The sequence below is a fragment of the Paracoccus sp. TD-10 genome, assembly GCF_048270675.1.
Classification (GTDB): domain Bacteria; phylum Pseudomonadota; class Alphaproteobacteria; order Rhodobacterales; family Rhodobacteraceae; genus Paracoccus; species Paracoccus pantotrophus.
This window is the reverse complement of sequence record NZ_CP182419.1, coordinates 1404694-1516151: the sequence shown is the minus strand read 5'-3', so window position 1 is coordinate 1516151 and position 111458 is coordinate 1404694. Positions and strand designations below refer to the sequence as shown.

The following is a 111458-nucleotide window of genomic DNA, read 5'->3' as shown; positions in this document are numbered from 1 at the left end:
CCGCGTCATGGTTCCTGCGCTTCCGCATTCCTAATCTCCTTGTCCGTGGAGACCAGCAAACGTCAGATCGTAGCTTCCGTCACTGTCCGATTTCAGGGGAGTAGCTCATTCGTCTCGGACCCGTGCCGTGCAGCGGCATTCGTGGGATCGGGCTTCTTTGCCGCCATTCCATCCTCGTTCGGCCCCGGCGGGCTTGCTCTGCCCGAAAGACGGGGCATGCCCAAGCCGGGCAGGTAAAGTCACATACTATAGTATGCAGATATTCCATTGGGATGGCAATGCCATTCCGTCGTCCGGCCATTGCCCGGCGGGCCGCAGGGCGAAGGACAGGGGCGGAGCCGCCATTGCCCGGCGCGACGGGATCGGGCGGCATGGCCTGGGCAAGGCGCGATCCGAAGCGTGGACCGGCACGATCCGGGGCGCCGCCTTCCGGTTTCGTTCGCCGGGGGGACGGGGCGTCGGGCGCCCGCATCGCGCGGGATCGTTTCCCGGATCCGGCGGGCTGGTGGGGCGAAGCGGTCGCGCGCGCCTCTCCCCAAGCCGGCGGGCGAGCATCCTCCGCTTGGCCGAGATGCGCCATGAAAGCGCATGAAAAGAACTTTCGGTTGCCGGACAAAATCGGTAATCCTGGCGGGCAAAACCCGGCACGGAAGCGACTGGCCAGCGGCATTTCTCGGCTTGCACCGCAGGAATGCCATCCGGCTTCGTCACCCGATGGATTCACAAAAGGTCATTCATGATGTCTGGAAATCTCTACACCTACGCCGCTTTGGCGCTGTATTTCGGCGTGATGCTGCTGATCGGCTACCTGGCCTATCTGAAAACCAGCGATCACGAGGGCTACATGCTGGCCGGCCGGGGCCTGCCGCCCTGGGTCGCGGCGCTGAGCGCAGGGGCTTCGGACATGTCGGGCTGGCTGATCATGGGCCTGCCGGGGGCGATCTACACCACCGGGCTGATCGAGGGCTGGATCGCGGTCGGGCTGCTGATCGGCGCCTATCTGAACTGGCGGCTGGTCGCGCCGCATCTGCGCGCCTATACCGAAGTTTCGCGCAATTCCATCACCCTGCCCAGCTTTTTCGAGAATCGCCTGCGCGACAACTCGCGCCTGCTGCGCAGCCTTTCCAGCATCGTGATCCTGGTGTTCTTCACGCTCTACGCCTCGTCGGGGATGGTCGCGGGCGGCAAGTTCTTCGAAAGCGCCTTCGGGGGCGATTACCTGACCGGCATGCTGCTGGTGACGGCGGTGACGCTGGCCTATACGCTGTTCGGCGGCTTTCTGGGCGCGTCCCTGACCGATGTGGTCCAGGGGCTGATGATGGTCGTGGCGCTGGTCGTCGTGCCCGCCGTCGCGATCCTGGCCATCGGCGGCTGGACCGAGACCGCCGGTCTTGTCACCGAGGTCGGCGCTGGCAACCTGTCGCTGACCGGGGCGGGCCATATGAGTCCGGGCGCCGCGATCCTGGTGATCCTGTCCGGGCTGGCATGGGGCCTGGGCTATTTCGGCCAGCCCCATATCATCGTGCGCTTCATGGCCCTGCGCACCCCGCAAGAGGCCCGCTCCGCCCGCATCATCGGCACGAGCTGGCAGTTCGTCTCGCTGTCGGGCGCGGTTGCCAGCGGGCTGATCGGCATCGCCTATTTCAGCAAGTTCGGCAACGCACCCCGTGATGCCGAAACCGTTGTCCTGCTGATGTCGCAGGTGCTGCTGCATCCGCTGGTCGCGGGCTTCGTGCTGGCGGCGGTGCTTGCCGCGATCATGAGCACGCTGTCGAGCCAGCTGATCGTGTGCTCCTCGGCGCTGGTCGAGGACATGTATCGCGCCATCAGCCGGCCCGTTCCCAGCCAGCGCGTGCTGATCGTTCTGGGACGCGCCGGCGTGCTGGTGGTGGCGATCATCGCGGCGATGCTGGCGGTCAGCCCCAACGATACCATCCTGGGCCTCGTGGCTTTTGCCTGGGCCGGTTTCGGCGCCGCTTTCGGTCCCATCGTGCTGCTCAGCCTCTATTGGCGCAAGCTGACCAATTTTGGCGCCCTTGCGGGGATGGTGGTCGGCTCGGTTACGGTTTTCGTCTGGAAAGCGATGGATACCGGGCTTTACGAGCTCTTGCCCGCTTTCGTGCTGGCCATGGCGACCTGCGTGGTGGTCAGCCGGCTGACCTATCGCCACAACGAGGAAATCGAGCGCGAGTTCACGCAGGCCAGCCAGGCGGCCCTGGGCAAGATCTAGGACAGCACGCGACCCGGCGGCGGAGCGACAGGAGCGCCCGCCGGCACAAGGCGGGGCCGGGCCAGGCCCTGTCCTGGGATCGGCCGGCTTCCTGTCCGGGCTCAGGGCTGCGGCGCCGGGAAAGGGGCGCGGTATTGTGCCTGCCGCTCGGGTATCCAGCCCGGATACCCTGCGGGAAGCCGGGTCACAGGGTCCAGCGCCGCCAGATCGTCCGGGGCAAGCGCCCCCTCGGTTGTGCGGATATTGCCCTGCAGCTGCCCGACCCGCCTGGCGCCGACGATGATGCCGGGCGCGACCGGCTGGTGCAGGAGCCCGGCCAGCGCCACCTGGGCCACCGTGCAGCCCTTTTCCCCGGCGATGCCGCGTATCACGCCGATGGCGGCGTCGCCGCGCCCCGGAGCCACCGGCGGGACGTCGAAGCCGGCGCGTCGCCCGCCGGGCCCGGCTCGACGCCGCCGGCCTGCATCAGAACAGATCGACGCGCGGCGGATTTTGCGCCCACCAGATCCGGGCCGCCATCCGCAGGCGCTCTTGCGCCCCCGCATCGGCTGGCAAGGCTTCCAGCCCCGCCCGGCTGCCGGCCCGTGCCAGCGCCTCGATGGTCACGGGTCCGGCCCGGCCGTCCACGGCGACCGCTTCGCCCAGCTCGTTCAGGATCATCTGCGTCGCGCGGTCCAGATCGGCGGCGGCCATCCCGTCCAGCAATGCCTGCGCCCGGCTGGCGGCCTCGGCGGCCGGCAGGTCCAGCGCCTTGGCGGCGCGCAGGGCGGCATCGGCGGGGCCCAGGGGCCGGGCATTGCCGCCGAGGATGATGTCGGCGGCATTGGCACCGCCCCAGCCGTCGCCCCGCGCCAGGCCCATGTCATACCAGCGCAGCGCCGCGCGCGGATCGGGCTTGCCCAGCTGGCCGCGCATGATCATCCGTCCCAGGTTTGCAGGCGCAAAGGGATGCCCGCCCTCGGCCGCGCGTTCGAACCAGGCGCGGGCGGCGGCATGGTCCGGCTTCACCTCCCCATAGCCGCGCAACGCCACCAGCCCCAGGTTGTTGTAGCCGTAGATGTCCTTGCGCTCGGCCGAGGCGCGCAGATAGGTCAGCCCGCGCTCCGGGCGGAACCAGCGGCTGTCGGGATCCAGGAAATAGGCGCCCAGCTCGTTCATGGAATAGGTGTGGCCAAGCTCGGCGGCACGCTCCAGCAGTTCGAAGCCGCGCTGGCGGTCGGCTTCCGTCGGGCCGTTGCGCAGCAGGCGCAGGCCGCGGCTATGCATGGCAAAGGGATCGCCGCTGGCGATGGCCTCGTCCAGAAGCGCATTGCCCTGCGCCTCGTCCAGCGGAATGGGCACCACGGCGCGGTCCAGGCGCGGGCTGAGCAGCAGCATGGCGGCGGCATGGCGGGCGCGGATATGGCCGGCCGCGGCTGCGGCGCGAAAGCTGTCATGGGCCGATTGCAGGTCGCCCGAGGCCTGCTGGGCACGGCCCAGCTGGTAGAGAAGCCGCGCCATGCCGGGGTTTTCAGCCACGTCCTGCGCGCAGGCGGCCAGCGCGCGGCGGGGCTCGATCTGGTTCGGCAGGCGGTAAAGGCCCACGCCCTGAAGGTCCAGCGCGTCGCCCGCCTGGACGTCGCAGGCCAGGGCCGGCATCCCGACCGAGACATTCAGGATGCCCGGCCCGGCACCGCCGATGCCAAGGCTGAAGCGGTCGCGCAGCATATGGTCCGTCCTGTCCGCCATCGGGGTCTCGGCCAGATGCGGGCGATAGGTCACGGCGCCGCCGGCCAGGTCGATCTGCCCGTGCTGCGGCGCCTCGATCACCGAAACATCGCCCAGCGGGATGCCGGCCTGCTCGGCCAGCTTGTCGCCCAGCGGCAATTCGCGCGCAAAGGGCAGGGTCAGGTCTATGGCCAGCGCCTGCACGGGCGCGGCGCTGCGGTCGGGCTGGGAGATCGCGGCCTCCGGGGCGGCCGGGGCAGGGGCCGTCCCGCCCTGGACCAGATAGAAGGGCTGCACCAGGGTCGAGCTTTCCCAGGGCACCTGCCGGCCGCTGGTCGATTGATAGACGCGCTGGCGCACGTCGGCCAGCATGGTCAGGATGTTTTCATCCGAATATTGCCCCGCCGAGGCCAGGATCGCCTGCGTATAGGGCCCGTTTCCGCCGGCTTCGCCGTCATAGGCCACCTGTCCGGGCGAGGTCGAAAAGGCGACCAGCGAATTGATCGGGGTCGAGAAAACCTCGAAGCCGGACTTGGTCTCGAACAGCGTCGCATCAAGGTTTGCCGCCAGGCGCAGGTTCGGAAAGGGATTTTCGCGGCAGGCGTCGATCATGGCGACATGGCTTGCGCCGCGGGCCGAGAGCAGTTCGACCACCCGGTCCAGGGTGACGGACTGCACCGGCAGGTCATAGACGCTTTCAAAGGCCACGTCGGTCGGCAGAAGATAGTTCCGCCGCCCGATCTGGATGCCGTGGCCCGCATAGAAGAAAACCAGTTCCGATCCTTCGGGAATGTTGAGCAAGGCCGTGCGCAGGAAGGTTTCGAAGCCGGGCCGGTCGAGATCATGGGCCTCCTGCACGGTAAAGCCGAAGCCGCGCAGCATATCGGCGATGTCGCGGGCGTCGCGCACGGCATTGTCCAGGGCCGGGATGCGCTGGTAATTGCCATTGCCGACGACCAGCGCGATGCGGGCGCCTTCGGCCCCGGCCAAGGTCGCCAGGCCCAACGAGACTGCCGCCGCCAGCAGCAGGGAGCGTGCTGGTCGCCTGGGGGACATCGCTAGCTCCAGCCTCCTCCACCGTCATCGCCGCCGCTGCCACCGCCCCCATTGCCATTGCCACTGCCACTGCCGCCATTGCCGCCGCCGCTACCGTTGCCGCCGCCGCTACCGTTGCCGCCGCCGCTGCTGCCGCCGCTGGAACCGCCATTGCCGCCGCCATTGCTGCGGCCACCCGCGCTGCCGCTGCTGCCTGCCGTGTCGTCGGGCCCTGCCGAGGAAACGCTCGGTTGCGATTGCTGGCCGGGTTCGGATGCAGCGGGAACCTCGGCACAACCGGAAACAAGCGCGATCGTTGCTGTCGAGAACGTGAGTGCCAGAAGGGTACGCATCGCCGCCGCCCCGCATTGCAATGCACCGATGATAGCCCGAATCGCGCAATCCAGCCAGAGATTCCTGGCCCCGGCCGCACCCTGCCCAGCCAGGGGCGGCCCGGTCCGGCATGCCGGTCGCGACCGTCCGCCAGGCAGTTCCCTTGCGCTGGGCTGGATTGGCTTGGCGCTAGCGGGCGTGCGGCATGCGTTCGGCGGCTGCCCGGAAAGCGGTCTGCCTGTCGAAGTTTCGGGCAGATTGCCCGGCGATTTGGCCCTGGCCGCATCGCGGCGGCTGCCCGCCGGTTGATCGGCGGCATGTTTCGTGGCCGAGGTCGGGGCAGCATACCGGGATCCGCTGATGGCTTTGGACCTTTCCAGTTCAGTTCGGGCATTGCCGCGCAGCCATGGCTCGGCCGGGCTGTCGCGCGACCGGGGGCGGCTGTGCCGGCTGCATCAGCAAGGCTGCCTGAAGATCCTGATGCCCCGGATCCAATGCATGCGGGGCCGGTCCGAGGCGGTGGTCGTCAACACCGCCGGGGGCATCACCGGGGGCGACCGGCTGGCGCTCGACATCCATGCGGGCCGGGGCGAAAGCCTGACGGTGACGACGCAGGCGGCCGAGCGCATCTATCGCAGCGCGGGCGGGGCCGGGCAGGTGTCGAACCTCCTGACGCTTGGCGAAGGCGCGCGTATCGACTGGCTGCCGCAGGAGACGATCCTGTTCGAGGGCTCGGCCCTCGAGCGGCGGCTGAGCGTGGACATGGCGGCTGGCGCGACGCTGCTGGCCGCCGAAAGCCTGGTCTTCGGGCGCGCGGCGCATGGGGAAACGCTGTGCCGGTTCCATCTGCGCGACCATTGGCGCATCCGCCGCGGCGAGCGCCTGATCCATGCCGAGGCGGTGCGGCTGGACGGGATGCCCTCGGGTCCGGCCACTCTGGCGGGGGTGCGCGCCGCCGCGACCGTGATCCTTGCCGCGCCGGGGGCCGAGCATGGGCTCGACGCGGCCCGCGCGGCCATCCCCCAGGGCGCCGAGGCCGGCGTCAGCGCGCTGCCGGGCCTGCTGGTGGCGCGGTTCCTGGCGCCCTCGGCCCAGGCCCTGCGGGCGGCGCTGGTGCCGCTCATCGCGCATTTCCGCGCCGGCCCGCCGCCGCGCGTCTGGCAATTGTGAGGCAAGAGATGAACCTGACACCCCGCGAAAAGGACAAGCTGCTGGTGGCCATGGCCGCCATCGTCGCCCGCAACCGCATGGCGCGCGGGGTCAGGCTGAACCACCCCGAGGCCGTCGCCATCATCACCGACGCCGTGGTCGAGGGCGCCCGCGACGGCCGCTCGGTCGCCGATCTGATGTCCCATGGCGCCGAGATCCTGCGCGCCGAGGACTGCATGCCAGGCGTGCCCGAGATGATCCCCGAGATCCAGGTCGAGGCCACCTTTCCCGACGGCACCAAGCTGGTGACGGTCCACCATCCCATCCGCTGAAGGACTCCGCGATGAAAAAGCTTTCTGCCGCCCTGTTGCTGACACCGACCGCAGCCCTTGCCCATACCGGCGCCCATACCGGCCATGCCGGGGGCGCGCCCTTGGTGGCGGGCCTGTCCCATCCGCTGGGCGGGGCCGATCACCTGCTGGCCATGGTGGCCGTGGGCCTGTGGGCGGCCGGCATCGGCGGGCGCGCGGTCTGGGCGTTGCCGCTGGCCTTCGTCGCGGCGATGGTCGCCGGCGGCGGTCTGGGCGCGGCGGGGGTCCACCTGCCGCTGGTCGAGCCGGCGATCCTGGCCTCGTCCATCGTCATCGGGGCGGCGATCGCGCTGGCCCTGCGGCCGGGCCTGGCCATGGCGCTGCCGGTGATCGCGGTCTTCGGCCTGATGCACGGCCATGCGCATGGGGTCGAGGGGCCGGCCGAAGGGCTGGCCGCCTATGCCGCGGGCTTTGCGCTGGCGACGGCGGGCCTGCATGGCGCGGGCATCGCGCTGGGCCGGCTGCCGCTGGCGCGCTGGCTGGGGGCGGCGACGGCCGCGGCCGGCCTTGCCTTGGCGGTGGCCTGACATGATCCCCGGAGAGATCATCCCCGCCGCGGGCGAGATCGTGCTGAACGCCGGCCGCCCCCGGCTGACCCTGACCGTGGCCAATACCGGCGACCGCCCGGTGCAGGTCGGCAGCCATTACCATTTCGCCGAAACCAACCCGGCGCTGGATTTCGACCGCGCGGCCGCGCGGGGAATGCGCCTCGACATCGCCGCCGGCACCGCGATCCGCTTCGAGCCGGGCCAGACCCGCGACGTCGGCCTGATCCCCTTCGCGGGCGACCGCCGCGTCTTCGGCTTCCGTGCCGCCGTGATGGGGAAGCTGTAGGATGCCCGTGACCCTCTCCCGCGCCGATTACGCGGCGATCTATGGCCCGACCACCGGCGACCGTGTCCGCCTGGCCGATACCGAGCTGGTCATTGAGGTCGAGCGCGACCTGACCACCTATGGCGAGGAGGTCAAGTTCGGCGGCGGCAAGGTCATCCGCGACGGCATGGGCCAGTCGCAGAAATCCCGCGCCGAGGGCGCGATGGACACCGTGATCACCAATGCGCTGATCGTGGATGCGACCGGCATCTACAAGGCCGACGTGGGCCTGCGCGACGGGCGCATCGCCGTGATCGGCAAGGCGGGCAACCCCGACACCCAGCCCGCCGTGACCGTGCTGATCGGGCCGGGGACCGAGATCATCGCGGGCGAGGGCCGCATCCTGACCGCCGGTGCCATGGACGCGCATATCCATTTCATCTGCCCCCAGCAGATCGACGACGCGCTGCATTCGGGCATCACCACCATGCTGGGCGGCGGCACCGGCCCGGCGCATGGCACGCTGGCCACCACCTGCACGCCGGGGCCCTGGCATATCGGGCGGATGCTGCAGGCCGCCGACGCCTTCCCGATGAACCTCGCCTTCGCGGGCAAGGGCAATGCCTCGCTGCCTGCGGCGCTTGAGGAACAGGTCCGCGCCGGCGCCTGCGCGATGAAGCTGCACGAGGACTGGGGTACCGCCCCTGCCGCCATCGACTGCTGCCTTTCCGTCGCCGACCGCATGGATGTGCAGGTGATGATCCACACCGACACGCTGAACGAAAGCGGCTTCGTCGAGGATACCATCGCCGCCATTGCCGGCCGCACCATCCACGCCTTCCACACCGAGGGCGCGGGCGGTGGCCATGCGCCCGACATCATCCGGGTGGCCGGGCTTGCGAACGTGATCCCGTCCTCGACCAACCCGACGCGGCCCTTCACCGTCAACACGATGGAGGAACACCTGGACATGCTGATGGTCTGCCATCACCTGGACCGCCGGGTTCCGGAAGACATCGCCTTTGCCGAATCCCGCATCCGGCGCGAGACCATCGCGGCCGAGGACATCCTGCACGACATGGGTGCCATGTCGATCATCTCGTCCGACAGCCAGGCCATGGGCCGGGTGGGCGAGGTGCTGATCCGCACCTGGCAGACCGCCCACAAGATGCGGGTGCAGCGCGGCTCCCTGGGCGATGGCCCGGCCGACAATTTCCGCGTCCGCCGCTATGTCGCGAAATACACCATCAACCCCGCCATCGCGCATGGGCTGTCGCATGAGATCGGCTCGGTCGAGCCCGGAAAGCGCGCCGACCTGGTGCTGTGGAACCCCGCCTTCTTCGGCGTCAAGCCCGAGATGGTGCTCTTGGGCGGCAGCGTGGTCATGGCGCAGATGGGCGATCCGAACGCCTCGATCCCGACGCCGCAGCCGGTGCATTCGCGGCCCATGTTCGGGGCTTTCGGGCGCTCGGTCGAACGCAGCGCCGTGACCTTTGTCAGCCGCGATGCCGAACTGGACCGGCTGGGGCTGGCCAAGGACACGGTCGCCGTGCGCGGCACGCGCGGCATCGGCAAGGCGCAGATGGTGCTGAACGATGCCACCCCCGAGATCCATGTCGACCCCGAAACCTACGAGGTGCGCGCGGATGGCGAATTGCTGACCTGCCAGCCCGCCGAAAGCCTGCCCATGACCCAACGCTATTTCCTGTTCTGACGATGAAAGCCACCGCCGTCCTTCGCCCCCCGCTTGCCGGCCGACCAGTCGACCGGGTCGAGCTGGACTACGATGCCCGCTTCCTGCGCCGCAAGCTGCTGCGCACCCGAGCCGGCGCCGACCTGCTGGTCGATCTGCCGAAAGTCACCGCGCTGGCCCATGGCGATGCGCTGCTGACCGATGCCGGCCCGGTCGAGGTCGTCGCCGCAGCCGAGCCGGTGCTGATCGTCACCGGCGACCTGCCGCGCCTGGCCTGGCATATCGGCAACCGCCACACGCCCTGCCAGATCGAGCCCTTCCACCTAGTTATCCGCGCCGATCACGTGTTGCGCGCCATGCTGCAGGGCCTGGGCGCGACCGTGACCGAGGCGCGGCAGCCTTTCATCCCCGAAGGCGGCGCCTATGGCCCGGCCCAGGTCATGGGTCATTCGCATTCGCATGGACATGAGCATGGACATGGGTACGGGCACCACCATGCGCATGGCCAGGCCCACCCCCATGACGGCTGAGCTTGTCGCGCTGCAACGGTTGTTCGCCTGGCTGTCGCCCGCTTGGCCGGTGGGCGGCTTCGCCTATTCGCACGGGATCGAGCAGGCCATCGCCGACGGCTGGCTGACGGGGCCGGAGACGGTGCGGGACTGGATCGCCGATCTTCTGCGCCACGGGGCGGGCCGCAACGACGCCATCCTCTTGGCCCATGCCTGGCGGGGCGAGGACGTGGCCGAGCTTGCCCTGGCGCTGTCGGGCTGCGCCGAGCGCCGCCGCGAGACGGCCGAGCAGGGGGCAAGCTTCGCCCGCGCCGTCTCGGCCGTCGAGGATGCGCTGCCCGCCGCCCCCTATCCCGTCGCCATCGGCATCGCCGCCGCGCGGGCGGGGGTGCCGCTTGCCGAGACGCTGGCGCTTTTCCTGCAAGCCTTCGCATCGAACCTTGTCACCGCCTGCGTGAAATCTGTGCCCATCGGCCCGCTCCAGGGCCAGCGCGTCCTGGCCGAGCTGATGCCGCTGATCCGGGCGGTCGCGGCCGAGGCCGAGACCGCCGGCCTGGACGAGCTGGGCGGCTGCGCCCTGCGCGGCGACCTGGCCGCCATCCGCCACGAAACGCTGCAACCGAGGATCTATCGCACATGACCAGCCCGAACGGCCCGCTTCGCATCGGCATCGGCGGCCCGGTCGGCGCGGGCAAGACCCGCCTGACCGAGGCGCTTTGCCGGGCGCTTTCGCAAGACCTCTCCGTCGCCGCGATCACCAATGACATCTATACGCGCGAGGATGCCGAATACCTGATGCGCGTCCAGGCCCTGCCGCTGGAGCGCATCCGCGGCGTCGAGACCGGCGGTTGCCCGCATACGGCGATCCGCGAGGATTGCTCGATCAACCTGGCGGCGGTCGAGGAACTGACGACGGCCTTTCCCGATCTCGACGTGATCCTGATCGAGTCGGGGGGCGATAATCTCTCGGCCACCTTCTCGCCGGAACTGGCGGACCTGACGGTCTATCAGATCGATTGCGGCATGGGCGACGACATCCCGCGCAAGGGCGGGCCGGGCGTCACGCGCTCGGACCTGTTGGTCGTCAACAAGATCGATATCGCCGAAGCCGTCGGCTGCGACCGCATGCGCATGGCCCGTGACGCGGCCCGCCAGAGGGGCGAGCGCCCGGTGCGCTTCTGCTCCCTGCGCACCGGCGAGGGCGTGGCCGAGGTCGTGGCCGAGATTCGCAGGCTGGGCGGATTGGGCGATCCGGCCCGCGCCTGACGGTCCTGCTGCCGGGCGGGATGACGGGCCGGGCGGGTGTTTTCTGTCCTCGCCAGTGGCCTCAGCCCTCGAAAGGGCCAAGATCGCCGGGCGTTCGCGCGCCCAGAAAGCCCATCGCCGTCCGCATCTCGGCCAGGAGCATGTCCAGCAGCGCCGCGGCGCCGGCCTCGCCCCCGGCGGCAAGGCCCCAGAGCGGCGCGCGGCCCAGCTGCACGGCCGCGGCGCCGAGCGCGAGGTATTTCAGCACGTCCGAGCCGCGCCGGACGCCGCTGTCGGCCAGCAGTTCGGGCACCGCGCCGGGATCGGCGGCGATGCGCGCCAGGGCCTCGGCGGTGGTCGGCAGGGCGTCGCAATTGCGCCCGCCATGGGTCGAGACGACGATGGCATCGGCACCCTCGGCCCTGGCGCGGCGGGCATCCTCGGCGCTCAGTACGCCCTTGAGGATGATCCGGCCCTGCCAGCCGTCGCGCAGCGCGCGGAAATCCTGCCATGTCAGCGCCGGGTCGAGGCGCAGGTCTTCGGCCATCACCGGCGACAGCAGGCCGGCGCGGAACTCGGGCGGGTAATGGCCATAGCTGGGCATCCCCCGGCGCAGGCCCGGCCGCAGGATCACCCGCCACAGCCAGCGCGGGTGGCACAGCATGTCGGCGACATTGCCGGGCGTCGGCCGGAACGGCACGCCGAAGCCGTTGCGCTGGTTGTATTCGCGCTTGGGCGGCATCTGCGTGTCCACGGTCAGCACCAGCGTATCGCAATCGCAAGCCGCGACCCGGTGCAGCAGATCGGCCGTGCGGGCGCGGTCCTTCCAGACGTAAAGCTGGAACCACAGCTCGGCCTCGGGGGCGCCGCGGCGGATGTCCTCGATCGGCTCGACCGATTGCGTCGAGACGGTGAAGGGGATCCCGAAGCGGCTGGCGGCGCGGGCGAGCTTCGTCTCGCCCCGATCCGCCACCATGCCGGCCAGCGCGGTCGGCGCGATCACCAGCGGGGTCGGGCGGCTCCGGCCCAGCAGGGCGGTCTCCAGCGAGGCCGGGCAATCGCCGTTCAGGATGCGCGGCCGGAGCCGGATCCCGTCCAGCGAGGCGCGGATGCGAGAGAGCGAAACCTCGTCCTCGGTGCCGCGGTCGATATAGTCGAACAGCCCCTTGGGCAGGCGCCGCCGTGCGGCCGCGCGGAAATCGTCCGTGTTCAGCGGCGCCATCCGCGGCGCTCCCTATGCGGCCAGCAGCTTTTCGACCTCGGCCCGCAGCCGGGCCGAGCGTTCGGGCTGGCAGGCATCCAGCGGCATCAGCACCTTTTGCGCGTCGATGCCGAACAGGTCCAGCACCGATTTCATCGGGCCGGGATTGGTCTCGCCGAAGGCCGCGTTCATCATCGGCTGGGCCCGGCGGTGCAGGGCCAGCGCGCCGGCCAGGTCGCCCGCGGCCAGCATGTCGTGCATCCGGACCCAGAAGGCCGGCAGCATCGAGGCGGTGACGATGATCCCGCCCTTCGCGCCCGCGGCCATGTGCAGGGGGAACAGCGAGTCCTCGCCGCCGAGGATGGCGAAGTCGTCGCCGACCCCCGCCGCGACCTGCAGGAAGTGATACATGTCGGTGTTGCACGCCTTCATGCCGATGATGTTGGGGTGCCGCGACAGCTCATGCGTGACCTCGGGCGGGATGGCGATGCGGGTGCGATAGGGGATCTCGTAGAGCAGCACCGGCACCGGCGAGGCATCGGCATAGCGCATGAAATAGTCGCGCAGCCCGGCCGGTGTCGGGTTGGTGTAATAGGGCGTCAGCACCAGCAGGCAATCGGCGCCGGCCGCGGCATAATCCTTGCCCGCCCTGATGGCGTCGTAATAGCCCGTATCCAGCACGCCGGCCATGACGGTCTGCCCGCCCTGGCTGCGCTCAGCGCAGACGGCCACGGCATCGACCCGCGTCGCATGCGGCAGCGCGCCGTATTCGCCGGTGCCGCCGATGGGCAGCACGCCGGTGCAGCCGCCGGCATGGACGTGATCGACGAGTTTCGCCATGTCGCCGCGCGCCAGGCTGTCGTCGCCGTTCACAAGGGTCGGCAGGGCGGGGATGATCCCGCGAAGGTCTTTCGAAGTCAGCATTGTCTATCCGTTCAAGGTTATTTCTGGCGTCGGTTCAGCAGCCCCACCGCGACGATCAGCGCCGTCACGAACAGGAACAGGCAGGTCGAGACCGCCGCCAGCAGCGGCGAAATCGACAGCGAGACCTCGTCCCAAAGCTGCTTGGGCAGGGTCGCGGACATGCCGCCCGAGGTGAAAAGCGCGATGGTCAGCTCGTCGAAGCTGATGGTGAAGGCGAAAAGGAAGGCCGAGATCATGCCCGCGCCGATGATCGGCAGCGTGACCAGCCGCAGCGTGCGGATCGGCGTCGCGCCCAGGCTTTGCGCGGCCAGGTCCAGCCGGGTGTCGTAGTTGCGCAAGACCGACATGACCGTCAGCACCACATAGGGCACGGCGATGACCGTGTGGCCGATGATCAGGCCCAGGTTGGTGCCGACCAGCCCGATCTTGGCGTAAAGGTAGAACAGCCCCACCGACAGGATCATGTTCGGCATCACCACCGGCATCAGGGTAAAGGCCAGAAGCGCCGTCTTGCCCCGCATCCTGCCGCGCACCATCAGGAAGGCGACGGGCGTGCCGATCAGCAGCGCCAGGACCGCGGTGCTGAAGCCGACGACCAGCGAGCGGGTCAGCGCGCTCATCCAGATCGGCGAGTCGAAGATCTGCTGGTACCATTTCAGGGTAAAGCCCTGCGGCGGCCAGTTCAGCCCGCTTTCCGCGAAGGACAGCGGGATCATCAGCAGCACCGGCAGCGTCATCACCGCCAGCAGCACGGTGACGAAGCCCAGCAGCGGGCGCGGCGCACCTTCGCGGGCGCGGCGGCGCGGAAACAGCCCGATGATCGCGTCCGAGGCATGGCCCAGCCCGGTCAGGATCGCGTCTCCGATGCGCGAGAAGATCCCCTTGCGGCCGGGCCGGCCTTTCCTGGCCGCGGATTCGCCGGTCATGGTCGAAAGCCCGACGGCGCGGTCGTAAAGCACGAAGACCAGCAGCACGACCGCCAGCAGCAGCACGGCGACGGCGCTGGCAAAGCCCCAGTTCATGGTCTGGATGATCTGCTCGATGATGATCTGGGTGATCATCGTCTCGCGCCGCCCGCCCAGCAGGGCCGGGAAGATGAAGAAGCCGATGGCGGTGACGAAGACCATCAGCGCCCCCGAGGTCACGCCGGGAAAGGACAGCGGGAAGTAGATCTTCCAGAAGGCCATGCCGGGCCTGGCGCCAAGGGTCGAGGCGGCGCGGGTCAGGTTTCGGTCGATATTCTCCATCACCGACAGCATGGTCAGCACCGCCAGCGGCAGCAGGGCATGGACCATGCCGATGACCACGGCCGAGAAATTATACATCAGCGCGATGGGTGCATCGCTGATGCCCAGCGTCTGCAGCAGCTTGTTCACCACGCCGTTGCGGCCCAAGAGGATGATCCAGGCGAAGGCGCGCACCAGGAACGAGGTCCAGAAGGACAGCAGGATCCAGAACAGGATCCGGCCCTTTTTCGCCTTCGGCAGGATCGAGATCAGATAGGCCACCGGATAACCGGCAATGACCGCAAAGATCGTGGTCACGACCGAGATCTTCAGCGTCAGCATCATCACTGTCAGATAGACCGGCGTGCCGAGCAGGCGCTGGTAGTTTTCCAGCGAGAAGCCGTCGCCCTTCTGGAAGGACAGCAGGAAAAGCTGTGCCGAAGGGTAGATCAGGAATGTCACCAGCAGCAGCACCATCGGCGCCGCCATCAGAAGCTGCCTGCTTCTGCGGCTCATCGGCCGGCGGGTCGCGGCCGGGGGACGGGCCGGGGCGGGGATGGCGGCCATCACGCGGCCTCGTCGGCGGGGATGGCGACGGCGTCGCGCGGATCGAAGCTCAGGCGATAGTCGCGGCCGGGCTCGGGGGCGCGGGCGCTCATCGCGGTGGCGCGGGTGGCGATCAGCGGGTCAGACGCCAGCGCCGGCGCCTCGAGGAAGAACTTGGTGCTGGCGCCGGTCACGCTCCAGCTGCGCAGCCTGGCGTTCAGCCCCTCGCCGGGCGTATCCTCCAGGCGGATGTTCTGCGGCCGCAACATGACCTTGACCGCAGCGCCCTGGCCCAGCGGCCGGGGCAGGGTGACTCGGATCTCGCTGGCATCGCCCAGCCGCACCACGCCCTCGCCGTCCGCGCCCGAGACGAGACGGCCCTCCAGCAGGTTCGCCTCGCCCAGGAAATCGGCGACGAACAGCGATTGCGGGCGGAAATACAGGTCGGCCGGGCTGCCCAGCTGCGCGATCCTGCCGCCGTTCATCAGGCAGATGCGGTCCGACATGGTCATCGCCTCTTCCTGGTCGTGGGTGACATAGACGATGGTGCCGCCGATCTCCTTGTGGATGCGCAGGATCTCGAACTGCATCTGGTCGCGCAGCTTCTTGTCCAGCGCGCCCAGCGGCTCGTCCATCAGGATGACCGAGGGGCGATAGATGGTGCAGCGCGCAAGGGCCACGCGCTGCTGCTGTCCGCCGGACAGCTCCTTGGGGAAACGGTCGGCGATATGGGGCAGGCGCACCATGTCCAGCGCCTCCTGCACAAGCCGCCTGATCTCGGCCGCAGGCGTGCCGCGCATCTTCAGCGGAAAGGCGATGTTCTCGGCGATGGTCATGTGCGGGAACAGCGCATAGTTCTGGAACATCATGCCGATGTCGCGCTGATAGGGCGCGGCATAGGTCACGTCCCGGTCGTTCATCAGGATGCGCCCGCTGTCGGCCTCGGCCAGCCCGGCGATCAGGCTCAGCAGCGTGGTCTTGCCCGAGCCGGAGGGCCCCAGCAGCGTCAGGAACTCGCCCTTCTCGACCTTCAGGTCGGTCGGTGCCAGGGCGACGAAGTCGCCATAGACCTTGCCCAGGCCCTGCGTTTCCAAAGTGCTCATGTCGCGATCCGTTTCCCCGGGGGCCTAGCCGATGAACCAGCTGTTGAACCGCTCGATCACCGGGTCGGCGTTCTCCAGCCAATAGGCGGCGTCGATCTGCAGCCCGGTCTCGATATTCGCCGGATAGGTCGGGCAGTTCTTGGCCACGTCCGCCGGGATGGTCTCGAAGGCCGCCGGCTGGACGATGCCGGCCGGGAAGAACTTGACCAGCTGCGCCATGCGCGCCGGGTCCGAGGCGAACTTGATTAGCTCGCGGCAGGCATCGGCATTGGGCGTGCCCTTCAGGATCGACCAGCCGTCGCAGCCCCAGATGTTCTGGTTCCAGACGATCTCGACCGGGGCGCCGGCCGCTTGCGCCGATTGCGCGCGCGACACCCAGGTCGAAAGCAGGTCGACCTCGCCCGAGATCAGCAGCTGTTCGGCCTGCGCGCCGCTGGTCCACCAGATGTCGGTGGCGGGCTGCACCTTGTCGAGCCGGGCGAAGGCGCGGTCCAGGTCCAGCGGATAGACCTGGTCCGCCGGCACGCCGTCGGCCATCAGCGCCTGTTCCAGCGTGTCATAGGGGTGGCGGCGCAGGGCGCGGCGGCCGGGGAACCTCTCGGGGTCCATCAGGTCCGCCCAGGAGGCCGGCGCCTCGCGCCCCTCGAAGGCGTCGCGGCGATAGGCCAGCACGGTGGTATAGACGTTGGTGCCGACCTGGTATTCGTTGCGGAAATGCGCCGGGATCGACTGGATCACCGCCTCGGCATCCAGGCCCACGGGTTCCAGATACTTGGTCTCGCCCGTGGTCAGTTGCAGCACCGCCGGGACCGAGATCTTGCCCATGTCCCAGGTATAGGTTCCGGTTTCCACCATCGAGCGGATCTGCGCGGTCGGCTCGGCCTGGGCCTGGGCGGGCACGACCTCGATCCCGGTCGCCTCGGTGAAGGGGCGATAGAAGATCTCGGTATAGGCCTGGGTATAGATGCCGCCGTCGTCGCGCACCACGATGCGGGTGGACTGGGCGCGCGCACCCGAGGGGCGCCAGATCGCCGGCGCGGCCAGCCCTGCGGCCGCCCCCAGCAGAAGGGTCCGACGCTTGATCGTCGGCATGGTGGGTTTCGTCATGTCACGTCTCTCCTGTTGGTTGGTCTTGTCGGGTGGTCAGGCGGTCGGGCCGATGACGCGGTCGCGGTTCATCAGCCCGTCGGGGTCGATGCAGCGTTTCAGCGCCCGCATCAGGTCGAGTTCGGGGCCGGCCTTGTAGCGTTCCATCAGCCCGATCATGGTCTGGCCAACGCCGTGCTCGGCGCTGAAGGTGCCGCCAAGCGCGATGGCGATGTCGTTGACCGCGTTGCGCAGCTGCGCCTCGACCGCCTGGCGGTCGGGCAGCGCCGCCCAGAGGTCATGCGCAAACAGCGCGATGAAATGGATGTTGCCGTCGCCGACATGGCCCACAACAGTCACGAGGATGCCGGGATGGACCTGCATCACCGCTTCCGTGGCGCGGGCGATGAATTCGGGGACGCGGGCCACCGGGACCGCCGTGTCCGAGGTGATGCTGACGCCGACCCGCGCATTCGATTCCGTCACGCTGTGGCGGATCGCCCACATCGCCTCGGCCTGCGTCAGGTTCTGCGCGATGCTGCCGTCCAGGACCAGCCCGGCCTCGAAGGCCTGTTCCAGGATCCCGACCATCAGCGTGTCGAGATCGGCTGCGGCGGTATCGGCCAGTTCGACCATCAGGTGCCAGCCCTCGCGCCCCTCGACCGGCGCGGTGTGGTTGCCGTGATCCAGCACATTGGCCAGCTGCTGGGCGTTCATCAGCTCAAAGGCGGTCAGGCTGCGCCCGGCATGGCGGCGGAACAGCTGCAAAAGCTCCAGCGCCTCGGCCGGCCCGGCGATGCGCAGCCAGCACATGCCGATCGCCGGGGTGGCGGGATAAAGCCGCATGACCGCGCCGGTGACGATGCCCAATGTGCCCTCGGCGCCGATGAAAAGCTGCTTGAGGTCATAGCCGGCGGTGTCCTTGTGCAGCGCCCGCATCATGTCCAGCACCCGGCCGTCGGGCAGCACGACCTCCAGCCCCAGCGTATTCGCGCGCGTCGTGCCATAGCGCAGCACCGCCGTGCCGCCGGCATTGGTGGCGATGGTGCCGCCCAGCTGGCAGCTGCCCTCCGAGCCGAGGCTGACCGGGTAAAGCAACCCCTCGGCCCTGGCCGCCTCTTGCAACTGGGCGATGGTGCAGCCCGCATCGGCGGCGATGGTCATCCCGAAGGGGTCGATGGCGCGCAGCTTGTTCAGTCGTTCGGTCGAGACGATCACCGGCAGGCGGTCGTCGGGTGTCGCCCCGCCGCACAGGCCGGTATTGCCGCCCTGCGGCAGCATCGGCCAGCCATGCGCATGCAGCAGCTTGGCCAGCGCCGCGACCTCGGCCGTGTCGCGCGGCTTGCAGACGCAAAGCGCGGGCGCCTGGAACTTGCGCCTTGCATCGGTGCAATAGCCCTGGATCTCGGCCGGACTTTCCAGCACGGCGCCGGGGCCGAGCAAGGCGCGGATCTCGTCCATCAGAAGCGTGCGCGAGGTCTCGTGCCGGATCGCAGATGTCATATGATTTCCTCCAGACCCTTTGGGGCGACATCTTCGCGATGCTTCGTCCGCAGAATCGTTCCTTCCGTTCTCCTAGCTTAAATTCTCGAGCAATGATAGAAAAATTTATCGTATAGGAAAAATTAAGTACTTTAGTGGAGAAACTTTATCCGCTAGACAGAGGGCAGGGGCTTTGACGGCCGCAGCAAAGGAGCGATCCCGATGAAAGATCTGAACGATGGCGGCGTGCTGGTGGTCGGTTGCGGCAGGATGGGCGGGGCGCTGCTGGACGGATGGATCGCGCAGGGCTTGCGGCCCGCCAGCCTGTGGATCGAGGATCCGCATCCCGGCGACAGGTTGCTGGCGCTTGCCGCGCAGGGCGCGCATGTCAACGCCCCCCGGCCTGCGCGGCCCGCGGTCGTGCTGCTGGCGGTCAAGCCGCAGATGATGGCGGGGGTGCTGGCGGGCCTTGCGGCGCTGCCCGCGGATGTGCCGGTGCTGTCGGTCGCGGCCGGGGTCTCGTTGCAGCAATATGGCGCGGTGCTTGGCGACCGCCCGATCATCCGGGCGATGCCCAACACGCCCGCGCTGGTCGGTCGCGGCATGACGGCGATCATCGGCAATGCCCATGCCGGGCCTGGGCACCTGGCGCTGGCGGTGCGGATGTTCTCGGCGGTGGGCGAGGTCGTCGCCCTTGAGGCTGAAGTCCAGATCGACGCGGTGACGGCGATTTCGGGCTCGGGCCCGGCCTATCTGTTCCTGTTTGCCGAGGCGCTGGAACAGGCGGCGCGCGGCCTGGGCCTGCCCGAGGCGCTGGCGCGACGGCTTGCCCGCGGCACGGTCGGCGGCGCGGCTGAACTGATGGTGGCCAGCGGCCGGGATGCGGCCGAGCTGCGCCACGAGGTGACGAGCCCGGGCGGCACCACCGCAGCCGGCCTTGCCGTTCTGATGCGGCCGGACGGCCTGTCCGAACTGGTCGCGGGTGCCGCAGAGGCGGCCCGTGACCGCTCGGTCGCCCTGGGGCGATAGGTGCCGGGCCGGTCTTGCCCGCGCCTTATCGAGGCCGCGCCGCTGCCCTATGTTTGCAGGGCATCAGGGCGCGGGAAAGTTCGGGGCAGGGGGAATTCGCGCGGGACAGGGATGCCGCGCAACGGATAACGTGACGTCGGGAATGCAAGGCTGGAGAGACATGCCGATCGTGAACCAGATTGGTGACATCGCAATGAGGCAGCGCCGCACGGCCCGTCCGCGCGGCGAACGGCCGCTGGAACTCGGCCCGCGGCTGAAGGCGCTGCGCAAGGGTCAGCAACTGACCTTGCAGGAGGTCGCGCGCCTGACCGGCGTATCCACCTCGGCCCTGTCCAAGATCGAGCGCAACGACCTTTCGCCGACGCTGACCACCTTGCAGCGCATCGCCAGCGGCCTTCAGGTCGAACTGTCGGCCTTGCTGGGTGACGAGCCCAGCCATGCGCCGACCACCGGCCGGCGCTCCATCGCCCGCGCTGGGCAGGGCGACAATCTCAACAATGCCACCTGCAACAACAAGCTGCTTTGCGCGGATATCAAGGACAAGTGCTTCACGCCCATCCGTACCGTGGTCAAGGCCCGCTCGCCCGAGGATTACGAGGCCTGGGGCGTTTCGGACGGCGAGATCTTCCTGACCGTGCTGAAGGGGGAACTGGTCATCCACAGCCGGATCTACGAGCCCCTGGTGCTCTATCCCGGCGACAGCATGTATTACGACGCCTCGACCGAGCATTGCTGGACCTCGCAGGGGGATGTCGATGCCGAACTGATCTGGGTGCTGGGCACGCGGACGGCCTGAGGGGGCCGCGGGCCGGCCGGTTGCCGGCGGACGGGCTCGCAGCGCGGCCAGGCCCCGCATTGCCGCGGCAGATCCGGCCTCTGCGCGGTGCGGCCCATGGCCCGACGCTCCCCGCGCTTGGCCGGCGCTGGCTGCCGGGGGATGCGAGAAGGCCGCCCCTTTCGGGACGGCCCAATGCTTCGCCAAAGGCGGGTCGTCGGCTTACATCATGCCGCCCATGCCGCCCATGTCGGGCATGCCGCCGGCCGGGGCCTTGGGCTCGGGCTTCTCGGCGATCATCGCCTCGGTGGTGATCAAGAGGCCGGCCACCGACGCGGCGTCCTCCAGCGCGGTGCGCACCACCTTGGCCGGGTCGATCACCCCGAACTTGAACATGTCGCCATATTCCTCGGTCTGGGCGTTGAAGCCGAAGGCCTTGTCCGAGGATTCGCGCACCTTGCCGGCCACCACGGCGCCGTCGACGCCGGCATTCTCGGCGATCTGGCGCATCGGCGCCTCCAGCGCGCGGCGGATGATGGCGATGCCGGCTTCCTGGTCCGAGTTCGCGCCGGCCAGGCCTTCCAGCGCCTTGGCGCCCTGCACCAGCGCCACGCCGCCGCCGACCACGATGCCTTCCTGCACCGCGGCGCGGGTCGCGTTCAGCGCGTCGTCGACGCGGTCCTTGCGCTCCTTGACCTCGATCTCGGTCATGCCGCCGACGCGGATGACGGCGACGCCGCCGGCCAGCTTGGCCACACGCTCCTGCAGCTTCTCGCGGTCGTAATCCGAGGTGGTCTCCTCGATCTGCTGGCGGATCTGCGACACCCGCGCCTCGATCTCGGCCTTCTCGCCGGCACCGTCGACGATGGTGGTGTTGTCCTTGTTGATCGAGATCTTCTTGGCGCGGCCGAGCATGTCGATGGTGACATTCTCCAGCTTCATGCCCAGGTCTTCCGAGATCACCTGGCCGCCGGTCAGGATCGCGATGTCCTGCAGCATGGCCTTGCGGCGGTCGCCGAAGCCCGGCGCCTTGACGGCGGCGATCTTCAGCCCGCCGCGCAGCTTGTTGACGACCAGCGTGGCCAGGGCCTCGCCTTCCACGTCCTCGGCCACGATCAAGAGCGGCTTTTGCGACTGGATCACCGATTCCAGCAGCGGGACCATCGGCTGCAGCGACGACAGCTTCTTCTCGTGCAGCAGGATATAGGCATCCTCCAGCTCGGCGATCATCTTGTCGGCATTGGTGACGAAATAGGGCGAGAGATAGCCGCGGTCGAACTGCATGCCCTCGACGACCTCGACCTCGGTCTCCATGCCCTTGTTCTCTTCGACGGTGATCACGCCCTCGTTGCCGACGCGCTGCATCGCCTCGGCGATCTGCTGGCCGATGAAGGCCTCGCCATTGGCCGAGATGGTGCCGACCTGCGCCACTTCCGAGCTGTCGTTGACCGGGCGGGCGGCGGATTTGATCGCTTCCACGACCTTGGCGGTGGCCATGTCGATGCCGCGCTTGAGATCCATCGGGTTCATGCCGGCGGCGACCGCCTTCATGCCCTCGCGCACGATGGCCTGGGCCAGCACCGTGGCGGTGGTGGTGCCGTCGCCGGCCTCGTCATTGGTGCGCGAGGCGACTTCGCGCACCATCTGCGCGCCCATGTTCTCGAACTTGTCGGAAAGCTCGATCTCTTTCGCGACCGAGACCCCGTCCTTGGTGATCCGCGGCGCCCCGAAGGACTTGTCGATCACCACGTTGCGACCCTTCGGGCCAAGCGTCACCTTGACCGCATCGGCCAGGATGTTCACGCCCTTCAGCATCCGGTCGCGCGCGTCGCTGTTGAACTTAACTTCTTTCGCAGCCATGTGGCTCACTCCTTCCTGAGCAGCATTCTTTGGTTGGATCCTGGGAAATGGCCGTCAGGCGGCCTTCTTGGCGCTGGCCGGGGCCTCGATCACGCCCAGCACGTCGCTTTCCTTCATGATCACCAGATCCTCGCCATCAAGCCGGATCTCGGTGCCCGACCACTTGCCGAACAGGATGCGGTCGCCGGGCTTGACGTCCAGGGGCGTCAGCGTGCCGTTTTCGCTGCGCGCACCCGGACCCGCGGCCAGAACCTCGCCTTCCTGCGGCTTTTCCTTGGCGCTGTCGGGGATGATCAGGCCGCCGGCCGTCTTTTCCTCGGCATCGATGCGGCGGACCAGAATACGGTCATGGAGTGGACGGAACGTCATATCGTTCTCCTCATGGACAAACAGATTGCGAGAGGTTCCTCCGCGCCGGCCAAGCGTCCGGCACGGGGTTCACGCGACCCTGCTGGCATCGCGCGACACAGGAATTGGCACGCAAGCCGGCGGTTTCAAGGGGTGGCGCGAAATATTTTTGGCACTCGCTGACATCGGCTGCCAACAGACTGATGCCTGCGTGCAATATTGTGTGATTCCAGTTGCCTCGGCCCGATGCAGGGGCTTGACCTGCGCCGGGACCGCGCCAAACTTTTCCTAGTGGGAATGGTTCGTTCAGACTGATGCCGAGGGTTTCATGACGGACACGTATCTCTCTGCCGCCCGCGATCTGGTGATCGAGGGGATGCGCGAAAGCCAGGTCGCCTTGTCGTCGGAGCTGGAGTATCACCTTGCCTCGACGCTGGCACATTACATGCATCGTCCCATCGCCCCCGACCGCCTGACGCTTCGGTTGATGGACGCGGCGCAGCGGCGGGCGAGAAAGGGCGAGTCGCGCCGGATCGGGGACGAATGCCTGATCTCCTGCGCCTTCTTCGCGGCGCGGCTGACGCGGCAGGGCGGCTCCATCGTCCATTATGCCGGCCTGGGGCAGAGCGCCTATGAGATCGCCGGGATGCCGGATGTGGCCCATGGCTTTCCCGACATGCTGGACGTGCTGCAAGCCAGCAGCCCGCATGTGGAAGAACGCCCCCTGCCGTCCAGGGACGGCGAGGCCGAGCAGGAACCCAGGATCCTGCTTCTGGCGCCGAGGTTCCGGCACTGAGCCCGGCGCTATTCCTCGGGGTCCGGCTCGGCTGCCTCGAGGATGGCGACCAGTTCGGCGACGCGGCCCCTGGGCAGGGGGCGCCCCTCGTTGATCATGGCCTCGTCGGCATTGAGCCAGCCCCAGGCCTCGGCCAGTTCCTCGACCGTGGCATCCGTCCGGCTGATCTGGGCGATCAGCGTCTCGTCGACCGGACCCAGAACGGCCCTGATGTCATCAAGTCGCATGGTTGCTTCCCGTGATCTTCTTGCGGCCTGCATCCGATAGATAGGGATCTTGCGGGCAGGGAGAAGGGCGCGCGGGCCCCTTGAAGCGTCGTTTCGCCACCCTAAATCGTGAATCGCCGGAAGCCTTTGACGGGTCCGGCAAGGCCGGGCGGACGCCAAGGCGTCCCACGGCGGAAAACTTGTACCCATGTTGCTCAACGGAGGATGTGGCTATGAGAACCACTTTCGACTTTTCCCCCCTCTATCGGTCGAGCATCGGCTTCGACCGGATGCTGAACGCGCTGGAAGCGGCAAGCCGGGTCGAGACCATCGACAACTGGCCGCCCTATGACATCACCAAGACCGACGAGAACGACTACCGCATCGCCATGGCGGTGGCGGGCTTTGCGCCGGATGAGCTGACCGTCACCCAGGAGCGCAACATGCTGGTGGTCACTGGCCAGAAGGCGGGCGAGGACAAGGGCCAGTACCTGCATCGCGGCATCGCCGAGCGCAGTTTCCGGCGGCGTTTCCAGTTGGCCGATCATGTGAAGGTGATCGGTGCCGATCTGGCGAACGGGCTGCTGACGATCGACCTGCGCCATGAGCTTCCCGAGGAAATGAAGCCGCGGCGGATCGAGATCGCGACGGCCAGGATTCCGGCCGAACCCGATCCGAAGCTGGTCGAGGGCGGCAAGCAGGCCGCCTGAGGCCTTTCATTCCCGCGATCCGCGCCTGGCGCCGGCATGGTCCGGCGCCGATGGCGACCTGTTGCCAATGAAGGAGGAAAACCATGAATGTCCGTGACCTGATTCCCTGGAACCGCAATGACAGCCAGCTTCCCGCCAGCTTCCGCGAGGGCGACCGCGATCCCTTCCTGTCGCTGCATCGCGAAGTGAACCGGCTGTTCGACGATGTCTTCCGTGGCTTCGGCCTGCCATCCGCCGGTGCGGTCCCCGCCTTTGGCGGCGGCTGGCCGAGTGTCGAGATCTCTGACAACGAAAGGGAGATCACCGTGACCGCCGATGTGCCGGGCCTCGAGGAAAAGGACATCGAAGTCCTGCTGAATGACGGCGTGCTGACCTTGAAGGGCGAGAAACGCTCGGAGACCGAGGACAAGGACCGGCAATTCTCGGAACGCTACTATGGTCGCTTCGAGCGCCGCATCCCGCTGGGCGCCGAGATCCGCGAAGACGGGGTCGATGCGCATTTCAGGAACGGCGTGCTGACCGTGACCCTGCCCAAGACGGAAAAGGCGCAGTCGCAGGTCCGGCGCATCGCCATCAAGAGCTGAGCCAAAGGCGGGCGCGGGGCGGGCCATGCCCGTCGCGCCCCGCCTTTCGCCCTGGGCCGCGCGACCCGCCAGCGGGCAGTCGGCGAGCTTGCATCTTGCGGGTCACGTGCCCGGGCCGTCCTTGTCGCAGGGGCCTTGCGGCCGTCAAGGCGACAGGAAGCCCGCCGGGAAAGAGGCGCGTGATCCGGGCTTTTCGGGCGCGGCGTGCCAGGTTCGACAGGCTTGATGGCCCGACGATCAGCCCGATCAGCCTTGTCCGGCCGCCGCCATTGTCCGATGCTGGCAGCATGACCGCGCCCTATTCCTTTCGGAACGATCCCCTGGTCCCGCGATTCGACGATTCCGTGCCGCTGGCCGTCATGGATGGGGAATGCGCCGTCTGCAGCTGGGGCGCGCGGATGATCCACCGGCTCGATCGCTCGGGGACGGTGCGGATATGCCCGGTGCAGACGCCACTGGGCAAGGCGCTTTTGCGGCATTACGGGCTGGAGGCGGAAGATCCCCCGAGCTGGCTGTTCATCGAGGACGGCATCGCGCATTCCGATTGCGATGCGCTCGTCCAGGCCGGGCGGCGGCTTGGCGGTCTCGGCAGGCTGGCCGCGCCGTTGCGGATCCTGCCACGCGGGCTGCGCAACTGGCTCTACCGCCGCTTCGCGCGCAATCGCTATCACCTGTTCGGCAGGTCGGACATGTGCGCCATCCCGGACCCGGCGTTCCAGCGAAGGCTGCTGCGCTGACCGGTCCGGTCATGGACGCCCGCTGCCGCGCATCGGGACGAAGCGCCGCCGCATCGTCATCGCCGCCGAGCGGATGAAGGCCGCCTCGGAAGGGCGCATCCCTGCGCGCCCAAGGCCGGCCCGGTGATCAAGTCTTGGCCGCGCTGCTCCAGGTCCGGCATCGGCCCGGATCGTCCTTGATCCGGCTCTCGCGACATTTGCTTGACGCTTGGCTATATCGTTACATACGAATGTATGCATCTCTATCATTCCCGGGGGAGAGCGGGGCGGCAGAGGCAAGCGGGGTGGAAACGAGGCCCCGGACAAGGGAGGGAAAGATGAACAGAACAGAACCAGGCCGCCTTGCGGCTCTGGCCGGAGGCGTGATGCTGACGGCAATCCTTGGCGCACAGCCTGCCAAGGCTACGAATGGCTATTTTGCCAATGGCTATGGCGGCACCTCGAAGGGGATGGCCGGGGCGGGCGTCGCGATCCCCACCGGCGTGCTGGGCCTGGCCCAGAACCCGGCCACGGGTACCGCCTTGCCGACGCAGGCAGGGATTTGCCTGACCGGCTTTCAACCCGAGCGCGGCTTCAGCATCGCGCCGGGCGGGCCGTTGGCCGAGGGTCGCCAGACCAGCGACAACAGCCTTTTCTGGATCCCCTGCGGCGGGTTCAACTACAATCTGGACGAGCAGAGTTCGGTCGCCGTCTTCATGTTCGGCAATGGCGGCATGAACGTGGAATACGGCACCAACCCTTTTGCCGGCCTTGCCCCGAAGGTGACCACCGACCCGCTGGGGATCAATCTCGAACAGGCCTTCATCAGCCTGAACTATGCCCGCAGGCTGACCCCCCGGCTGTCGGTGGGCCTGGGGCCGGTGCTTGCGGTGCAGCGGTTCAGCGCAACGGGGCTCGAACCCTTCGCCGGCATGTCCGTCCAGCCCGGCGCCCTGACCCATGGCGGTGACGATTGGTCGACCGGCCTGGGGATGTCGCTGGGCCTGATTTACCGGCTGGACAGCCAATGGAGCCTGGGTGCGTCGTGGCGCAGCCACATCGACATGCGGCCATTCGAGGATTACGCGGGCCTTTTTGCCGATGGCGGCGATTTCGACATTCCGGCGGTGGCGACGCTGGGCGTGGCCTTTCGCCCCTCCGGCAATCCCGGCCTGACGCTGACCGCCGAATATCAGCGCATCTTCTATGGTTCGGTCGAATCGCTGGCCAATAGCGGGGCGATGCTGGCCGCGCCGCTCGGCAGCGCCGGTGGACCCGGATTCGGCTGGCAGGACATGGATGTCATCCGCATCGCCGCCGCCCAGAAAGTGAACGACAGGCTGACGCTTCGCGGCGGCATCAGCCACGCCTCGAGCTTCATCGACGACGATGGCGAGGTGCTGCTGAACATCCTGGCCCCGGCCACGCCGCGCTGGCATGCCTCGATCGGGTATAGCTACAGGCTCAGCGAGCGGGCCACGCTGACCGGCAGCTATACCCATGCCTTCCACGAAACGGAATCCGGCGCCAACCGGACGCCGGGCCTTGGCCAGCAGACCACCCTGTTCATGGAGCAGGACGAGATCTCCATGGGCATCAGCTGGGATTTCTGAGCGCCTCGGGGGCACCCCTGCGGTGCCCCTTGCCCGTTCCGCTTGGGAAAGCTCCATGGCGGCCGTATCATGCGCGGCGGCGCCGATCCCCTGTCAGGGGCCGGCAGCCTGCATCACATCGTTGAACACCTGGTATTCATCGGCGAAATACCGTCGCAGCCGGTCGAGCTCGTCTGCGTCGTAGTGCTTCAGGATATTCCCGGCCGGAACCGGGTTGACATGCGCATGCCCCAGCTCCACCGGGCCGCCAAGAAGCCTTTGCGCGAAGCCCTCCAGGCTCGCCAGGGTTCCGACGGAACCGAGCCATTTCGACGCGGTGGCGGTGTTGGGGATGTGAAAGCGATAGCCGCGCCGGATATGGGCGATCGACCTGGTGGCGAAATCGACGGCCGAGGTTTCGTATTCCCCGTCCGACAATATGGCGTCGAGATAGGCGCGCGCGTCCCGGAAATGCAGGAAGGCGGTGGCCTCCTCGACGGTCCAGGGGCTCTGGTAGGTCGGGCGCCCTTGCCGCAGGCGCGACATGAACCCGCTGATGATGCGCTCCAGCGGGTCGCGCAGGACCAGGGATATCCTGATGCCGGGAAACGCCGCCCTGATCCTGGGGACGGTCCAGTCGTGGTGAAAGATCAGCGGGACGCGGGACGGTTCGGTCGAAGCCACCCTTTCGGCGGCCGCCCGGAAGGTCGTCCCGCCGGTCTTGCCGATGTGCAGATAAGCCCTTGTGCGGTCACGCCCTTCGGAAATCTGCCTGAGGATGAGGGGGTCGTCGGTCATGGCGTCCTGGGAATCGGCGTTCCGGGAAACCCTGCTTCGGGACCATTCGTCCATCAAGCTGGCGTTGCCGGCCCGAGCAAAACCTTGCGCATCTGCCCGGGCCGTTTGGGCAGGAACGGGCCGTTCGATTCCCGGCCGGCTGCCGCTGGCGCGGCCGGCGCGCTAAGCTTGCAGGCATGGGAACGACGCTTTTTTTGTCCATGACGGCGCTTGCCGCGTTTCTTGTCGGTATCGACCGCAAGGGCGCAATCCGTCTGCTGGCCTTTGGGCTTGGCGGTATGGCTGCGGCGGTGGCGCTTTGGGTGATGATCGCGCTGATTGCGGTCTATCGGCCCTTCTGACGTCGCCCGGCTTGTATCGGCGCGACTTCTGGCGCATGGCGGCGGTGCCGGGCGCGCTTGTCGCAGCCAGGGGCCGGAACCGGCGGCGATGTTTTGTCCGGTCCTGAAATTACTAAGATATTTCAAAGAGTAATGGCGGAGAGGGTGGGATTCGAACCCACGGAACCCGTGAAGGCTCAACGGTTTTCGAGACCGCCCCGTTCGACCACTCCGGCACCTCTCCGCGCTTTCGGGTGGTGGCGGCGATTTAGACGGGCGGGGGTTGAAGCGCAAGGGCCTTCGCGTCAAAACCGCGAAAAATTTGTCTTGCGGGGGAATCATGGGCGGAATGCGCAGGGCCGGGAGGATCGCCAGCTCCAGGAAGCCGCAGCCATGCCGCTGCTGATCGGACCGCTGGCCCATCCGCTTCTGCGCGCCCGCCTGGCCCCGCAGGCGGCCGAGGCCGGTTCGCTGCAAGGCCGGCTGGAAGGCGGCGGGCTGGCCGGGATCGCCGCCGATGGCTGGCCGCGGTTTGCCGCCGGCGACGAAGACCTGCCGCTGTGGCAGGCCGACTGGACGCCCGCCCTGCGCCGCTATGCCGAGATCTTCGGACTGGTGCCGCAGAGCCATCATGGCCGGGAACTGCTGGGCCTGGGCGAGGCGGCAAGCGATGCGCCCGAATGGCAGCCGGAGCTGGCCGCTGCCATGGCGGACCGGCTGCTGGCCCTGCCCGCGGATCGCCCGGCCGGGGCGATCCGCAAGCGCCTGCCGATGATCGCGACCTGGCTCGCCTCGCGCCGGCGCGCCGCGGCCGAAACCGCGGATCTGCCGCATGTCGGCCCGGCCGCATCCGAACGGGTCAGGATGGAGCCGGTCGAGGAACCCTATGCCGAATATTTCTCGGTCGAGGCGATCCGGCTGAGCCAGCACCGCAATGATGGCGGCTGGACCGATCCGCTGGCGCGCGCCGTCTTCGTCTCGGGCGATGCGACGGTGGTGCTGCCCTGGGATCCGCTGCGCGACCGGGTGATGCTGATCGACCAGCTGCGCGCCGGGCCCTTGGCGCGCGGCGATGCCCAGCCCTGGCTCTACGAGACCGTGGCCGGCCGCGTCGATGCCGGCGAGACGCCACAGCAGGCCGCCCGGCGCGAGGCGGTGGAAGAAACCGGCATCGCGATTTCCCGCCTTTTCGCCGCGCCGCACAACTATCCCAGCCCCGGCGCGGTGGCGGAATACCTGTATCTCTATGTCGGCATTGCCGACCTGCCCGACGGCAGTGCCGGCCTTGGCGGGCTTGCGACCGAGGACGAGGATATCCGCTCGCACCTTGTCCCGCGCGCCGAGCTGACGCGCATGGCGCTGGCGGGCGAGATCCGCAACGGGCCGCTGCTGAACCTGGCGCTGTGGCTGGAATTGCGCCACCAGGACATTCGCCGCGAACTGGTGCAGGAAGGCAAGACGGTTCCCGCGGGGTTGCCGCCGTCATGGGGCGACGTGTAAACCGGGCGAGAACATCCTGCGAAAGGCCAAGCCCATGCGCATCTGCCCCGACCTCGCCTCTGCCATCGGCAACACTCCCCTGATCCGGCTGCGTCGCGCCTCGGAAGAGACCGGCTGCGAGATCCTGGGCAAGGCCGAGTTCATGAATCCGGGCCAGTCGGTCAAGGATCGGGCCGCGCTCTACATCATCAAGGAGGCGGTGGCGCGCGGCGAGCTGAAGCCGGGCGGCACCATCGTCGAGGGCACGGCGGGCAATACCGGCATCGGGCTGGCGCTGGTCGGCGCCTCGATGGGCTTCCGCTCGGTCATCGTCATCCCCGAGACGCAGAGCCAGGAGAAAAAGGACATGCTGCGCCTGGCCGGTGCCGAACTGGTCGAGGTGCCGGCGGCGCCCTACAAGAATCCCAACAACTACGTGCGCTATTCCGGCCGCCTGGCCGAGGAACTGGCGCGGACCGAGCCGAACGGCGCCATCTGGGCCAACCAGTTCGACAATGTCGCCAACCGCCAGGCGCATCTGGAAACCACCGGCCCCGAGATCTGGGAACAGACCGGCGGCCGCGTGGACGGTTTCATCTGCGCGGTCGGTTCGGGCGGCACGCTGGCCGGCGTCGCCATGGCGCTGCAATCCAGGGGCGTGAAGATGGGCCTGGCCGATCCCGAGGGCGCGGCGCTTTACAGCTTCTATACCGAGGGCAAGTTCGACGCGCCCGGCTCGTCGATCACCGAGGGCATCGGCCAGGGCCGCATCACCGCGAACCTGGAAGGCTTCACGCCCGATTTCGCCTATCGCATCCCGGATGCCGAGGCGCTGCCGGTGATCTTCGACCTGCTGGAATATGAAGGGCTCTGCCTTGGCGGCTCGTCGGGGGTGAACGTGGCCGGCGCGATCCGCATGGCAAAGGACATGGGGCCGGGCCACACCATCGTGACGGTGCTTTGCGACTATGGCACGCGTTACCAGACCAAGCTGTTCAACCCCGAATTCCTGCGCGCCAAGGGCCTGCCGGTGCCGGAATGGATGGCCCGCAGGCCGGCCGACCTGCCCGAGGTCTATCAGGACTGAAGCGAACCATGCCCCGATTTGCCGCGCTGCCCCGGCTTGCCTTGCTGATCCTTGCGCTGTTCCTGGCGCTCGGCCAGCCCGTTCTGGCCCAGCCCGAGCAGGAGGCGCCGAATCTGACCGCCTGGAACAAGCTGGCCGACCAGGCCGAGCAGATCCTGGAATCCGGCTCGGCCAACGATGTCCGGTTGCAGACCATCCGCGACGAGGTGGTGAAATGGCGCGAGCGGCTGAAGGCGGGCCAAAGCGTCAACGCCACCCGCATCGCCACGCTCAAGGACCAGATCGCGGCGCTGGGGCCGGCCCCGGCCGAAGGCCAGACCGAGCCCGAGGAGATCGCTGCCCGTCGCAAGGAACTGGGCGAACAGCTTGCCACGCTGCAGGCACCGGGGCTGCAGGCGGTCGAGGCCTATGGCCGGGCCGACGGCATCGTGGCGCAGATCGACCAGACCCTGCGCGCCCGCCAGACTTTCGCGCTGATCCGCAAGACCCCCTCGCCGCTGAACCCGGCGCATTGGGGGCCGGCCGTGGCCGAGGCCGGCCATGTCGCAAGCCGCATCTATGCCGAGGCGCGGGGGCGCTGGGACAGCACCGCCGTCTCGTCGGACCGTGCCGAGCGGCTGGTCGTTGCCGTGGTGCTTCTGGTGGCGCTGCTGCTGTTGTCGCGCGGCCGGCGCTGGGTCGATTCGCTGCCCTCGCGGCTTTCGGCCCGCGCCAGCGAACGGTCGCGCGCGGCGCTGGTCTTCGGCGTCTCTCTGGGCCAGATCGCCATCCCGATGTTCGGGCTGATCCTGTTCGCCTCGGCGTTGGTGCTCTCGGGCCTGTTCGACGAATGGGGCCTGCCGCTGGTGATGTCGCTGGTGGGGGCGGGCGTGTCCTTCTTTGCCGGGCTGTGGCTGGCGCGGCGGCTGTTCCCGGCGCCCGACACCGCCGTCGAGCCGCCCTTGCCGATGAGCGAGGAGCGCCGCGCCAAGGCGCGCTTCCGGGCGACGCTTCTGGCCGCTGCCCTGGCGCTGCATCAGCTTTTCTCGCGCTCGATCCTGCCGCTTTCGGGCTTTCACAGCCAGAATGACAGCGACACCGTTCCGCAGCGGCTCAGCGAGGCCTCGGCCGGGGTGTGGCATTTCCTGCTGGTGCTGTTCGGCGCCTTCTGCCTCTTGCGGCTGTGCAACATGCTGCGCGGCCTGCGCCAGCCCGAACCGGCCGATACGCCCGATTACCGCATCCGGGTGGTGAATTTCCTGGCGATGATGGGACGGCTGGTGGCGGTGGCCGCGCCGGCGCTGGTGGCGGTCGGCTATGTCACCGCGGGCAATGCGCTGCTTTGGTCCTCGGTCATGACGCTGGCGCTGGTCGGGCTGCTGATCATCCTGCAGGATTTCATCGCCGATCTCTACGCCCTGGCCAAGGGCGGCGACCGTTCGGCGCGCGATGCGCTGATGCCGGTGCTGATCGGCTTTGCGCTGATCCTGCTGTCGCTGCCGGTTTTCGCGCTGATCTGGGGTGCGCGGGCCAGCGACCTGGCAGAGGCATGGACCAGGGCGCAGCAGGGTTTCTCGCTGGGCGGCGTGCGGCTGTCGCCGATGGCGCTGCTGACCTTCCTGATCGTCTTTGCCATCGGCTATTTCCTGACCAATTTCGTGCAGGGTGCCTTCCGCAGCTCGATCCTGCCCAAGACGAAACTGGATGCGGGCGGGCAGAACGCCGTCACCTCGATGATCGGCTATGTCGGCGTGGCACTGGCGGCGGTCTTTGCCGTGACCTCGGCCGGGATCGACCTGACCTCGCTGGCCTTCGTTGCCGGTGCGCTGTCTGTCGGCATCGGTTTCGGCATGCAGCAGGTGGTGTCGAATTTCGTCTCGGGCATCATCCTGCTGGTCGAGCGGCCGATCGCCGTCGGCGACTGGATCGAGGTTGGCGGCCAGCAGGGCATCGTCAAGAAGATGGCGGTGCGGGCCACGCAGATCCAGACCTTCGACCGCACCCAGGTGATCGTGCCGAATTCGAACCTGATCACCCAGCCGGTGACGAACTGGACGCGCGGCAGCCTGGCGGGGCGCATCATCGTGCCGATCACGGTGGGGGTGACGGCCGACAGCCGGCAGGTGGCCGCGCTTCTGCGCGAGATCGCCGAGGACCAGCCGACAGTGCTGGTGAACCCGCCTCCTGCGGTCCTGTTGCGCAGCATCACGCCGACGGGGCAGAATTTCGAACTGCGCGCCGTGCTTTCCGACATCAACGGCGGCGCCTCGATCGTCTCCGAGATCAATCACCAGATCCTGGAACGCTTTGCCGCGGCGGGGATCGTCCTGCCCGGCAGCGTGCGTGGCGCGCAGGACGTCTACCTGCACCAGGCCGAGGGAGAGGCGCCCGCCGCCCTTTCCCTTGCCGGCCCGCAGGACCAGCAGGATCGCAGCTAGTTGAGAAGCGCGCGCCGCGCCTTGCGCTTCTTCGTTCGCCAAATACCCCTGGCGCCTAACGGCGCAGGCCGCTGGGCGGTTCCTGTTCGGGCAGGCCCTCTTGCGACAGCATGATCGCCACCGGGCGCAGCCAGGGGATCTGGGCGCAGACGATCATGATCGCCACCATGATCGGCACGGCCAGGAAGGTGCCGGCGATGCCCCAGACCACGCCCCAGAAGGCCAGAGACAGCACGATCCCGAACGAGGACAGCCGCAGCGTCTGGCCCAGCAGCATCGGGTCGAAGACATTGCCGATGATGAACTGCACCGCCACGGTCAGCCCGCCCACGGTCAGCGTCACCGCCGGGTCGCCGGTCTGCGCCAGCACCATGGCGATGGTGATGACCGTGGCGGCGATCGAGCCCAGGGTCGGGATGAAGTTCAGGATGAAGGTCAGCATGGCCACCGCCCCGGCCAGGTCCAGCCCCTGCACCCGGAAGATCGTCCAGATCAGTGCCGCCGTGACCGCGCTGATCGCCGCCTTGACCACCAGGTAGCGGTTCACCCGGCGCATGATCTTGTGGACCGTCTCAAGCACCTGCCGGGCCTGGTCCGGGTCGCCGGTCAGGCGCTCGATCTTGATTGGGAACCAGATCCGCTCGCTGAACATGAAGCCGACGAAGGTCAGGATCAGCACCGAGCCCGAGATCAGGTTCGAGGCCTGCGCCGCCGCCGAGCGTATCCAGCCGGCGAAATCGATGCTGCCCATGAAGGTGCCGATCGCCTCCTGCACGTTCGGCCCCCAGCGCTGGCTAAGCCGCGCCAGCGCCGCCTGCGCCCGGTCGGCATAGACGATCGAGGTCGAGACCACCTCGTTCACCTGCGCCACCACCGCCGTCGCGGCCCAGAGCAGGCCCACGGCAATGGCGATCAGCGCCAGGGTGGTGGCCAGCCAGTTCGGCACCTTCAGCCGGGCAAAGGCCGAAATCGCGTCGCTGGTCAGCGAGAAGATGATGATCGCCAGCACCAGGCAGATCAGGATGAAGCGCGCCTGCACCAGCAGGAACAGGATCAGGCCAAAGGCGATCACGCCCAGAAAGCCGGTCTGCAACCGCTCGCTCAGATGCGAGTCCCGCCCGTCCAATCGCGTCCCCTCATGCTTTCCGGTGCCGGGGCGCGGCCTGCGTGCGCGCCCCGGCCATGTCTCAGGTTTCGGCCTCATCCTCGCCATTCTCGGCGATGCGGGCAACAGAAACCACTTCCTCGCCCGGCGCCGTGTTGAAGACGCGCACGCCGCCGGCGGAGCGCGAGCGGAAGCTGATGCCGTCCACCGGTACCCGGATCGACTGGCCGGTCGAGGTGGCCAGCATGATCTGGTCGTCGCGGTCCACCGGGAAGCTGGCGACCAGCGGTCCGCCGCGCATCGCCTTGTCCATGGCCATGACGCCCTGGCCGCCGCGGCCGCGCACCGAATAGTCATGCGACGAGCTGATCTTGCCGGCACCGCGCGCGGTGATGGTCAGGATCAGATCCTCGGCCGCCGACATCTCGGCATAGCGTTCCTGGCTGATCGCGGTCTCGGCGACGGCATCCTCATCCTCGTCGGCCTCGGCGCCGTCGTCCAGCGCGCCCTCGACGGCGCGGCGCATCTTCAGATAGGCGGCGCGTTCGGCCGGATCGGCCTCGAAATGCCGGATCACCGACATGCTGACCACGCGGTCGCCGGGCGCCAGGCGAATGCCGCGCACCCCGGTCGAATCGCGGCCCTTGAACACCCGCACATCCGTGGTCGGGAAGCGGATCGCCCGGCCGGCGGCGGTGACCAGCATCACGTCGTCATTCTCGGTCGCCATGCGGGCGCCGATCAATTCCACCCCCTCGGGCAGCTTCATGGCGATCTTGCCGTTGCGCATGACATTGGCGAAATCCGACAGCGCGTTGCGGCGCACGTCGCCTTCCGAGGTGGCGAAGACCACCTGGTAGTCGTCCCATTCGCTTTGCGGCGCATCGACCGGCATCAGCGCGGCGATAGAGACACCGGGCTGGATCGGCAGGATGTTGACGATGGCCTTGCCCTTGGCGGTGCGCCCGCCCAGCGGCAGCCGCCAGGTCTTCATCCGATAGACCATGCCGTCGGTGGTGAAGAACAAGAGCTCCGTGTGGGTATTGGCGACGAACAGGGTAGTGACCACGTCGTCTTCCTTCGTGGCCATGCCGGACAGGCCCTTGCCGCCGCGCCGCTGGGCGCGGAACTCGGCCAGGGCCGTGCGCTTGATATAGCCGCCCGAGGTGATGGTGACGACCATGTCCTCGCGCTCGATCAGATCCTCGTCGTCCAGATCGCCCGCCCAGTCGGTGATCTCGGTCCGGCGCGGCACGGCGAACTGGCTTTTCACCTCGCGCAGCTCGTCCGAGATGATGCCCATGATCCGCTCGCGCGAGGCGAGGATGGCCAGGTATTCCCGGATGGAATCGGCCAGCGTCTTCAGTTCGTCGGTGACTTCCTGCACGCCCAGCTGGGTCAGGCGCTGCAGGCGCAGTTCCAGGATGGCGCGGGCCTGGGTCTCGGACAGGTTGTAGGTGCCGTCCTCGTTGACCGGATGCAGCGGATCGTCGATCAGCTTCAGATATTCCACGATCTCATGCGCCGGCCAGCGCCGGGTCATCAGCCGCTCGCGCGCCTCGGCGGCATCGGCCGAGGAGCGGATGGTCGCCACCACCTCGTCGACATTGCTGACCGCCACGGCGAGGCCGCACAGCACATGCGCGCGCTCGCGCGCCTTGCGCAATTCGTAGGCGGTGCGGCGCGCCACCACCTCCTCGCGGAAGGTCAGGAAATGGGTCAGGAAGTCGCGCAGCGTCAGCTGCTCGGGCCGGCCGCCGTTCAGCGCCAGCATGTTGGCGCCGAAGCTGGTCTGCATCGGGGTAAAGCGGAACAGCTGGTTCAGCACCACCTCGGCGGTGGCGTCGCGTTTCAGCTCGATCACCACCCGCACGCCGACGCGGTCGGATTCGTCCTGGACATGGGCGATGCCCTCGATGCGCTTTTCCTTGGCCAGTTCGGCGATCTTCTCGATCAGGCTGGCCTTGTTCACCTGGAAGGGGATCTCGTCCAGGATGATGGCCTGGCGGCCGGCGCGGGTCTCCTCGATCCGGGTCTTGGCGCGCAGCACGATGCTGCCGCGCCCTTCCAGATAGGCCTTGCGCGCGCCCGAGCGGCCCAGGATGATGCCGCCGGTGGGGAAATCCGGGCCGGGCACGATCTCCAGCAGCCGCTCGGTCGGCAGGTCCGGGTTCTCGATCAGCGCCAGCGTGGCGTCCACGACCTCGCCCAGGTTGTGCGGCGGGATGTTCGTGGCCATGCCGACGGCGATGCCGCCGGCGCCGTTGACCAGCATGTTCGGGAAGCGCGCCGGCAGGACGGTCGGCTCGCGGTCCTTGCCGTCGTAGTTGTCCTGGAAATCGACGGTGTCCTTGTCGATATCCATCAGCAGATAGGCCGAGGGCTTGTCCATCCGCACCTCGGTATAGCGCATGGCCGCCGGGCTGTCGCCGTCCATGCTGCCGAAATTGCCCTGGCCGTCCAAAAGCGGCAGCGACATGGAAAAGTCCTGCGCCATCCGCACCAGCGCGTCATAGATCGAGGCGTCGCCATGCGGGTGATACTTACCCATGGTGTCGCCGACCGGGCGGGCCGACTTGCGATAGGGCTTGTCATGGGTGTTGCCGGTCTCGTGCATGGCGAAGAGCACGCGGCGATGCACCGGCTTCAGCCCGTCGCGCAGGTCGGGAATCGCCCGGCTGACGATCACCGACATGGCATAGTCGAGATAGGAGGAGCGCATCTCGTGCGCGATGTCGATCACCGGGCCGTCGTGATGCATCACGGCGCGCTCCGATCCGCCGTTCTCGGGGGTATCGTCGTCGTTTTCAGGGATGTCAGCCACGGGGGAAACCTCAAGATCTTGTTGGGCATGGGTCTATCCCATACCCGCCTTGGGTGCAATCTTGACGGGCCGCCCCGGCGCGGGAATTGCGGCTCAGGCCAGCCCGGCCTCGCGCCTGCGGCCGCGGACCGAGGCCAGCCACAGCGCCGAAAGCCCGGCCGAGAAGATGGCGTTCCAGCCGGCCATGGAAATGCCGAACAGGCTCCAGGCCACCTCGTCGCAGCGCACGACCGGCGCTTTTTCCAGCGCCGCCATCAGATCCTGCGTGGACATGCTGGCCAGGCCTGACACGCCGCCCGAGCAATGCTGCGGCCCTTGCCAGACCTGCAGCTCGACCCCGGCGTGATAGATGGCAAGGCCGGTGGCGCAAAGCGCGGCGATCAGCCCCAGCGCCGCCAGCCAGCGTTTCCAGCCGAAGAACCAGATCAGCCCGCCGATGATCGCGGCCACCAGATGCGGCCAGCGTTGCAGGATGCAGAGCTCGCAGGGCGCATAGCCCAGGCCCTGGAAGGTCAGCGCGGCGGCCAGCAGCGCGGCGGAACCGGCGCCGGCGGTGACGGCGATATGCTTGCTCGAAAATCCGTTCATGGCTTCCGGTTAGGACCGCGCGCGGCGGCCTGCAAATGCCAATCGCGTGAACTCAATGCGGCTTCCAGGTGACGACGCGGTAAAGATAGATCGCCACCACGGCCACCACCACCAGCTTGGACAGCGGATCGACCCAATCCGCGACCAGCGCATAGTTTTCATGCAGCATCAGCCCGGCGAATGTCAGCACCCCGGTCCAGAGCGCGCTGCCGATCACGGTATAGAGCAGGAATTTCCACATCGGCATGCGCGCCAGCCCGGCGGGAACCGAGATCAGTGTCCGAATGGCCGGGATCATGCGGCCGAAGAACACCGCCATGGCGCCGTGGCGCTGAAACCAGTCATGCGCCGCGTCGATATCCGCGGGTGAGAGCGTCAGCAGCCGGCCATGACGGGCGGCGAAACGCTTCAGCCGCTCCTCGCCGAACCACAGGCCGATGTAATACCACATCAAGGTGCCCAGCACCGAGCCGATGGTGCCGACCAGGATGGTCAGGGTCAGCGACATGCGGCCGCTGCCGGCCAGGAAACCGGCCAGCGGCATGATCACCTCGGAGGGGATGGGCGGGAAGACGTTCTCGGCCACCATGAGCATCAGCACGCCGAGATAGCCCCAGCTCTCGATCGTCGAAACCACCCAGTCGAACATGGCTGCCCCTTTCGTTTCGGGACGTGCTGCGGGCTGGGGCCGGAACTGTCAAGCCCGCGCGCGTGTTGCGCCATGGCGGGGTTGCGATAACCTTGGCAGGCGGGACCAGCGGCAGGGAGGACGGCGCGATGGAATGGCGGGGCAGGCGCGGCAGCCGGAATGTCGAGGATCGTCGCGGCATGGGCCGGGCGGCGGGCGCCGGCGGCATGGGCGTCGTCGGGGTTCTGGTGGTGCTGGCGGTGGGGTATTTCTTCGGCATCGACATCTCGCCCATCGTCGGCGCGCTGGACGAGGGCGGCCGGACCGGCGAGCCGCGCGAACTGACGCAGGAGGAGCGCGAGATCGGCCAGTTCGTCTCGGTGGTGCTGGCCGATACCGAGGAGGTCTGGGCCGGCGTGCTGCCCGACCAGGCCGGCGTGTCCTATCAGGATCCGGGACTGGTGCTGTTCTCGGGCGCGGTGCAATCGGCCTGCGGCGGCGCCTCGGCGGCGATGGGGCCGTTCTATTGCCCCGGCGACCGCAAGGTCTATCTGGACACGGATTTCTTTCGCGTCATGGCCGGCAAGATGGGGGCGGGCGGCGATTTCGCCTATGCCTATGTCATCGCGCATGAGGTTGGCCATCATGTGCAGAACCTGCTGGGTACGCTTTCCGAGGTGAACGGGCTGCGCGCGCGGCTGGGCGAGCGCGATGCGAACCGGCTGTCGGTCGCCACCGAATTGCAGGCGGATTGCTATGCCGGGATCTGGGCGCGCCAGGCCAGCGAGCAGTTCGGCAGCATCGAGGAGGGCGACATAGACGAGGCGATCAATGCCGCCGCCGCGGTGGGCGACGACACGCTGATGGAAAGTGCCGGCCGGGCAGTGGTGCCCGATGCCTTCACCCATGGTTCGGCCGCCGAGCGCCAGGCCTGGTTCAAGCGCGGCTTCGCCTCGGGACAGATGGGACAATGCGACAGTTTCGCGGCCGTGGGGAACTAGGGCGGCGGCGCGGGTGGCGCGGCCGCAGGGGTATTTGCAGAACGAAGAAGCGTAGGGCAATGCCCTTGGCGGGGTGGCCGCCGGAATATTCGGGGAAACGGTGAAAGACGGTGCCGCGGCGGGGTGCGCCAACCTGTCGCGGCGGGGTCTGGGGCCAGGTCAGGGGCGCTGCAGCTGGATGCCGCGCGGGCGTTCGGTGGTGGCCCAATCGGGCCAGAGCCCGACATGTTCGAGCCCGGCAAGCAGCAGGCCGGCCGCGATGACGGCAAGAACCAGCTTGACCCTTTGCGCGCTTGGCGGGTTTCGTGCCCAGCGAGAGGCCCGGATCAGCCAGATGAGGTTGTTCATGCGCCCGTTCCTTTGCTAGTGCTGCCCCCGGAAACCGAAAATGCGCCGGGACGCCCTCTTGCCTCAGCATAGCGACAGCCGAATCCTGCCCTATACCGCCGACCAGATGTATGCGCTGGTGGCCGATATCGAAAGATACCCCGAGTTCCTGCCCTGGAACACCGCCGCGCGTATCCGGGCGCGTCGGCCCGGCGCCTCGGGCAGCGAGGTGGTCGAGGCCGACCTGGTCATCAGCTTCAAGGTGTTTCGCGAACGCTTCGGCTCGCGCGTGACGCTGTGGCCCGAGACGAAGCGGATCGACACCGAATATCTGGACGGGCCCTTCAAGTACCTGCGCAGCGGCTGGAGCTTCGCCGACCTGCCGGAGGGCGGCTGCAAGGTCGAGTTCTTCGTCGATTTCGAGTTCCGCAACGCCATCCTCGGCAAGGTGATCGGCGTGGTCTTCGGCGAGGCGATGATGCGCATCGTGCGCGCCTTCGAGGATCGCGCCAAGGCGCTTTACGGCGCCTGACGCGCGTTTTGCCAGATGGCGTGGTCGGCGGCCAGGGCGGTGCGCAGCCGCGCCTCGGCCTCGGGCGGCAGGTCGGTGACGGCGGGGGGCGAGACATTGCTGCGCCGCAACTCGATCGGCTTGCCCAGGCGTTGTGTCAGGAATTGCGTCAGTGCCGGCATCGCCTCGTAGCGGAAGATGTGATCGACTGCGATCTGGCCGTCATCGTCCACCAGAAAATCGGATTGCCGGCCCAGCCGGGCATGGGCGGGGCGTTCGCCGGGGCGCAGGTAATCGTCCACGAAACGCTGGAAGCTGACAAGGGCGGTGCTGTTCGGATGGCCGATCAGCTCGTCGCGGGCGCGAAAGCGATACCAGCTGCGCAGCCAGTCGAGCGGCTCGCGGATCACCGCGACGGTTTCGAACGCGGGCTCGCCCAGCGGCTCGAGCAGCGGCCGGATGCGGGCCAGATAGTGCCGCAGGTTCAGGTGCTTGATCTCGGGGCGGCTGCGAAAGACGATCTCGGCCCTGGGCGCCAGCGCCTGTTCCAGCGCCGTCGTCCCGGTCTTGGGCACCGACAGAAGCACGAGGCGGGGCTGGAGAAAGATCAGCATGAGAGGGACATGAACACGGCCATGCCGCCGCTTAGCGGTCCCGGCCGGTGCTGGCAAGGCGGGCCGGGATACGGCCCGCCCGCTGCGGCATCAGATCACGCCGAAGGCGCGCATCGGCTCGGCCACGCGGATGAAGCCGGCGATGTTGGCGCCGATGACGTAATCGCCCGGCGCGCCGAATTCCTCGGCCGTGCTGTAGCAGCTGTCATGGATGTCGCGCATGATCTCGGCCAGCTTGGCCTCGGTTTTCTCGAAGGTCCAGCGGTCGCGCGAGGCGTTCTGCTGCATCTCCAGCGCCGAGGTGGCGACGCCGCCCGCATTTGCCGCCTTGCCGGGCCCGAACTTGACGCCGGCCTGCTGGAAGGTGCGGATCGCCTCGGGGGTGCAGGGCATGTTCGCGCCCTCGCCGACCGCGGTCACGCCGTTCTTGACCAGCTTCGCGGCATCCTTGCCGGTCAGCTCGTTCTGCGTGGCCGAAGGCATGGCGACCTCGCAGGCCACGTCCCAGATCGAGCCCTCGCCGGATTTCACGAAATAGGCGCCGTTGCCTTCGCCCTTCATCCGCACGTATTGCGAGATGCGGCCGCGGCGCACTTCCTTGATTTCCTTGAGGAGGCCGAGGTCGATGCCGCCCTCGTCCACGATATAGCCCGAGCTGTCCGAGCAGGCGATGACCTTGCCGCCGAATTCCTGCACCTTCTCGATGGTGTAGATCGCGACATTGCCCGAGCCCGAGACCACGACCGTCTTGCCGTCGAAATCGGTGCCGCCGGTCTTCAGCATGGCCTGGGTGAAATAGGTGTTGCCGTAGCCGGTCGCCTCTTTGCGCGCCAGCGAGCCGCCGTAGAACAGGCCCTTGCCGGTCAGCACGCCCGCCTCGTAGCGGTTGGTCAGGCGTTTGTATTGCCCGAACATGTAGCCGATCTCGCGCGCGCCCACGCCGATGTCGCCGGCGGGCACGTCGGTATATTCGCCCAGGTGGCGGTAAAGCTCGGTCATGAAGCTTTGGCAAAAGCGCATGATCTCGCCGTCCGAGCGGCCCTTGGGGTCGAAGTCCGAGCCGCCCTTGCCGCCGCCGATGGGCAGGCCGGTCAGCGCGTTCTTGAAGATCTGCTCGAAGCCCAGGAACTTGATGATGCCCACGTTCACCGAGGGGTGGAAGCGCAGCCCGCCCTTGTAGGGGCCCATGGCCGAGGAGAACTGCACCCGGAAGCCGCGGTTGATCTGCACGCGGCCCTTGTCGTCGGTCCACGGCACGCGGAAGATGATCTGGCGTTCGGGTTCGCAGATGCGCTCGATCAGCGCGTCTTCCAGGTAGTCGGGGCGCTTGGCGACGACGCGGCCAAGGCTTTCCAGAACCTCGCGCACGGCCTGGTGGAATTCGGGCTCGCCCGCGTTGCGGCGGACCACCTCCTCATAGATGGGGGCAAGCTTGTCGTCGATCTGCGGCATGTCGCGGAATCCTTTCCCTTGGGGTCGGAGGGCTCCTTAGCCCAAGGTGCGGGCAGTTTGAATGGGGCAAGAGCAATATTCGGGCAAAATGCCCGTTTTTTTGGCGTAACGTCGGCGGGCGTTGGGAATAATCCCATGAATATCAGTGGTTAGCGCGATTGCCTTCTGCCCGTTGCCAAGGCAGCGGCTTTTTGTCGCGGCCTTGGCAAGGAAAAGACCGCCCGGCGCCTTCTCGCGCCGGGCGGTCCGCATGCGCCGGGATCGGGGTCAGCGGCGCCCCGCCTCCAGCGCGTCCTCGAAGGTGCGCAGCCCGGTCACGGGGGCCTGCACCAGCACCGCCATGTTGCCGGGCTTGTGTTCGTTGCGCAGCATCTTCAGATGCGCGGCCGGGATCTCGGCCCAGGGAAAGACCTCGGACATGCAGGGGTCGATGCGGCGTTCCAGCATCAGCTTGTTGGCGGCGCTGGCCTGTTTCAGATGCGCGAAATGGCTGCCCTGCAGGCGCTTCTGGTGCATCCACATGTAGCGCACGTCGAAGGTGCAGTTGAAGCCCGAGGTGCCGGCGCAGATCACCACCATGCCGCCCTTCTTGCAGACGAAGGTCGAGACCGGGAAGGTCGCCTCGCCGGGATGTTCGAAGACGATGTCGACATTGTTGCCCTTGCCGGTGATGTCCCAGATCGCCTTACCGAACTTGCGCACCTCGTTGAACCACTCCTTGTATTCGGGCGTGTTCACCTTGGGCAGTTGCCCCCAGCACTTGAAGTCCTTGCGGTTGATGACGCCCTTGGCGCCCAGCGACATGACGAAGTCGCGCTTGTCCTCGTCGCTGATGACGCCGACCGCATTGGCGCCGGCGGCGTTGATGAGCTGGATCGCGAAGCTGCCAAGCCCGCCCGAGGCGCCCCAGACCAGCACGTTCATGCCCGGCTTCAGCTCATGCGGCTCGTGCCCGAACAGCATCCGGTAGGCGGTGGCCAGCGTCAGCGTGTAGCAGGCCGATTCCTCCCAGGTCAGGTGGCGCGGGCGCTTCATCAGCTGCTGGGCCTGCACGCGGGTGAACTGGGCGAAGCTGCCGTCCGGCGTCTCGTAGCCCCAGATGCGCTGGCTGGGCGAATACATCGGGTCGCCGCCGTTGCATTCCTCGTCATTGCCGTCGTCCTGGTTGCAATGGATGACGACCTCGTCGCCGACCTTCCAGTTCTTGACCTTGTCGCCCACCGCCCAGACGATGCCCGAGGCGTCCGAGCCCGCGATGTGATAGGGCGCGCCATGGCCGTCGAAGGGGCTGATCGGCACCCCGAGGCCGGCCCAGATGCCGTTGTAGTTGACGCCCGCCGCCATCACCAGGACCAGCACCTCATTGCTGTCGATGGCGGGAGTTTCCACCACCTCGACCTGCATCGCCTTGTCGGGCTCGCCGTGACGTTCGCGGCGGATGGCCCAGGCGTACATCTGCTTGGGCACATAGCCCAGAGGCGGCATCTCGCCGATCTCGTAGAGATCCTTTTCCGGTGCGTCATAGGGCGCGATCGGGGTGGGTTGGTCCAGGGCCATCTCAGAGTCCTCTTTTGCCGCTTTCCGCCGGGCTTCCGCCGCGGCGCAGAATCAGTGCGGGTTGCAGAGCCGGTTGTAAGAGGGTCTGCGCAACATTGCAATATTCCTGACGCGGAAATTGTAATAATCTGTCGTAACGAATCTGCGAACCGCCGCGATGCAGCGGAGACCCGCGCCTCGTCCCTTGCGCGGGCATTTCCAAGGCCTTGTCGATCGTCCCGCTGCCACCCCGGTCGGGCCTTGGCCAGCAGCCGGACGGTGCAGGGCCGGGCTTCCCGCGCCGGTGTCCGGCCGAGCGGAAAACCGATGTCCGCCGCGGCAATGGAATAATTCATTCATTTAGCTCGCCAGGGCGCGTCATCGCTCGGCTTTATGACGGGCTTGGACAACTTGTCCGGCTGGATGGACATATTGTCCATTGAAATCAATATCTTCAATTCAGAAACTGCCTGCGCGACCCAAGGGGGAGGGTCTTGCGACGGGCCTTGATCCTCAGGAAGGGGCGGGGCGACACGGATCTTGCGATCCACTCCGGATGCCACACGCAGTCTATTTCAGGGGAGGGAAGCGATGACAGCCATAGAAGACGCTACGGGATTCCGAACGCCATTACTGTCTCGCGAGCGCACGATTGCGCAGCCTGGCTTCAACCGGTGGCTGGTGCCGCCAACCGCGCTGGCGATTCATCTGTGTATCGGCATGGCCTACGGCTTTTCGGTGTTCTGGCTGCCCCTGTCGCGGGCCATCGGCCTCAGCGCGCCTGTTGTCTGCGAAGGGATGAGCGTCCTTGCGGCGCTGGTGACGACCAGTTGCGACTGGCGCATCGCGGATCTGGGCTGGATCTATACGCTGTTCTTCGTTCTGCTGGGCTCCTCGGCGGCGCTGTGGGGCGGGTGGCTGGAAACGGCGGGGCCGCGCAAGGCCGGGGTCGTCGCGGCATTCTGCTGGTGCGGCGGCATGGTCATTTCGGGCATCGGGGTGATGAGCCATCAGCTTTGGCTCATGTGGCTCGGCTCGGGCTTTATCGGCGGGATCGGGCTGGGGCTTGGCTATATCTCCCCGGTCTCGACGCTGATCAAGTGGTTCCCGGACCGGCGCGGCCTGGCGACGGGAATGGCGATCATGGGCTTTGGCGGCGGCGCGATGATCGGGGCGCCGCTGGCGGACCGGCTGATGAACCATTTCCAGTCCCCGACCGAGGTCGGCGTCTGGCAGGCCTTCTTCGTCATGGCCGCGATTTACTTCGTGTTCATGATGGCCGGGTCGTTCGGCTATCGCGTGCCGCCCGCGGGATGGAAGCCCGAAGGCTGGCAGCCCAAGGCGCGCGCGCCTCGGGGCGAGATGATCACCCAGCATCATGTGCATGTGGGGGATGCGCACAAGACGCGGCAATTCTGGCTGATCTGGCTGGTGCTGTGCCTGAATGTCTCGGCCGGGATCGGGGTGATCGGCATGGCGTCGCCGATGCTGCAGGAGATCTTTGCCGGCCGCCTGGTCGGACGGCCCGATCTGGGCTTCACCCAGCTGGATGCGGGCCAGAAGGCGGCGGTCGCGGCGATTGCCGCCGGCTTCGCGGGGCTGCTGTCGCTGTTCAATATCGCCGGGCGGCTGTGCTGGGCCTCGGCCTCGGACCGGCTGGGGCGCAAGACCACCTATTTCATCTTCTTCGGGCTGGGGATCGTACTTTACACCCTGGCGCCAAGCGCGGCGCATTCGGGCAACCAGGTGCTGTTCGTGGCGATGATCTGCGTCATCATCTCGATGTATGGCGGCGGGTTTTCGACCGTGCCGGCCTATCTGGCGGATGTCTTCGGCACGCAGTTCGTGGGCGCGATCCATGGCCGGCTGCTGACCGCCTGGGCCACGGCGGGGATCGTCGGTCCGGTGGTGGTCAACTATTTGCGCGAGGCGCAGATCGCGGCCGGCGTGCCGCGGGCGCAGGCCTATGACTATACCATGTACATTCTCGCGGGCTTTCTTGCCCTGGGCCTCGTCTGCAACGCCCTGGTGCGGCCGCTGGACGAGAAATGGTTCATGAAGCCCGAAGCGGTCGCGGCCCTGCAGGCCAGCGCCGCCACGGCCGGCCCTGTCCAGAGCGGGTCGTTCGGCATCGACCGCGGGCGTTTCGACCTTGCTGCGCTGCTGGCCTGGGCGGCGGTCTGCATCCCGCTGGCCTGGGGCGTGTGGATGACCGCGATGAAGACGGCGGCGCTGTTCGGATGAACCGGCCGCCCGGCATCGGCGGCCATGGCGCCGGCATGGCCGCAGGGGCTCTTGCCGGTCACGCCGCGGGCAGCCAGATGCGGAAGCTGCTGCCGCCGCCGCTGCCGCTGCTGACGGCGATGCTGCCGCCCTGCCGCTCGATCAGCCTGCGGCAGATCGACAGGCCCAGGCCGGTGCCGCCGCGGCCCGCGCGGCCAGTGACGAAGGGGTCGAACAGGCGCTCCTGAAGCGCCGCCGGGATGCCCTCGCCATCGTCGGCGACCTCCAGCAGCACCCCCGGCGCGCCGCCGCGATCCTCGTTCCGCCCGAGGATGCGGATCTCGCCGCCCTCCGGCATGGCATGGACCGCGTTGACGATCAGGTTGACCAGCACCTGCTGCAAGGCGATGCGGCCGATGCGGACCGCCCGGGTCGCGCGGATGTCCTGGCGCAGCGCGACCGAGGAGCGCGCAAGCATATGCCCCACCAGCGGCAGGCAATCGGCCAGGGCCCGGGCCGGATCGGTGCCAGGATCGGCGGCGGGATCGGTGCCGGGCTGGTCTGCCCGCGCGAAGTCCAGCAGCTGGGTCACGATCTGCGAGATGCGCTGCACCTGTTCGTCGATCAGCCGCAGCTCGGTCTCGGCCGGGGCGGCGGCCGGGCCCAGGGTCTCGCGCAGCACGTCCAGGTTGCCCTGGATCACCGCGAGCGGATTGTTCACCTCATGCGCGATCCCGGCCGAGATCTCGCCCAGGGCGGCCAGCTTTTCGGATTGCACCAGCTGGTAGGTCGCGGCCTCCAGCTCGCGCGCGGCCCGGTGCAGGGCCGCGGTGCGCGCCTCGACGCGCCGGTTCAGGGTGCTGTTCCAGGCGCGCAGCCGCCGGTCGTGTTCCTGCAGCCGCGCCAGCACCCCGTCGAGTGCCAGGGCAAGCGCGCCGATCTCGTCATCGCCGCGGGTGACGCCGGTGCGTGCCGCCAGGTCGCCGGCCCGGACCCTGTCGAAGGTCGCGCCGATCCGCTCCAGCGGCCGGAAGATGCTGCGCGCCCAAAGCAGGAACACCGGCACCGTCACCAGCGCCGCCAGCAGGAAGCCGGCCAGCACCCAGGCCAGGGTACGGCGCTTGGCCTCGGCAAAGGGCTGCTCGAGGATGCCGACATAGATCATGCCGATGGCCTTGCCGGCCCCGTCGCGCAGCGGCGCATAGGCCGAGACATACCATTGCTCCAGCACCAGCGCCCGGTCCAGCCAGACCTCGCCCCGGCCGATCACCCGCTCGCGCACCGCGGCCGAGGCGCGGGTGCCCAGGGCCCGGGCGCCGCCGGCATCGGTGACATTGGTCGCGATCCGCAGGTCGCCCAGGAACAGCGAGGTGGTGCCGCGGCTTTGCTCGGGCAGGCTGCCGGGCGGGTAGACCAGCGCGTTGATGCTGTCCACGACGGAAAGGTTGCCGTTCAGAAGCAGGCCCGCGACCATCACCGCCCCGCCGCCGCCAGTGCCGCCGCCGGGGTCGCTGCCGGAGCCGGGCAGCCTGGCCGCGACGACGGATTGCGCGACCAGGCCCCGGGTTTCCGCCGCCGAGCCGCCCGCGACAGCGTCGCGCGGCCGGCTCATCTCGGCCCGGGCGGCAAGGGCAGGGGCAATGGCGCGCAGCTGCTCCCGCTCGAGCAGGGCAAGCGTGCTGCGCGCCCCCCGCGCCGGGGCCGGCCCTGCCGGCGGGCCGGGCCGGGCCCCGGCGGGGCTGGCGGCCAGGATCCGCCCGTCCGGCCCGGCCAGGTAAAGGTAGTCCAGCCCCAGCCGCCGGCGCTGCCTGTCCAGCAGCGCCGCCATGTCGGTCGTGCGGGAAAATTCCGCCGAGCGCGCCAGCATCTCGATCCGCTCGCCGGTCGTGTCCAGGATATGGTCCAGGTATTGCCTGGCCACGGTCAGGTCGCTGTTGACCTTGACCAGCAGCAGCCGGTCGAATTTCAGCGACCATTGATACATGGTCAGCCCCAGCAGGACCGGCAGGATCACCAGCACCGGCAGCAGGGCGATGGCCAGCAGCTTGTGGCGGACGGAATGGCGGATTGGCCGCGCCGCCTCAGCCATTCCAGTCCGCCAGCCTGCGGTCGATGGTCTTGCGCGAGATGCCCAGCCGCGCCGCCGCCGCCTCGCGGTCGCCGTCGAAGGCGGCCACCGTGCCCAGGATGGCGCGGCGCTCGATCTCGGCCAGGGTCGGGCCGTCGCGGCCGCCGAGGGTGGCGGTCAGCGGCGTGAACCGGCCCAGGATCAGCGCCCGCTCGACGGCGTTGCGCAATTCGCGCACATTGCCGGGCCAGTCATAGGCGGCCATGTTCGCCCGCACCTCGGGGGTGATCGGCACCGCCGGCAGCCCCAGCTTGCGCGACAGCCCCTCCATGAACAGCGCGGCCAGGTCGAACATGTCGCCGCCGCGTTCCGCCAGTCGCGGCATCGCGATATGCAGCACGTTGATGCGGTAAAGCAGGTCGGCCCGCAGCCGCCCCTCGGCCACGGCACGGTCCAGGTCGGTGCTGGCGGCAAAGACCAGCCGCAGGTCCACCACGGTCTCGCGCTCGGAGCCCAGCGGCCGGATGCGGCGGTCGTCGATGGCATGCAGCAGCTTGGCCTGCAGGCCGACCGGCAGTTCGGCGACCCCGTCCAGGAACAGCGTGCCGCCGCGGGCCGAGGCGAACAGCCCCTCGCGGTCGCGGTCGGCGCCGGGAAAGGCGCCCCGGACATGGCCGAACAGCTCGTCCTCCAGCATGTCGGGCGGGATCGCGGCGCAGTTCACCGCGACGAAGGGCATCTCGGCCCGGTCCGACAGCGCGTGGATCATTCGCGCCGCGACCTCCTTGCCGGTGCCGGAATCGCCGGTGACCAGCACCGAGCTGGGCGCCGCCGCGACGCGCGCGATCAGCTGGCGCACCCGCTCGATGGCGGGCGAGCTGCCGATCAGCTCCTCGCGCATCCGGCCCAGGTCGACATTGTTGCGCAGCTCCTGCTGCAGCACCAGGTTCTCGCGCCGCAGCCTTTCGCGGTCCAGGCAGCGCGCCGCCGCCGCCAGCAGCTGGTTGGTGCGAAACGGCTTCAGCAGGAAATCCGAGGCGCCGGCCTGCACGGCCCGGATCGCCGTTTCCAGGTCGGCATGGCCGGTGGTCATGATCGCGGGCGGAAAGAAGCCCAGGGCCCGCTGGTCGCGCAGCCATTCCACGCCGCGCTGCCCCTCCATCATGTTGTCGAGGATCACCAGGTCGAAATCGGTCTCGGCGATCAGCCTGCTGGCCTCGGCCGTATTCGCCGCCAGCCGGAGGCCGCGGCATTTGGGCGCCAGGATCCGTTCCAGGAAATGGCGCATCCCCGGTTCGTCCTCGATCACCAGGATCGTCGCCTGCGCCAGCGCCCCGCCATCGGCGGCGGCCGGCACGGCACGGGGGTCGTTCTCGCCTGCCATGCTGCGCTCCCTGCCCGGACAGTCGCACCGGGAACCGCTCCCTGGCAAGCATTCCGCGCAATCCAGAACAAAAGATCAACAGACAGTTTGTCCAAAAAATACAGACAAAATGTCCGGATCTCTCGGCAAGGCCGCCTCAGGCGCAACCGGATCTCGGCCTGGGGCCGGCCTGCAAGCGGAAAGCGGGTCTCGGCGAAAGGGATGCGGGTCATGGCAGGGGCGGAATCGGCAGGCATGACGGCCGGCTTTCAAGGCCAAGCCCGCATCGGTCGCGAGAGCGGTGCCTTGCCGGTGGAGAAGGGCGGAACGGGTGGGGTCCAGAGCGGCGGTCTTCTGCATCTGCATGGTCGCCAGCCCCGGAGGGCGTGTTGCGACCATCTTCGGCAGCGGCTGTTTCGTCAACGGGAGGAGCCGAAGGGCGGTCGTCAGGCAGAGCGATGAGCGATCCGAACTGCCGGTTTCAGGCCGGTCTGGTAAGTGATTGTAATAAAATAAAATAACTGATCGAACCGATCGGATGGGCGCTAATGACCTGGGAAATGGGTGCCGAAACCCCAGAAATGGGCCTTAACCGCCTGCCGATTCAGTAGCCCGCCGATGATCGCGGCAAAAAACTCTCTCTGCGCTGCGGCGAATTGACCGGGCAGGATTGTTACGCTATCGCTTGGCCAGTCGTAATATTGTTGCGAGGGCAATCGTGGCCGAGAAAGACAAACCCTGGCTCTTCCGCACCTATGCGGGCCATTCGACCGCCGAGAAATCCAACGCACTCTATCGAGGCAACCTCGCCAAGGGGCAGACCGGGCTTTCGGTGGCCTTCGACCTGCCGACCCAGACCGGTTATGACAGCGACCATGTCCTGGCGCGGGGCGAGGTCGGCAAGGTCGGCGTGCCGATCTGCCACCTGGGCGACATGCGCATGCTCTTCGACCAGATCCCGCTTGAGCAGATGAACACCTCGATGACGATCAATGCGACGGCGCCCTGGCTCCTGTCGCTCTATATCGCCGTGGCCGAGGAGCAGGGCGCCGACATCGCCAGGCTGCAAGGCACGGTGCAGAACGACATCATCAAGGAATACCTGTCGCGCGGCACCTATATCTGCCCGCCGAAACCCTCGCTGCGCATGATCACCGACGTCGCGGCCTATACGGCCAAGCACCTGCCGAAATGGAACCCGATGAACGTCTGTTCCTACCACCTGCAGGAGGCGGGGGCGACGCCCGAGCAGGAACTGGCCTATGCTCTGGCCACCGGCATCGCGGTGCTGGACGACCTGAAGACCAAGGTCGAGCCGCAGGATTTCCCGGCCATGGTCGGGCGCATCAGCTTCTTCGTCAATGCCGGCATCCGCTTCGTGACCGAGCTGTGCAAGATGCGCGCCTTCACCGAGCTCTGGGACGAAATCTGCCGCACCCGCTATGGCATCGAGGACGAGAAATACCGCCGCTTCCGCTATGGCGTGCAGGTGAACAGCCTGGGCCTGACCGAGCAGCAGCCGGAAAACAACGTCTACCGCATCCTGCTGGAGATGCTGGCGGTCACGCTGTCGAAGAACGCCCGCGCCCGCGCCGTGCAATTGCCGGCCTGGAACGAGGCCCTGGGCCTGCCGCGGCCCTGGGACCAGCAATGGTCGCTGCGCATGCAGCAGATCGTCGCCTATGAGACGGACCTGCTGGAATACGGCGACCTTTTCGACGGCAACCCGGTGATTGCCGCCAAGGTCGAGGAGCTGAAATCCGGCGCCCGCGCCGAACTGGCGACGCTGGACGAGATGGGCGGTGCCATCGCCGCCATCGAATACATGAAGTCACGGCTGGTCGAATCGAATGCCGAGCGGCTGAACCGGATCGAGGCGAACGAGACGGTGGTGGTGGGCGTCAACCGCTGGCAGCAGGGCGAGCCCTCGCCGCTGACCGCGGGCGATGGCGGCATTATGGTCGTGGACCCGGCGGTCGAGCAGGATCAGGTCGCCCGGCTGCGTGCCTGGCGCGAAGCGCGCGACGAGCCGGCCGTCGAGGCCGCCCTCGCCGCGCTGCGCGATGCCGCGCAGGGGGGGCAGAACGTGATGCCGCCCTCGATCGCCGCGGCCAGGGCCGGGGCGACCACCGGCGAATGGGCGGCGGTGATGCGCCAGGTGCATGGCGAATATCGCGGCCCGACCGGGGTCTCGACCAGCCCCTCGAACCGCACCGAGGGGCTCGAGCCGATCCGCGAGGCCGTGGATGCCGTCAGCCGCCGCCTGGGCCGGCGGCTGAAGTTCCTGGTCGGCAAGCCCGGCCTCGACGGCCATTCCAACGGCGCCGAGCAGATCGCCTTCCGCGCCCGCGACTGCGGCATGGACATCACCTATGAAGGCATCCGCCTGACCCCCGAGCAGATCGTGACCCGCGCCGCCGAGGACAATGCCCATGTCGTCGGCCTGTCGATCCTGTCGGGCAGCCACCTGCCGCTGATCGAGGAACTGATGGAGCGCATGCGTGCAGCTGGCCTTTCGCATGTCCCGGTCGTGGTCGGCGGCATCATCCCCGACGAAGACGCGGAGAGGCTGCTCGGCATGGGCGTGGCGCGGGTCTACACGCCCAAGGATTTCGAACTCAACCGCATCATGATGGATATTGTCGCTCTGGTCGAGCCGAGGGAGGCCGCGGCCTGATCCGGTTGCCCGGTCTCATGAGTATTTGGAAAACGGTGAAAGGAGAGGCCGCGGCTTCATCCTTCACCGTTTCACAAATACTCGCATCGCAGCCATGCCGTCAGCCCTTCGCCGGCAGAAGAAGCGCGGCGATGGCCCCCCCCCCCACACACACGACGGGCGCCACGAGGGGCGGAGGCATGTGATGGGCCGGGCGGCCGCGGCCTGCCGATATCGGCGGCGGCATGGATGCCGTTGCGGTTGGGTCCGGCCTCGGCGTTCGCGACCCCTCGGACATCGCTGCGAAACGGGCAGCGACGTGTCTGCTCAGGACCGGATGGCGCCGGGGCGCGCGGAACGCTTGCGCGGGATGCAGGGCCCGGCCCCAGGCAACCCTGCGGTGGTGCAGCGCGAAGTCTTGCACGTCGCGTCGAACGAGGGCACCGGGAAGTGGCTGACGGGACGGGGCATGGCCCGGTTCCCGAAGTGCGAGGATTCCCCACGGCCGGGGCGGGCCCCGCCGGCGCGCGCTTGACTTTGACGGGTATTGGCCCTATCCACGCCGGGATTCCCGGAAGGTCCGTCCTTCCGGTCCCCGTCTTGCCGGGGATCGCCCCCCGTCAGCGCGTTGCGCCCACGGGGGCGCATCTGTTTATTCGCGCCCGTGCTTTTCGGGCAAACGGCAACCATTGGAGGGCCGCCGATGTTTGAAAACCTGTCCGACCGCCTTGGCGGCGTCTTCGACCGGCTGACCAAGCAGGGCGCGCTGTCCGAGGAGGACGTCGCCGCCGCCATGCGCGAGGTCCGCGTCGCGCTGCTGGAGGCCGATGTCTCGCTGCCCGTGGCGCGCAGCTTCGTCAAGGCGGTGACGCAGAAGGCCACCGGAAGCGCCGTCACCAAGTCGATCACCCCCGGCCAGCAGGTCGTCAAGATCGTCCATGACGAACTGATCAAGGTCTTGCAGGGCGAGGGCGCGCCCGATGCGCTGAGGATCGACAATCCCCCGGCGCCGATCCTGATGGTCGGGCTTCAGGGCTCGGGCAAGACCACCACCACGGCGAAGCTGGCGAAGCGCCTGAAGGACCGCGAGAAGAAGCGGGTGCTGATGGCCTCGCTCGACACCAACCGCCCGGCCGCGATGGAGCAGCTGGCGATCCTGGGCCAGCAGATCGGTGTCGACACCCTGCCCATCGTGCCGGGCGAGAATGCGGTGCAGATCGCCAGGCGCGCCAAGCAGCAGGCGACGCTGGGCGGTTATGACGTCTACATGCTCGACACCGCCGGCCGGCTGCATATCGACGAAGTGCTGATGGACGAGGTGCAGGCCGTCCGCGACGTGGCCAGCCCGCGCGAGACGCTCTTGGTCGTGGACGGCTTGACCGGTCAGGACGCGGTGAACGTCGCCAGCGAGTTCGACGGCAAGGTCGGCATCTCGGGTGTGGTGCTGACCCGGATGGACGGCGACGGCCGCGGCGGCGCGGCGCTGTCGATGCGCGCCGTGACCGGCAAGCCGATCCGCTTCGTGGGCCTGGGCGAAAAGATGGACGCGCTGGAGGCCTTCGACGCGCAGCGCATCGCCGGCCGCATCCTCGGCATGGGCGACATCGTGGCGCTGGTCGAGAAGGCGCAGGAGGTGCTGGAGGTCGAGCAGGCCGAGCGCATGATGAAGCGCTTCCAGAAGGGCATGTTCAACATGAACGACCTGCGGGGCCAGCTTGAGCAGATGCTCAAGATGGGCGGCATGCAGTCGATCATGGGCATGATGCCCGGCATGGGCAAGATGGCCAAGCAGGCCGAGGCCGCCGGCTTCGACGACAAGGCGATCAAGCGCCAGATCGCGCTGATCAACTCGATGACGAAAAGGGAACGCGCCAATCCCGACCTGCTGCAGGCCAGCCGCAAGAAGCGTATCGCCGCCGGGGCGGGCATGGAGGTGTCGGAGCTCAACAAGCTTCTGAAGATGCAGAAGCAGATGGCCGACACGATGAAGAAGCTGGGCAAGATGGGCAAGGGCGGCATGCTGAAACAGGCCATGCGGGCCATGACCGGCAAGGGCGGCGGGCTGCCCGACATGGCCAATGTTGATCCCGAGAAGATGGCCGAGGCCACCCGGATGCTGCAAGACCCCAAGGGGCTGGGCGGCCAGCTGGGCGGCATGGGCCTGCCGGGCGGGCTTTCCGGCCTGTTCGGGAAGAAGTGAGCGCATGATCCGGCTTGCCGACACGCCCGTGCTGACGACCGAGCGGCTGGTCCTGCGCGCCCCGCAGGCCGGCGACTGGCCGGCATGGCGCGATTTCTTCGAAAGCGACCGCGCCGGCTTCGTCGGCGGGCCGATGGCGCAGCCCGGCCAGTCCTGGCGCGCCTTTGGCCATTTCATCGGCCATTGGGTGCTGCGCGGCTATGGCATGTTCGTGCTGACCGAGCGCGGATCGGACCGGGCGCTGGGGGCGGTCGGGCCGTGGTTTCCCGACGGCTGGCCCGAACATGAGATCGGCTGGACGCTGTGGTCCGGCGGGCTGGAGGGCAGGGGCTATGCGCATGAGGCGGCCCTGGCGGCGCGCGATTTCGCGGTCCGCAGGCTCGGCTGGGCGCGGCCGGTGAGCTATATCGACCCGGCGAATGTGCGTTCGGTCGCGCTGGCCCGTCGGCTTGGTGCCGCGCATGACCCCTTGGCGGAGTCGCCGCATTTCGGCGACGACCGCGCGCCGCCGCATGTCTTTCGCCATCCCGCCACAGGTGCGGCATGAATGGCGCGTCCCGTCCAGATGCGGCGCCGCGCATTGCAATCGCTGGAGACCCGAATGAGTGATCCGACCGCCCGCGCCGCGACCCTGCTGAAAGAGCATCGCGCCAGCATCGACCGGCTGGACGCGATCCTGGTCTATACGCTGGCCGAGCGGTTCAAGCACACCCAATCCGTCGGCCGCCTCAAGGCCGAACACGACCTTCCTCCGTCCGATCCCGCCCGCGAGGCGAGCCAGATCGAGCGGCTGGAACGCCTCGCGCGCGAGGCCGACCTGGACCCGGAATTCGCGCGCAAATTCCTGAACTTCGTGATCGCCGAAGTGATCCGGCATCACGAGACCTTCCTTCCCTGAGGCGGGATCTTCCCGCCAACCCCGCCATTCCAAAGGAGAAAACGCAATGGCAATGAAAATCCGCCTGGCCCGTGGTGGCTCGAAGAAACGCCCCCATTACGCCATCGTCGCGTCCGATTCGCGCATGCCGCGCGACGGCCGCTTCCTTGAAAAGCTGGGCACCTACAACCCGCTCCTGCCCAAGGATTCCGAGGATCGTATCAAGATGAACCTCGAGCGCGTGCAATACTGGCTGTCGCAGGGCGCCCAGCCGACCGACCGCGTCGCCCGCTTCCTGGAGGCCGCCGGCGTCAAGGAAAAGACCGAGCGCAAGAACCTGAAGAAGGGCGAGCCCGGCAAGGCCGCCAAGGAACGCGCCGAAAAGCGCGCCGCGCGTGAAGCCGCCGCCAACGCCCCGGCCGAAGAAGCCGCTTCGGAATAATGACCGAGCGGGTCTGCGTCGGTGCGATCGCGGGCGCCTTCGGCGTCCGGGGCGAGGTGAGGCTGAAAAGCTTTACCTCGCAGCCCAATGATATTGCCGCCTATGCCCCGCTTTATACCGAAGACGGCAGCCGCTCGTTCACCGTCCGCCTGACGCGGCCGGTGACGGGCGGGCTTGGCGCCCGGCTGTCGGGCGTCGAGACGCGGGAACAGGCCGAGGCGCTGAAGGGCGTCACGCTCTGGGCCGACCGCGACAAGCTTCCGGCGCTGCCGGACGACGAATTCTACCATGCCGACCTGATCGGCCTGTCGGTCCATGACACCGGCGGGGCGCTGCTCGGCAAGGTCCGCGCGATCTATGACCATGGCGCGGGCGACATCCTGGAGATCCACGGGCCCGGCCGGCGGCGGGTGCTGCTTTTGCCCTTTACCCGCGCCTTCGTGCCCACGGTGGACCTGGCCGCCGGCCGCATCGTCGCCGACCCGCCGGACGAGCAGGAATGAGCGATGCGCCGAGATCCCACGGCCGGCTGTCGATCCGCGCCAGCCTGCAGCCGCGCGACCTGATGGCCGAGCCGCAGGTCAGGGGCGCCTGGACCGCCCAGGTCGTCACGCTGTTCCCCGAGGCCTTTCCGGGGGTTCTGGGCCTTTCCCTGACCGGCAGGGCGTTGACCGAGGGGCTGTGGAACCTGCGCAGCATCGACCTGCGTCCCTTTGGCATTGGCCGGCACCGCAACGTGGACGACACGCCCGCCGGCGGCGGCGCCGGCATGGTGATCCGCCCGGATGTCATGGACGCGGCGCTGCGCGAGGCGGGGGCCGACCTGCCGGTGATCTATCTTTCGCCGCGCGGCAAGCCCTTTACCCAGGCCCGCGCCCGCGAACTGGCGCAGGGCCCCGGCATGACCCTGATCTGCGGCCGGTTCGAGGGCGTGGACCAGCGTGTGCTGGACGCCCATGGCGTCGAAGAGATCAGCATCGGCGACTATGTCCTGACCGGCGGCGAGCTGGCCGCTCAGGTCTTGATCGACGCGACGGTTCGCCTTATACCGCGCGTGCTGGGGAATCAGGACTCTCTGGCCGAGGAATCCTTTTCCCCGGACCATGGCGGCCTGCTGGAACATCCGCAGTACACGAAGCCCGCCCTTTGGGAAGGCCGCGCGATCCCGGAGGTGCTTTTGTCCGGCAATCACGCGGCTATTGCCAATTGGCGGCACGACATGGCCGAAAGGCTGACCAAGGAACGCCGCCCCGACCTGTGGCGGGCATATGAGCAGGCTCATATGGACCCGGCAAAGGACCGACAGCTCTCGGGCGCATCAGACCAATCGCGGGACTACCGCGAGCAACCGAAGGAACCAAAGCGATGAACCTGATCGCCCAACTGGAAGCCGAGCAGATCGCCGCGCTCGGCAAGGACATCCCCGATTTCAAGGCCGGCGACACCGTTCGCGTCGGCTACAAGGTGACGGAAGGCACCCGCACCCGCGTGCAGATGTACGAAGGCGTGGTCATCTCGCGCAAGGGCGGCGGCATCGGCGCCTCGTTCACCGTGCGCAAGATCTCGTTCGGCGAGGGGGTCGAGCGCGTCTTCCCGCTTTATTCGACCAACATCGACTCGATCACTGTCGTGCGCCGTGGCCGCGTCCGCCGCGCCAAGCTGTATTACCTGCGCGATCGCCGCGGCAAGTCCGCCCGCATCGCCGAGGTCAGCAACTACAAGCCCAAAGCCGAAGCCAAGGCCTGAGGAGACGCGCCATGAAAGCAGACATCCATCCCGACTACCACCTGATCGAGGTCAAGATGACCGACGGGACCACCTATCAGGTGCGCTCGACCTGGGGCAAGGAAGGCGACACCATGTCGCTGGACATCGACCCGAACTCGCACCCCGCCTGGACCGGCGGCTCGGCCAAGCTGATGGACACCGGCGGCCGCGTGTCGAAGTTCAAGAACAAATACGCCGGCCTGGGCTTCTGATCCCGCTGCCGACCGGAATTGCGAACGCCGCCCCCTTGGGGGCGGCGTTTCTCGTTGCGGCGGGCGGTGGGCGGCCCTGGCGCGTGCGGTGGCGCAAGGCCGGCCGCGACGGATCGGCGGCTCAATAGGCCAGGCCGAAGATCGGCATCCAGGCCGGCATGCTCGGGGTGCGGTTCAGCGCCAGGCCGGTCAGCTCGCCCCGGCCGGTATCGATCACCACACGGCCGTCGCGATATTCGCGCAGCACCGGGCCCTGCGCGCTTTGATAGGGCGACAGCGCGATGGTGGCATAGCCGCGGTTCGGCCTAGAGAAAACGGCGTGGATCATTGGATCGCTCCTTTCCGGTCGAGGCGATGGATGGCGGTATCCCAGCGCGCCGGATCACGGTGGCGCATCAGGTCGCGCGCGGTCTCGAAGGGGTCGCAGGTGATCAGCCGCAGCGGAATGCCGGAAATGCGATGCGGCTTGCCCGTGCGCCGGTCGATCAGGCTGACGGCATAGCGGGGCGAGGCAGGCATGGCGGCCTGCAGCGCGCGATCGGCAAAGGCCGACAGATGGTTCAGCATGGTCATCTTTGGCTCCTTCCCTTGACTGACCCGGCCGGGGCTTCCGGCACCGCTATATAACGACATAGTTGATCGTGTTTTTCAAGATAAATATCTACCGGCTTTGTCGTGATGAAAGAATGAAGCTGGAACAAACGGTTGAACGGCCGGCGGGGCAGGGCTGTCCCGCTGCGAAAAGCGTGCGCCGGGCCGCGATTCGGCCGGTCTCGGCGCTTTTCATCGTGCCGGGCGCGGCCTATTGTCCGGCGCGACGCGGGCCGGCATCGCAGGGGGATTCGTGGCGCATATCATCGTCGTCGGGAACGAAAAGGGCGGTTCGGGCAAGTCCACGACCTCGATGCATGTGGCGACCGCATTGGCGCGCATGGGCCACCGGGTCGGTGCGCTGGACCTGGACGTGCGCCAGCGCAGCTTCGGCCGCTACCTGGAGAACCGGGCCGCCTTCGCCCAACGCGAGGGGCTGGACCTGCCCACGCCGCTGCTGGGCCGGCTGGAGCCCGAGACGCAGGGCGGCCCGGACCCCTTGTCGCAGGCGGTGGCCGCGCTCGAGGCGGAATGCGACTTCATCCTGCTGGACTGTCCCGGCTCGCATACCCGGCTCAGCCAGATGGCGCATACGCTGGCCGATACGCTGATCACGCCGATGAACGACAGTTTCGTCGATTTCGACCTTCTGGCGCGCCTGTCGCCCGAGGGCAGGATCCTCGGCCCTTCGATCTATGCCGAGATGGTCTGGTCCGCCCGCCAGCTGCGCGGCGAGGCGGGGGCCGGGCCGATCGACTGGCTGGTGCTGCGCAACCGGCTGGGCACGCAGGCCATGCACAACAAGCGCAAGGTCGGTGGCGCGCTGACCACGCTGTCCAAGCGCATCGGCTTTCGCGTGGCGCCGGGCTTCTCCGAGCGGGTGATCTTCCGCGAGCTGTTTCCGCGCGGATTGACGCTCTTGGATCTCAAGGACATCGGCACGGAACAGCTCAACATGTCCAACATCGCCGCCCGGCAGGAACTGCGCGAGCTGATCGGCGAGCTGAACCTACCCGGCGTCAGCGTTTCCTTCTGAAACCCGGCCGGCATTGTTGCCGATGGCCGGCGCCATTATGTTGCGCGGCAGATTGGATTGGAGGGGACGATGACGGCAGCCTGCCGGATCACCCGAATCGCGGTGCTGGCCCTGGCCCTGGCCCTGGGGCCGGGCGGCAAGGTCATGGCCGAGACGGCGGGTGCCGTCGAGCAACCCGAATTGCCGGTGGTCACGCTGGCCACCGCCCGGCAGGACTGGATCGAGGCGCGGGTGCCGGTCTCGGGTTCACTGGTCGCCCGGCAGGAGGTGCAGGTCCATGCCCTCGTCTCGGGACACGAGATCACCGGCATCGAGGCCGAGGTCGGCGACCGCGTCCAGGCCGGGCAGGTGCTGGCGCGGCTGTCCGATAAGGTGCTGTCGGCGCAACTGGCCCAGGCCGAGGCGGAATATCAGCGCGCCGAGGCCGGGATCAGCCAGGCCGAAAGCCAGATCGCCAGCGCCCAGGCCAGCCTGACCCAGGCGGTTGCGGCGCTGGAGCGCACCCGCAGCCTGCGGCAAAGCGGCAATGCCAGCCAGGCGGTGCTGGACCAGGCCGTCGCCACCGAGGCCTCGGCGCGCGCGGCTGCGGCCTCGGCCTCGGACGGGCTGGGCGTGGCGCGTGCCGCCCTGGCGCAGGCCGATGCGGCGCGGCGCATCGCGCAGCTGAACCTGGACCATGCCCGCATCATCGCCCCGGTCGACGGGCTGGTGGTGGCCCGCACCGTGCGGCTGGGCGCCATTCCCGGCGGCGGGGCCGAGCCGCTTTTCACCCTGATTGCCGGCGGCGAGGTCGAGCTGGAGGCCGATGTGATCGAGACCGCGCTGAGCCAGCTACACCCCGGCGATGCCGCCGAGATCGAGGTCGCGGGCCTTGGCCGCGTCCAGGGCCAGCTGCGCCTGGTGCCGGCCGCCGTCGATCCGGTGACGCGGCTGGGGCCGGCGCGCATCGCGCTGGACCCCGATCCGCGGTTGCGGACCGGGCTTTTCGCCAGCGGCTGGATCATCACCGACCGGCGGCAGGCGGTGACGGTGCCTGCGTCAGCCGTCCTGGCCGATGCCTCGGGCGAGCGGGTGCAGGTGGTCAAGGACGGCCGGATCGAGACGCGCGAGGTCCGCGGCGGGCTGATCTGGCAGGGCCGGCGCGAGATCCTGGAAGGCGTCGCGCCGGGCGAGACGGTCGTGGCCCGCGCCGGCGCCTTCTTCCGCAGCGGCGACCAGGTGCGGGCGGCGCCATGAACTTCTCGGCCTGGTCCATACGCCATCCGGTGCCACCCATCGCGATCTTCCTGGTGCTGATGCTGATGGGGTTTTACAGCTTCAGCCGGCTGGCGGTGACGGCCATGCCGAACATCGACCTGCCGCTGGTCAGCGTGGTGGTCAGCCAGCCGGGTGCCGCGCCCTCGGAACTGACCCGGCAGGTGATCCAGCCCATCGAGGATTCCATCGCCTCGATCACCGGCGTGCGGCACATCACCTCCTCTGCGACCGACAGTTCGGCCCGCATCTATGTCGAGTTCGAGCTGGAGACCGATACCGACCGCGCCGTCAACGATGTCAAGGACGCGGTGGCCAATGTCCGCGCCGACCTGCCCGAATCCATCGTCGAGCCGCTGATCCACCGCATCGATATCAGCGGCATGGCGATCCTGACCTATGCCGTCAGCAATCCCGGCATGAGCATCGAGGAACTGTCGGATTTCGTCGACGACGTGGTGTCGCGCGATCTCTCCACCGTGCCGGGCGTGGCCAGCATCACCCGCATCGGGGGCGCCGACCGGCAGATCAACGTGGATCTGGACCCGCATCGCATCTTGGCCTTCGGGCTGACGGCGGCCGAGATCTCGGAGCAGCTGCGGGCCAAGAACATCGACATGGGCGGCGGGCGCGGCGACCTGGCCGGCACGGAATATTCCATCCGTGCGCTGGGATCGGCGGGCGACGTGGCCCGGCTGGCCGCGACGCCGATCCTGATCGGGGGCGGGCGCACGGTGCGGCTGGACCAGCTGGGCAGCGTCACCGACGGCGCCAGCGAGGAACGCAAGTTCGCCCTGCTCGACGGCCAGCCGGTGGTGGCCTTCGGCGTCTTCCGCGCCAGCGGCGAATCGGACCTGGAGGCCGGCGACGGCACCAAGGCCCGCATCGCCGAGATCGAGGCCCGCAACCCCGGCACCCGCATCACCCTGATCGACGATGCGACGACCTATACCTCGGGCAGCTATCACTCGACCATGGAGACGCTCTACGAGGGCGCGGCGCTGGCGGTGGTGGTGGTGTTCCTGTTCCTGAGGAACTGGCGCGCGACGCTGATCGCCGCCGTGGCGCTGCCCCTGTCGATCATCCCGACCTTCTTCGTCATGCATTGGCTGGGCTTCACGCTGAACGGCATCAGCCTGCTCGCGATCACCCTTGTCACCGGCATCCTGGTCGACGACGCCATCGTCGAGATCGAGAACATCGTGCGGCACATCAACATGGGCGTTCCCGCTTATGAGGCCAGCATGGAGGCCGCGAACGAGATCGGCCTGACCGTCATCGCCATCAGCTTCTCGATCGTCGCGGTCTTTGCCCCGGTCAGCTTCATGGGCGGGATTCCGGGCCAGTATTTCAAGCAGTTCGGCTTGACCGTCGCGGTTTCGGTGCTGTTCTCGCTCCTGGTGGCGCGGCTGATCACGCCGATGCTGGCGGCCTATTTCCTGCGCGACAACACGCGGCTGGCCGAGGAGCGCGACGGACCGGTGCTGCGGAGGCTGATGGCGGTGCTGCGCTGGACGCTGCGCCATCGCGGGCTGACGTTGCTGATGGGGCTGGGGGTCTTTGCCGGCTCGATCTTTTCCGCCACGCTGTTGCCGACCGAGTTCATCCCGGCCTCGGATGTCGGGCGCAGCCAGATCAGCATCGAATTGCCGCCGGGCGCCACGGTGTCGGAAACCGAAGCCGTGGCAAGGATGATCTCGGCGCGCATCAAGGCGGTGCCCGAAGTGCGCTCGGTCTTCGTCAATGGCGGCGAGGACGACGTGGCCAAGGCCAAGCTGATGGTCAATTACGGCCCCAAGGAAGAGCGCGAGCGATCGAGCTTCGCCATCGAGGACGAGTTGAAGCGCGACCTGTCGCAGATCCCCGACCTGCGGATCAATTTCCAGAACGAGGAGGGCAATGCCGACCTGTCCATTTCGGTGCTGGGCGATACCGAGGCAGGCGCGGCCGAGGCGGCCGAGCGGCTGATGGCGGCGATGAAGACCCTGTCCACGCTGGAGGGGGTGACATCCTCGGCCAGCCTGCTACGGCCCGAGATCCAGGTCCATCCCCGCCCCGAGGTCGCGGCCCAGCTGGGCGTGACGGCAAGCGCGCTGGCGACGACGCTGCGGGTGGCGACGCTGGGGGACACGGAATCGAACCTGGCCAAGTTCAACACCGGCGACAAGCAGATCCCGATCATGGTGCGGCTGGACGAGTCCGCCCGGCGCGACCTGATGACGGTGCGCAACCTGCGGGTGCCAAGCTCGGCCGGGCAGGTGCCGCTGGAGGCGGTGGCGGATGTGTCGATCTCGGCCGGGGCGACCGAGATCGGGCGCTACGACCGGCGCTATCGCACGACGGTTTCGGCGAATCTGGCCGGCGGCGCGCTGCTGGGGCCGGTCAATGCCCAGGTCACGGCCCTGCAGGACCGGGTCGAGCTGCCGGCCGGGACCGAGATCCAGCCCTCGGGCGATGCCGAGATCATGGCCGAGGTGTTCCAGGCCTTCACCGTGGCGATGATCTCGGGCGTGCTGCTGACCTATGTGGTGCTGGTGCTCTTGTTTCACAATTTCGTCACCCCGGTCTCGATCCTGATGTCGCTGCCGCTGGCCATCGGCGGCGCGATCCTGGCGCTGTTCCTGACCGGCAATTCCATCAGCATGGCGGTGGTGATCGGCTTCCTGATGCTGATGGGCATCGTGACCAAGAACGCCATCATGCTGGTGGAATTCGCGGTCAGCGCCATAGACCGCGGCGTGGAGAAGCGCGAGGCGATCCTGGATGCGGTGCACAAGCGCGCCCGGCCCATCGTGATGACCACCATCGCCATGACCGCGGGCATGGTGCCCTCGGCCCTTGGCACCGGTGAGGGGGCCGAGTTCAGTTCGCCCATGGCCATCGCGGTGATCGGGGGCCTGCTGCTGTCCACGCTGCTGTCGCTGCTGTTCGTGCCTTCGCTGTTCTCGGTTATCCATGGCGGGCAGGTGCGGGTGGCAGGCTGGCTGCGGCGGCGGATCGGGCTGAACGCGGCACCGGAGCCGGCCGGCGAGTGAGGCCGCTGCCGGGGGCTTCGCGCCCCCGGACCCCCGCGGGATATTTGGACAAGAAAGAAAAAGGGGGCCGGTGGGGGCCCCCTTTTCTTCGTTCCTGGCGGCCGGGTTCAGGCCAGCATGCCCATGGGATTTTCCAGGTGCCTGACGATGGCCTCCAGCAGCTGGGCGCCGAGCGCGCCGTCGATCACCCGGTGGTCGACCGAGAGGGTCATCGACATGACGTTGCGGACCACCACCTCGCCATTCTCGACCACCGGGGTCTGGATGCCGGCACCGACGGCGAGGATCGCGCCATGCGGCGGGTTGATCACCGCGTCGAAATTCTCGATCCCGAACATGCCGAGGTTGGAGATGGCGAAGCTGCCGCCCTGGTACTCGTGGGGCGCGAGCTTCTTGGTCTTGGCGCGGTTGGCCAGATCCTTCATCTCGGCCGAGAGGGCGGACAGCGTCTTTTGCTGCGCGTCCTTCAGGACCGGGGTGAAGAGCCCGCCCTCAATGGCCACGGCGACGGCCACATCCGACGGTTTCAGCTTGAGGATGCGGTCGCCGGCCCAGACCGCGTTCGCATCCGGCACCTCTTGCAGGGCCAAGGCGCAGGCCTTGATGATGAAGTCGTTCACCGACAGCTTCACGCCCCGCGATTCCAGCTGCTTGTTCAGCATGGCGCGGAACTTCATCAACTCGTCGAGCTTCGCGGACCGGCGCAGGTAGAAATGCGGGATGGTCTGCTTGGCTTCCGACAGGCGGGCGGCGATGGTGCGGCGCATGCCGTCCAGCGCCACCTCCTCGGTCTCGCGGTCGGCATAGAGCTTGAGGATGGTTTCCGCGGAGGGACTGGCGGGGGCTGCGGCCGCCGGGGCAGGAGCGGCGGCTTTCGGGGCATCAGTGGCGGCGGGTCTGGCCGCGCCGGGCTTGGCGCCTTCGACATCCGCCTTGACGATGCGGCCATGCGGGCCGGAACCCGTCACGCCGGCAAGGTCGATGCCTTTTTCCGCCGCGATGCGCCGGGCGAGCGGCGAGGCGAAGATGCGCCCGCCCGCCGCCGATTTCGGCGCGGCCGGGGCAGGGGCGACGGCGGCGGCCGTCGCTGCCGGGGCGGCTTCGGCTGTCGCCGCCTCGGGCCTGGCTTCCGCCTTGGCCGCCGGGGCGGCGCCGATGTCATCGGCGGATTCGCCCTCTTCCAGCAGCACGGCGATGGGGGTGTTCACCTTGACCCCCGCCGTACCCTCGGCCACCAGGATCTTGCCCAGCTTGCCTTCGTCCACGGCCTCGAACTCCATCGTGGCCTTGTCGGTCTCGATCTCGGCGATGATGTCGCCGGATTTGACCTCGTCGCCCTCTTTGACCAGCCATTTGGCCAGCGTGCCCTCTTCCATGGTCGGAGAAAGCGCGGGCATCAGGATTTCTGTCGGCATCTCGCTCGCTCCTTAACGGTAGGTGACTTTCTTGACCGCCGCTACCACCTCGTCGGAGGTGATCAGCGCGTGCTTTTCAAGGTTCGCGGCATAGGGCATGGGCACGTCCTTGCCGGTGCAGTTGATCACCGGCGCGTCGAGATAGTCGAAGGCGTTTTCCATGATATGGGCCGAGAGGTGGTTGCCGATCGAAGCGACCGGGAAGCCCTCCTCCACCGTCACGCAGCGGTTGGTGCGCTTGACCGATTCGATCAGCGTGGCGTAGTCGATGGGGCGCAGGGTGCGCAGGTCGATCACCTCGGCCTCGATGCCTTCCGACGCCAGCTTCTCGGCGGCTTCGAGCGCATGGACCATGCCGATGCCGAAGCTGACCAGGGTCACGTCGCGGCCGGGACGCACGATCTTGGCCTTGCCGAAGGGAATGGTGAAATCCTGAAGATCCGGCACCTCGAAGCTGCGGCCGTAGAGGATCTCGTTTTCCAGGAAGATCACCGGGTTCGGGTCGCGGATCGCCTGTTTCAGCAGGCCCTTGGCGTCGGCCGCCGAATAGGGCATCACCACCTTGAGGCCGGGGATCTGCGCATACCAGGCGGCGTAGTCCTGGCTGTGCTGGGCCGCCACGCGGGCGGCGGCGCCGTTCGGGCCGCGGAAGACGATCGGGCAGCCCATCTGGCCGCCGGACATGTAAAGCGTCTTGGCGGCCGAGTTGATGATATGGTCGATGGCCTGCATGGCGAAGTTGAAGGTCATGAACTCGACGATGGGACGCAGCCCGGCCAGCGCCGCACCGGTGCCGATGCCGGCGAAGCCGATTTCCGAGATCGGCGTATCGACGACGCGGCGCGGGCCGAACTTGTCCAGAAGGCCCTGGCTGATCTTGTAGGCGCCCTGGTATTCGCCGACTTCCTCGCCCATCAGGAAGACGGTCTCGTCGCGGGTCATTTCCTCTTCCATGGCCTCGCGCAGGGCCTCGCGCACGGTCATGATCTTCATCGGCGTGCCTTCCGGCCAGTCGGGCGACTGGTCCGCGACCGGGGTCGGGGCAGGGGCGGCCGCCTGCGCCGGAGCGGACGGAGCCTCGGCCCTGGCCTCGGCGGGTGCGGGCTCGGCTTTCGGTGCCGGGGCGGCATCGGCGGATTCGCCCTCTTCGACCAGGACCGCAATGGGGGTGTTCACCTTGACCCCCTGGGTGCCCTCGGCAATGAGCAGCCGGCCGAGGATGCCCTCGTCCACGGCCTCGAACTCCATCGTGGCCTTGTCGGTCTCGATCTCGGCGATGATGTCGCCGGATTTCACGCTATCGCCTTCCTTGACCAGCCATTTGGCCAGCGTGCCTTCCTCCATGGTCGGCGACAGGGCGGGCATCAGGATTTCGGTTGCCATGGTTCCCTCCCCTCAGGCGTTCTGTTCCGCGCCGCCCTGCGGCACTTCCTGGGCATAGATGTCGCTCCAGAGCTCCTCCAGCGGCGGCTCGGGGCTGTCCTTGGCGAACTCGGCGGAATCGTTCACGATGTCCTTGATCTCCTTGTCGATGGCCTTGAGGTCTTCCTCGGAGGCATGCTGGCCTTGCAGCAGCAGCTCGCGGACGTGCTCGATCGCGTCGCGCTCGTCGCGCATCTTCTGCACTTCCTCGCGGGTGCGGTATTTCGCCGGGTCGGACATCGAATGGCCGCGATAGCGATAGGTCATGACTTCCAGGATGTAGGGCCCCTTGCCGGCGCGGCAATGCGCCACCGCCTTTTCGCCCGCGGCCTTGACCGCCAGCACGTCCATGCCGTCCACCTGCTCGCCCTTGATGCCGAAGGCCTCGCCCCGGCCGAAGAGCGTGGTCGACTTGGTCGAGCGCTTCATCGAGGTGCCCATGGCATATTGGTTGTTCTCGATGACGAAGACGACGGGCAGGCTCCACAGCTCGGCCATGTTGTAGGTCTCGTAGACCTGGCCCTGGTTCGAGGCGCCGTCGCCGAAATAGACGAAGGTGACGTTGTCGTTGCCCAGGTACTTGTCGGCGAAGGCGAGGCCGGCGCCCAGCGGCACCTGCGCCGCGACGATGCCGTGGCCGCCGTAGAAATGCTTCTCGCGGCTGAACATGTGCATCGAGCCGCCCTTGCCCTTGGAATAGCCGCCGATGCGTCCGGTCAGCTCGGCCATCACGCCGCGGGCTTCCATGCCGCAGGCCAGCATATGGCCGTGGTCGCGATAGGAGGTGATGCGCTTGTCGCCTTCCTTCGCCGTGGCTTCGAGGCCGACGACGACGGCCTCCTGGCCGATATAGAGGTGGCAGAAGCCGCCGATCAGGCCCATGCCGTAAAGCTGGCCGGCCTTTTCCTCGAATCGCCGGATCAGCAGCATGTCGCGGTAGTATTGAAGCAGCTCATCCTTGGACACGTTGGGCGTGCTTTGCTTGGCTGCGGGCTTTCTGACCATGGGCCTCCTCCTCGGGGCGGGGATAGTTCAGCGTTAAACTAATTCTAGGCGAAGCTTTCGGGGGAAGTAAACCGGACTCGTGCATCCGTCCAGAGGGCAGATGCGGAAAGCCGCCTGCGCTGGGGAAATAGTCGAGGCGCGCAAGGGGGCGTCGCCGCGTCCTGGGGCGCGGGTGCATGGGTATTTGGGAAACGGTGAATGACGGGGCCGGGCCTGGTGGCCTGGCATTCAGCGGATGATGATCTCGTCGGCGCGCACCAGGCCCAGCACGTCGCGGGCGCGTTCGTCCAGCAGGTCGAGGTCGAGATATTCGTCCGACAGGCGCCGCGCCAGGTTGCGCATCCGGTCCACCTCGGTCTGCAGCTTATCGCGCTGCTGGACCAGTTCCTGCGTTTCGGCCTGCAACTGCACCCGGCGCAGGATGCCGGATGGGCCCTGCACCGCCGCATAGGCGAAATAGACGCCCAGAAGGATCATCACGACGAAGAAGATGATGGCGCTGATCGACAGGCGTTGGGTCATGCACGGATCATAGGGCTGCTCGGCTGTTTCGGGCGATCATGCCACAGGCGGCCCGTCGGGGGAATCCCCTAAGCGCCGCGCAGGATGTCGTCGAGCACCAGGGCCATGACCCGGGCGGAATCCCGCATATCGTCCACCCCTACCCATTCGTCGGGCTGGTGCGCCAGGTCCAGCACGCCGGGCCCGTAGGCGATGCAGTTTTTCAGCTTGCCGATGCGGTCGATATGCTTCTGGTCGTAGGTGCCGGGGCTGACCACGTAGCCGGCTTCGCGGCCCAGCACCCGTTCGATGGCGGCGGCGGTCGAGCGCACCACCGGCGCCTCGCGGTCGGTCATGCTGGGGATCACCTCGAAGAGGTCGCGGATCTCGTAGGTGAAACCGGGGCGCGCCGCCTTGACCTTTTCCAGCAGCGCCGTGACCTCGCGCTTGACCTCGGACAGTTCCTCCTCGATCAGGAAGCGGCGGTCGATCACGATGCGGCAGCGGTCGGCGACGCAGGGCGCCGGCAGGCCGGTGAAGTCCGGGCCGTGATCCGGCTCGCCGCCGTGGATCGAGTTGATGTTCAGGGTCGAGTTCCGCGCGCCTTCGGGGATCACCGGCATTTCCGTGTGCTTGCTCATCAGCAGGGGGAACAGCGTGCGCTCCATTTCTTCCAGCACCGCGCCCATGTGGCGGATGGCGCTGTCGCCCAGGAAGGGCATCGAGCCATGGGCGATGCGGCCATGCGTCTCGATCTCGGCCCACCAGACGCCGCGATGGCCCAGGCAGATGCGGTCCTTGTGCAGCGGCTCGGGGATGATGACATGGCCGACATGGGCAAAGGCGCCCTGGCTCGCCAGGTAGGCCACGCCGCCGAAGCCGCCCGATTCCTCGTCCGCGGTGGCGCTGATCTCGATCTGGCCGGGATGGTCGGGGTAAAGCGCGACGAAAGCCTCGGCCGCGATGATGCTGGCGGCCAAGCCCCCCTTCATGTCGCAGGCGCCGCGGCCATAGATGCGTCCGCCCTCCAGTTCGGCGGCGAAGGGATCGCGGCTCCAGCCGTGGCCAACCTCGACCACGTCGTGATGGCTGTTGAAATGCACGCAGTCGCCGGGCGGGCCGCCCCGATGCCGGGCGACCAGGTTCCAGCGCGGAAAGGCCTCGCTGTCGCCCGGCGCGCCATGGGCGCGGATCAGTTCGCAGGCCCAGCCCTGCGGCGCCAGCCGCGCCTGCAGGTATTCGCAGATCTCGCGATAGTTGCGGCCCGGCGGATTCAGCGTCGGAATGCGGATCAGATCCCGGGTCAGGCGGACCAGGTCGTCGCGGCGGTTTTCGATCTCGAGGGCAAGGGCGTCCATGGCGCAAGGCTAGGCCGGGCGCGGCGGCGCGGCAATGGGGTCATTGACAGTCGCGGCGCGGGGGCCTTCCATGGGGCAGGATTTTCGCAACCAGGGTCTGCCCGATGATCGCCTTTCTTCGCCTGATCGGCATGGTCCTGGTCGTCGAGCTGGTCTTTTACGCGCTGATCTGGATCTATATCCGCAGCCTGCGCCGGGAAGAGCTTGAAAAGGAATGGGATCGCCGCCACCCCGAGCGCGCGGGGCCAAGCCCGGAACGCGCCGAGTTCGTGCGGCGTTCGATGGTGGGCTTCAGCAAGACCCTGCGGGCGCGGCTCGTCGGGCTGGTGCTGGTCCTGCCGGTGGTCGCGATCATCGTGATCATCGTGATCGTGAACTACAATTGAGGGGGCGCCGATGCGCTGGTTCCTGACCGTCCTTGGGGTGATCTTCGGGATCGTGGTCTTCCTGTTCCTGGATTACACGCTGCCCTCGAAGCAGACGGTCCGCATCACCAACACCTACAACCGGCTGACGGATATCGGCGCGAATGCCTTTTTCTATGCCTCGCCCGATACCGGCACGGTGCAGAACGCCCAGGGCCAGCGCGACGTGCGCTTCATCGACACGGTACGGCCGAACGGCAAGCCCTATGTCTATCGCAACGAGGATACCGGCTGGATCTGGCCGCCCTATTTCAAATACGACAGCTCGAACCTGCATGCGCAGGCGACCGATCTGCGCTCGACCGCGACCAGCCCGGAATGGGTCAGCGTGACCTCTTACGGCTGGCGCATCGCCTGGCTCTCGGTCTATCCCAACGCCATCTCGATCAAGCCGGTGGCGGGGCCCGAGGTGAAGCCCTTCAACTGGGCGGCGCAGATCATCCTGCTGATCCTGGGGGCGCTCTTGTTCCTGCTCTGGCGCATGTGGAACCAGTTCCGCGAGCGGACGATCGACCCTGCCGTGCGCTCTGCCGACGCGGCCTGGGACCGGCTCGACGCCCGGGCGGACGCGGCCCGCGACCGGGCGCGCGGGCGCATGCGGCGCTGGTGGGACGGGCTGCGGGGGCGCTGAGCGATGGAGCGCAAGAACCCCGGCACGGATTTCAGCCTCGACTGGTTCGAGACCATCCAGGTCAACACCCCGGCGGCCGAGCGCCGCGCCGCAAGCCTGACCGCGCGCCGCAGCCTGAAGAAGGAATGGCAGGCGGCCTGGCTTCTGAACGCGGTGCGCTGCATCGACCTGACCACGCTGGCGGGCGACGACACGCCCGACCGTGTGGCGCGGCTTTGCGCCAAGGCGCGCCAGCCGGTCGATGCCGGCCAGTTGGCGGCGCTGGGGGTCGAGCATCTGACCACCGGTGCAGTCTGCGTCTATCCGACCATGGTGGCGGCGGCGAAACGCGCCTTGCAGGGCACGGCGATCCCCGTTGCCTCGGTCGCGACGGGCTTTCCCGCCGGGCTGATGCCCTTGGACCTGCGGCTGGCCGAGATCCGCTATGCATTGGATCAGGGCGCGGATGAGATCGACATCGTGATTTCCCGCGCGCTGGTGCTGCGCGGCGAATGGGCGGCGCTTTACGACGAGATCTGCGAGATGCGCGAGGCTTGCGGCCATGCCCGGATGAAGGCGATCCTGGCGACGGGCGAGCTCAAGACCCTTGGCAATGTCGCCAAGGCCAGCCATGTCGCCATGCAGGCCGGCGCCGATTTCATCAAGACCTCGACCGGGAAGGAGCCGGTGAATGCCACGCTGCCGGTGTCGCTGGTCATGCTGCGCGCGATCCGAGACTATCGCGATCGGACCGGATTTTCCGTCGGCTTCAAGCCGGCCGGCGGGTTGAAAACCGCCAGGGACGCGCTGAACTGGCAGGTGCTGATGGCCGAGGAACTGGGCCGCGACTGGCTGCGGGCGGATCTGTTCCGCATCGGCGCCAGCTCGCTTCTGGCCGATATCGAGCGGCAGATTTCCCATCACGTCACCGGGCGCTATGCTGCCGCCCATCGTCTGGCCGCGGGGTGATGATGCCGAAGGTAAGCGAGATCATGGAAAGCATGGAATACGGCCCCGCGCCCGAGGATGCCTCGGCCGTCCGCGACTGGCTGCGCGAACGCGGCCGCTTCGGCCATTTCATCGCCGGGCGATTTACCCGGCCGGGCGAGACCTTCGCCAGCCGCGATCCCTCGACCGGCGAGGAACTGGCGCAGGTCACGCAGGGCACCGCCCGCGACGTGATGAAGGCGGTGCGTGCCGCGCGCCGGGCGCAGCGCGGTTGGGGCGCCATGCCCGGCCATGTGCGGGCGCGCTTCCTCTATGCCATCGCCCGGACGATCCAGAAGCGCGAGCGGTTCCTGGCGGTGCTGGAGACGCTGGACAACGGCAAGCCGATCCGCGAAAGCCGCGACATCGACGTGCCGCTGGTGGTGCGGCATTTCTACCACCATGCCGGCTGGGCCGAACTGGCCGAGACCGAGTTTCCCGGCCACGGCCCCTTGGGCGTCTGCGGCCAGATCATCCCGTGGAATTTCCCGCTGCTGATGCTGGCCTGGAAGGTGGCGCCGGCGCTGGCCGCCGGCAATACCGTGGTGCTGAAGCCCGCCGAATACACGCCGCTGACCGCGCTGGCCTTTGCCGAGATCTGCGCCCATGTCGGCCTGCCCGCCGGGGTGGTCAACATCGTCACCGGCGACGGCGAGACCGGCGCGGCGCTGGTCGCGGCCCCGGTGGACAAGATCGCCTTCACCGGCTCGACCGAGGTCGGGCGCGGCATCGCCCGCGCCGTCGCCGGCTCGGGCAAGCGGCTGGTGCTGGAACTGGGCGGCAAGTCGCCCTTCGTGGTCATGGAGGATGCCGACCTGGACGCCGCCGTCGAGGGCGTGGTCGAAGGGGTCTGGTTCAACCAGGGCGAGGTCTGCTGCGCCGGCTCGCGCATCCTGGTCGCGGAATCGGTCGCCGCGCGGTTCGAGGCGCTGTTGCGGGCGCGGATGGGCAAGCTGCGGCTGGGCGCGCCCTTGGACAAATCCACCGATGTGGGCGCCATCGTCGACCCGGTGCAAAAGGACCGCATCCTGCGCATCCTCGACCGGGCGACCGCCGCCGGGGCGGAACTGGTCGGCGGAACGGCGGCGCCGGGCTGCTTCATCGCGCCGGGCTATCTGCGAAACATCGCCCCCGCCAATCCCGGCATGGTCGAGGAGATCTTCGGCCCCATCGCCACGCTCTCGACCTTCCGCACCCCGGACGAGGCGGCGGACCTGGCCAACAACACCCGCTACGGGCTGGCGGCCTCGGTCTGGTCGGAAAGCGCCACGGTGGCGACCGACATGGCGGCGCGGATCAAGGCCGGCGTGGTCTGGGTGAATTGCGCCAACCTCTTCGATGCCGCCGCGCCCTTTGGCGGCATGCGCGATTCGGGCTATGGCCGCGAGGGTGGGCGCGAGGGGATGCTGGACTACCTTGCCGTCCCCGTCGCCGCGCAGCGCGACCCGGCGCCGTCCGAGATCGTCCCGGCCAAGGGCTCGGGGATCGACCGCACCGTCAAGCTCTATATCGGCGGTGCGCAGAAGCGGCCGGACGGCGGCACGAGCTACTTCGCACAGGACGAGCTGGTGCCGCTGGGCAACCGCAAGGACATCCGCAATGCGGTCGAGGCGGCGCAATCGGCATTGGCGAAATGGCAGGGCCTGGGCGGGCACGGCCGGGCGCAGGTGCTGTATTTCCTGGCCGAGAACCTGGCGCAGCGTCGCGCGGAATTTGCCGGTTACGCCAGCCCGGCCGAGGTCGATGCCGCCATCCGCCGCTGCTTCTTCTATGCCGGTTTCGCCGACAAATACGACGGCGCGACGGTTTCGGCAAAGCCCGGCCACCTGTGCCATGTCCAGCCCGAGCCGCATGGCGTCATGGGGCTGGTCGCGCCCACCGCCGCGCCGCTGGCGGGCTTCATGGCGCTGGTGCTGCCGGCCATCGCCATGGGCAATGCCGTGGTGGCGATCCCGTCGCAGGACCGGCCGATGGCGGCCCTGACGCTGGCGCAGGTGCTGGCCTGTTCGGACGTGCCGGGCGGCGTGGTCAACATCGTTACCGGCCCGCGCGACGATCTGGCGCGGGCGCTGGCCGGCCATGACGGCGTCTCGGCGATCTGGCATGCCGGCCAGGGCGAGGGGCTGGCCGAGGTGCAGCGCGCCGCGGCCGAGACCCTGATCCCGGTCTGGACCCCCGCGCCGCGCGACTGGAGCGATCCGCAGGCGCAGGGCCGCGACTTCCTGCGCGCGGCCAGCCGCACCAAGACCATCTGGCTGCCTTATGGCGCGCTTCCCGCCGGCACCGGCAGCACGGCCTATTAGGTCATCGGGCTGGCCCTGCCCCGGCGGGGCGACCGTGGCGGACGGAGGGCGTTGTCATCCGCCCGCCCGGCGGGCAAGCTCGGGCGGTCCCAGCACCGGAAGCGCCCATGTATATCCCGCCGCATTTCCACGAGATCGACCCGCAGGAGATCGCCGCCCTCATCGAGGCGTCGCCCCTGGCCTGCATCGTGGCGCAGACCTCCGAGGGGTTGATCGCCAACCATGTCCCGCTGCTGGCCGGTCCCGGCGGCACGCTGATCGGCCATGTGGCCCTGGCCAACGACATGCACCGGCTGATCGCCGAGGGCCAGGAGGTGCTGGCGATCTTTCGCGGCGAGGACGGCTATGTCTCGCCGAACTTCTACCCGACCAAGCCCGAGCATCACCGCCACGTCCCGACCTGGAACCACCAGGTGGTCCATGTCCATGGCGGCATCGCCTTCCAGCATGACGAGCATGCCAAGCGCGCGGCGGTCGGCCTGCTGACCCGCAGCCACGAACGGCGGGTGAACGGCGCCGAGGCCTGGCGCATGGCCGATGCACCGGCCGATTACATGCAGCAGATGCTGGCCGGAATCGTCGCCTTCCGCATCGCGATCCGCCGGACGCTGGCCAAATCCAAGCTGAGCCAGAACCGCGAGGCGCCCGACTATCACGGGGCCATTGCGGGGCTGCGGGCCAGCGGGCGCGAGGCGATGGCCGAAGCGATGGCAAGGCGGCGGCCAAAGGACGCCTAGGCGCCGCCTTCATTTAAGGATTCCCATACTGTCTGAGTTCTGTTTCAAGATCGAAAACGGAGGCGATCTTGAGCAGGCGGACGCTGACAGACGAGCAATGGGAACGGATCGGGCCTCTGTTGCCCGGCAAGGCTGGTGATCGGGGCCGCAGCGCTGCGGACAATCGGCTGTTCATCGACGCGATCCTGTGGTTGGCACGAGGTGCTTCGCCCTGGCGCGACCTGCCGCCGGAACTGGGGCACTGGAAGAGCGTCTACACCCGGTTCCGCCGCTGGTCCCGCGCCGGGGTCTGGGAGCGTCTTTTCAGGGAGTTGAGCGCCGATCCCGACTTCGAATATGTGCTGGTCGATGCCACCATTTCCAAGGTCCACGCAGATGCGACCTCGCAAAACGGGGGCTTGAGGCTCACGCCACCGGCCGCTCTCGGGGTGGGCTGACGACCAAGATCCATGCTGCGGTGGACGCGCCTGGCCTCCCGGTCCGGTTCGCGATCACGCCGGGCCATTGGGCCGACAGCCCGCAGGCCGAGGGGCTGATCCACGGCCTTGCGGGCGTCGGCCATGTCATCGCCGACGCCGGATACGACACCGAGGCGTTGCGCCGCTTCATCGCCGGCGACCTGCGCGCCACCGCACAGATCAAGCGCAACCGAAGCCGCGCCGGAAGCCGACCGCTGGATCGGACGCTCTCCGGGGAACGCCACCTTGTGGAGTGCTTCTTCAACCGCCTCAAACGATTCCGCCGGATCGCGCTCCGATGCGAGAAAACCGTCGCCTCCTTAAAGGCATTCGTCGACCTCGCCTGCGCAATGGCAGCGATCGCCTAAGTGAAGACACCGCCTAGGCTGGCGGTGCGCTAGCATGGGGGCCTTGCCCCCGCGCGTTCCGCGCTCCCCCAGGATATTTGGACAAGAAAGAAGCGGGAGCCGCCCTGCGCCTTCCTTGGGTTCTTCCTTGGCCAAATATCCTGCGGGGGTCCGGGGGCGCAAAGCCCCCGGTCGGGGCACGGCCGGGCCGCTTGCCGGACGGGCGACAGGCGGCCGGGCCCGGCGTCTATGGGCCAGGGCGGCTTTCCCTGCTGCCGCCTCAGGCCAGCCGCAGCCAGCGCAGCCCGGCCTCGGTCGAGCTGCGGGGGGTGTATTCCGCGCTTACCCAGCCGCGATAGCCCGCGGCGTCGATGGCATGGAACAGCTCGGCGAAGTCGATGTCCCCCTGCCGGGGTTCGTGCCGGCTGGGCCAGTCGGAGATCTGGACATGCCGCACCCGCGGCGCGTGGCGCTGCCAGACGGTCAGCGCATCGCGATGGATCATCTGCGCATGGTAGACGTCGAATTGCAGCCCCAGGTTGGGGGCACCGACCTCGTCCAGGATCTCGGCTGCCAGTTCGAAACTGTCCAGGAAATAGCCCGGCATGTCGTTGCGGTTCATCGGCTCGATGGTCAGGCTGGTGCGGGCGTCGCGGGCGCAGGCCCATTTCAGGTTCTCGACGAAGGTGCGCCGCGCCAGCCCGCCCTGGGCCTTGCCGGCCATCACATGCAGGTGCTTGACCCCCAGCGCGCGGCCAAAGCGCAGGGCGCGGTCGAAATCGCCGCGAAAGCGCGATTCGTTGCCCGGCTCGGCGGCGAAGCCGCGCGGGCCGCCGGCCCAGTTCGGCGGTGGCGTGTTCATCAGCACGAATTCCACCCCCGCCGCCTGCGCGGCCTGGGACAGTTCCTTGACCGCGAGGTCATAGGGAAACAGGATCTCCACCCCGCGAAAGCCCGCGCGTTTTGCGGCGGCGAAGCGCTGCAGCATGGGCATTTCGGTGAACAGATAGGTCAGGTTGGCGGCGAATCGCGCCATGGTCAGGGCTCCAGGGGAAAGACCGTCCCTCCCGAGTGCAATTCCATACGCCCGCTCGCGCCGGGCATAGCCGCATCGGCCAGTCGGTAGAATGTCTTGCGGTCGATCAGCGCCCAAAGACCGCGGCGGATATGGACATAGGGCCGGGGTTCCTCGGCCGTCCCGCGCAGCTCGATCGCATGCTCGGGTCCGGCGCGCACCCGGTCGCCCACATTGGTGGTGAAGACGATGTCTTCGCCGATTTCGGCATCGACGGCGATGAAGGGCGCGTCGATTACGCGGATGCCGACTTTTTCGACCGGGGTGACGAGGAAGTAATCCTCCCCCTCTCGCTTCAGGATCGAGGCGAAAAGCCGCACCATTTCCGGCCGGCCGATAGGCGTGCCGTTGTAGAACCAACTGCCGTCGGCGCGGATTTCCATGTCCAGGTCGCCGCAGAAGGGCGGGTTCCACAGATGCACCGGCGGCGGCCCCTTTTTCGAGGCGCGGCTGGCCGCGGCGGCGATTCCGGTCGCATCGCTCACGGCATTGTCAGTCTTTTCCTCCATTCCCAGTGGACCCCGTCACCCCTGCCTTTATGTTGTCCTAGAACAGAAACGGGGCATTGTCATGGCCGAGAATGAGAAACTGGTTTCCGAAGTCCTGACGCTGACCGACCGCCTGGCCCAGGCCCGCGCCAGCGTCGAGCGCCGCTTCGTCGGCCAGCATGCCGTGGTCGAACAGGTTCTGGCGGCGATCCTGTCGGGCGGCCATGCGCTGCTGGTCGGCCAGCCGGGCCTGGGCAAGACCATGCTGGTCGATACGCTGGCCACGGTGCTGGGGCTCGACTCGGCGCGCATCCAGTTCACCCCCGACCTGATGCCGGCCGACATCCTGGGCTCCGAGGTGCTGGACATCCGGCCCGACGGCACCCGCGCTTTCCGCTTCATCGAGGGACCGGTCTTTACCCGGCTCCTGATGGCCGACGAGATCAACCGCGCCAGCCCGCGCACGCAATCGGCGCTGTTGCAGGCCATGCAGGAGGGCGAGGTCACCATCGGCGGCGAACACCGGCCGCTGGACCGGCCCTTCCATGTCCTTGCCACCCAGAACCCGATCGAGCAGGAGGGTACCTATCCGCTGCCCGAGGCGCAGCTCGACCGTTTCCTGCTGCAGATCGACGTGGACTATCCCGACCGCGACACCGAACGCGCCATCCTGCTGGCGACGACCGGGGTCGAGCAGGGCCGGGCCCATGCCGTCTTCGACGCCGAGGGGCTGGTCGCGGCGCAGGGGCTGATCCGGCGCATGCCGGTGGGCGAGACGGTACTGAACGCGATCCTGGACCTGGTGCGCGCGGCGCGTCCCGGCGCGCCCGAGGCGCCGGGCTGGATCGCCGAGACGCTGGTCTGGGGGCCGGGGCCGCGCGCGGCGCAGGCGCTGACGCTGGTCACGCGGGCGCGGGCGGCGCTGAACGGCCGCTTTGCGCCGACGCTCGACGATGTCGAGGCGATGGCCGCCCCGGTCCTGCGCCACCGCATGGCGCTGAGCTTTGCCGCCCGCGCCCGCGGCGAGACCATCGAGGGCGTGATCGCGCGCCTTCTGGGCGACCGGATGCGGGCGGCGGCGTGAAACCCCAGGCCGATCAGCTGCGCGCCGGCGCCGAGGCAGCCTCGGCCGCCCTGCCTGCGCTGATGCTGTCGGCCGAGCGGCTGGCGGCGGCGCTGGTGCCCGGCGCGCATGGCCAGCGCCGTGCCGGCATGGGCGAGGATTTCTGGCAATACCGTCCCGCCACCGCGGGCGACACGGCGCGCAGCATCGACTGGCGCCGCTCGGCCCGGTCGGATGCGCAATTCGTCCGCGACCGCGAGGCGCAGGTGGCGCAATCGGCGGCGATCTGGGTCTCGGCCGCGGCGGGCATGGATTATGCGGGCGGCGCGGACCGGCCCGGCAAGCGCGACCGTGCCAACCTGCTGGCGCTGGCGCTGGCCATGGCGCTGCTGGCCGGGGGCGAGCGCGTCGCCTTGGCCGGCCAGCCGCCGCGCCCCGGCCGGCTTCAGGCCGAGCGCCTGGCCGAGGCGCTGGTCGCGCGCCCGCTGCTCGACCGCGACGAGGACGCCCCCCCGGCCGAGGCCCTGCGTCCCGGCCAGCGCGTCGTCCTGTTCGACGATTTCCTGGGCGATCCGCAGCCGGTGCTGGACTACCTGGCCCGTGCCGCCGTCCTGGGGGTTCAGGGCGTGCTGATGCAGGTGCTGGACCCGGACGAGGACGGATTTCCCTGGCGCGGCGCGGTGCTGTTCCGCTCGGCCTCGGGGGCCTTGCGCCACGATACGCGCGACGCGGCCGGACTGCGCGCGGCCTATCTGGCGCGGCTGGCCGAGCGGCGGGCGCAACTGACGGGCGCCGCGCGCATGGCGGGCTGGCATTTCGGCATGCATGACACCGGCGCGGCGCCGTCGCAGGCGCTGCTGTGGCTCTGGTCGGTGCTGGAGGGCTGATGCTGCTGATCGGTCCCATCGGCTTCCTGACGCCCTGGATCCTGGCGGCGCTGGCGGCGCTGCCGGTGCTGTGGCTGATCCTGCGCGCCATGCCGCCCTCGCCCAGGCTGGTGCGGTTTCCAGGCACGCGGCTGCTGCTGGGGCTCAAGGATCCGCATCCGGTGGCGCGGCACACGCCATGGTGGCTGCTTCTGCTGCGGGTGCTGGCGATCGCGGCCTTGATCCTGGGCTTTGCCGGCCCGGTGTGGAAACCCTCGCCGGATCAGGCCGGGCAAGGGCCCCTGCTGGTCGTGATGGATGCCGGCTGGGCGGCGGCGCCCGACTGGCCGCAGCGCCAGGCCCGCGCCCTGCGGGCGCTGGACCGCGCCGCGGCGGCGGGACAGCCGGCGGCGCTGCTCGTGGCCAACGGCACCGCGACCGGCGCGCTGCCCTTCCTGCCCGCGACCGAGCTTGCGGCGCAGCTGCGCGCCCTGCGCCCGGCGGCATGGGAGACGCGCTATCCCCCCGATCCTCAGGCTGCGCTGGCCGAGGCCCCGGCGGGCCTGTCGGTGCTGTGGCTCAGCGACGGGCTGGACCATCCCGGCCGGGCGGAATGGCTGGCGGCGCTTTCCGGGCGCAGCAGCGTGACCGTGGTGCCGCCCGAAGGCGCGCAGCAGACGCTGGAACTGGTGGCGGGCGACCAGCCGGCGCTGCGGCTGCGCTCGACGGGGACCGCGGCGCCCGAGGTGCTGGCCATCGGTCTCGATCCGCAGGGCATGCCGCGCGAACTGGCGCGGCTGAAGCCCGGCGAGAGCGCGCAGGATCGCGGCGTGACCAGCTGGCTGGTGCCCATCGACCTGCCCTCGGAATTGCGCAACCGCATCACCCGCTTCGAGATCGAGGGCCAGGCTTCGGCCGGGGCGGTTCTGCTGGCCGACGATTCCCTGCGCCGGCGCAAGGTCGCGCTGGCGGGCGACGACCGCGCCGGCGAGGGGCAGCGCCTGCTGTCGCCCCTGCATTACCTGCGCCGGGCCCTGGCGCCGACCACCGACCTGATCGAGGGGGGGCTGGGCGACGTTCTGCAGGCCGCGCCCGACGTGATCGTGCTGGCCGACCAGATCGGCCTGGCCGAGGAGCCGGGCCTGCGCGAATGGGTCGAGGGCGGCGGGCTGCTGATCCGCTTTGCCGGGCCGCGCATGGCCGCCTCGGAACGGCTGGCCGAGGAGCCGTTGCTGCCGGTGCGGCTGCGCGCCGGCGGGCGCGATGTCGGCGGTGCCCTGGCCTGGGGCGAGCCGCGCAGCGTCGCACCCTTTGCCGCCGACGGGCCCTTCGCGGGGCTCTCGGTGCCGAACGATACGACCGTGCGCGCGCAACTCCTGGCCGAGCCGGCTCCGGACCTGGCCGACCGCAGCATCGCCCGGCTTTCGGACGGCACGCCGCTGGTGACGCGCACGGTTCTGGGGCAGGGGCAGCTGGTCCTGTTTCACACCACGGCAAACGCGGAATGGTCGAATCTGGCGATCTCGGGCCTGTTCGTCGAGATGCTGGACCGGCTGGTGCGCAGCGCACGGGCCAGCGCCGCCGCGCCCGAGGCGGACCGCGCCGAACAGCCCTTCTGGCTGCCGGAACTGGTGCTGGACGGTTTCGGCCGCACGACCGAGGCCGAGGGGTTGGCGCCGGTCGCCGCCGCCGATTTCGCGCGCGGCCCGGCGCCCGGCGCCCCGGCCGGGCTTTATCGCGGCGGCGAGCGGGTGGCGGCGCTGAACGCCGGCGGGCCGATGGCGCCGGCCGACTGGCCCGGCGCCCGTATCGAGCGCGGGGCGCAGGCGCCGGGCCTGGACCTGCGCGGCTGGCTGGTCGCGCTGGCGGCGGTCCTTTTTGCGCTGGATGCGCTGGGCAGCGCCTGGCTGGCACGCGGCAGGCAGGGGGCGATGGCATGAGATGGCTTTTGACCTTTGCCGCGCTGGTCTGGGCCGGCGCGCTTTGGGCCCAGGACGATCCCGCGGCCCCGCCCGATCCCCAATTGGTGCGCGCCGCCGACGAGGTGGCGCTGGCCTATGTCGTGACCGGCGATGCCGAGGTCGATGCCGCCTCCGAGGCCGGGCTGCGCGGCCTGTCCCATGTCCTGACCGCCCGCACCACGGTCGAGCCGGGCGCGCCCATCGGCATCGACCCGGAACGGGACGACCTGTCGCTGCTGACCTTTCTTTACTGGCCGGTGACCGAGGCGCAGGCCCCGCCCTCGCCCCAGGCCTATGTCCGGCTGAACCATTTCCTGCGCTCGGGCGGGATGATCCTTTTCGACACCCGCGACGGCGATATCGCGGGCCTGGGCGGGCCCGACGGCGGCGCCGCGCTTCAGGCGCTGGCGGCGCCCCTGGACATCCCGCCGCTGGCGCCGATCCCCGCCGATCACGTCATCACCCGCAGCTTCTACCTGCTCAGGGATTTTCCCGGCCGCTACCAGGGCCGCGAGGTCTGGGCCGAGGCGCCCCCCGCCGATGCCCAGGCGGCCGAGGGCGTGCCCTTCCGCAATCTCAACGACGGCGTCTCGCCGGTCATCATCGGCGGCAACGCCTGGGCCGAGGCCTGGGCGGTGGATGAGAACGGCCTGCCCATGTTCAGCATCGGCTCGGGCTTCGAGGGCGAGCGCCAGCGCGAGATGGCCTATCGTTTCGGCGTCAACCTGGTGATGTATGTGCTGACCGGGAACTACAAATCCGACCAGGTACACGTGCCCGCCCTGCTCGAGCGGCTGCGGCAGGAGGAGGTCGTGCAATGAGTGGCCTTGTCTTCGATCCGCTGCTGCCCTGGCCGCTGGTGGGCGGGCTGGCGGCGTTGGCGTTCCTGGTGGCACTGTGGTCGCTGTGGCGCGGCCTGCGCGGCTGGGCCTGGCGCGGCATCGCCGGGCTGGCGGCGGCGGCGGCGCTGGCCGGGCCGGCGCTGGAATCGGGCATCCGCCACAAGCTGTCGGACATCGTGGTCTTGCTCGACGACCGCAGCGCCAGCCAGTCCCTGCCGGGCCGCGCCGGACAGACCGATGCCGCCGTCGAGGAACTGACCCGCCAGCTTTCCGCGCTGCCCGATACCGAGATCCGCCGCGTGACCGTGGGCGACGACCCGGACGGCACCCAGATCGGCACCGCCCTGACCCGCGCGCTGGCCGCCGAGCCGCAGGCCCGCGTCGCCGGCGTGATCGCCGTCACCGACGGGCTGGCCCATGACGCGCCGATGGTCCCGGCTTCGGCCCCCGCGCCGGTGCATGTGCTGCTGACCGGGCAGGCGCAGGACTGGGACCGCCGGCTGGTGATCGAGGAGGCCCCGGCCTATGGGCTGATCGGCAAGCCCGTCACCATCCGCCTGCGCGTCGAGGACCAGGGCGCGGTCCCGCCCGAGGTGGCGCAGACCCCCGCCCGGCTGCGCATCCTGCTGGACGGAGAGGAGATGCGCGCGCTCGACCTGCCGCCGGGTGTGACGCTGGATCTGCCGGTGGTGCCGGAGCATGCCGGGCAGAACGTGGTTTCGATCGCATTCGACGCGCCCGAGGCCGAGGTACCGGAACTGACCGACCGCAACAATTCGGCCGCCCTGCAGATCCAGGGCGTGCGCGACCGGCTGCGGGTGCTGCTGGTCTCCGGCGCGCCGCACGCGGGCGAACGGACCTGGCGCAACCTGCTGAAATCGGATGCGAACGTGGACCTGATCCATTTCACCATCCTGCGGCCGCCGGACAAGATGGACGCGGTTCCCGTCGAGGAAATGTCGCTGATCGCCTTTCCGACCCAGGAGCTGTTCATGGAGCGGATCCGGGATTTCGACCTGATCATCTTCGACCGCTACCGGGTGCGCGGCATCCTGCTGCCGCAATATTACGACAACATCCGGCGCTATGTCGAAGAGGGCGGCGCCATCCTGGTCTCGGCGGGCCCCGAGATGTCCTCGGTCGAAAGCCTGAACCTGTCGCCCCTGGGCGCGATCCTGCCCGCGCGCCCCACCGGCCGGATCCATGACGAGCCCTTCCTGCCGCGCCTGACCGACGAGGGCCAGCGCCATCCCGTCACCGCCGGCCTGCCCGGCGCCCCGGCCGAGGGTGCGCAAAGCCATTGGGGCCGCTGGCTGCGCATGTCCCAGGTCATTCCCGGCCCGCGCGCCCAGGTGGTGTTGAGCGGCGCGCGGGACGAGCCGCTCTTGCTGCTCAGCCGGGTGGGCGAGGGGCGGGTGGCGATGCTGACCTCGGACCAGGTCTGGCTCTGGGGCCGCGGCTTCGAGGGCGGCGGGCCGCAGCTGGAACTGCTGCGCCGCATCGCGCATTGGTCGATGCAGGAGCCGGAACTGGAGGAGGAGGCGCTGCTGGCTGATGTCGGCCCCGGCCTGACGGTGACGATCACCCGCCGCACCATGAACGTGACCGCCGGCCCGGTGCGCATCACCCGCCCCGATGGCCAGACCGAGGAGGTCGCGCTGACCGAAGCCGGGCCGGGCCGCTTCACCGCGCGCTGGACGGCGCCGGGGCCGGGGCTCTACCGGCTGGCCGAGGGCGAGATCGGCCGGGTGCTGGCGCTTGGCCCCGCCGCGCCGCGGGAGTTCGAGGAAACCGTGGCCTCGGGCGCCGTGCTGGGCCCGCTGGCCGAGGCGACGCGGGGCGGGGTGCTGCGGTTTTCCGAGGGCATGCCCGGCCTGCGCACGGTGCGCGAAGGACGGCCGGCGCATGGCCGGGGTGTCGCGGGGCCCTGGATCGCCATCACGCCGCGCGAGGCGGCCTCGGTCAGCGGCATGACGCATCGCCCGCTGCTGCCCGGCTGGGCCTGGCTGGCGCTGATTGCCGGGCTGGCGCTGGCGGGCTGGCTGGCCGAGGGCCGCGGCGGGCTGCGCAGGGCCTGACACGGCGAAACTTGCCAAGTCCGCGCCCCGTTGCTAGGCAAATGAAAACATTCCAAGAGGACCGCATGGCCGCCGCCCCCAACGATGACCAGACCGCCTACATCCCGCCGACCGAAGTCGATCTGGCGATGATCAAGCGCATCTTGCCGCATCGCTATCCCTTCCTGCTGGTGGACCGCGTCCGCGACATCGTGCCGGGCGAAAGCTGCGTCGGCGTCAAGAACGTGACCTCGAACGAGCCGCATTTCGAGGGGCATTTCCCGCAGGAGCCGGTGATGCCCGGCGTGCTGATCATCGAGGCCATGGCGCAATCGGCCGCGGTGCTGGTCGGCGTCACGCTGGATCTCGCCGACAAGGGCATGGGCACCTATTTCATGTCGATCGACAAGTGCCGTTTCCGCCAGAAGGTCGTGCCGGGCGACGTGCTGGAACTGCACATGAAGACCCTGCGCGGCGGCGGCAAGATCTGGAAGTTCGAGGGCCGCGCCCTGGTCAACGGCCAGCTTGCCGCCGAGGCCGAGGTCATGGCCATGCTGAACCGTGGCGAGAATGGCTGAGACCCGCATCCATCCCTCGGCCGTCGTGGATCCCGCCGCGAGGATCGGCGAGGGATGCGAGATCGGCCCGTTCTGCGTTCTCGGCCCCGAGGTCAGCCTGGGCCGGGGCGTGGTGCTGAAATCGCATGTCGTGGTGGCGGGCGAGACCGCGATCGGCGACGAGACCACGGTCTTCCCCTTCGCCTCGCTGGGCGAGGTGCCGCAGGATCTGAAGTTCCGCGGCGAGCGCACGCGGCTGGAAATCGGCGCCCGCAACCGTATCCGCGAATATGTGACGATGAATCCCGGCACCGAGGGCGGCGGCGGCGTGACCCGCATCGGCGACGACGGGCTGTTCATGGCCGGCAGCCATGTCGCGCATGATTGCCGGCTCGGCGACCGGGTGATCCTGGTCAACAATGCCTCGGTCGCCGGGCATTGCGTGCTGGAGGACGACGTGATCGTCGGCGGGCTCTCTGGCGTGCATCAATGGGTGCGCATCGGCCGCGGCGCGATGATCGGCGCGGTGACGATGGTGACGGCCGACGTGATCCCCTTCGGCCTGGTGCAGGGGCCGCGCGGCCACCTGGACGGGCTGAACCTGGTGGGGCTGAAGCGCCGCGGCGCCTCGCGCGAGGAAATCCACGCGCTGCGCGACATGCTGGCGCATCTGGGCCGGGGCAGTTTCCGCGACACCGCCCGGCACCTTGCCGAGTCCGAGAACGGCCCGATGGTGCGCGAGGTGCTGGATTTTATCCTCGGCCCCTCGGACCGCAGCTTCCTGGCGCCCCATCCATGAGCCGCATCGCCCTGATCGCCGGCGAGGGCAACCTCGCCCCCGCCATTGCCGCGGCGCTGGACCGGCCGCTGGTCTATGCGCTGGACAACCTGAAGCCGCAGGTCGAGGCTAGGCCCTTTCGCCTCGAACGGCTGGTGCCCTTTCTGGACGAACTGGCCGAGCAGGGCGTGACCCAGGCGGTATTCGCCGGCGCCATCCGACGCCCCAGGATCGAGCCCGAGCTTTTCGACCCCCGGACCCTGACCATCGTGCCGCGCATCCTGATGGGGATGCAGTCGGGCGACGACGCGGCGCTGCGCGCGGTCCTGGACGTTTTCGAGGAAGCCGGCATATCCATTTGCTCCGTCGATCAGATCCTTCCCGATCTCGTGCCGGGCGAAGGTGTTCTGACGGGCGAGCCGAGCCCGCGCGACCAGAAGGATGCCGCCCGCGCCGCCGAGATCGTCTCCGGCCTCGGCGCGCTGGATATCGGCCAGGGCGCGGTGGTGGCGCAAGGGCTCTGCCTTGCCGTCGAGGCGCTGCCGGGCACCCAGGCCATGCTGGAATTCGCGCGGCTGCACGCGGGCCTGAAGCCCGATCCCAACGGGCCGGGCGGCGTGCTCTACAAGGCGCCGAAACCCGGCCAGGACCGGCGCATCGACCTGCCGACCATCGGCCCCGACACCGTGACCCAGGCCGCCGAGGCCGGGCTTGCGGGGATCGCCTGGGAGGCGGGCAGCGTCATCCTGCTGGACAGGGCCGAGGCAATGCGCCGCGCCCAGGCGGCGGGACTGTTTCTCTGGGGGCGCGGATGACATGAGTATTTGGGCAACGGTGAAGCGAGCCTCTTTCACCGTTGCCCAAATACTCACGTGACGGTGCCGCGAAAGCGGCAGGAGGGTATTTGGGGAACGAAGAAGACCGGGGGATTTCTCTGTTCTTCAAATACCCATGTCGGGGCATGGCAAGCGGAGCGGCGCGATGAAATTCTTCCTGATCGCGGGCGAGCCTTCGGGCGACAATCTGGGCGGCGCCCTGATGGCTGGCTTGAAGCAGCTCGATCCGGGGGCTGCGTTCCTGGGCGTCGGCGGGTCCGCCATGGCGGCGCAGGGGCTCGAGAGCCGTTTCCCAATGGAAGAACTGAGCCTGATGGGCATCTGGGAGGTGCTACCGAAATACCGCGCGCTCAAGACCCGGATCGCCGAGACCGCCCGCGCCGTTGCCGAGGCCCGGCCCGATGCGCTGATCACCATCGACAGCCCGGATTTCTGCCTGCGCGTGGCGCGCCAGGCGCGGGCGCTGAACCCCGATCTGCGCACCATCCATTACGTTGCGCCCTCGGTCTGGGCCTGGCGGGCGGGACGGGCCCGGAAGATGGCCGAGGTGATCGACCATGTGCTGGCGATCCTGCCCTTCGAGCCGCCCTTGATGCAGGCCGCCGGCATGAGCTGCGATTTCGTCGGCCACCCCATCGCCGCCGAGCCGGTGGCGGGCGAGGCCGAGGCGGCGGGGTTTCGCGCCGCGAACGGCATCGCGCCGGATGCGCCGCTGGTCCTGTGCTTGCCGGGCTCGCGCCGGACCGAAGTGGGGCGCCTGGGCCCGCGCTTCGACGAGGCGCTGATCCGGCTGCGCGACCGGGTGCCCGAGATTCGCGTGGTGATCCCGACCGTGCGCGGCGTTTCGGGGCTGGTGCGCGACATGGCGCGGCGCTGGCCGACCGCGCCGGTGGTGGTCGAGCGTCCCGAGAAGAAGCGCGCGGCCTTCGCCGCTGCCGACCTGGCGCTGGCGGCCTCGGGCACGGTCAGCCTGGACCTGGCGGCCAACGACGTGCCCATGGTGATCGGCTATGACGTGGCGCCGCTCAGCCGGATGATCATCGGGCTGCTGCTGCGCACCGACACGGTGACGCTGGTCAACCTGGTCAGCGAGACCCGCGCCGTGCCGGAATACCTGGGCCGCAACTGCCAGCCGGGGCCGATGTCTCAGGCGCTGTTTCGGCTCATCGAGAATGGCGGTGAGCGGGCCGAGCAACTGGCGGCGATGGCGCTGACCATGCAGCGGCTGGGGCGCGGCGGCGAGGCTCCGGGCCTGCGCGCCGCGCGTTCGGTCCTGGCGGCGATCAGTTCTGCGCCGCGGTCACGATGATCTCGACCTTGTAGTCGGGCGTCGCCAGCGCCGATTCGCCGGTGGCGCGGGCCGGGGCGTGGCCGGGGGCCACCCAGGCGTCCCAGACGGCATTCATTTCGGCGAAATCGGCCATGTCGGCCAGCCAGACCTGCGCCGAGAGGATGCGGGTCTTGTCCGAGCCGCATTCCGCCAGCAGCCGGTCGATCTGGGCCAGTACCTCGCGGGTCTGCTCGGCTACGGGCTCGCCGGGCTTGCCGACCTGGCCGGCCAGGTAGACGGTGCCGTTATGGATGACCGCCTGGCTCATGCGGGGGCCGGTCTCGATGCGTTTGATCGCGGACATGGAAAATCCTTTCGGGTTGGGCTGGCGTCAGAAGAGCCGCCAGAAGAACAGCGCCGTCATGCCAAAGCCGATGGCCGCGATCAATGCCCGCAGCGCCGGAACCGGGATACGCCGCGCCACCGGCGCACCCAGATAGCCGCCCAGGATGGTGCCCAGGCTCATGACCGCAGCCGGCCACCAGGCGACCTGCCCGCCGGCCGCGAAGATCGCCAGCGAGATCACCGACAGCGCGAAGGACAGCCAGTTCTTCAGCCCGTTCATCTGGTTCAGCTGCGTCATGCCCCAAAGCGCGAACAGCGCCAGCAGCACGATGCCCAGCCCGCCGTTGAAATAGCCGCCATAGATGGCGACCGGCACCATGGTCCCGGCGCCGAAGGGTGCGACCGCATTGCGGTGCTGCGCCGCCCATTCCCGCACCTGCGCCCCCCAGATGAAGACCGAGGTCGCCGCCAGCAGCAGGAAGGGTACCAGCACCGCGAAGGCCTTGTTCGAGGAAACCAGCAGCAGGCAGGAGCCGACGATGCCTCCGGCCAGCGTCCAGAAGGTCAGGCGCAGCACCAGCGCCCGCTCGATCTGCGCGATCTCGCGGCGGAATCCCAGCGCGGCGGACAGATAGCCGGGCAGGGCGGCGACCGTGCTGGTGGCATTGGCCGAAACCACCGGCACGCCGCTGGCGACCAGCGCCGGGAAGGTGATGAAGGTGCCGCCCCCGGCGACGGCGTTCAGCATCCCGCCGAGAAAACCGGCGGCGAGCATCAGCAAGGTTTCGGTCATGCCGGACGGCTCCTGTTCGTGGTGGGCGCCCATGCTTAGCCTTGCAGGTCCGGGGCGTCCAGCCGTCCGCGGGGCCGGCGCTTTCGCTCAGAAGATGCCGGTCAGGTAAAGCAGGATGATGACGAAGATCGGAACGCCCAGAAGCCAGGCGATGATGCCTTTCATTATTTTCTCCCTTGCTGGCCGTAAGCGGAACGCGACCGGCGGGCGAGGGTTCCCGGTGCTGCCTTGCCCGGAAAAATCGCCCTTCGGCGGGAATGAACCGCGGCGCGGCGCGTAATCCCCTTGCAACCATCTGACGTTGCCCTGGATGAAAGGATAAAGTGCATGGCACCATTTCGCATGATTCTGACGGCGACCGCGTTCGCGGCGGCCCTTCCGGCCGCGGCTCTGGCGGATGACGACGACTTTCCCCGCTATTTCCACCGCGACGGGATCGAACGGCTGCTGCGTGGCCCAGACGGCTGGGCCTATCGCGGCTGGTGGCGCGACGACGACGACCGGCGCACCTTCCGCCATCGCGCATGGGACGATGACGACGACGATGATCGCCCGCGGCGGCGGCGGGGTCGCGACGACGATGACGATGACGACGACGATTGAGGAGGGGGCGAGCCCGCCCGATCCGCAGGCAAGGCCGGCCCCGGATGGGCCGGCCTTGTCTCGTCAACGCCCCCGCTGCATGAGGGCCGGTCGCGGAAAGTTTTCCGAAAATTTGCTAAAACATTGATATTATGCAATAATAAAAACGATGGATAAACACGTCTTTATCTTGCAATAAACGATAAACTCTGTCGTAATTACGGTCATGAGGCTCCCGCAAGCAGAGCAAGGAGGACAAGCATCATGACCCGCATCGTTCCCGCAACCGACAATCCGACGGCCGGTGGCCGGTCGATTTGCGCTCGCGGCGCGCAGGGCTCCCGGTGCAGGAGGGCAGGTCCGGCGGCGCCGGGATTGCGGCGCATCGCGGCGATCGTGGTCAGCCTGGTCGGGCTGGGACTGGCCGGTCCGGGCCATGCCGACAACAGCCTGCTGAATGTCAGCTATGACCCGACGCGCGAGCTTTACCGCGAGGTGAACGCCGCCTTCGCCGCGAAATGGCAGGCCGAAGGGCATGCCGCGCCGACCATCGAGACCTCGCATGGCGGTTCGGGCGCGCAGGCGCGCTCGGTGATCGACGGGCTCAAGGCGCAGGTGGTGACGCTGGCGCTGGCCTCGGATATCGACCAGATCGCGTCCCGCGGCCTGTTGCCCGAGGATTGGCAGTCGCGCCTGCCCCATAACAGCGCGCCCTATACCTCGACCATCGTCTTCCTGGTGCGCGAGGGCAATCCCAAGGGCATCCAGGATTGGGGCGACCTGGTCAAGGAGGGCGTCGAGGTCATCACCCCGAACCCCAAGACCAGCGGCGGGGCGCGCTGGAACTATCTGGCTGCCTGGGCCTGGGCGCAGAAGAACGGCCAGGACCCCAAGGGTTTCGTGACCGAACTGTTCAAGCATGTCCCGGTGCTCGACAGCGGCGCGCGCGGCTCGACCACCACCTTCACCCAGCGCGAGATCGGCGACGTGCTGCTGGCCTGGGAGAACGAGGCCTATCTGGCGCTGAACGAGCTGGGCGAGGACCGGTTCGACATCGTCGTGCCCTCGGTCTCGATCCTGGCCGAGCCGCCGGTCGCCATCGTGGACAAGAACATCGCCGATGACGAGCAGAAGGCGCTGGCCGATGCCTATCTGGCCTTCCTCTATTCGCCCGAGGGGCAGGCGCTGGCCTACAAGCACTATTACCGCGCCTGGGACGACAGCGCCGCCAATCCCGAGGACGTGGCGCGCTTTCCGCAACTCGATCTGGTGACCATCGCCGATTTCGGCGGCTGGAAACAGGCCCAGCCCGAACATTTCGGCGATGGCGGCACCTTCGACCAGATCTATTCGGGGCAATGACCGATGGCGCTGGCGTTCCGCTTGCAGAAATCCCCCATGCCGGGCTTCGGCCTCGGCATGGGCATCACCCTGGCCATGCTGTCGCTGATCGTCATCCTGCCGGTCGGCGCGCTGCTGGCCCGCGGCATCAGCTATGGGCCCGAGGCGGTCTGGGCCACGATCAACACGCCGCGGGTCTGGGCGGCGCTGTATCTGTCCTTCCGCCTGGCCTTCCTGGCCGCGCTGGTCAACCTGGTCTTCGGCACGCTGCTGGCCTGGGTGCTGGCGCGCTATGACTTTCCGGGCCGGCGGCTGGTCGATGCGCTGGTCGACCTGCCCTTTGCCCTGCCGACGGCGGTGGCGGGCATCGCGCTGACCGCGCTTTACGCGCCGAACGGCGTCTTCGGCAGCATCGTCCGCGATCTGGGCGGCAAGATCGCCTATACGCAATGGGGCATCCTGATCGCGCTGATCTTCGTCGGCCTGCCCTTCGTCACCCGCACCGTGCAGCCGGTGATCGCCGAGATCGAGCAGGAGGTCGAGGAAGCCTCGGCCACGCTGGGGGCGGGGCGGTTCCACACCCTGCGCCGGGTGATCCTGCCCCTGCTGCTGCCTGCGGCGCTGACCGGATTCGCGCTGTCGCTGGCGCGCGCGGTCGGCGAATACGGCTCGGTCATCTTCATCGCCGGCAACCTGCCGATGAAGACCGAGATCGCGCCGCTCTTGATCGTCATCAAGCTTGAAGAGTTCGACTATGACGGCGCGGCTGCCATCGGCATCGCCATGCTGCTGATCTCCTTCGCCATGCTGCTGGCGATCAACCTGATCCAGATCTGGAGCCGGCGGAGGATCGGCCATGTTTGACAACGCCCTGCACGCCGCCGGCGGCGAGAAAACCGCGCAATGGCGCCCGGTGGCCGAGGAAAGCCGGCCGGTACGCATCCTGCTGATCGCCCTGGCACTCGGCGGGCTGGCCGTCCTGGTGGTGGCGCCGTTGGCCGTGGTCTTTGCCGAGGCCCTTGCACGCGGCGCGGGACAGGCGCTCGCCTCTCTGGCCCGGCCCGAGGCGACCTCGGCCATCCGGCTGACGCTGATCGTCGCGGCGATCTCGGTGCCGGTGAATGCGGTCTTCGGCATCGCCGCCGCCTGGACGATCACCAAGTTCGACTTTCGCGGCAAGGCTTTCCTCATCACCCTGATCGACCTGCCGTTTTCCGTCTCGCCGGTGGTGGCGGGGCTGGCGCTGGTGCTCTTGTTCGGCACCAACAGCCTGATCGGCGGCTGGCTGGTCGCCAGCGGCCTGCCTGTCATCTTCGCCCTGCCGGGGATCGTGCTGGCCTCGATCTTCGTCACCTTCCCCTTCGTGGCGCGCGAGCTGATCCCGGTGATGATCGAACAGGGCCGCGCCGAGGAAGAGGCGGCGCTGACGCTGGGTGCCTCGGGCTGGCGCATCTTCCTGACCGTGACGCTGCCCAATATCAAATGGGCGCTGCTTTACGGCGTGCTGCTGTGCAATGCCCGCGCCATGGGCGAGTTCGGCGCCGTCGCGGTGGTCTCGGGCAAGATCCGCGGCCAGACCGCCACCATGCCGATCACCATCGAGATGCTCTACAACGAATATCTTTCGGTCGCCGCCTTCAGCTTGGCCGCGGTGCTGGCCCTGCTTGGCCTGCTGACGCTGGCGCTCAAGACCGTGCTGGAATGGCGCCATGCCGACCAGCTTGCCGCAACGCGCCGCCATTGAGGTGTCCCATGCATATCGAGATCGACGAAATCGCCAAGAGCTTCGGTGCAACCACCGCGCTGCACCCGGTCAGCCTGGCCATCCCCTCGGGGGCGCTGGTGGCGCTCTTGGGGCCCTCCGGCTCGGGCAAGACCACGCTTCTGCGCATCCTGGGCGGGCTGGAGTTCCCGACTTCGGGCCGGGTGCTTTTCGACGGGCAGGATGCGACCGGGCTGACGGTGCAGGAACGCCGCGCCGGCTTCGTCTTCCAGAGCTATGCGCTGTTTAGGCACATGACCGTGTTCGAGAACATCGCCTATGGGCTGCGCGCCCGGCCCCGCCGCTCGCGCCCCAACCGGGCCGAGATCGGGCGCCGCGTGACCCGGCTTCTGGACCTGATCCAGTTGCCGCAGATCGGCGGGCGCTTTCCCAGCCAGCTGTCGGGTGGCCAGCGCCAGCGCGTGGCATTGGCCCGCGCGCTGGCCATCGAGCCGCGGATGCTGCTCTTGGACGAGCCCTTCGGCGCGCTGGATGCCCGCGTGCGCAAGGAACTGCGCCAAGGCCTGCGCGAGATCCACGACAGCACCGGCCTGACCACGGTTTTCGTCACCCACGACCAGGACGAGGCGATGGAACTGGCGGACCTGGTGGTGGTGATGTCGATGGGCCGGATCGAGCAGGTCGGCCGCCCGCAGGACATCCGCGCCCGCCCGGCGACGCCCTTCGTGCGCGAGTTCATCGACGCCTGACGCGGCGATGCGGCGTGCGCGCCCTTAGTCGATCGGGTATTCGTATTGCCGCAGGAAGCGCCAGATGTTGCGGTTCAGCTGCGACAGCAACTCCAGATCCTGGTCCAGCCGCAGCATCTCGTCGTTGCCCAGGGTCTGCTTGCGGCCCATGTGGATGCGGTCGCGCCGGTCGGCGATCCGCATCAGGATGGTCGAGACCGAGCCGTCCTCTTGAAACGACCAGATGCTGTGGTTGTAGCGGTGCCGGACGGCGGACAGCCTGGCAAAGCGGGCTGTCAGCTCCAGCAGTTCCTGCTGCTCCTGCCCGGCGGGCAGGCGCAGTTTCGCAAGACGCTCGACCATCTCGATGCGGCCGCGCGTCGAGGAGACCGACAGAAAGACCACCACCGCCGCGCTCTTGTCCATCCCGGTCAGCCCGGCGAGCATGTGGATCAGCAGGCTTTCGGTATTGCTCCAGGCGTAGTTGAGCCGCCCGACCCGCAGCAACACCGCATCGAGGTCGGGCTCGGCCGCGCCGGTCCCGGCGGGCGCCCCCGGCGCGGTCATGATCCCAATGCGCGATAACGCATGGCGGCTTCGGTGCGGTTGTGGGCGCCCAGCCGCAGGCTGGCATTGCGCAGGTGCAGCTTGACCGTATGGACCGACAGGCCAAGGCTGGATGCGATCCGTTTGTTGGACTGGCCGTCGGCGACCAGGCGCAGCACGTCCTGCTGGCGCTGGGTCAGGCCAAGCTCGTCCGGGACCGCGGCCGGCATCGCGACCCCGGCCGAGGAAATGATCTCGGGAAAGATGTAATTGCCGCCATGGGCGACCAGCTTGATGACGGAAAGCCATACGTCCAGCCGGACGTTCAGCGGCAGGATGCTGGCTGCGCGCCGCCGCAGCGTGGCATCCTCGTAGCAGGCCCGGCCGAAGGCGCCGGTGCAAAAGGCGATGGCCAGCGCCACGTCGTTCAGGCCCAGCAGATAGGTGCGATCCTCCTCTGACAATCCGCGCATCGTCGGTTCGTCCAGAACCAGCAGCGTCGGCCATTCGCCGGTCAGTTCGGACAGGCTGCGAAAGTCGTCGAAGGATAGTGCAGCCGCCACGGTGATATGTCCCAGCTCCTGGCTGGTCACCGAAATCAGGCTGTGGGAAAAATTGCATTGTGTTCCGACAAAGAGAACCTCTGCCGTTCCACGCGCAGGCCGGTCAGACAGCGTACGGATTTCACTGGATACGCCATCGCAAGATGCCATGTTCATGTCATTCCTACCTTCTTGCGTATGGTTTTACTCCCCCGTCCCGGCCAGCCCTCCCAGGCCGACCGGACAGTTCAGCCTAGCAAGTTTTCGCCCGTCCTCAAAGGGAAGAGCGAGGGATAAGTTCAAGAATCACCACAACTTAGTTGTAAGTTCATCGGGCCGCTCCATCCAGGGTAGAGGCCCGCATCCGCACCTGTCCCTTTGGTGAGGACAGCCGGGGCCGGGTGCCGTGCCCCTGGCGAAAGGGATTAACCCGTTCGGGCGATCCGGAGAGGATGCGGTGCCGCCTGGCCATAGGCCCAAAGCGGATTCTTCGGGTATTCGGCCAGCCCCCCGCTAGCCTTTTCGTGCAGCTAGGCCGAATCGCTGAGCGAGGCGTAGCCTTCTTCAAGGTCGGCGATCCGGGGCAGTTCCGGGGCCGGTCGGACGGGGCCGCGCAAGGTGGTGTGCGGTTGTCCGTATCAGCAGCAGGACGGAAACGGTCGTGCCGTCGTGACGGTGGGCATTCGCCCGGCGACCGCAACCGGCTTGCCTTCATCCACCGCAACCGGGCGGGCAGGCGTGCTTGTGAAGGATCTGGCCGCATCTCCCCCGCCTCTAGAGGAGGAAATGACGATGGTTGGCAGCCGCAACATGAATCTCTTCGCCTGGCCGATCAACAACCAGGATCAGGACCAGGACCAGGATCAAGGCCAGGATCAAGGTCAGGGCCAGGGTCAGGGCCAGGGTCAGGGCCAGTTGAACAAGCAGGCCCAGGGCCAGGATCAGGACCAGGGTCAAGGCCAGGATCAGGGTCAGGACCAAGGCCAGGGGCAGCATCAGAGCCAGAGCAACGCGAACGAAAACGCGAATGCCAATGCGAACAGCAGCGCCTCGGAGACGCTTGCCTATAACGCTGCCGGCAACGTGGCAGGCAACCTGGCCGGCAATGCCGCCAAGAACAAGGCCGACAACGATGCCAGCAACGATGCGCGCAACGACGCCAACAACGACGCGCGCAACGATGCGACGAACGACGCCTACAACAAGGCGGTGAACACGGCCTATAACAACACCGATGTCGAGACCAACGTCTCGACCAATGTCAGCGTGGGCCTTGATCTGAATGGATGGCAGCCGACCGACAACGATTATGCCGACATCGACCTGAACAACGCGCATGGCAGCATGGGCGATCTTCTGGTCAATCGCGACGGCAATATCAGCATCGGCACCGATGACATCAATATCGAGAACGTGCTGAACCATGCCTTGAACGGCGGCGGCGCCGACGTGGGCATCATCATCCCGCAATCCGGGACGATGAACGACCAGGATGACCTGAGCGATGCCAATGTCTCCAACAATGCCGACTTCAACCAGAACGGCAGCGTCTATGGCGGCACGGCCACGGCCGAGCGCGGCATTGATGCCGGCAGCGAAGGTGGCCGGGGCGGCAGCGGCGGCAGCGCCGACGGCGGTTCGGGCGATGCGGATGCCGATGGCGGCAAGGCCATGGCCTCGGGCAGCCATTCCGATGGCGGCAACGGCGGCAAGGCCGCGGCCTGGGGCGGCGACGGCGACGGCGGCGGGGCGCTTGGGCTTGGCGTAGGCGCCGGCAAGGGCGGTTCGGCCGATGGCGGCGACGCGGCGGGCCTGGGTGCCGGCATCGGTGCCGGGCTCAGCGGTGACGCAAGCGGCGGCGATGCCGGGGCCGGCAGTCTGGCAGCTGCGCTGGGTGCCGGTGCCGGCGGGCCCGGCGGCTCTGGCGGCGCCGGCGGCGCGGGCGGCGGCACCGGCTCGGCCGATGCCGGTCCGACCGGCGCGCTTGGCCTGGGCCTGGTCGGCGTGGGCGTCAACAACGACAGCGGCAATGGCGGCGACACCGGCAACGGCGGCGACGGTGCCGACGGTGGCGCGGGCGGCGCGGGCGGCATCGGTGCCGGTATCGGTGCGGCGCTTTCCGCAGCGGCGGCCATGGCCGGCGACGCGACCTCGGGCGATGCCGGCGGCGCGGGCTTCGGCGCGGCCCTGTCGGCGGCCGGCAACGGCGGCCGTGCGGATGGCACGGGCGAAGGCTATGGCGATGCCACTGGCGGCAACGGCATGGGCGGCGCGGCCAATGGCACCACCGGCGGCGCCGGCGGCGCGGCCAGCTCGACCGGCGGCTATGCCCTGGGCGGCAACGGCATGAACACCAGCAGCGGCAATGGCGGTGCCGGCGGCCAGGTGATGTCGGGCGACGGTGGCTATGCTCATGCCGGCACCTGGGGGTCGAACAATGGCGATGACGGCTATGTCAACGGCTACTCGACCGCCTCGGCCGACTCGATCCTGGATACCACGGCGTTCAACCAGAGCATCGTGATGGGCGCGAACGTGCTGGGCAACACCGTCGACATGACCGTGGTCGGCGGCGATCTCAGCTCGACCGTGGTCGGCCAGGACGACCTGGGCTGACGGGCCCCGTGACGAACTGCCTGCGCAGGGTCTTCCTGCGCAGGTTTCCGTTTAATTGATTTCCCTCGGCCTAGCCGGAATTGTTTTATCGAGGAAGGTGGCAGACATGCTGGTGATCGACGCGACAGAAGAAGCGATCTGGCACTTCATCGGAGTTTTTCACCTCGCGGAAGAACATGGACGGATGCGGATCGAATATGATCGGCTGACGGCCAAGAAGGTCGCTCCCGACCTTGGTCCGGTCGATGCGATCCAGCAATGGGCCGGCCATCCCTATCAGCCGCTCGATTACCAGCCCGATATCCGCTATGTGCCCCCCTATCGCCCCGGCGAGGGGCTTTCGGCCGATCCGGCGCCGCCCGTCCTGGCGCTGGACCACCATTTCCCGCGGTCCTCGGTCTCGCCCGAGGGGATGTCCGCCAACAGGCCCGATGCCGCGGTGCCCTGGACTGCCAAGCCGCCGGGCGGGGTGGTGACGCCGGTGCCGGAATGGGTTCTGCCCGTGCCCGGTTCCGTCGCCGTCATCGTGGTCCAGAAGACGCGGCTGGCCGATGGCGACCGGGTGAATGCCGATACCATGCGCGAGGGGCTGGTCGATCAGCACCTGCTGGCGGCGCGGCTGGAGGCGCTGGCGGCGCAGGCCGAGCAGCTGGGCCTTGCCCTGCCGGTGGCGATGCCCGCCGACGAGCCCGCCTTCCGCCTGATCGCCGAGACCTTCCGCCAGACCGACCTGCCCGAAACCGAGCTTGCCGGCGCCGAGATCCATGCGCGCCAGGGCGCCGATGTCGAGGGCCAGTACCAGAACGGCGTCAAGGTCGATGCCCGCCCCGACATCGACGCGCTCATGCCCGCCTATCGCAAGGAGGTGGCGGCCGAGCAGGCGCGCGAGGCGCAGGAAGGCGCCCCGGTCACAAGCCGCGACGGGCCGAGCTCGGCCGGCCCCACCAACGTTTCCGGCCCCGGCGTGACCGGGCAAGGCCATGACCTGGTCCTGGGCAACAACACGCTGATCAACCAGGTCACGATCCATTCCGCCGCGGTGACGGCGCCGGTGGTCGCCGTGGCGGGGGGCGTCTATAGCTACAACCTCATCAGCCAGACCAATGTCTGGAGCGATTCGGACGTGCTGGGCGGCCTCTCGGCCGCCGCGCAGGGCCAGGCCACAAGTCCGACGCTGGGGCTGAACTTCGCCAGCTACACCAGCTTCTCGAACCCGATGCTGGTGCCGCAGGGCGACGACGATGCGCCGCAATACTGGGTGACGGCGACGCTGGAGGGCAGCCTCATCAGCATGAACTGGATCGAGCAGTTCAATCTGATGTCGGATAACGACATCGCCTCGATCACGCTTCAGGCGAACAAGACCCTGCTGCTGATGGGCGAGAACGGCGCGCTGAACCACGTCTCGCTGCTGGAACTGGGGATGAGCTACGATCTCATCATCGTCGATGGGCAGGTCATCAACCTGAACGCGATCCTGCAGACCAACGTGCTGCTGGACGACGACCGCATCATGGTCAGCGATGGCCATGGCGGCAGGATCAGCTCGGGCGACAATCTGCTGATCAACGATGCGACCATCCATCAGGTCGGCCTGGCGGGGGTGGTCGCGGCCGGCGCGGACCATGCCGCGATGCTGGCGGGGGCGGCGGCGGGCGATGTCAGCCTGCCGCAATCGGTGCTGAACGACCCCGCCTTCCAGGGCCTGGACCTGGTGCGGGTGCTGCATATCAAGGGCGACATGGTTTCGTTGAACCTGGTGCGGCAGACCAACGTGCTGGGCGATGCCGACCAGATCGAGGTCTATCGCGACGACCTTTTGCAGGCAGGGGGCGAGATCAGCGTCGTCACCGGCTCGAACCTGCTGGTGAACGCGGCGGTGATCGCCGAGTTCGGCGTCGATGCCACGATCTATTCCGGCGGCGAGCATTATTCCGACGCGCTGCTGCACCAGGCCGAACTGGTCGCAACCCACGATCCGCTGATGCCCACCCCGCCGCCCGGCCTGGCCAGCGAGGCGGTGCTTTTCCTGGCCGAGGGGATGCTCGGCGACGATGCCGGCGACGGTGATTTCGTGCCGATCGGCACGAATGCCGATGTGCCCGCCGACATCATGCAAACGGTGCTGGCATGATCCGATCCGACAAGACCAGCGAGCGGCTGGTGCTCGAACCCGAGATGTGCGTCGATTGGCAGGGGAAGGGCAAGTCCCGCCCGCCGGCATCCAAGCCCATGGGCACCGGCCCCACCATCGAGCGGCAGGCCGGGCGCATTCCCCCGGCGCCCGCCACGGCGCAGCCAAAGGGCGGCTCTGCCTTCCACAAGCGGGTGTCCGAGCCCGATATCGCCGGGGCGCTGGGGGCGACGATCCGCCGGATCTGGGCCAATATCCTGGGGGTGCTGCTGTTCAGCGGCGTCTCGAACATGCTGGTGCTGGCAATCCCGATCTATCTGTTCCAGATCTCGGACCGGGTGCTGACCAGCCGCTCGATCGACACGCTGGTCATGCTGACGGTGGTGATCATCGGCGCCGTGCTGCTGCAGGTGGTGTTCGACGCCATCCGGCGCGGCATGCTGCTGCGCAGCTCGGTCGACATCTCGGCCCGGCTGGGCGCGCCGATCCTGTCGGCGGCGGCGCGGGCCTCGCTGCAAAGCGCCGGGCAGGAATACCAGACGCTGGGCGATCTGCAGCAGGTGCGCAGCTTCCTGGTCTCGGGGACGCTGCTGTCGCTGCTGGACCTGCCCTTTGCGCCGCTGTTCATCCTGGCGATCTTCCTGGTCCATCCGCATCTGGGCCTGATGGTGCTGACCACGGCCGTGCTGCTGATGGCCATCGCGATGATGAACCAGCGCGCCACCGCGAAATCCTTTGCCGAGGCGAACCGGCATCTCAGCCGCGCCAACCTGCACCTGGATTCGATGATGCGCAATTCGCAGATCATCAACGCGTTGGCGATGATCCCCGAGGCCGTGACCATCTGGGGCCGCGACGCCGCCAGCTCGATGACGGCGCAGGTGCGGGCCCAGGACCGCAACATCGCCTTCGCCGGTGCCTCGCGCGCGGTGCGGCTGCTGACGCAGGTGGGACTGCTGGGCTGGGGCGCCTATCTGGCGCTGCGCGGCGAGATCACCGGCGGCATGGTCATTGCCGCCTCGATCATCGCCGGCCGCGCGCTGGCCCCCATCGAGGGCGCCATCGAGGGCTGGAACCACGTGCTTCTGTCGCGCGCCGCCTATGGCCGCATCTCGGCGCTGCTGAAATCCTCGCCGCTGAACCAGCAGCGGCTGAGGCTGCCCCATCCCGAGGGCCGCCTGGATGTCGAGCGGCTGCTTTACGTGCCGAACGGGACCAAGCGGGTGGTGCTGAACGCCATCACCTTTTCGCTGAACCCCGGCGCCTCGCTGGCCATCGTCGGCAATTCCGGCGCCGGCAAGACGACGCTGGGCAAGATGCTGGTCGGCTCGATCCTGCCCACTTCGGGCAGCGTGCGGCTGGACCTGATGGACCTGCGCAACTGGGACCAGCGCCAGCTGGGCCAGTGCATCGGCTATCTGCCGCAGGACGTGCAGCTGTTCCCCGGCACCATCAAGGACAATATCGCCCGCATGCGGCCCGACGCCCGCGACGAAGAAATCTACCAGGCCGCGGTGCTGGCCGATGTCCATGACATGATCGCCAAGTTGCCCGAAGGCTATGAGACCATCGTGGCCGCCGACGGATCGCCGCTGTCGGGCGGGCAGAAGCAGCGCATCGGCCTGGCGCGGGCGTTTTTCGGCAGCCCCCGCCTGGTGGTGCTGGACGAGCCGAACTCGAACCTGGACACGGCGGGGGACCGCGCGCTGTCCAGGGCGATGGCGCTGGCCAAGAAGGACGGGATCACCATGATCGTCGTGACCCAGAAATACCAGCTGCTCCAGGACGTGGACAATATCATGCTGCTGGCCGACGGGCAGATCGCCGCCTTCGGTGCGCGCGATCAGATGCTGGAGCGGCTGGCGAGCCGCAAGCCGCCGGGCAACCAGCCCCCCGCCATGGCCCCGCAGCCGCAGGCAGCCCAGCCGCAGCCGCAGGCCGCGCCGGGCAATCGGGCCGCGACCCCCCCTGCGCCGGAGGCAGGCCAATGACCAGCAGATCCGACCCCGATGGCCTCTATGACCGGGTGCCCCGCTCGGTGACGCGGCACCTGGTCTTTGGCATCGCCCTGCTGGTGCTGTCCCTGGGCGGGTTCGGCACCTGGGCGTTCCGGGCGCCGCTTGCGGCGGCGGTGATGGCGCCGGGCAGTTTCGTCGCCACCGGCCGCAACAAGATCGTCCAGCACCTGGAAGGCGGCATTATCCGCGAGATCCTGGTCGACGAGGGCGAGGAGGTGGTCGAGGGCCAGGTGCTGATCCAGCTCGACCGTACCGCCGCCATCGCCAACCGGCGCGAGCTGGAATTGCGCCGCGCCCGGCTCGAGGCGATCAGCGCCCGGCTGCGGGCGGAATATGAAGGGGCCGAGGTGCTGGTCTTCGACGGCTTCCTGCAGGAACATCAGGACGAGCCCAGCTTTGCCGCCATCATGGCCGAGCAGCAGGCAGCCTTTCGCGCCGCCCGCGCCCGGCTGGATGGCGAGATCATCCTGCTGCAAAGCAACATCGCTGCCAGCCGTTCGCGCATCCAGGGCTACGAGGGGCAGCTGGCCGCCATCGAGACCCAGCTTGCCTTGCTGCGCGAGGACCACGGCGCCCGAGACACGCTCTTGCAGCGCGGGCTGGTGCGGCGCAGCGATGTCAACGTCCTGGCACGGGCCATCGCCGATGCCGTGGGCGAGGCCGGCCGCATCACGGCGCTGATCGCCGAGACGGAAGAGGCCATGCGCAAGGCCGAAAGCGAGATCGAGCAGGCCCTGACCCAGCACAAGCAGGCCGCGCTGAACGAAAGCCAGGGCATCGAGGCCGAGCTGGACAGCGTCCGCGAGCAATCGATGAAGGCGCAGGACGTGCTGGAGCGCGCCTATATCACCGCGCCGGTGTCGGGCACCATCGTGCGCATGCATTACCATACGCCCGGCGGCGTGATCGAGGCGGGCAAGCCGATCCTGGAAATCCTGCCGCAGGATGCGCCGCTGATCATCGAGACCTATGTCGCGCGCACCGACATCGACGAGATCGAGATCGGCCAGAAGGCGGCGGTGCGGCTGACCTCGCTGAACCAGCGCACCACCCCGGTGCTTCAGGGCCACCTGGTCTATGTCTCGGCCGATGCGCTGACCACGCAGGCCGAAGGCATCCAGCGCGAGGTCTATGTGGTGCGCATCGACCTGCCGCCCTCGGAGCTTGGGCGGGTGCATGGCTTCCGGCCGACGCCGGGGATGCCGGCGGAGGTCATGATCGAGACCTCGGCCCGGACCTTTGCGCAATATCTGGTCAAGCCGATCGAAGACAGCCTGTCGCGGGCCTTCCGCGAGAACTAGGGCCGGCGGCGCGGCAGGCCGATCCTTGCCGCCGGTTTGGCGATTTGCGGTGCTGCACCCGCCCTTTCCTTGAAAGGAAAGGATAATTTTTCGCCTTGCAGCCGGGTTTTCGCTGTCGCCCTTGCCGGTCGGGCCGGCGGCGGGCCGAGCTGGGGATTGCCCCTTGCCCGGCCTGCGGCTATCGCAGGCAAAAAGGGGTCCGGCAATCATGAGCTTCAACACCTTCGGTCGCGTCTTCACCTTCACCACCTGGGGCGAAAGCCATGGCCCGGCGCTGGGCGTCACGGTGGACGGCTGCCCGCCCGGCGTGGCGCTGGACGAGGGCTGGATCCAGCAATTCCTGGACCGCCGCCGGCCCGGCAGCTCGAAATTCACCACCCAGCGGCAGGAGCCGGACCGGGTGCGCATCCTGTCGGGGGTGTTCGAGGGCAAGACCACCGGCACGCCGATCCAGCTGATGATCGAGAACACCGACCAGCGCAGCAAGGATTACGGCGAGATCGCCCAGGCCTTCCGCCCCGGCCATGCCGATATCGCCTATCACCTGAAATACGGCATCCGCGACTATCGCGGCGGCGGGCGTTCCAGCGCGCGCGAGACGGCGGCGCGGGTCGCGGCGGGCGGCGTCGCGCAGGCGGTGCTGCGCGAACTGGCGCCGGGGCTGCGGATCACCGGCTACATGGTGCAGATGGGCGAATTGCACCTGGAGCGGGCGAATTTCGACGCGGCCGAGATCGGCAGGAACCCGTTCTTCCTGCCCGATGCCGCGGCCGTGCCGGCCTGGGAGGATTACCTCAACGCCACCCGCAAGGCGCAGGACAGCGTCGGCGCCGCCGTCGAGGTGCTGGTCCAGGGCTGCCCGCCCGGCCTCGGCGCGCCGGTCTATGCCAAGCTGGACACCGACCTGGCCGCCGCGATGATGTCGATCAATGCGGTGAAGGGGGTCGAGATCGGCGAGGGCATGGCGGCGGCCGCGCTGACCGGAACCGCCAATGCCGACGAGATCCGCATGGGCAACGACGGGCCGCGTTTCCTGTCGAACCATGCCGGGGGCATCCTGGGCGGCATCTCGACCGGGCAGGACATCGTGGTGCGATTCGCCGTCAAGCCGACCAGTTCGATCCTGACCCCGCGCCGCACCATCAACCAGAAGGGCGAGGAGATCGAGCTGATCACCAAGGGCCGCCACGATCCCTGCGTCGGCATCCGCGCCGTGCCCATCGCCGAGGCCATGGCCGCCTGCGTGATCCTGGACCACCTGCTGCTCGACCGGGCGCAGACCGGCGGCCAGCGCGGCCGCATCGGCTAGGCAGGGCGCGGATGCGCGGGGCAGGCAAGGGGAACGCCGTTCCCCTCTTGTCCCGCTGCGCGGGCCAATTCACCCCATGGGGTATTTGGAAAACGGAGAAAGCCGGATCGTGGCGGGCTGCGCCTTTCATTGTTTTGCAAATACTCCCCCCTGATTGTTACGAAACTGACACATTCCTTTCGCATAACCGTCGCATCGCCGTTCTAGAGAGCGGGCAGGCCGCAACGGCCCCATGGAAATGTCAGGAGTGATCCTATGAAATCCGCGAAATTCACCGTGTCGGCGCTGGCCCTGATCGCCGCCTCGGCCACCGCCGCCACCGCGCGCGACCAGATCCAGGTCTCGGGCTCGTCCACGGTGCTGCCCTATTCGACCATCGTGGCCGAGGCCTTTGGCGAGAACACCGATTTCCCGACCCCGGTGGTCGAATCGGGCGGCTCCTCGGCCGGGCTGAAGAAATTCTGCGAGGGCGTGGGCGAGAACACCATCGACATCGCCAATGCCAGCCGCCCGATCAAGGATAGCGAGATCGAGGCCTGCAAGGCCGCCGGCGTGACCGAGATCATGGAGGTCCGCATCGGCTATGACGGCATCGTCTTTGCCAGCGACATCGCCGGCAACGACTTCGCCTTCACTCCGGCCGACTGGTTCAATGCGCTGGCTGCCGAAGTCGTGGTCGACGGCAAGGTCGTTCCGAACCCCCATACCAAGTGGAGCGACATCCGCGCCGAGCTGCCCGACCAGGAGATCCTGGCCTTCGTGCCCGGCACCAAGCACGGCACCCGCGAGGTCTTCGAGGAGAAGGTGATCGCCGCGGGCTGCGAGGAATCGGGCGCCGCCGAGGTGCTGAAGGCCGAGAAGGGCGAGGACGAGGGCGAAGCGGCCTGCATGGCGCTGCGCACCGATGGCAAGTCCATCGACATCGACGGCGACTATACCGAGACCCTGGCCCGCATCCAGTCGGCCAAGAACGGCATCGGCGTCTTCGGCCTGTCCTTTTATGAGAACAATACCGACAAGCTGAAGGTCGCGACCATCGCCGGCGTCACCCCCTCGACCGAGACCATCGCCGCGGGCGAATACCCGGTTTCGCGGCCGCTGTTCTTCTATGTCAAGAAACAGCATATCGGCACCGTGCCGGGGCTGAAGGAGTTCGCGGAATTCTTCGTCTCGGATGAGCTGGCCGGGCCGGAAGGGCCGCTGGCCGCCTATGGCCTGGTGGCCGATCCGGAACTGGCGGCGACCCAGGCGGCCGTCGCCGACGAAGCGACGCTCGCCCAATGATCTGCCGGGCGCGGGGCATGCTGTTGCCCCGCGCCCCTTCCGTTTCCCTGGCTTGAGGGCTCACATGCCTGTCTCATGGACCTTGCTGATCGTCCTTGCCCTTGCCGGCGCGGGCTATTTCGTCACCCGCGCGCGCGTCGTCGCGCTGGCCGGGGGCGATGTGCGGCGGCTGCATTCGCGGCCCAGCTATCACGGCTGGAACGCCGCCTTGCTGACGGCGCTGCCGGCACTGTTCCTGATCGCCATCTGGCGCTTCGTGCAGCCGGCCGCGAATGCGACGCCCGTCGCCATCCTGGCGCTGGTGCTGGCCGCCGCCGGGCTGGCCTTGGCGCTTGTCCGCAACGCACCGGATTTTCGCGCCCGCAACGCGGTCGAGGCCATGGTCAAGGGCCTGCTGATCCTGTGTTCCAGCATCGCCATCCTGACCACCGCCGGGATCGTCTTTTCGATGCTGTTCGAGACCGGGCATTTCTTCCAGAAATATCCCTGGCAGGATTTCTTCTTCGGCACCACCTGGTCGCCGCGCTTCGGCGGCGGCTCGCAGCTGGGCATCCTGCCGCTGCTGTGGGGCACGCTCTACATCTCGCTGATCGCGCTGGCGGTGTCGGTGCCGATCGGGCTGTTCGCGGCGATCTACATGTCCGAATACGCCTCGGCCAGGCTGCGCAGCGTGGCCAAGCCGATGATCGAGGTGCTGGCCGGCATCCCGACCATCGTCTATGGCCTTTTCGCGCTGATCACCGTCGGCCCGATGCTGCGCGACTGGTTCGCCCAGCCGCTGGGCCTGGGCAATTCCGGCTCGTCGGTGATGACGGCGGGGCTGGTCATGGGCATCATGCTGATCCCCTTCGTCAGTTCGCTGTCGGATGACATCATCAACGCCGTGCCGCAAAGCTTGCGCGACGGCGCGCTGGGACTTGGCTCGACGCAATCGGAAACCGTGCGCAAGGTGGTGCTGCCCGCCGCCCTGCCGGGCATCGTCGGCGCCGTGCTGCTGGCCGCCTCGCGCGCCATCGGCGAGACGATGATCGTCGTGCTGGGCGCGGGGGCCGCCGCCCGCATGGACCTGAACCCGTTCGAGGCCATGACGACGATCACCGTCAAGATCGTCAGCCAGCTGACTGGCGACAACGATTTCGCCGCGCCCGAGACGCTGGTGGCCTTTGCCCTGGGCCTGACCCTTTTCGTCATCACGCTGGGGCTGAACATCGTCGCCCTCTACGTCGTGCGCAAATACCGGGAGCAATACGAATGAGCGACGCAACCCTGCAAGGCGCGCAGCCCCGGCCCTCGCTGCTGGTCGCCGATCCGCGCACCCGCAAGCGCAACGCCGCCGAGGCGCGGTTCCGCGCCTATGGGCTGGGCGCCATCCTGGTCTCGATGGTGATGCTGGTGATCCTGCTGTTCACCATCATCACCGGCGGCATCGGCGCCTTCCGCCAGACCTACCTGGAGATCCCGGTCGCGCTGGACGCGGCGCAGCTGGACAAGAACGGCAACCGCGACCCGGACGACCTGCGCAAGGTGCTGACCCTGACCTATGGCAAGATCCTGGAGCAGTCGCTGCAACAGGCCATCGCCGACAAGGGCATCGCCATCGCCGAGCTGTCGGACAAGGATGTCTCGAACCTGATCTCGAAAGAGGCCTCGGCGCAGCTGCGCAACCGCGTGCTGGCCGATCCCGAGCTGATCGGCCAGACCGTCGAGGCGCGCGTGCTGGTGAACGGCCGGGTGGACGGCTATTACAAGGGCCGCGTCAGCATGGAGAGCGCGGCGCGCGACGCCAATACCTCGCCGGCGCAGCTGCAGCTTGCCGATGCGCTGAAGGCGCAGGGCATGTTGGCGACCCAGTGGAACTGGTCCTTCCTGACCAGCCCCGATGCCTCGGACCAGCGCCCCGAGGCGGCGGGCGTCGGCATCGCCATCCTCGGCTCGCTCTACATGATGCTGGTGGTGCTGGTGCTGTCGGTGCCGATCGGCGTGGCCGCCTCGATCTATCTCGAGGAATTCGCGCCCAAGAACCGCTGGACCGACATCATCGAGGTCAATATCTCGAACCTGGCCGCGGTGCCCTCGATCGTCTTCGGCATCCTCGGACTTGCCGCCTTCATCAACTTCGGCGGGCTGCCGCAATCGGCGCCCATCGTCGGCGGCCTGGTGCTGACGCTGATGACGCTGCCGACGATCATCATCGCCACCCGCGCGGCGCTGAAGGCGGTGCCGCCCTCGATCCGCGACGCGGCGCTGGGGGTGGGGGCGTCCAAGATGCAGTCGGTGTTCCACCACGTCCTGCCGCTGGCCATGCCGGGCATCCTGACCGGCACCATCATCGGCCTGGCCCAGGCCCTGGGCGAAACCGCGCCGCTTCTGCTGATCGGCATGGTGGCCTTCGTCAAGAACTATCCCTCGGCCCCGCCGGACGGGCTGTTCGAACCCGCCTCGGCCTTGCCGGTCCAGGTCTATAACTGGACCCAGCGCGCCGACCCGGCCTTCATCGAGCGTGCCTCGGGGGCGATCATCGTGCTGCTGGTGTTCCTGCTTTGCATGAACCTGCTTGCCATTCTCCTGCGCCGCAAGTTCGAGCGCCGGTGGTAATCTCGGGAAGGAGACCCGATATGAACGACATGAGACTTCTGGAGCGCAGCGTGGACCAGTCGGAAATCAAGATCTCGGCGCGGGACGTGCAGGTCTGGTATGGCGAAAAGCACGCGATCAAGGACGTGAACGTCGACCTCTTGGACAAGACCGTGACCGCCTTCATCGGTCCTTCGGGCTGCGGCAAGTCCACCTTCCTGCGCTGCCTGAACCGCATGAACGACACCATCGACATCAGCCGGGTCGAGGGCAAGATCACGCTCGACGGCGAGGACATCTATGACAAGCGCGTGGACCCGGTGCAGCTGCGCGCCCGCGTCGGCATGGTGTTCCAGAAGCCGAACCCCTTCCCCAAGTCGATCTATGACAACGTGGCCTATGGCCCGCGCATCCACGGCCTGGCCCGCAACCGCGCCGAGCTGGATGAGATCGTCGAGAAATCGCTGCGCGGTGCGGCGCTGTGGAACGAGGTCAAGGACCGGCTGAACGATCCCGGTACCGGGCTTTCGGGCGGCCAGCAGCAGCGGCTTTGCATCGCCCGCGCCGTGGCGACCCAGCCCGAGGTTCTGCTGATGGACGAGCCCTGCTCGGCGCTGGACCCCATCGCCACCAGCCAGGTCGAGGAACTGATCGACCAGCTGCGCGCCCAGTTCTCGGTGGTGATCGTGACCCATTCCATGCAGCAGGCGGCCCGCGTCAGCCAGAAGACCGCCTTCTTCCACCTCGGCAACCTGGTGGAATACGGCAATACCGACGACATCTTCACCAATCCGCGCGATCCGCGCACCGAAAGCTATATCTCGGGCCGCATCGGCTAGGCCGGAAAGGGAGCTGACATGAACAACGAACGCCATATCCTCTCGGCCTTCGACCGCGATCTGGAAACCGTGCAGGCGCTGGTCGTCAAGATGGGCGGCATGGTCGAAAGCGCCATCCACGACGCCGCCATCGCGCTGGAAACCCGCGACGGCGAACTGGCCGACGACATCCGCCGCCGCGACAAGGCCATCGACGAACTGGAAGTCCAGATCAACGAGGAGGCCGCGCGGCTGATCGCGCTGCGCGCGCCGCGGGCCACCGACCTGCGCATGGTGCTGTCCGTCATCAAGATCTCGCATATCCTGGAGCGGGTGGGCGATTACGCCAAGAATATCGCCAAGCGCAGCAACGTGCTGGCCGACATGCCCGCCATCGACGGCGCCGGCATGGCGCTGCGCCGCATGTCCGCCACGGTCGAGGCGATGATGAAGGACGCGCTGGACAGCTATATCCAGCGCGACGCGGCGCTGGCCGCCGACGTGCGCAAGCGCGACCTGGAAGTGGACCAGATGTATAACGCGCTGTTCCGCGAGTTCCTGACCCATATGATGGAGGATCCGCGCAACATCACCGCCTGCATGCACCTGCATTTCATCGCCAAGAATATCGAGCGCATGGGCGACCACGCCACCGGCATCGCCGAGCAGGTGATCTATCTGGCCACCGGCGAGCTGCCCGAGGATCCGCGGCCCAAGGGCGAAAGCGTTCCGCGCATGGAGGGGGCCTGATCCATGGCGCAGACCCAACCCTGTGTTCTGGTCGTCGAGGACGAGGGCGCACAGCGCGAGGTGCTGAAATACAACCTTGAGGCCGAGGGCTTCGACGTGGTGCTGGCCGAGAACGGCGACGAGGCGATGCTGCTGGTGGCCGAGGAACAGCCCGACCTGATCGTGCTGGACTGGATGCTGCCCAACGTCTCGGGCATCGAGGTCTGCCGCCGGGTCAAGGCCGATCCCTCGACGCGCCAGATCCCGATCATCATGCTGTCGGCGCGCTCGGAGGAGGTGGACCGGGTGCGCGGGCTGGAAACCGGCGCCGACGATTACGTGGTCAAGCCCTATTCCGTGGTCGAGCTGATGGCGCGGCTGCGCACCCAGCTGCGCCGCACCCGCCCGGCCTCGATGGGTGAAAGGCTCAGCTTCGGCGACATCATCCTGGACGCGGCCGAGCATCGGGTCTTTCGCGCCGGCCAGCCGCTGCACCTGGGCCCGACCGAGTTCCGCCTGCTGTCCACGCTGATGGAAAAGCCGGGCCGGGTCTGGACGCGCGAGCAATTGCTGGACCGGGTCTGGGGCCGCGATATCTATGTCGACACCCGCACCATCGATGTCCATGTCGGGCGTTTGCGCAAGGCGCTGATGGCCCATGGCGGCGACAACCCGGTGCGCACGGTGCGCGGCACCGGCTATTCGCTGGGCTGAGGCAGAATACGGCACCATGCGCGCCGCCGCCGGCATGCGTGCAGGCGACGGGGACGATGGGCCCGTTCATGGGGTCGGCTTGCCCGGCATCGTCCCGGCCGGCGTGCGCGTGCCGCATATCAAGGATTGCGGTAAACCCCAAGGGCGGGATGCAGAACTGTTGGCGGTGCTTCCCCCGCAGCGTCGTGTTTTCCAGAGTCCGTTCGGGTTGGCCCGGCTTGGCGGGCGTGTCGCCGGCACGGCTTGCTGCCTTTGGCCAGGGGCGCGCTTCAGGCTCCCCCGGTCCGCTGGGGGCTTGGGCCGCCTGGCTTCCTGTCGCACCCGCGGGCGCGAATATCGCGAGCAAGGCGGCCGAATGAGACGCCCGCCTGCGCCGCACTCGCGCACGCGAATATCGCTGTATGATGGTGTTGGCCGGGGAGGCCTCGACATGCACCCGCGCGTGCGCGAATATCGCGGGTCGTCTCGCCCCCCCCCCGGGCCATGGTCATGGATCGCACCCGCGCGCACGAATACCGTCCTTGAACGCGCATCCCATGGGATTGCACCATGACCTGTCGTATCCGCGGCGCGCGAATACCGCCATGTTTGCTGGGAAAAATGCGTTCGCCATCACATTGTCGCATTCGCGGCCACAGGCAGAGGGGGCCGAGGGGGCGGTCGTCGGACCAGTCAGAACCGGCCTTGCATCGGTCCCGTACTTGCGCCTGCGCCGCGGGCAGGCCGCGGTGCCAGGATTCCAGCGGGTTTGGCGAGTGAAGCCGTCCGTGCCGGCCGCGTTGGGCTATCCGATCCGGCCCTCGCGGGATTGCCAAAGGCCGCGGGCATCTGCCCGCGGCCTTCCCGCGCTCAGTTCTGCGCCAGCAGCTGCGTGATGCGGCGCACGGCGACACGGCGGTTCTGCCGCTCGGGCCCGTCGGTCGGCACCAGCAGGAACTGCTCGCCATAGCCCTGCACCACCATGTTTTCGGGCGGCACCTGGAAATATTCGGTCAGCGCCAGCGCCACCGATTCCGCCCGGCGATCCGACAGGGCCAGGTTCGCGGCGTCCGAGCCGACGGCATCGGTATAGCCCTCGATCATGTAGATCTCGCGCGGGTTCCGGTCGATGCTGTCGCGGATCACCTTGCCCAGGGTCGCCAGTTGCTGCGCCTGATCCGGGGTGATGGCCGAGGATCCGGTGTCGAAGGTGATCTCGGGCACGTTCACCGGCGCGACCAGCGCGCGCACCTCGGGGATATTGCGGATCTGGCCCAGGCTGAAGCGGCGATCCACCGCCGCCTCGCGGCTGAGCGCCTCGCGCAGCGCGGCCTCGTCCAGCCGCTCGCGGTTGATGCGCACCGGCGGCGGCGCGGGCAGGGTCGAGATCTGCACCGGCTGCGCCTGGGTATCGTCGATCAGCCGGGTCTCCGTGCCATCGGCGCGCAGCAGGGTGCGGCGCAGGATGTTCATGTTCGCGTCGCGGATGGTGACCACCCGGCTGCCGTCGGCGCGCAGCACCGTGGTGCGGGTCGAGCCGTCGTCGAAGGTTTCCGTCTGCACGTTCGATCCCGGACGGTAAAGCAGGGCGTTGTCGTCCTTGATCACCTGCTGGCTGCCGTCGGGCAGGGTGACGACCACCCGGTCGCCGGTGTTCAGCGCCACCTGGCGGTCGTTGGACAGCATCTTGCCGACCGCCATGCCGGCCGCCCCGGCCAGCAGCAGCTTGGCGATGTCCTTGACGGTGTCGTCGTCATCGTCGCGGCGGGCCTCCTGGGCTTGCGGATCGCCGGCCGGCTGCTGCTGTTGCTGCTGCATGCCCTGCATGACCGAGGTGGCGAATTCCTCGGCCGAGCTGCGGGCGTTTTCCTCGGTGATCTGCACCTCGTTCAACTGGCCCTGCGCCGGCTCGGCATCGCCGGCGGCCAGGGCGGCTGCTGCCGCGGGGGCCGTTTCCTCGGCGGCGCGCTGCGCGACGGCGTTGGGCTGGGCCTGGGCTTCGGGCGCCTGCACCTCGGCGGCCTGTTCTGCCGGGGCTTGTTCGGATTGGGCTTGCTCCGGCGCGGTCTGTTCGGGCTGGCCGTCGGCCTGTTCCTGCAAGCGGCGCTCCAGCTCTTGTGCATCGGGGCGCGGTTCTTCGCCCGCGGCCTGCTCGTCGGGCAAGGCCTGGTCCGAAGGCTGTTCCGAGGGCCCGCCCGATTCGGACCCGCTTTGTTGCGCCTGTTCTTGCAGGCGGCGCTCCAGTTCCTGCGCGTCGGGGGTCTGAGACGGCTGGGTCTCGTCCGCGCGGGCCGGATCGACCTGCGGTTGCGCGGCACCATGCGTCTCTGCCTGCGGCTCG

Annotated in this window: 105 protein-coding genes and 1 tRNA gene (2 of these 106 only partly in view); 66 read left to right on the top strand and 40 right to left on the bottom strand. The window is 68.2% G+C overall.

Features of this window, described 5'->3' with window-relative positions; translation table 11 throughout:
* Positions 1-28, bottom strand: a protein-coding gene (locus ACNKFW_RS18455; protein WP_407672796.1) for an IS3 family transposase; it reaches 1120 nt to the left of the window's first position. Within the gene, positions 1-28 belong to an annotated coding region that runs on past the window's edge; the region does not span the whole gene.
* A gap of 711 nt (positions 29-739) precedes the next feature.
* Here ACNKFW_RS18455 and putP point away from each other — a divergent pair.
* Positions 740-2230: a sodium/proline symporter PutP gene (gene putP / locus ACNKFW_RS18450; protein WP_024845765.1), complete on the top strand. Its 1491-nt coding sequence runs from the start codon at positions 740-742 to the stop codon at positions 2228-2230.
* A 101-nt stretch (positions 2231-2331) separates the two neighbouring features.
* Here the strand turns inward: putP and ACNKFW_RS18445 are convergent, their stop codons facing one another.
* From ACNKFW_RS18445 to ACNKFW_RS18435, 3 genes are all read right to left on the bottom strand, one after another.
* Positions 2332-2634, bottom strand: coding sequence for an aldo/keto reductase (locus ACNKFW_RS18445; RefSeq protein ID WP_244314465.1), 303 nt, complete (start codon positions 2632-2634; stop codon positions 2332-2334).
* A 61-nt stretch (positions 2635-2695) separates the two neighbouring features.
* The gene (locus ACNKFW_RS18440) at positions 2696-4993 is read right to left on the bottom strand and encodes a caspase family protein (RefSeq protein WP_147428718.1); all 2298 of its coding nucleotides are present in this window, start codon (positions 4991-4993) and stop codon (positions 2696-2698) included.
* 2 nt (positions 4994-4995) lie between these two features.
* A complete protein-coding gene (locus tag ACNKFW_RS18435; protein ID WP_418025153.1) occupies positions 4996-5325 on the bottom strand; it encodes a hypothetical protein in 330 nt (109 codons plus the stop codon).
* Positions 5326-5665: 340 nt separating this feature from the next.
* Between ACNKFW_RS18435 and ACNKFW_RS18430 the strand changes: the two genes are divergently transcribed.
* The 8 genes from ACNKFW_RS18430 to ureG are packed head-to-tail and all read left to right on the top strand — an operon-like array spanning position 5666 to position 11106.
* Positions 5666-6475 (top strand): urease accessory protein UreD, encoded by an 810-nt coding sequence (locus ACNKFW_RS18430; RefSeq protein WP_147428720.1) that lies wholly within the window; start codon positions 5666-5668, stop codon positions 6473-6475.
* A gap of 8 nt (positions 6476-6483) precedes the next feature.
* On the top strand, positions 6484-6786 hold the full coding sequence (locus ACNKFW_RS18425) for an urease subunit gamma (RefSeq protein ID WP_147428721.1): 303 nt from the start codon (positions 6484-6486) through the stop codon (positions 6784-6786).
* A gap of 11 nt (positions 6787-6797) precedes the next feature.
* On the top strand, positions 6798-7352 hold the full coding sequence (locus ACNKFW_RS18420; RefSeq protein ID WP_024845760.1) for a HupE/UreJ family protein: 555 nt from the start codon (positions 6798-6800) through the stop codon (positions 7350-7352).
* 1 nt (position 7353) lies between these two features.
* Positions 7354-7659 carry an urease subunit beta gene (locus ACNKFW_RS18415; protein WP_024845759.1) on the top strand — a complete coding sequence of 102 codons (306 nt, stop codon included), beginning with the start codon at positions 7354-7356 and terminating at the stop codon, positions 7657-7659.
* Between the two features lies 1 nt (position 7660).
* Positions 7661-9352, top strand: coding sequence for an urease subunit alpha (gene ureC, locus ACNKFW_RS18410; RefSeq protein WP_024845758.1), 1692 nt, complete (start codon positions 7661-7663; stop codon positions 9350-9352).
* 2 nt (positions 9353-9354) lie between these two features.
* Positions 9355-9861, top strand: a complete 507-nt coding sequence (locus tag ACNKFW_RS18405; protein ID WP_147428723.1) for an urease accessory protein UreE — start codon at positions 9355-9357, stop codon at positions 9859-9861.
* A complete protein-coding gene (locus tag ACNKFW_RS18400; RefSeq protein WP_024845757.1) occupies positions 9851-10480 on the top strand; it encodes an urease accessory protein UreF in 630 nt (209 codons plus the stop codon). The genes ACNKFW_RS18405 and ACNKFW_RS18400 overlap by 11 nt, the downstream gene beginning before the upstream one ends.
* Entirely contained in the window at positions 10477-11106 is a 630-nt protein-coding gene (gene ureG / locus ACNKFW_RS18395; protein ID WP_147428725.1) for an urease accessory protein UreG, read from the top strand. The genes ACNKFW_RS18400 and ureG overlap by 4 nt, the downstream gene beginning before the upstream one ends.
* A gap of 61 nt (positions 11107-11167) precedes the next feature.
* On the opposite strand, the gene ACNKFW_RS18390 is transcribed toward ureG, so the two are convergent.
* From ACNKFW_RS18390 to ACNKFW_RS18365, 6 genes are read right to left on the bottom strand one after another with little or no spacing between them, the layout of a single operon-like run.
* Complete coding sequence (locus ACNKFW_RS18390; protein WP_147428726.1) at positions 11168-12307, bottom strand: alpha-hydroxy acid oxidase; 1140 nt, start codon at positions 12305-12307, stop codon at positions 11168-11170.
* Positions 12308-12319: 12 nt separating this feature from the next.
* Positions 12320-13210, bottom strand: a complete 891-nt coding sequence (locus ACNKFW_RS18385) for a dihydrodipicolinate synthase family protein (RefSeq protein WP_024845754.1) — start codon at positions 13208-13210, stop codon at positions 12320-12322.
* A 17-nt stretch (positions 13211-13227) separates the two neighbouring features.
* Positions 13228-15003 carry an ABC transporter permease subunit gene (locus ACNKFW_RS18380; RefSeq protein ID WP_208852032.1) on the bottom strand — a complete coding sequence of 592 codons (1776 nt, stop codon included), beginning with the start codon at positions 15001-15003 and terminating at the stop codon, positions 13228-13230.
* Positions 15003-16085: an ABC transporter ATP-binding protein gene (locus ACNKFW_RS18375; protein WP_024845752.1), complete on the bottom strand. Its 1083-nt coding sequence runs from the start codon at positions 16083-16085 to the stop codon at positions 15003-15005. Before ACNKFW_RS18375 ends, ACNKFW_RS18380 begins: the two co-directional genes overlap by 1 nt.
* Positions 16086-16109: 24 nt before the next feature.
* Positions 16110-17192, bottom strand: a complete 1083-nt coding sequence (locus tag ACNKFW_RS18370) for an ABC transporter substrate-binding protein (protein ID WP_024845751.1) — start codon at positions 17190-17192, stop codon at positions 16110-16112.
* 36 nt (positions 17193-17228) lie between these two features.
* Positions 17229-18674 (bottom strand): FAD-binding oxidoreductase, encoded by a 1446-nt coding sequence (locus ACNKFW_RS18365; RefSeq protein ID WP_147428727.1) that lies wholly within the window; start codon positions 18672-18674, stop codon positions 17229-17231.
* Positions 18675-18875: 201 nt separating this feature from the next.
* On the opposite strand from ACNKFW_RS18365, the gene proC reads away from it, so the two are divergent.
* Positions 18876-19682, top strand: a complete 807-nt coding sequence (gene proC / locus ACNKFW_RS18360) for a pyrroline-5-carboxylate reductase (protein WP_081750599.1) — start codon at positions 18876-18878, stop codon at positions 19680-19682.
* A gap of 160 nt (positions 19683-19842) precedes the next feature.
* Positions 19843-20478 carry a helix-turn-helix domain-containing protein gene (locus tag ACNKFW_RS18355; protein WP_024845748.1) on the top strand — a complete coding sequence of 212 codons (636 nt, stop codon included), beginning with the start codon at positions 19843-19845 and terminating at the stop codon, positions 20476-20478.
* A gap of 201 nt (positions 20479-20679) precedes the next feature.
* Here ACNKFW_RS18355 and groL read toward each other — a convergent pair whose 3' ends face one another.
* Both groL and ACNKFW_RS18345 read right to left on the bottom strand, forming a co-directional pair.
* Positions 20680-22317 (bottom strand): chaperonin GroEL, encoded by a 1638-nt coding sequence (groL, locus tag ACNKFW_RS18350; protein WP_024845659.1) that lies wholly within the window; start codon positions 22315-22317, stop codon positions 20680-20682.
* Positions 22318-22371: 54 nt separating this feature from the next.
* Positions 22372-22686: a co-chaperone GroES gene (locus ACNKFW_RS18345; RefSeq protein WP_147428728.1), complete on the bottom strand. Its 315-nt coding sequence runs from the start codon at positions 22684-22686 to the stop codon at positions 22372-22374.
* Between the two features lie 307 nt (positions 22687-22993).
* Here ACNKFW_RS18345 and ACNKFW_RS18340 point away from each other — a divergent pair, with 307 nt between their 5' ends.
* Positions 22994-23461, top strand: coding sequence for a hypothetical protein (locus ACNKFW_RS18340; protein ID WP_024846104.1), 468 nt, complete (start codon positions 22994-22996; stop codon positions 23459-23461).
* A gap of 8 nt (positions 23462-23469) precedes the next feature.
* Here the strand turns inward: ACNKFW_RS18340 and ACNKFW_RS18335 are convergent, their stop codons facing one another.
* A complete protein-coding gene (locus tag ACNKFW_RS18335) occupies positions 23470-23688 on the bottom strand; it encodes a hypothetical protein (RefSeq protein WP_147428729.1) in 219 nt (72 codons plus the stop codon).
* A 212-nt stretch (positions 23689-23900) separates the two neighbouring features.
* Between ACNKFW_RS18335 and ACNKFW_RS18330 the strand changes: the two genes are divergently transcribed.
* From ACNKFW_RS18330 to ACNKFW_RS18315, 4 genes are all read left to right on the top strand, one after another.
* Positions 23901-24377, top strand: coding sequence for an Hsp20 family protein (locus tag ACNKFW_RS18330; protein WP_024846106.1), 477 nt, complete (start codon positions 23901-23903; stop codon positions 24375-24377).
* A gap of 83 nt (positions 24378-24460) precedes the next feature.
* A complete protein-coding gene (locus ACNKFW_RS18325) occupies positions 24461-24961 on the top strand; it encodes an Hsp20/alpha crystallin family protein (protein ID WP_147428730.1) in 501 nt (166 codons plus the stop codon).
* A gap of 179 nt (positions 24962-25140) precedes the next feature.
* Positions 25141-25698, top strand: coding sequence for a thiol-disulfide oxidoreductase DCC family protein (locus tag ACNKFW_RS18320; protein ID WP_409928280.1), 558 nt, complete (start codon positions 25141-25143; stop codon positions 25696-25698).
* 317 nt (positions 25699-26015) lie between these two features.
* On the top strand, positions 26016-27290 hold the full coding sequence (locus ACNKFW_RS18315; RefSeq protein ID WP_167521702.1) for an OmpP1/FadL family transporter: 1275 nt from the start codon (positions 26016-26018) through the stop codon (positions 27288-27290).
* A 93-nt stretch (positions 27291-27383) separates the two neighbouring features.
* Here the strand turns inward: ACNKFW_RS18315 and ACNKFW_RS18310 are convergent, their stop codons facing one another.
* Positions 27384-28067, bottom strand: a complete 684-nt coding sequence (locus ACNKFW_RS18310) for a hypothetical protein (protein WP_333484105.1) — start codon at positions 28065-28067, stop codon at positions 27384-27386.
* Positions 28068-28267: 200 nt separating this feature from the next.
* On the opposite strand from ACNKFW_RS18310, the gene ACNKFW_RS18305 reads away from it, so the two are divergent.
* Positions 28268-28408, top strand: a complete 141-nt coding sequence (locus tag ACNKFW_RS18305; RefSeq protein WP_155984402.1) for a hypothetical protein — start codon at positions 28268-28270, stop codon at positions 28406-28408.
* 133 nt (positions 28409-28541) lie between these two features.
* Here ACNKFW_RS18305 and ACNKFW_RS18300 read toward each other — a convergent pair.
* Positions 28542-28631 (bottom strand) — tRNA-Ser (locus ACNKFW_RS18300).
* A 149-nt stretch (positions 28632-28780) separates the two neighbouring features.
* Here ACNKFW_RS18300 and ACNKFW_RS18295 point away from each other — a divergent pair.
* The 3 genes from ACNKFW_RS18295 to ACNKFW_RS18285 are packed head-to-tail and all read left to right on the top strand — an operon-like array spanning position 28781 to position 33370.
* Entirely contained in the window at positions 28781-29887 is a 1107-nt protein-coding gene (locus ACNKFW_RS18295; protein WP_024844955.1) for an NUDIX domain-containing protein, read from the top strand.
* Positions 29888-29921: 34 nt separating this feature from the next.
* Positions 29922-30953 carry a cysteine synthase A gene (locus ACNKFW_RS18290; RefSeq protein WP_024844954.1) on the top strand — a complete coding sequence of 344 codons (1032 nt, stop codon included), beginning with the start codon at positions 29922-29924 and terminating at the stop codon, positions 30951-30953.
* Positions 30954-30961: 8 nt separating this feature from the next.
* A complete protein-coding gene (locus ACNKFW_RS18285) occupies positions 30962-33370 on the top strand; it encodes a DUF3772 domain-containing protein (protein ID WP_024844953.1) in 2409 nt (802 codons plus the stop codon).
* A 55-nt stretch (positions 33371-33425) separates the two neighbouring features.
* Here the strand turns inward: ACNKFW_RS18285 and ACNKFW_RS18280 are convergent, their stop codons facing one another.
* The 4 genes from ACNKFW_RS18280 to ACNKFW_RS18265 form a co-directional block, all read right to left on the bottom strand.
* On the bottom strand, positions 33426-34496 hold the full coding sequence (locus tag ACNKFW_RS18280; RefSeq protein ID WP_024844952.1) for an AI-2E family transporter: 1071 nt from the start codon (positions 34494-34496) through the stop codon (positions 33426-33428).
* Between the two features lie 61 nt (positions 34497-34557).
* Positions 34558-37299, bottom strand: coding sequence for a DNA gyrase subunit A (gene gyrA / locus ACNKFW_RS18275; protein ID WP_208852031.1), 2742 nt, complete (start codon positions 37297-37299; stop codon positions 34558-34560).
* 93 nt (positions 37300-37392) lie between these two features.
* Positions 37393-37887 carry a disulfide bond formation protein B gene (locus tag ACNKFW_RS18270; RefSeq protein WP_028710478.1) on the bottom strand — a complete coding sequence of 165 codons (495 nt, stop codon included), beginning with the start codon at positions 37885-37887 and terminating at the stop codon, positions 37393-37395.
* Between the two features lie 52 nt (positions 37888-37939).
* Entirely contained in the window at positions 37940-38536 is a 597-nt protein-coding gene (locus ACNKFW_RS18265) for a DedA family protein (RefSeq protein WP_024844949.1), read from the bottom strand.
* Positions 38537-38664: 128 nt separating this feature from the next.
* Between ACNKFW_RS18265 and ACNKFW_RS18260 the strand changes: the two genes are divergently transcribed.
* Positions 38665-39516 carry a neutral zinc metallopeptidase gene (locus ACNKFW_RS18260; protein WP_024844948.1) on the top strand — a complete coding sequence of 284 codons (852 nt, stop codon included), beginning with the start codon at positions 38665-38667 and terminating at the stop codon, positions 39514-39516.
* A 159-nt stretch (positions 39517-39675) separates the two neighbouring features.
* Here ACNKFW_RS18260 and ACNKFW_RS18255 read toward each other — a convergent pair whose 3' ends face one another.
* The gene (locus ACNKFW_RS18255; RefSeq protein WP_024844947.1) at positions 39676-39864 is read right to left on the bottom strand and encodes a hypothetical protein; all 189 of its coding nucleotides are present in this window, start codon (positions 39862-39864) and stop codon (positions 39676-39678) included.
* A 58-nt stretch (positions 39865-39922) separates the two neighbouring features.
* On the opposite strand from ACNKFW_RS18255, the gene ACNKFW_RS18250 reads away from it, so the two are divergent.
* A complete protein-coding gene (locus tag ACNKFW_RS18250) occupies positions 39923-40375 on the top strand; it encodes a type II toxin-antitoxin system RatA family toxin (protein WP_147429175.1) in 453 nt (150 codons plus the stop codon).
* On the opposite strand, the gene ACNKFW_RS18245 is transcribed toward ACNKFW_RS18250, so the two are convergent.
* The 3 genes from ACNKFW_RS18245 to ccrA all read right to left on the bottom strand — a co-directional run bounded on the left by ACNKFW_RS18245 (position 40363) and on the right by ccrA (position 43977).
* Positions 40363-40968 carry a gamma-glutamyl kinase gene (locus tag ACNKFW_RS18245; RefSeq protein ID WP_147428733.1) on the bottom strand — a complete coding sequence of 202 codons (606 nt, stop codon included), beginning with the start codon at positions 40966-40968 and terminating at the stop codon, positions 40363-40365. The genes ACNKFW_RS18250 and ACNKFW_RS18245 overlap by 13 nt on opposite strands.
* A gap of 90 nt (positions 40969-41058) precedes the next feature.
* On the bottom strand, positions 41059-42420 hold the full coding sequence (gene gdhA, locus ACNKFW_RS18240) for an NADP-specific glutamate dehydrogenase (protein ID WP_024844944.1): 1362 nt from the start codon (positions 42418-42420) through the stop codon (positions 41059-41061).
* Between the two features lie 267 nt (positions 42421-42687).
* Positions 42688-43977: a crotonyl-CoA carboxylase/reductase gene (ccrA, locus tag ACNKFW_RS18235; protein WP_024844943.1), complete on the bottom strand. Its 1290-nt coding sequence runs from the start codon at positions 43975-43977 to the stop codon at positions 42688-42690.
* A 570-nt stretch (positions 43978-44547) separates the two neighbouring features.
* On the opposite strand from ccrA, the gene ACNKFW_RS18230 reads away from it, so the two are divergent.
* Positions 44548-46200, top strand: a complete 1653-nt coding sequence (locus tag ACNKFW_RS18230) for an OFA family MFS transporter (protein WP_024844942.1) — start codon at positions 44548-44550, stop codon at positions 46198-46200.
* A gap of 58 nt (positions 46201-46258) precedes the next feature.
* On the opposite strand, the gene ACNKFW_RS18225 is transcribed toward ACNKFW_RS18230, so the two are convergent.
* Together ACNKFW_RS18225 and ACNKFW_RS18220 are read right to left on the bottom strand one after the other, a co-directional pair.
* Complete coding sequence (locus ACNKFW_RS18225; RefSeq protein WP_024844941.1) at positions 46259-48268, bottom strand: sensor histidine kinase; 2010 nt, start codon at positions 48266-48268, stop codon at positions 46259-46261.
* Positions 48261-49631 (bottom strand): sigma-54-dependent transcriptional regulator, encoded by a 1371-nt coding sequence (locus tag ACNKFW_RS18220; protein ID WP_024844940.1) that lies wholly within the window; start codon positions 49629-49631, stop codon positions 48261-48263. Before ACNKFW_RS18220 ends, ACNKFW_RS18225 begins: the two co-directional genes overlap by 8 nt.
* A 697-nt stretch (positions 49632-50328) precedes the next feature.
* Between ACNKFW_RS18220 and ACNKFW_RS18215 the strand changes: the two genes are divergently transcribed.
* The 9 genes from ACNKFW_RS18215 to rpmE all read left to right on the top strand — a co-directional run bounded on the left by ACNKFW_RS18215 (position 50329) and on the right by rpmE (position 57764).
* Positions 50329-52287 carry a protein meaA gene (locus ACNKFW_RS18215; RefSeq protein ID WP_147428734.1) on the top strand — a complete coding sequence of 653 codons (1959 nt, stop codon included), beginning with the start codon at positions 50329-50331 and terminating at the stop codon, positions 52285-52287.
* Between the two features lie 682 nt (positions 52288-52969).
* A complete protein-coding gene (ffh, locus tag ACNKFW_RS18210; protein ID WP_024844938.1) occupies positions 52970-54466 on the top strand; it encodes a signal recognition particle protein in 1497 nt (498 codons plus the stop codon).
* Positions 54467-54470: 4 nt separating this feature from the next.
* Positions 54471-55013 carry a GNAT family N-acetyltransferase gene (locus tag ACNKFW_RS18205; RefSeq protein ID WP_147428735.1) on the top strand — a complete coding sequence of 181 codons (543 nt, stop codon included), beginning with the start codon at positions 54471-54473 and terminating at the stop codon, positions 55011-55013.
* A 54-nt stretch (positions 55014-55067) separates the two neighbouring features.
* Positions 55068-55364, top strand: coding sequence for a chorismate mutase (locus ACNKFW_RS18200; RefSeq protein WP_024844936.1), 297 nt, complete (start codon positions 55068-55070; stop codon positions 55362-55364).
* Positions 55365-55410: 46 nt separating this feature from the next.
* Entirely contained in the window at positions 55411-55785 is a 375-nt protein-coding gene (gene rpsP, locus ACNKFW_RS18195; RefSeq protein WP_024844935.1) for a 30S ribosomal protein S16, read from the top strand.
* Entirely contained in the window at positions 55785-56288 is a 504-nt protein-coding gene (gene rimM, locus ACNKFW_RS18190; protein ID WP_024844934.1) for a ribosome maturation factor RimM, read from the top strand. Before rpsP ends, rimM begins: the two co-directional genes overlap by 1 nt.
* On the top strand, positions 56285-57154 hold the full coding sequence (trmD, locus tag ACNKFW_RS18185; protein WP_147428736.1) for a tRNA (guanosine(37)-N1)-methyltransferase TrmD: 870 nt from the start codon (positions 56285-56287) through the stop codon (positions 57152-57154). The genes rimM and trmD overlap by 4 nt, the downstream gene beginning before the upstream one ends.
* Entirely contained in the window at positions 57151-57531 is a 381-nt protein-coding gene (rplS, locus tag ACNKFW_RS18180; protein ID WP_024844932.1) for a 50S ribosomal protein L19, read from the top strand. Before trmD ends, rplS begins: the two co-directional genes overlap by 4 nt.
* 11 nt (positions 57532-57542) lie before the next feature.
* Positions 57543-57764, top strand: coding sequence for a 50S ribosomal protein L31 (rpmE, locus tag ACNKFW_RS18175; RefSeq protein ID WP_011750118.1), 222 nt, complete (start codon positions 57543-57545; stop codon positions 57762-57764).
* 121 nt (positions 57765-57885) lie between these two features.
* Here rpmE and ACNKFW_RS18170 read toward each other — a convergent pair whose 3' ends face one another.
* Together ACNKFW_RS18170 and ACNKFW_RS18165 are read right to left on the bottom strand one after the other, a co-directional pair.
* Positions 57886-58092 (bottom strand): hypothetical protein, encoded by a 207-nt coding sequence (locus ACNKFW_RS18170; RefSeq protein ID WP_024844931.1) that lies wholly within the window; start codon positions 58090-58092, stop codon positions 57886-57888.
* On the bottom strand, positions 58089-58337 hold the full coding sequence (locus ACNKFW_RS18165) for a hypothetical protein (protein WP_024844930.1): 249 nt from the start codon (positions 58335-58337) through the stop codon (positions 58089-58091). Before ACNKFW_RS18165 ends, ACNKFW_RS18170 begins: the two co-directional genes overlap by 4 nt.
* Before the next feature lie 271 nt (positions 58338-58608).
* Between ACNKFW_RS18165 and ACNKFW_RS18160 the strand changes: the two genes are divergently transcribed.
* From ACNKFW_RS18160 to ACNKFW_RS18150, 3 genes are all read left to right on the top strand, one after another.
* The gene (locus tag ACNKFW_RS18160) at positions 58609-59391 is read left to right on the top strand and encodes a division plane positioning ATPase MipZ (RefSeq protein ID WP_024844929.1); all 783 of its coding nucleotides are present in this window, start codon (positions 58609-58611) and stop codon (positions 59389-59391) included.
* 69 nt (positions 59392-59460) lie between these two features.
* On the top strand, positions 59461-60627 hold the full coding sequence (locus ACNKFW_RS18155) for an efflux RND transporter periplasmic adaptor subunit (RefSeq protein ID WP_147428737.1): 1167 nt from the start codon (positions 59461-59463) through the stop codon (positions 60625-60627).
* Positions 60624-63680 (top strand): efflux RND transporter permease subunit, encoded by a 3057-nt coding sequence (locus tag ACNKFW_RS18150; RefSeq protein ID WP_147428738.1) that lies wholly within the window; start codon positions 60624-60626, stop codon positions 63678-63680. The genes ACNKFW_RS18155 and ACNKFW_RS18150 overlap by 4 nt, the downstream gene beginning before the upstream one ends.
* A 107-nt stretch (positions 63681-63787) precedes the next feature.
* Here the strand turns inward: ACNKFW_RS18150 and ACNKFW_RS18145 are convergent, their stop codons facing one another.
* From ACNKFW_RS18145 to ACNKFW_RS18125, 5 genes are all read right to left on the bottom strand, one after another.
* A complete protein-coding gene (locus ACNKFW_RS18145) occupies positions 63788-65095 on the bottom strand; it encodes a pyruvate dehydrogenase complex dihydrolipoamide acetyltransferase (protein ID WP_024844926.1) in 1308 nt (435 codons plus the stop codon).
* Positions 65096-65107: 12 nt separating this feature from the next.
* Positions 65108-66478: a pyruvate dehydrogenase complex E1 component subunit beta gene (locus tag ACNKFW_RS18140; RefSeq protein WP_147428739.1), complete on the bottom strand. Its 1371-nt coding sequence runs from the start codon at positions 66476-66478 to the stop codon at positions 65108-65110.
* 12 nt (positions 66479-66490) lie between these two features.
* Positions 66491-67522, bottom strand: a complete 1032-nt coding sequence (gene pdhA, locus ACNKFW_RS18135; protein WP_024844924.1) for a pyruvate dehydrogenase (acetyl-transferring) E1 component subunit alpha — start codon at positions 67520-67522, stop codon at positions 66491-66493.
* A 228-nt stretch (positions 67523-67750) separates the two neighbouring features.
* Positions 67751-68044 (bottom strand): FtsB family cell division protein, encoded by a 294-nt coding sequence (locus ACNKFW_RS18130; RefSeq protein WP_024844923.1) that lies wholly within the window; start codon positions 68042-68044, stop codon positions 67751-67753.
* Positions 68045-68112: 68 nt separating this feature from the next.
* Positions 68113-69381 (bottom strand): acetylornithine deacetylase/succinyl-diaminopimelate desuccinylase family protein, encoded by a 1269-nt coding sequence (locus ACNKFW_RS18125; protein WP_028710481.1) that lies wholly within the window; start codon positions 69379-69381, stop codon positions 68113-68115.
* A 104-nt stretch (positions 69382-69485) separates the two neighbouring features.
* Between ACNKFW_RS18125 and ACNKFW_RS18120 the strand changes: the two genes are divergently transcribed.
* From ACNKFW_RS18120 to ACNKFW_RS18095, 6 genes are all read left to right on the top strand, one after another.
* Positions 69486-69767 (top strand): hypothetical protein, encoded by a 282-nt coding sequence (locus ACNKFW_RS18120; RefSeq protein WP_024844922.1) that lies wholly within the window; start codon positions 69486-69488, stop codon positions 69765-69767.
* Between the two features lie 10 nt (positions 69768-69777).
* Complete coding sequence (locus ACNKFW_RS18115) at positions 69778-70437, top strand: DUF1523 family protein (RefSeq protein WP_147428740.1); 660 nt, start codon at positions 69778-69780, stop codon at positions 70435-70437.
* Between the two features lie 3 nt (positions 70438-70440).
* Positions 70441-71385 carry a deoxyribose-phosphate aldolase gene (gene deoC, locus ACNKFW_RS18110; protein ID WP_147428741.1) on the top strand — a complete coding sequence of 315 codons (945 nt, stop codon included), beginning with the start codon at positions 70441-70443 and terminating at the stop codon, positions 71383-71385.
* Positions 71386-71387: 2 nt separating this feature from the next.
* Positions 71388-73706, top strand: a complete 2319-nt coding sequence (locus ACNKFW_RS18105) for an aldehyde dehydrogenase family protein (RefSeq protein WP_147429176.1) — start codon at positions 71388-71390, stop codon at positions 73704-73706.
* 107 nt (positions 73707-73813) lie between these two features.
* Positions 73814-74443, top strand: a complete 630-nt coding sequence (locus ACNKFW_RS18100; protein WP_147428742.1) for an FMN-binding negative transcriptional regulator — start codon at positions 73814-73816, stop codon at positions 74441-74443.
* 68 nt (positions 74444-74511) lie between these two features.
* A protein-coding gene (locus ACNKFW_RS18095) for an IS5 family transposase (RefSeq protein ID WP_333483633.1) occupies positions 74512-75269 on the top strand; the annotation gives its coding sequence in 2 pieces (ribosomal slippage) (positions 74512-74827 and positions 74827-75269; 759 coding nt in all).
* 259 nt (positions 75270-75528) lie between these two features.
* On the opposite strand, the gene ACNKFW_RS18090 is transcribed toward ACNKFW_RS18095, so the two are convergent.
* Together ACNKFW_RS18090 and ACNKFW_RS18085 are read right to left on the bottom strand one after the other, a co-directional pair.
* Positions 75529-76284, bottom strand: a complete 756-nt coding sequence (locus tag ACNKFW_RS18090; RefSeq protein WP_147428744.1) for a hydroxypyruvate isomerase family protein — start codon at positions 76282-76284, stop codon at positions 75529-75531.
* Positions 76285-76286: 2 nt separating this feature from the next.
* Entirely contained in the window at positions 76287-76832 is a 546-nt protein-coding gene (locus ACNKFW_RS18085) for a DUF1285 domain-containing protein (protein WP_024843384.1), read from the bottom strand.
* A gap of 61 nt (positions 76833-76893) precedes the next feature.
* Here ACNKFW_RS18085 and ACNKFW_RS18080 point away from each other — a divergent pair, with 61 nt between their 5' ends.
* The 9 genes from ACNKFW_RS18080 (at position 76894) to lpxB (ending at position 87080) form a co-directional block, all read left to right on the top strand.
* The gene (locus ACNKFW_RS18080) at positions 76894-77895 is read left to right on the top strand and encodes an AAA family ATPase (protein WP_147428745.1); all 1002 of its coding nucleotides are present in this window, start codon (positions 76894-76896) and stop codon (positions 77893-77895) included.
* Positions 77892-78761 (top strand): DUF58 domain-containing protein, encoded by an 870-nt coding sequence (locus ACNKFW_RS18075; protein WP_024843382.1) that lies wholly within the window; start codon positions 77892-77894, stop codon positions 78759-78761. Before ACNKFW_RS18080 ends, ACNKFW_RS18075 begins: the two co-directional genes overlap by 4 nt.
* Positions 78761-80680 carry a BatA domain-containing protein gene (locus ACNKFW_RS18070; protein WP_333483976.1) on the top strand — a complete coding sequence of 640 codons (1920 nt, stop codon included), beginning with the start codon at positions 78761-78763 and terminating at the stop codon, positions 80678-80680. The genes ACNKFW_RS18075 and ACNKFW_RS18070 overlap by 1 nt, the downstream gene beginning before the upstream one ends.
* Positions 80677-81522 carry a DUF4159 domain-containing protein gene (locus tag ACNKFW_RS18065; protein WP_333483977.1) on the top strand — a complete coding sequence of 282 codons (846 nt, stop codon included), beginning with the start codon at positions 80677-80679 and terminating at the stop codon, positions 81520-81522. Before ACNKFW_RS18070 ends, ACNKFW_RS18065 begins: the two co-directional genes overlap by 4 nt.
* Positions 81519-83621, top strand: coding sequence for a hypothetical protein (locus ACNKFW_RS18060; protein WP_147428746.1), 2103 nt, complete (start codon positions 81519-81521; stop codon positions 83619-83621). Before ACNKFW_RS18065 ends, ACNKFW_RS18060 begins: the two co-directional genes overlap by 4 nt.
* A gap of 65 nt (positions 83622-83686) precedes the next feature.
* Entirely contained in the window at positions 83687-84178 is a 492-nt protein-coding gene (gene fabZ / locus ACNKFW_RS18055; protein ID WP_051419448.1) for a 3-hydroxyacyl-ACP dehydratase FabZ, read from the top strand.
* Positions 84171-84956, top strand: coding sequence for an acyl-ACP--UDP-N-acetylglucosamine O-acyltransferase (lpxA, locus tag ACNKFW_RS18050; protein ID WP_024843379.1), 786 nt, complete (start codon positions 84171-84173; stop codon positions 84954-84956). The genes fabZ and lpxA overlap by 8 nt, the downstream gene beginning before the upstream one ends.
* Entirely contained in the window at positions 84953-85750 is a 798-nt protein-coding gene (locus ACNKFW_RS18045) for an LpxI family protein (RefSeq protein ID WP_147428747.1), read from the top strand. Before lpxA ends, ACNKFW_RS18045 begins: the two co-directional genes overlap by 4 nt.
* 166 nt (positions 85751-85916) lie before the next feature.
* The gene (gene lpxB, locus ACNKFW_RS18040; protein WP_418025132.1) at positions 85917-87080 is read left to right on the top strand and encodes a lipid-A-disaccharide synthase; all 1164 of its coding nucleotides are present in this window, start codon (positions 85917-85919) and stop codon (positions 87078-87080) included.
* On the opposite strand, the gene ACNKFW_RS18035 is transcribed toward lpxB, so the two are convergent.
* The 3 genes from ACNKFW_RS18035 to ACNKFW_RS18025 all read right to left on the bottom strand — a co-directional run bounded on the left by ACNKFW_RS18035 (position 87055) and on the right by ACNKFW_RS18025 (position 88470).
* Positions 87055-87405, bottom strand: coding sequence for a RidA family protein (locus tag ACNKFW_RS18035; protein WP_024843376.1), 351 nt, complete (start codon positions 87403-87405; stop codon positions 87055-87057). The two genes, lpxB and ACNKFW_RS18035, sit on opposite strands and share 26 nt — an antisense overlap.
* 27 nt (positions 87406-87432) lie before the next feature.
* The gene (locus ACNKFW_RS18030; protein WP_028709851.1) at positions 87433-88179 is read right to left on the bottom strand and encodes a sulfite exporter TauE/SafE family protein; all 747 of its coding nucleotides are present in this window, start codon (positions 88177-88179) and stop codon (positions 87433-87435) included.
* A gap of 87 nt (positions 88180-88266) precedes the next feature.
* On the bottom strand, positions 88267-88470 hold the full coding sequence (locus ACNKFW_RS18025) for a hypothetical protein (RefSeq protein ID WP_114669306.1): 204 nt from the start codon (positions 88468-88470) through the stop codon (positions 88267-88269).
* Positions 88471-88506: 36 nt separating this feature from the next.
* On the opposite strand from ACNKFW_RS18025, the gene ACNKFW_RS18020 reads away from it, so the two are divergent.
* The 5 genes from ACNKFW_RS18020 (at position 88507) to ACNKFW_RS18000 (ending at position 92574) form a co-directional block, all read left to right on the top strand.
* A complete protein-coding gene (locus ACNKFW_RS18020) occupies positions 88507-88782 on the top strand; it encodes a hypothetical protein (RefSeq protein ID WP_143091231.1) in 276 nt (91 codons plus the stop codon).
* A 375-nt stretch (positions 88783-89157) separates the two neighbouring features.
* Positions 89158-90123 carry a sulfate ABC transporter substrate-binding protein gene (locus ACNKFW_RS18015; protein WP_407672804.1) on the top strand — a complete coding sequence of 322 codons (966 nt, stop codon included), beginning with the start codon at positions 89158-89160 and terminating at the stop codon, positions 90121-90123.
* A 3-nt stretch (positions 90124-90126) separates the two neighbouring features.
* Positions 90127-90966 (top strand): sulfate ABC transporter permease subunit CysT, encoded by an 840-nt coding sequence (gene cysT / locus ACNKFW_RS18010; RefSeq protein WP_024843372.1) that lies wholly within the window; start codon positions 90127-90129, stop codon positions 90964-90966.
* Positions 90959-91846, top strand: coding sequence for a sulfate ABC transporter permease subunit CysW (gene cysW / locus ACNKFW_RS18005; RefSeq protein WP_024843371.1), 888 nt, complete (start codon positions 90959-90961; stop codon positions 91844-91846). Before cysT ends, cysW begins: the two co-directional genes overlap by 8 nt.
* An 8-nt stretch (positions 91847-91854) precedes the next feature.
* Positions 91855-92574 carry a sulfate/molybdate ABC transporter ATP-binding protein gene (locus tag ACNKFW_RS18000; RefSeq protein WP_074990321.1) on the top strand — a complete coding sequence of 240 codons (720 nt, stop codon included), beginning with the start codon at positions 91855-91857 and terminating at the stop codon, positions 92572-92574.
* Between the two features lie 24 nt (positions 92575-92598).
* On the opposite strand, the gene ACNKFW_RS17995 is transcribed toward ACNKFW_RS18000, so the two are convergent.
* The gene (locus tag ACNKFW_RS17995) at positions 92599-93120 is read right to left on the bottom strand and encodes a hypothetical protein (protein WP_024843370.1); all 522 of its coding nucleotides are present in this window, start codon (positions 93118-93120) and stop codon (positions 92599-92601) included.
* On the bottom strand, positions 93117-93692 hold the full coding sequence (locus ACNKFW_RS17990; protein ID WP_024843369.1) for a helix-turn-helix transcriptional regulator: 576 nt from the start codon (positions 93690-93692) through the stop codon (positions 93117-93119). Before ACNKFW_RS17990 ends, ACNKFW_RS17995 begins: the two co-directional genes overlap by 4 nt.
* A 735-nt stretch (positions 93693-94427) precedes the next feature.
* Here ACNKFW_RS17990 and ACNKFW_RS17985 point away from each other — a divergent pair.
* The 11 genes from ACNKFW_RS17985 (at position 94428) to phoB (ending at position 109138) form a co-directional block, all read left to right on the top strand.
* Positions 94428-96257, top strand: coding sequence for a hypothetical protein (locus ACNKFW_RS17985; protein WP_418025129.1), 1830 nt, complete (start codon positions 94428-94430; stop codon positions 96255-96257).
* Positions 96258-96363: 106 nt separating this feature from the next.
* Positions 96364-98391 (top strand): hypothetical protein, encoded by a 2028-nt coding sequence (locus tag ACNKFW_RS17980; protein WP_147428750.1) that lies wholly within the window; start codon positions 96364-96366, stop codon positions 98389-98391.
* Entirely contained in the window at positions 98388-100382 is a 1995-nt protein-coding gene (locus ACNKFW_RS17975) for a type I secretion system permease/ATPase (RefSeq protein ID WP_024843365.1), read from the top strand. Before ACNKFW_RS17980 ends, ACNKFW_RS17975 begins: the two co-directional genes overlap by 4 nt.
* Complete coding sequence (locus ACNKFW_RS17970; protein WP_147428751.1) at positions 100379-101710, top strand: HlyD family type I secretion periplasmic adaptor subunit; 1332 nt, start codon at positions 100379-100381, stop codon at positions 101708-101710. The genes ACNKFW_RS17975 and ACNKFW_RS17970 overlap by 4 nt, the downstream gene beginning before the upstream one ends.
* A 208-nt stretch (positions 101711-101918) precedes the next feature.
* Entirely contained in the window at positions 101919-103019 is a 1101-nt protein-coding gene (gene aroC, locus ACNKFW_RS17965) for a chorismate synthase (protein ID WP_024843363.1), read from the top strand.
* A 255-nt stretch (positions 103020-103274) separates the two neighbouring features.
* Positions 103275-104303 carry a substrate-binding domain-containing protein gene (locus tag ACNKFW_RS17960; RefSeq protein WP_024843362.1) on the top strand — a complete coding sequence of 343 codons (1029 nt, stop codon included), beginning with the start codon at positions 103275-103277 and terminating at the stop codon, positions 104301-104303.
* A 64-nt stretch (positions 104304-104367) separates the two neighbouring features.
* A complete protein-coding gene (gene pstC, locus ACNKFW_RS17955; protein ID WP_024843361.1) occupies positions 104368-105558 on the top strand; it encodes a phosphate ABC transporter permease subunit PstC in 1191 nt (396 codons plus the stop codon).
* Complete coding sequence (pstA, locus tag ACNKFW_RS17950; protein ID WP_147428752.1) at positions 105555-106898, top strand: phosphate ABC transporter permease PstA; 1344 nt, start codon at positions 105555-105557, stop codon at positions 106896-106898. The genes pstC and pstA overlap by 4 nt, the downstream gene beginning before the upstream one ends.
* Positions 106899-106918: 20 nt before the next feature.
* Positions 106919-107716: a phosphate ABC transporter ATP-binding protein PstB gene (gene pstB, locus ACNKFW_RS17945; RefSeq protein WP_024843359.1), complete on the top strand. Its 798-nt coding sequence runs from the start codon at positions 106919-106921 to the stop codon at positions 107714-107716.
* Positions 107717-107734: 18 nt separating this feature from the next.
* Positions 107735-108445: a phosphate signaling complex protein PhoU gene (phoU, locus tag ACNKFW_RS17940; protein WP_024843358.1), complete on the top strand. Its 711-nt coding sequence runs from the start codon at positions 107735-107737 to the stop codon at positions 108443-108445.
* 3 nt (positions 108446-108448) lie between these two features.
* On the top strand, positions 108449-109138 hold the full coding sequence (gene phoB, locus ACNKFW_RS17935) for a phosphate regulon transcriptional regulator PhoB (RefSeq protein ID WP_024843357.1): 690 nt from the start codon (positions 108449-108451) through the stop codon (positions 109136-109138).
* 849 nt (positions 109139-109987) lie between these two features.
* Here the strand turns inward: phoB and ACNKFW_RS17930 are convergent.
* Positions 109988-111458, bottom strand: partial view of an OmpA family protein gene (locus ACNKFW_RS17930; protein ID WP_418025125.1) — the 3' portion only. It continues 710 nt past the right edge of the window; 1471 of the gene's 2181 nt are visible here — the last part of the coding sequence; its start codon lies off the right edge, out of view; it ends in the stop codon at positions 109988-109990.

Coding starts and splice junctions, on each gene's coding strand:
- ACNKFW_RS18120 (WP_024844922.1), top strand. CDS start 69,486: ATGATCGCCTTTCTTCGCCTGATCGGCATGGTCCTGGTCGTCGAGCTG.
- ACNKFW_RS18265 (WP_024844949.1), bottom strand. CDS start 38,536: ATGTTCGACTGGGTGGTTTCGACGATCGAGAGCTGGGGCTATCTCGGC.
- ACNKFW_RS17985 (WP_418025129.1), top strand. CDS start 94,428: ATGACGATGGTTGGCAGCCGCAACATGAATCTCTTCGCCTGGCCGATC.
- lpxB (WP_418025132.1), top strand. CDS start 85,917: ATGAAATTCTTCCTGATCGCGGGCGAGCCTTCGGGCGACAATCTGGGC.
- ACNKFW_RS18100 (WP_147428742.1), top strand. CDS start 73,814: ATGTATATCCCGCCGCATTTCCACGAGATCGACCCGCAGGAGATCGCC.
- ACNKFW_RS18245 (WP_147428733.1), bottom strand. CDS start 40,968: ATGCTGATCTTTCTCCAGCCCCGCCTCGTGCTTCTGTCGGTGCCCAAG.
- ffh (WP_024844938.1), top strand. CDS start 52,970: ATGTTTGAAAACCTGTCCGACCGCCTTGGCGGCGTCTTCGACCGGCTG.
- ureC (WP_024845758.1), top strand. CDS start 7,661: ATGCCCGTGACCCTCTCCCGCGCCGATTACGCGGCGATCTATGGCCCG.
- ACNKFW_RS18000 (WP_074990321.1), top strand. CDS start 91,855: ATGCATATCGAGATCGACGAAATCGCCAAGAGCTTCGGTGCAACCACC.
- ACNKFW_RS18315 (WP_167521702.1), top strand. CDS start 26,016: ATGAACAGAACAGAACCAGGCCGCCTTGCGGCTCTGGCCGGAGGCGTG.
- ACNKFW_RS18220 (WP_024844940.1), bottom strand. CDS start 49,631: ATGGCAGGCGAGAACGACCCCCGTGCCGTGCCGGCCGCCGCCGATGGC.
- aroC (WP_024843363.1), top strand. CDS start 101,919: ATGAGCTTCAACACCTTCGGTCGCGTCTTCACCTTCACCACCTGGGGC.
- ACNKFW_RS18200 (WP_024844936.1), top strand. CDS start 55,068: ATGAGTGATCCGACCGCCCGCGCCGCGACCCTGCTGAAAGAGCATCGC.
- ACNKFW_RS18330 (WP_024846106.1), top strand. CDS start 23,901: ATGAGAACCACTTTCGACTTTTCCCCCCTCTATCGGTCGAGCATCGGC.
- ACNKFW_RS18170 (WP_024844931.1), bottom strand. CDS start 58,092: ATGATCCACGCCGTTTTCTCTAGGCCGAACCGCGGCTATGCCACCATC.
- ACNKFW_RS18290 (WP_024844954.1), top strand. CDS start 29,922: ATGCGCATCTGCCCCGACCTCGCCTCTGCCATCGGCAACACTCCCCTG.
- phoB (WP_024843357.1), top strand. CDS start 108,449: ATGGCGCAGACCCAACCCTGTGTTCTGGTCGTCGAGGACGAGGGCGCA.
- ccrA (WP_024844943.1), bottom strand. CDS start 43,977: ATGGCCCTGGACCAACCCACCCCGATCGCGCCCTATGACGCACCGGAA.
- ACNKFW_RS18340 (WP_024846104.1), top strand. CDS start 22,994: ATGACGGACACGTATCTCTCTGCCGCCCGCGATCTGGTGATCGAGGGG.
- ACNKFW_RS18030 (WP_028709851.1), bottom strand. CDS start 88,179: ATGACCGAAACCTTGCTGATGCTCGCCGCCGGTTTTCTCGGCGGGATG.
- ACNKFW_RS18125 (WP_028710481.1), bottom strand. CDS start 69,381: ATGGACGCCCTTGCCCTCGAGATCGAAAACCGCCGCGACGACCTGGTC.
- ACNKFW_RS18380 (WP_208852032.1), bottom strand. CDS start 15,003: ATGGCCGCCATCCCCGCCCCGGCCCGTCCCCCGGCCGCGACCCGCCGG.
- lpxA (WP_024843379.1), top strand. CDS start 84,171: ATGGCTGAGACCCGCATCCATCCCTCGGCCGTCGTGGATCCCGCCGCG.
- ACNKFW_RS18085 (WP_024843384.1), bottom strand. CDS start 76,832: ATGGAGGAAAAGACTGACAATGCCGTGAGCGATGCGACCGGAATCGCC.
- ACNKFW_RS18390 (WP_147428726.1), bottom strand. CDS start 12,307: ATGGCGCCGCTGAACACGGACGATTTCCGCGCGGCCGCACGGCGGCGC.
- ACNKFW_RS18225 (WP_024844941.1), bottom strand. CDS start 48,268: ATGGCTGAGGCGGCGCGGCCAATCCGCCATTCCGTCCGCCACAAGCTG.
- putP (WP_024845765.1), top strand. CDS start 740: ATGTCTGGAAATCTCTACACCTACGCCGCTTTGGCGCTGTATTTCGGC.
- ACNKFW_RS18150 (WP_147428738.1), top strand. CDS start 60,624: ATGAACTTCTCGGCCTGGTCCATACGCCATCCGGTGCCACCCATCGCG.
- ACNKFW_RS18105 (WP_147429176.1), top strand. CDS start 71,388: ATGCCGAAGGTAAGCGAGATCATGGAAAGCATGGAATACGGCCCCGCG.
- ACNKFW_RS18385 (WP_024845754.1), bottom strand. CDS start 13,210: ATGCTGACTTCGAAAGACCTTCGCGGGATCATCCCCGCCCTGCCGACC.
- ACNKFW_RS17960 (WP_024843362.1), top strand. CDS start 103,275: ATGAAATCCGCGAAATTCACCGTGTCGGCGCTGGCCCTGATCGCCGCC.
- ACNKFW_RS17975 (WP_024843365.1), top strand. CDS start 98,388: ATGATCCGATCCGACAAGACCAGCGAGCGGCTGGTGCTCGAACCCGAG.
- ACNKFW_RS18080 (WP_147428745.1), top strand. CDS start 76,894: ATGGCCGAGAATGAGAAACTGGTTTCCGAAGTCCTGACGCTGACCGAC.
- ACNKFW_RS18035 (WP_024843376.1), bottom strand. CDS start 87,405: ATGTCCGCGATCAAACGCATCGAGACCGGCCCCCGCATGAGCCAGGCG.
- ACNKFW_RS18155 (WP_147428737.1), top strand. CDS start 59,461: ATGACGGCAGCCTGCCGGATCACCCGAATCGCGGTGCTGGCCCTGGCC.
- ACNKFW_RS17995 (WP_024843370.1), bottom strand. CDS start 93,120: ATGACCGCGCCGGGGGCGCCCGCCGGGACCGGCGCGGCCGAGCCCGAC.
- trmD (WP_147428736.1), top strand. CDS start 56,285: ATGAGCGATGCGCCGAGATCCCACGGCCGGCTGTCGATCCGCGCCAGC.
- gdhA (WP_024844944.1), bottom strand. CDS start 42,420: ATGCCGCAGATCGACGACAAGCTTGCCCCCATCTATGAGGAGGTGGTC.
- ACNKFW_RS18335 (WP_147428729.1), bottom strand. CDS start 23,688: ATGCGACTTGATGACATCAGGGCCGTTCTGGGTCCGGTCGACGAGACG.
- ACNKFW_RS18060 (WP_147428746.1), top strand. CDS start 81,519: ATGAGTGGCCTTGTCTTCGATCCGCTGCTGCCCTGGCCGCTGGTGGGC.
- ACNKFW_RS18140 (WP_147428739.1), bottom strand. CDS start 66,478: ATGGCAACCGAAATCCTGATGCCCGCCCTGTCGCCGACCATGGAGGAA.
- ACNKFW_RS18365 (WP_147428727.1), bottom strand. CDS start 18,674: ATGACATCTGCGATCCGGCACGAGACCTCGCGCACGCTTCTGATGGAC.
- ACNKFW_RS18230 (WP_024844942.1), top strand. CDS start 44,548: ATGACAGCCATAGAAGACGCTACGGGATTCCGAACGCCATTACTGTCT.
- rpmE (WP_011750118.1), top strand. CDS start 57,543: ATGAAAGCAGACATCCATCCCGACTACCACCTGATCGAGGTCAAGATG.
- rpsP (WP_024844935.1), top strand. CDS start 55,411: ATGGCAATGAAAATCCGCCTGGCCCGTGGTGGCTCGAAGAAACGCCCC.
- ACNKFW_RS18370 (WP_024845751.1), bottom strand. CDS start 17,192: ATGACGAAACCCACCATGCCGACGATCAAGCGTCGGACCCTTCTGCTG.
- ACNKFW_RS18420 (WP_024845760.1), top strand. CDS start 6,798: ATGAAAAAGCTTTCTGCCGCCCTGTTGCTGACACCGACCGCAGCCCTT.
- proC (WP_081750599.1), top strand. CDS start 18,876: ATGAAAGATCTGAACGATGGCGGCGTGCTGGTGGTCGGTTGCGGCAGG.
- rplS (WP_024844932.1), top strand. CDS start 57,151: ATGAACCTGATCGCCCAACTGGAAGCCGAGCAGATCGCCGCGCTCGGC.
- fabZ (WP_051419448.1), top strand. CDS start 83,687: ATGGCCGCCGCCCCCAACGATGACCAGACCGCCTACATCCCGCCGACC.
- ACNKFW_RS18415 (WP_024845759.1), top strand. CDS start 7,354: ATGATCCCCGGAGAGATCATCCCCGCCGCGGGCGAGATCGTGCTGAAC.
- ACNKFW_RS18325 (WP_147428730.1), top strand. CDS start 24,461: ATGAATGTCCGTGACCTGATTCCCTGGAACCGCAATGACAGCCAGCTT.
- ACNKFW_RS18065 (WP_333483977.1), top strand. CDS start 80,677: ATGAGATGGCTTTTGACCTTTGCCGCGCTGGTCTGGGCCGGCGCGCTT.
- ACNKFW_RS18345 (WP_147428728.1), bottom strand. CDS start 22,686: ATGACGTTCCGTCCACTCCATGACCGTATTCTGGTCCGCCGCATCGAT.
- ACNKFW_RS18375 (WP_024845752.1), bottom strand. CDS start 16,085: ATGAGCACTTTGGAAACGCAGGGCCTGGGCAAGGTCTATGGCGACTTC.
- pstC (WP_024843361.1), top strand. CDS start 104,368: ATGCCTGTCTCATGGACCTTGCTGATCGTCCTTGCCCTTGCCGGCGCG.
- ACNKFW_RS18310 (WP_333484105.1), bottom strand. CDS start 28,067: ATGACCGACGACCCCCTCATCCTCAGGCAGATTTCCGAAGGGCGTGAC.
- ACNKFW_RS17980 (WP_147428750.1), top strand. CDS start 96,364: ATGCTGGTGATCGACGCGACAGAAGAAGCGATCTGGCACTTCATCGGA.
- pstA (WP_147428752.1), top strand. CDS start 105,555: ATGAGCGACGCAACCCTGCAAGGCGCGCAGCCCCGGCCCTCGCTGCTG.
- ACNKFW_RS18355 (WP_024845748.1), top strand. CDS start 19,843: ATGCCGATCGTGAACCAGATTGGTGACATCGCAATGAGGCAGCGCCGC.
- ACNKFW_RS18115 (WP_147428740.1), top strand. CDS start 69,778: ATGCGCTGGTTCCTGACCGTCCTTGGGGTGATCTTCGGGATCGTGGTC.
- ureG (WP_147428725.1), top strand. CDS start 10,477: ATGACCAGCCCGAACGGCCCGCTTCGCATCGGCATCGGCGGCCCGGTC.
- ACNKFW_RS18090 (WP_147428744.1), bottom strand. CDS start 76,284: ATGGCGCGATTCGCCGCCAACCTGACCTATCTGTTCACCGAAATGCCC.
- rimM (WP_024844934.1), top strand. CDS start 55,785: ATGACCGAGCGGGTCTGCGTCGGTGCGATCGCGGGCGCCTTCGGCGTC.
- ACNKFW_RS18400 (WP_024845757.1), top strand. CDS start 9,851: ATGACGGCTGAGCTTGTCGCGCTGCAACGGTTGTTCGCCTGGCTGTCG.
- ACNKFW_RS18130 (WP_024844923.1), bottom strand. CDS start 68,044: ATGACCCAACGCCTGTCGATCAGCGCCATCATCTTCTTCGTCGTGATG.
- ACNKFW_RS17970 (WP_147428751.1), top strand. CDS start 100,379: ATGACCAGCAGATCCGACCCCGATGGCCTCTATGACCGGGTGCCCCGC.
- ACNKFW_RS18260 (WP_024844948.1), top strand. CDS start 38,665: ATGGAATGGCGGGGCAGGCGCGGCAGCCGGAATGTCGAGGATCGTCGC.
- ACNKFW_RS18255 (WP_024844947.1), bottom strand. CDS start 39,864: ATGAACAACCTCATCTGGCTGATCCGGGCCTCTCGCTGGGCACGAAAC.
- ACNKFW_RS18165 (WP_024844930.1), bottom strand. CDS start 58,337: ATGACCATGCTGAACCATCTGTCGGCCTTTGCCGATCGCGCGCTGCAG.
- ACNKFW_RS18145 (WP_024844926.1), bottom strand. CDS start 65,095: ATGCCGACAGAAATCCTGATGCCCGCGCTTTCTCCGACCATGGAAGAG.
- ACNKFW_RS18205 (WP_147428735.1), top strand. CDS start 54,471: ATGATCCGGCTTGCCGACACGCCCGTGCTGACGACCGAGCGGCTGGTC.
- phoU (WP_024843358.1), top strand. CDS start 107,735: ATGAACAACGAACGCCATATCCTCTCGGCCTTCGACCGCGATCTGGAA.
- pstB (WP_024843359.1), top strand. CDS start 106,919: ATGAACGACATGAGACTTCTGGAGCGCAGCGTGGACCAGTCGGAAATC.
- ACNKFW_RS18435 (WP_418025153.1), bottom strand. CDS start 5,325: ATGCGTACCCTTCTGGCACTCACGTTCTCGACAGCAACGATCGCGCTT.
- ACNKFW_RS18405 (WP_147428723.1), top strand. CDS start 9,355: ATGAAAGCCACCGCCGTCCTTCGCCCCCCGCTTGCCGGCCGACCAGTC.
- ACNKFW_RS18440 (WP_147428718.1), bottom strand. CDS start 4,993: ATGTCCCCCAGGCGACCAGCACGCTCCCTGCTGCTGGCGGCGGCAGTC.
- cysT (WP_024843372.1), top strand. CDS start 90,127: ATGGCGCTGGCGTTCCGCTTGCAGAAATCCCCCATGCCGGGCTTCGGC.
- ACNKFW_RS18045 (WP_147428747.1), top strand. CDS start 84,953: ATGAGCCGCATCGCCCTGATCGCCGGCGAGGGCAACCTCGCCCCCGCC.
- groL (WP_024845659.1), bottom strand. CDS start 22,317: ATGGCTGCGAAAGAAGTTAAGTTCAACAGCGACGCGCGCGACCGGATG.
- deoC (WP_147428741.1), top strand. CDS start 70,441: ATGGAGCGCAAGAACCCCGGCACGGATTTCAGCCTCGACTGGTTCGAG.
- cysW (WP_024843371.1), top strand. CDS start 90,959: ATGTTTGACAACGCCCTGCACGCCGCCGGCGGCGAGAAAACCGCGCAA.
- ACNKFW_RS18305 (WP_155984402.1), top strand. CDS start 28,268: ATGACGGCGCTTGCCGCGTTTCTTGTCGGTATCGACCGCAAGGGCGCA.
- ACNKFW_RS18270 (WP_028710478.1), bottom strand. CDS start 37,887: ATGAACGGATTTTCGAGCAAGCATATCGCCGTCACCGCCGGCGCCGGT.
- ACNKFW_RS18070 (WP_333483976.1), top strand. CDS start 78,761: ATGCTGCTGATCGGTCCCATCGGCTTCCTGACGCCCTGGATCCTGGCG.
- pdhA (WP_024844924.1), bottom strand. CDS start 67,522: ATGGTCAGAAAGCCCGCAGCCAAGCAAAGCACGCCCAACGTGTCCAAG.
- ACNKFW_RS18430 (WP_147428720.1), top strand. CDS start 5,666: ATGGCTTTGGACCTTTCCAGTTCAGTTCGGGCATTGCCGCGCAGCCAT.
- ACNKFW_RS18295 (WP_024844955.1), top strand. CDS start 28,781: ATGCCGCTGCTGATCGGACCGCTGGCCCATCCGCTTCTGCGCGCCCGC.
- ACNKFW_RS18020 (WP_143091231.1), top strand. CDS start 88,507: ATGGCACCATTTCGCATGATTCTGACGGCGACCGCGTTCGCGGCGGCC.
- ACNKFW_RS18425 (WP_147428721.1), top strand. CDS start 6,484: ATGAACCTGACACCCCGCGAAAAGGACAAGCTGCTGGTGGCCATGGCC.
- ACNKFW_RS18285 (WP_024844953.1), top strand. CDS start 30,962: ATGCCCCGATTTGCCGCGCTGCCCCGGCTTGCCTTGCTGATCCTTGCG.